Annotated in this window: 101 protein-coding genes, 1 tRNA gene, 1 pseudogene and 3 CRISPR repeat arrays (2 of these 106 only partly in view); of the genes and pseudogenes, 57 read left to right on the top strand and 46 right to left on the bottom strand. The window is 39.6% G+C overall.

Annotation, left to right across the window (positions count from 1 at the left end; genetic code table 11):
* From H6G69_RS05640 to H6G69_RS05625, 4 genes are all read left to right on the top strand, one after another.
* A protein-coding gene (locus H6G69_RS05640; protein WP_190682870.1) for a TonB-dependent receptor crosses the window boundary here: on the top strand, window positions 1–1,791 show its final stretch. 1,983 nt of this gene lie to the left of the window's left edge; 1,791 of the gene's 3,774 nt are visible here — the last part of the coding sequence; its start codon lies beyond the left edge, outside the window; its stop codon occupies window positions 1,789–1,791.
* 126 nt (window positions 1,792–1,917) lie between these two features.
* Complete coding sequence (locus tag H6G69_RS05635; protein ID WP_206757637.1) at window positions 1,918–2,160, top strand: hypothetical protein; 243 nt, start codon at window positions 1,918–1,920, stop codon at window positions 2,158–2,160.
* A 9-nt stretch (window positions 2,161–2,169) separates the two neighbouring features.
* Window positions 2,170–5,199, top strand: coding sequence for a lamin tail domain-containing protein (locus H6G69_RS05630; protein WP_242071982.1), 3,030 nt, complete (start codon window positions 2,170–2,172; stop codon window positions 5,197–5,199).
* A gap of 92 nt (window positions 5,200–5,291) precedes the next feature.
* Entirely contained in the window at window positions 5,292–6,188 is an 897-nt protein-coding gene (locus tag H6G69_RS05625; RefSeq protein WP_190682864.1) for a hypothetical protein, read from the top strand.
* Window positions 6,189–6,425: 237 nt separating this feature from the next.
* Here H6G69_RS05625 and H6G69_RS05620 read toward each other — a convergent pair whose 3' ends face one another.
* The gene (locus tag H6G69_RS05620) at window positions 6,426–7,628 is read right to left on the bottom strand and encodes a phosphoglycerate kinase (protein WP_190682861.1); all 1,203 of its coding nucleotides are present in this window, start codon (window positions 7,626–7,628) and stop codon (window positions 6,426–6,428) included.
* A gap of 88 nt (window positions 7,629–7,716) precedes the next feature.
* Between H6G69_RS05620 and H6G69_RS05615 the strand changes: the two genes are divergently transcribed.
* Window positions 7,717–8,124, top strand: a complete 408-nt coding sequence (locus H6G69_RS05615; RefSeq protein WP_190682858.1) for a universal stress protein — start codon at window positions 7,717–7,719, stop codon at window positions 8,122–8,124.
* Window positions 8,125–8,326: 202 nt separating this feature from the next.
* On the top strand, window positions 8,327–9,334 hold the full coding sequence (locus H6G69_RS05610; RefSeq protein ID WP_190682855.1) for a mechanosensitive ion channel family protein: 1,008 nt from the start codon (window positions 8,327–8,329) through the stop codon (window positions 9,332–9,334).
* 60 nt (window positions 9,335–9,394) lie between these two features.
* On the opposite strand, the gene H6G69_RS05605 is transcribed toward H6G69_RS05610, so the two are convergent.
* Window positions 9,395–10,432, bottom strand: coding sequence for an NADP(H)-dependent aldo-keto reductase (locus H6G69_RS05605; RefSeq protein ID WP_190682852.1), 1,038 nt, complete (start codon window positions 10,430–10,432; stop codon window positions 9,395–9,397).
* Window positions 10,433–10,873: 441 nt separating this feature from the next.
* On the opposite strand from H6G69_RS05605, the gene H6G69_RS05600 reads away from it, so the two are divergent.
* Complete coding sequence (locus H6G69_RS05600) at window positions 10,874–11,101, top strand: RRXRR domain-containing protein (RefSeq protein WP_190682849.1); 228 nt, start codon at window positions 10,874–10,876, stop codon at window positions 11,099–11,101.
* 16 nt (window positions 11,102–11,117) lie between these two features.
* Here H6G69_RS05600 and H6G69_RS05595 read toward each other — a convergent pair whose 3' ends face one another.
* Both H6G69_RS05595 and nifH read right to left on the bottom strand, forming a co-directional pair.
* Entirely contained in the window at window positions 11,118–13,676 is a 2,559-nt protein-coding gene (locus H6G69_RS05595) for a CHAT domain-containing protein (RefSeq protein WP_313950122.1), read from the bottom strand.
* A 777-nt stretch (window positions 13,677–14,453) separates the two neighbouring features.
* Window positions 14,454–15,344, bottom strand: coding sequence for a nitrogenase iron protein (nifH, locus tag H6G69_RS05590; protein WP_190682846.1), 891 nt, complete (start codon window positions 15,342–15,344; stop codon window positions 14,454–14,456).
* Between the two features lie 1,222 nt (window positions 15,345–16,566).
* Here nifH and H6G69_RS05585 point away from each other — a divergent pair.
* The gene (locus tag H6G69_RS05585) at window positions 16,567–17,301 is read left to right on the top strand and encodes a dienelactone hydrolase family protein (protein WP_190682843.1); all 735 of its coding nucleotides are present in this window, start codon (window positions 16,567–16,569) and stop codon (window positions 17,299–17,301) included.
* A gap of 313 nt (window positions 17,302–17,614) precedes the next feature.
* Here the strand turns inward: H6G69_RS05585 and H6G69_RS05580 are convergent, their stop codons facing one another.
* On the bottom strand, window positions 17,615–18,439 hold the full coding sequence (locus tag H6G69_RS05580; protein ID WP_190682840.1) for a carbohydrate ABC transporter permease: 825 nt from the start codon (window positions 18,437–18,439) through the stop codon (window positions 17,615–17,617).
* Window positions 18,440–18,714: 275 nt separating this feature from the next.
* Here H6G69_RS05580 and H6G69_RS05575 point away from each other — a divergent pair, with 275 nt between their 5' ends.
* The 5 genes from H6G69_RS05575 to folE all read left to right on the top strand — a co-directional run bounded on the left by H6G69_RS05575 (window position 18,715) and on the right by folE (window position 23,517).
* A complete protein-coding gene (locus tag H6G69_RS05575; RefSeq protein WP_190682837.1) occupies window positions 18,715–19,410 on the top strand; it encodes an aldehyde oxygenase (deformylating) in 696 nt (231 codons plus the stop codon).
* A 151-nt stretch (window positions 19,411–19,561) separates the two neighbouring features.
* Window positions 19,562–20,581, top strand: coding sequence for a long-chain acyl-[acyl-carrier-protein] reductase (locus H6G69_RS05570; RefSeq protein WP_190682835.1), 1,020 nt, complete (start codon window positions 19,562–19,564; stop codon window positions 20,579–20,581).
* Window positions 20,582–20,680: 99 nt separating this feature from the next.
* Window positions 20,681–21,661 (top strand): acetyl-CoA carboxylase carboxyltransferase subunit alpha, encoded by a 981-nt coding sequence (locus H6G69_RS05565; protein ID WP_190682832.1) that lies wholly within the window; start codon window positions 20,681–20,683, stop codon window positions 21,659–21,661.
* Window positions 21,662–22,009: 348 nt separating this feature from the next.
* Window positions 22,010–22,735 carry an SDR family oxidoreductase gene (locus tag H6G69_RS05560; RefSeq protein ID WP_190682829.1) on the top strand — a complete coding sequence of 242 codons (726 nt, stop codon included), beginning with the start codon at window positions 22,010–22,012 and terminating at the stop codon, window positions 22,733–22,735.
* Between the two features lie 74 nt (window positions 22,736–22,809).
* Entirely contained in the window at window positions 22,810–23,517 is a 708-nt protein-coding gene (folE, locus tag H6G69_RS05555) for a GTP cyclohydrolase I FolE (RefSeq protein ID WP_190682825.1), read from the top strand.
* 60 nt (window positions 23,518–23,577) lie between these two features.
* Here the strand turns inward: folE and H6G69_RS05550 are convergent, their stop codons facing one another.
* The gene (locus H6G69_RS05550; protein WP_190682821.1) at window positions 23,578–24,204 is read right to left on the bottom strand and encodes a phosphoribosylanthranilate isomerase; all 627 of its coding nucleotides are present in this window, start codon (window positions 24,202–24,204) and stop codon (window positions 23,578–23,580) included.
* A 106-nt stretch (window positions 24,205–24,310) separates the two neighbouring features.
* Here H6G69_RS05550 and psaK point away from each other — a divergent pair, with 106 nt between their 5' ends.
* Both psaK and H6G69_RS05540 read left to right on the top strand, forming a co-directional pair.
* Window positions 24,311–24,562, top strand: a complete 252-nt coding sequence (gene psaK / locus H6G69_RS05545) for a photosystem I reaction center subunit PsaK (RefSeq protein WP_190682818.1) — start codon at window positions 24,311–24,313, stop codon at window positions 24,560–24,562.
* 482 nt (window positions 24,563–25,044) lie between these two features.
* On the top strand, window positions 25,045–26,241 hold the full coding sequence (locus H6G69_RS05540) for a site-2 protease family protein (RefSeq protein ID WP_190682816.1): 1,197 nt from the start codon (window positions 25,045–25,047) through the stop codon (window positions 26,239–26,241).
* Between the two features lie 277 nt (window positions 26,242–26,518).
* On the opposite strand, the gene H6G69_RS05535 is transcribed toward H6G69_RS05540, so the two are convergent.
* The 3 genes from H6G69_RS05535 to H6G69_RS05525 form a co-directional block, all read right to left on the bottom strand.
* Complete coding sequence (locus H6G69_RS05535; RefSeq protein WP_206757636.1) at window positions 26,519–27,241, bottom strand: hypothetical protein; 723 nt, start codon at window positions 27,239–27,241, stop codon at window positions 26,519–26,521.
* Between the two features lie 106 nt (window positions 27,242–27,347).
* Window positions 27,348–28,070 carry a lipoate--protein ligase family protein gene (locus tag H6G69_RS05530; protein ID WP_190682811.1) on the bottom strand — a complete coding sequence of 241 codons (723 nt, stop codon included), beginning with the start codon at window positions 28,068–28,070 and terminating at the stop codon, window positions 27,348–27,350.
* 6 nt (window positions 28,071–28,076) lie between these two features.
* The gene (locus H6G69_RS05525) at window positions 28,077–28,556 is read right to left on the bottom strand and encodes a YbjN domain-containing protein (RefSeq protein WP_190682808.1); all 480 of its coding nucleotides are present in this window, start codon (window positions 28,554–28,556) and stop codon (window positions 28,077–28,079) included.
* A gap of 201 nt (window positions 28,557–28,757) precedes the next feature.
* On the opposite strand from H6G69_RS05525, the gene H6G69_RS05520 reads away from it, so the two are divergent.
* Window positions 28,758–29,813 (top strand): aromatic ring-hydroxylating dioxygenase subunit alpha, encoded by a 1,056-nt coding sequence (locus tag H6G69_RS05520; protein WP_190682804.1) that lies wholly within the window; start codon window positions 28,758–28,760, stop codon window positions 29,811–29,813.
* A gap of 438 nt (window positions 29,814–30,251) precedes the next feature.
* Here the strand turns inward: H6G69_RS05520 and H6G69_RS05515 are convergent, their stop codons facing one another.
* Window positions 30,252–30,875 carry a DUF4082 domain-containing protein gene (locus H6G69_RS05515; RefSeq protein WP_190682801.1) on the bottom strand — a complete coding sequence of 208 codons (624 nt, stop codon included), beginning with the start codon at window positions 30,873–30,875 and terminating at the stop codon, window positions 30,252–30,254.
* Window positions 30,876–31,267: 392 nt separating this feature from the next.
* Between H6G69_RS05515 and H6G69_RS05510 the strand changes: the two genes are divergently transcribed.
* Window positions 31,268–32,392 (top strand): serine/threonine-protein kinase, encoded by a 1,125-nt coding sequence (locus tag H6G69_RS05510; RefSeq protein WP_190682798.1) that lies wholly within the window; start codon window positions 31,268–31,270, stop codon window positions 32,390–32,392.
* Window positions 32,393–32,548: 156 nt separating this feature from the next.
* Here the strand turns inward: H6G69_RS05510 and gndA are convergent, their stop codons facing one another.
* Entirely contained in the window at window positions 32,549–33,979 is a 1,431-nt protein-coding gene (gene gndA / locus H6G69_RS05505) for an NADP-dependent phosphogluconate dehydrogenase (RefSeq protein ID WP_190682795.1), read from the bottom strand.
* 313 nt (window positions 33,980–34,292) lie between these two features.
* Between gndA and H6G69_RS05500 the strand changes: the two genes are divergently transcribed.
* Complete coding sequence (locus H6G69_RS05500; protein WP_190682792.1) at window positions 34,293–35,003, top strand: Ycf66 family protein; 711 nt, start codon at window positions 34,293–34,295, stop codon at window positions 35,001–35,003.
* Between the two features lie 184 nt (window positions 35,004–35,187).
* Here H6G69_RS05500 and H6G69_RS05495 read toward each other — a convergent pair whose 3' ends face one another.
* Complete coding sequence (locus tag H6G69_RS05495; RefSeq protein ID WP_190682789.1) at window positions 35,188–38,019, bottom strand: tetratricopeptide repeat protein; 2,832 nt, start codon at window positions 38,017–38,019, stop codon at window positions 35,188–35,190.
* Window positions 38,020–38,265: 246 nt separating this feature from the next.
* Between H6G69_RS05495 and ileS the strand changes: the two genes are divergently transcribed.
* Window positions 38,266–41,148: an isoleucine--tRNA ligase gene (gene ileS / locus H6G69_RS05490; protein WP_190682786.1), complete on the top strand. Its 2,883-nt coding sequence runs from the start codon at window positions 38,266–38,268 to the stop codon at window positions 41,146–41,148.
* 77 nt (window positions 41,149–41,225) lie between these two features.
* The gene (locus H6G69_RS05485; protein ID WP_190682976.1) at window positions 41,226–41,831 is read left to right on the top strand and encodes a Uma2 family endonuclease; all 606 of its coding nucleotides are present in this window, start codon (window positions 41,226–41,228) and stop codon (window positions 41,829–41,831) included.
* 205 nt (window positions 41,832–42,036) lie between these two features.
* On the opposite strand, the gene H6G69_RS05480 is transcribed toward H6G69_RS05485, so the two are convergent.
* The 5 genes from H6G69_RS05480 to H6G69_RS05460 form a co-directional block, all read right to left on the bottom strand.
* Window positions 42,037–42,921, bottom strand: a complete 885-nt coding sequence (locus H6G69_RS05480; RefSeq protein WP_190682783.1) for a ParA family protein — start codon at window positions 42,919–42,921, stop codon at window positions 42,037–42,039.
* 368 nt (window positions 42,922–43,289) lie between these two features.
* Window positions 43,290–45,857, bottom strand: a complete 2,568-nt coding sequence (locus H6G69_RS05475; protein ID WP_190682780.1) for a DNA translocase FtsK — start codon at window positions 45,855–45,857, stop codon at window positions 43,290–43,292.
* 23 nt (window positions 45,858–45,880) lie between these two features.
* Window positions 45,881–48,004 (bottom strand): P-loop NTPase fold protein, encoded by a 2,124-nt coding sequence (locus tag H6G69_RS05470; RefSeq protein ID WP_190682776.1) that lies wholly within the window; start codon window positions 48,002–48,004, stop codon window positions 45,881–45,883.
* 58 nt (window positions 48,005–48,062) lie between these two features.
* Window positions 48,063–48,887, bottom strand: coding sequence for a transcription factor RcaD (locus H6G69_RS05465; protein WP_190682773.1), 825 nt, complete (start codon window positions 48,885–48,887; stop codon window positions 48,063–48,065).
* A gap of 231 nt (window positions 48,888–49,118) precedes the next feature.
* Window positions 49,119–50,087 (bottom strand): glycosyltransferase family A protein, encoded by a 969-nt coding sequence (locus tag H6G69_RS05460; protein ID WP_190682770.1) that lies wholly within the window; start codon window positions 50,085–50,087, stop codon window positions 49,119–49,121.
* 151 nt (window positions 50,088–50,238) lie between these two features.
* On the opposite strand from H6G69_RS05460, the gene H6G69_RS05455 reads away from it, so the two are divergent.
* The 4 genes from H6G69_RS05455 to cas2 all read left to right on the top strand — a co-directional run bounded on the left by H6G69_RS05455 (window position 50,239) and on the right by cas2 (window position 54,352).
* Window positions 50,239–51,474, top strand: a complete 1,236-nt coding sequence (locus H6G69_RS05455; RefSeq protein WP_190682769.1) for a glycosyltransferase family 4 protein — start codon at window positions 50,239–50,241, stop codon at window positions 51,472–51,474.
* A 528-nt stretch (window positions 51,475–52,002) separates the two neighbouring features.
* Window positions 52,003–52,926, top strand: a complete 924-nt coding sequence (locus H6G69_RS05450) for a reverse transcriptase domain-containing protein (protein WP_242071981.1) — start codon at window positions 52,003–52,005, stop codon at window positions 52,924–52,926.
* Between the two features lie 146 nt (window positions 52,927–53,072).
* Window positions 53,073–54,077 (top strand): CRISPR-associated endonuclease Cas1, encoded by a 1,005-nt coding sequence (cas1, locus tag H6G69_RS05445; RefSeq protein ID WP_190682766.1) that lies wholly within the window; start codon window positions 53,073–53,075, stop codon window positions 54,075–54,077.
* A complete protein-coding gene (gene cas2, locus H6G69_RS05440; protein WP_190682763.1) occupies window positions 54,077–54,352 on the top strand; it encodes a CRISPR-associated endonuclease Cas2 in 276 nt (91 codons plus the stop codon). Before cas1 ends, cas2 begins: the two co-directional genes overlap by 1 nt.
* A 219-nt stretch (window positions 54,353–54,571) precedes the next feature.
* Window positions 54,572–55,104: direct repeats of the CRISPR family, unit length 36 nt; unit sequence CCCTACCGATTGGGTTAAATCGGAATAGTTGGAAAC.
* Between the two features lie 181 nt (window positions 55,105–55,285).
* On the opposite strand, the gene H6G69_RS05435 is transcribed toward cas2, so the two are convergent.
* Window positions 55,286–56,257, bottom strand: a complete 972-nt coding sequence (locus H6G69_RS05435; protein ID WP_190682759.1) for an NYN domain-containing protein — start codon at window positions 56,255–56,257, stop codon at window positions 55,286–55,288.
* 161 nt (window positions 56,258–56,418) lie between these two features.
* Between H6G69_RS05435 and H6G69_RS05430 the strand changes: the two genes are divergently transcribed.
* The 5 genes from H6G69_RS05430 to H6G69_RS05410 all read left to right on the top strand — a co-directional run bounded on the left by H6G69_RS05430 (window position 56,419) and on the right by H6G69_RS05410 (window position 59,751).
* Window positions 56,419–56,991 (top strand): NYN domain-containing protein, encoded by a 573-nt coding sequence (locus tag H6G69_RS05430; RefSeq protein ID WP_190682756.1) that lies wholly within the window; start codon window positions 56,419–56,421, stop codon window positions 56,989–56,991.
* A gap of 203 nt (window positions 56,992–57,194) precedes the next feature.
* Window positions 57,195–57,575 carry a hypothetical protein gene (locus tag H6G69_RS05425; RefSeq protein WP_190682753.1) on the top strand — a complete coding sequence of 127 codons (381 nt, stop codon included), beginning with the start codon at window positions 57,195–57,197 and terminating at the stop codon, window positions 57,573–57,575.
* 40 nt (window positions 57,576–57,615) lie between these two features.
* Window positions 57,616–57,840: a hypothetical protein gene (locus tag H6G69_RS05420; protein WP_190682750.1), complete on the top strand. Its 225-nt coding sequence runs from the start codon at window positions 57,616–57,618 to the stop codon at window positions 57,838–57,840.
* A 15-nt stretch (window positions 57,841–57,855) separates the two neighbouring features.
* Window positions 57,856–58,341: a hypothetical protein gene (locus H6G69_RS05415; protein ID WP_190682748.1), complete on the top strand. Its 486-nt coding sequence runs from the start codon at window positions 57,856–57,858 to the stop codon at window positions 58,339–58,341.
* Between the two features lie 48 nt (window positions 58,342–58,389).
* Window positions 58,390–59,751 (top strand): ThiF family adenylyltransferase, encoded by a 1,362-nt coding sequence (locus H6G69_RS05410; RefSeq protein WP_242071980.1) that lies wholly within the window; start codon window positions 58,390–58,392, stop codon window positions 59,749–59,751.
* A gap of 85 nt (window positions 59,752–59,836) precedes the next feature.
* Here the strand turns inward: H6G69_RS05410 and crn3 are convergent, their stop codons facing one another.
* Window positions 59,837–61,069, bottom strand: a complete 1,233-nt coding sequence (gene crn3 / locus H6G69_RS05405) for a CRISPR-associated ring nuclease Crn3/Csx3 (protein WP_190682745.1) — start codon at window positions 61,067–61,069, stop codon at window positions 59,837–59,839.
* A gap of 121 nt (window positions 61,070–61,190) precedes the next feature.
* On the opposite strand from crn3, the gene H6G69_RS05400 reads away from it, so the two are divergent.
* From H6G69_RS05400 to H6G69_RS05370, 7 genes are all read left to right on the top strand, one after another.
* Complete coding sequence (locus H6G69_RS05400; RefSeq protein ID WP_190682742.1) at window positions 61,191–62,723, top strand: TIGR03985 family CRISPR-associated protein; 1,533 nt, start codon at window positions 61,191–61,193, stop codon at window positions 62,721–62,723.
* 65 nt (window positions 62,724–62,788) lie between these two features.
* Complete coding sequence (locus H6G69_RS05395; protein WP_190682739.1) at window positions 62,789–63,361, top strand: HD domain-containing protein; 573 nt, start codon at window positions 62,789–62,791, stop codon at window positions 63,359–63,361.
* Between the two features lie 87 nt (window positions 63,362–63,448).
* Window positions 63,449–64,177 (top strand): hypothetical protein, encoded by a 729-nt coding sequence (locus tag H6G69_RS05390; RefSeq protein WP_190682736.1) that lies wholly within the window; start codon window positions 63,449–63,451, stop codon window positions 64,175–64,177.
* Window positions 64,178–64,435: 258 nt separating this feature from the next.
* On the top strand, window positions 64,436–64,876 hold the full coding sequence (locus H6G69_RS05385; RefSeq protein ID WP_190682733.1) for a hypothetical protein: 441 nt from the start codon (window positions 64,436–64,438) through the stop codon (window positions 64,874–64,876).
* 3 nt (window positions 64,877–64,879) lie between these two features.
* Window positions 64,880–65,206, top strand: coding sequence for a hypothetical protein (locus H6G69_RS05380; protein WP_190682730.1), 327 nt, complete (start codon window positions 64,880–64,882; stop codon window positions 65,204–65,206).
* Window positions 65,187–65,714, top strand: coding sequence for a hypothetical protein (locus H6G69_RS05375; protein WP_190682727.1), 528 nt, complete (start codon window positions 65,187–65,189; stop codon window positions 65,712–65,714). Before H6G69_RS05380 ends, H6G69_RS05375 begins: the two co-directional genes overlap by 20 nt.
* A gap of 126 nt (window positions 65,715–65,840) precedes the next feature.
* Window positions 65,841–66,539 (top strand): CRISPR-associated protein, encoded by a 699-nt coding sequence (locus H6G69_RS05370; protein ID WP_190682724.1) that lies wholly within the window; start codon window positions 65,841–65,843, stop codon window positions 66,537–66,539.
* Between the two features lie 253 nt (window positions 66,540–66,792).
* Window positions 66,793–67,817: direct repeats of the CRISPR family, unit length 36 nt; unit sequence CCCTACCGATTGGGCTAAATCGGAATAGTTGGAAAC.
* A 687-nt stretch (window positions 67,818–68,504) separates the two neighbouring features.
* On the opposite strand, the gene H6G69_RS05365 is transcribed toward H6G69_RS05370, so the two are convergent.
* Together H6G69_RS05365 and H6G69_RS05360 are read right to left on the bottom strand one after the other, a co-directional pair.
* Entirely contained in the window at window positions 68,505–68,879 is a 375-nt protein-coding gene (locus tag H6G69_RS05365) for a hypothetical protein (protein ID WP_190682721.1), read from the bottom strand.
* The gene (locus H6G69_RS05360) at window positions 68,876–69,208 is read right to left on the bottom strand and encodes a DUF5674 family protein (protein ID WP_190682717.1); all 333 of its coding nucleotides are present in this window, start codon (window positions 69,206–69,208) and stop codon (window positions 68,876–68,878) included. The genes H6G69_RS05365 and H6G69_RS05360 overlap by 4 nt, the downstream gene beginning before the upstream one ends.
* 107 nt (window positions 69,209–69,315) lie before the next feature.
* Between H6G69_RS05360 and H6G69_RS05355 the strand changes: the two genes are divergently transcribed.
* From H6G69_RS05355 to H6G69_RS05305, 11 genes are all read left to right on the top strand, one after another.
* Window positions 69,316–69,630 carry a hypothetical protein gene (locus H6G69_RS05355; RefSeq protein WP_190682714.1) on the top strand — a complete coding sequence of 105 codons (315 nt, stop codon included), beginning with the start codon at window positions 69,316–69,318 and terminating at the stop codon, window positions 69,628–69,630.
* Between the two features lie 140 nt (window positions 69,631–69,770).
* Complete coding sequence (locus H6G69_RS05350; RefSeq protein ID WP_190682711.1) at window positions 69,771–70,040, top strand: hypothetical protein; 270 nt, start codon at window positions 69,771–69,773, stop codon at window positions 70,038–70,040.
* A 157-nt stretch (window positions 70,041–70,197) separates the two neighbouring features.
* Complete coding sequence (locus H6G69_RS05345) at window positions 70,198–72,216, top strand: type III-B CRISPR-associated protein Cas10/Cmr2 (protein WP_190682709.1); 2,019 nt, start codon at window positions 70,198–70,200, stop codon at window positions 72,214–72,216.
* Window positions 72,204–73,304 (top strand): type III-B CRISPR module-associated Cmr3 family protein, encoded by a 1,101-nt coding sequence (locus H6G69_RS05340; protein ID WP_190682706.1) that lies wholly within the window; start codon window positions 72,204–72,206, stop codon window positions 73,302–73,304. Before H6G69_RS05345 ends, H6G69_RS05340 begins: the two co-directional genes overlap by 13 nt.
* 175 nt (window positions 73,305–73,479) lie before the next feature.
* The gene (locus tag H6G69_RS05335; RefSeq protein WP_190682704.1) at window positions 73,480–74,289 is read left to right on the top strand and encodes an RAMP superfamily CRISPR-associated protein; all 810 of its coding nucleotides are present in this window, start codon (window positions 73,480–73,482) and stop codon (window positions 74,287–74,289) included.
* Entirely contained in the window at window positions 74,289–74,693 is a 405-nt protein-coding gene (locus H6G69_RS05330) for a hypothetical protein (RefSeq protein ID WP_190682700.1), read from the top strand. The genes H6G69_RS05335 and H6G69_RS05330 overlap by 1 nt, the downstream gene beginning before the upstream one ends.
* Entirely contained in the window at window positions 74,690–76,390 is a 1,701-nt protein-coding gene (locus tag H6G69_RS05325; RefSeq protein WP_190682698.1) for an RAMP superfamily protein, read from the top strand. Before H6G69_RS05330 ends, H6G69_RS05325 begins: the two co-directional genes overlap by 4 nt.
* A gap of 377 nt (window positions 76,391–76,767) precedes the next feature.
* The gene (locus H6G69_RS05320) at window positions 76,768–77,268 is read left to right on the top strand and encodes a PH domain-containing protein (protein WP_190682695.1); all 501 of its coding nucleotides are present in this window, start codon (window positions 76,768–76,770) and stop codon (window positions 77,266–77,268) included.
* A 154-nt stretch (window positions 77,269–77,422) separates the two neighbouring features.
* Window positions 77,423–77,635, top strand: a complete 213-nt coding sequence (locus H6G69_RS05315; RefSeq protein WP_190682693.1) for a hypothetical protein — start codon at window positions 77,423–77,425, stop codon at window positions 77,633–77,635.
* Window positions 77,636–78,123: 488 nt separating this feature from the next.
* Entirely contained in the window at window positions 78,124–78,399 is a 276-nt protein-coding gene (locus tag H6G69_RS05310; RefSeq protein WP_190682689.1) for a toxin HicA, read from the top strand.
* Window positions 78,386–78,712: a type II toxin-antitoxin system HicB family antitoxin gene (locus H6G69_RS05305; RefSeq protein ID WP_190682686.1), complete on the top strand. Its 327-nt coding sequence runs from the start codon at window positions 78,386–78,388 to the stop codon at window positions 78,710–78,712. Before H6G69_RS05310 ends, H6G69_RS05305 begins: the two co-directional genes overlap by 14 nt.
* Window positions 78,713–78,795: 83 nt before the next feature.
* Window positions 78,796–79,824: a CRISPR direct-repeat array (repeat unit 36 nt; unit sequence GTTTCCAACTATTCCGATTTAACCCAATCGGTAGGG).
* Between the two features lie 1,093 nt (window positions 79,825–80,917).
* Here H6G69_RS05305 and H6G69_RS05300 read toward each other — a convergent pair.
* The 3 genes from H6G69_RS05300 to H6G69_RS05290 form a co-directional block, all read right to left on the bottom strand.
* On the bottom strand, window positions 80,918–82,072 hold the full coding sequence (locus tag H6G69_RS05300; RefSeq protein WP_190682683.1) for an Arm DNA-binding domain-containing protein: 1,155 nt from the start codon (window positions 82,070–82,072) through the stop codon (window positions 80,918–80,920).
* A 185-nt stretch (window positions 82,073–82,257) separates the two neighbouring features.
* A tRNA-Phe gene (locus H6G69_RS05295) sits at window positions 82,258–82,330 on the bottom strand.
* Window positions 82,331–82,407: 77 nt separating this feature from the next.
* Complete coding sequence (locus tag H6G69_RS05290; RefSeq protein ID WP_190682680.1) at window positions 82,408–83,277, bottom strand: metal ABC transporter permease; 870 nt, start codon at window positions 83,275–83,277, stop codon at window positions 82,408–82,410.
* A gap of 297 nt (window positions 83,278–83,574) precedes the next feature.
* Between H6G69_RS05290 and H6G69_RS05285 the strand changes: the two genes are divergently transcribed.
* Window positions 83,575–84,921 (top strand): GTPase family protein, encoded by a 1,347-nt coding sequence (locus H6G69_RS05285; protein WP_190682678.1) that lies wholly within the window; start codon window positions 83,575–83,577, stop codon window positions 84,919–84,921.
* 1 nt (window position 84,922) lies between these two features.
* On the opposite strand, the gene H6G69_RS05280 is transcribed toward H6G69_RS05285, so the two are convergent.
* The 4 genes from H6G69_RS05280 to H6G69_RS05265 all read right to left on the bottom strand — a co-directional run bounded on the left by H6G69_RS05280 (window position 84,923) and on the right by H6G69_RS05265 (window position 89,013).
* Complete coding sequence (locus H6G69_RS05280) at window positions 84,923–85,183, bottom strand: hypothetical protein (RefSeq protein WP_190682674.1); 261 nt, start codon at window positions 85,181–85,183, stop codon at window positions 84,923–84,925.
* A gap of 139 nt (window positions 85,184–85,322) precedes the next feature.
* Window positions 85,323–86,552 carry a DUF4336 domain-containing protein gene (locus H6G69_RS05275; protein ID WP_190682671.1) on the bottom strand — a complete coding sequence of 410 codons (1,230 nt, stop codon included), beginning with the start codon at window positions 86,550–86,552 and terminating at the stop codon, window positions 85,323–85,325.
* A 172-nt stretch (window positions 86,553–86,724) separates the two neighbouring features.
* Complete coding sequence (cls, locus tag H6G69_RS05270; RefSeq protein WP_190682668.1) at window positions 86,725–88,167, bottom strand: cardiolipin synthase; 1,443 nt, start codon at window positions 88,165–88,167, stop codon at window positions 86,725–86,727.
* 9 nt (window positions 88,168–88,176) lie between these two features.
* On the bottom strand, window positions 88,177–89,013 hold the full coding sequence (locus tag H6G69_RS05265) for an endonuclease/exonuclease/phosphatase family protein (RefSeq protein ID WP_190682665.1): 837 nt from the start codon (window positions 89,011–89,013) through the stop codon (window positions 88,177–88,179).
* Window positions 89,014–89,288: 275 nt separating this feature from the next.
* On the opposite strand from H6G69_RS05265, the gene H6G69_RS05260 reads away from it, so the two are divergent.
* Window positions 89,289–90,011 (top strand): superoxide dismutase, encoded by a 723-nt coding sequence (locus H6G69_RS05260; RefSeq protein WP_242071979.1) that lies wholly within the window; start codon window positions 89,289–89,291, stop codon window positions 90,009–90,011.
* A 225-nt stretch (window positions 90,012–90,236) separates the two neighbouring features.
* Here H6G69_RS05260 and H6G69_RS05255 read toward each other — a convergent pair whose 3' ends face one another.
* From H6G69_RS05255 to H6G69_RS05240, 4 genes are all read right to left on the bottom strand, one after another.
* A complete protein-coding gene (locus H6G69_RS05255; RefSeq protein WP_190682661.1) occupies window positions 90,237–90,563 on the bottom strand; it encodes a hypothetical protein in 327 nt (108 codons plus the stop codon).
* A 139-nt stretch (window positions 90,564–90,702) separates the two neighbouring features.
* Window positions 90,703–91,662, bottom strand: a complete 960-nt coding sequence (locus H6G69_RS05250) for an orange carotenoid-binding protein (protein WP_190682658.1) — start codon at window positions 91,660–91,662, stop codon at window positions 90,703–90,705.
* Window positions 91,663–92,438: 776 nt separating this feature from the next.
* Window positions 92,439–93,188: a 16S rRNA (guanine(527)-N(7))-methyltransferase RsmG gene (rsmG, locus tag H6G69_RS05245; protein WP_190682655.1), complete on the bottom strand. Its 750-nt coding sequence runs from the start codon at window positions 93,186–93,188 to the stop codon at window positions 92,439–92,441.
* 96 nt (window positions 93,189–93,284) lie between these two features.
* Window positions 93,285–93,959, bottom strand: coding sequence for an ABC transporter ATP-binding protein (locus tag H6G69_RS05240; RefSeq protein WP_190682652.1), 675 nt, complete (start codon window positions 93,957–93,959; stop codon window positions 93,285–93,287).
* 300 nt (window positions 93,960–94,259) lie between these two features.
* Here H6G69_RS05240 and H6G69_RS05235 point away from each other — a divergent pair, with 300 nt between their 5' ends.
* The 4 genes and pseudogenes from H6G69_RS05235 to H6G69_RS05220 all read left to right on the top strand — a co-directional run bounded on the left by H6G69_RS05235 (window position 94,260) and on the right by H6G69_RS05220 (window position 98,174).
* Complete coding sequence (locus H6G69_RS05235) at window positions 94,260–95,198, top strand: Sll0314/Alr1548 family TPR repeat-containing protein (RefSeq protein WP_190682649.1); 939 nt, start codon at window positions 94,260–94,262, stop codon at window positions 95,196–95,198.
* Between the two features lie 272 nt (window positions 95,199–95,470).
* Window positions 95,471–95,764, top strand: a pseudogene (locus tag H6G69_RS05230) (RNA-guided endonuclease TnpB family protein); the annotation flags it as partial.
* 449 nt (window positions 95,765–96,213) lie between these two features.
* Window positions 96,214–96,639, top strand: coding sequence for a VOC family protein (locus tag H6G69_RS05225; protein WP_190682646.1), 426 nt, complete (start codon window positions 96,214–96,216; stop codon window positions 96,637–96,639).
* Between the two features lie 164 nt (window positions 96,640–96,803).
* Window positions 96,804–98,174 carry a cytochrome P450 gene (locus H6G69_RS05220; protein ID WP_190682643.1) on the top strand — a complete coding sequence of 457 codons (1,371 nt, stop codon included), beginning with the start codon at window positions 96,804–96,806 and terminating at the stop codon, window positions 98,172–98,174.
* Window positions 98,175–98,328: 154 nt separating this feature from the next.
* Here the strand turns inward: H6G69_RS05220 and H6G69_RS05215 are convergent, their stop codons facing one another.
* Together H6G69_RS05215 and H6G69_RS05210 are read right to left on the bottom strand one after the other, a co-directional pair.
* The gene (locus H6G69_RS05215; protein ID WP_190682640.1) at window positions 98,329–98,907 is read right to left on the bottom strand and encodes a hypothetical protein; all 579 of its coding nucleotides are present in this window, start codon (window positions 98,905–98,907) and stop codon (window positions 98,329–98,331) included.
* 256 nt (window positions 98,908–99,163) lie between these two features.
* A complete protein-coding gene (locus tag H6G69_RS05210) occupies window positions 99,164–100,045 on the bottom strand; it encodes a 4-hydroxybenzoate solanesyltransferase (protein WP_190682637.1) in 882 nt (293 codons plus the stop codon).
* A 281-nt stretch (window positions 100,046–100,326) separates the two neighbouring features.
* Between H6G69_RS05210 and H6G69_RS05205 the strand changes: the two genes are divergently transcribed.
* A complete protein-coding gene (locus H6G69_RS05205) occupies window positions 100,327–101,976 on the top strand; it encodes a Ppx/GppA phosphatase family protein (protein WP_190682635.1) in 1,650 nt (549 codons plus the stop codon).
* Between the two features lie 66 nt (window positions 101,977–102,042).
* On the opposite strand, the gene H6G69_RS05200 is transcribed toward H6G69_RS05205, so the two are convergent.
* Both H6G69_RS05200 and H6G69_RS05195 read right to left on the bottom strand, forming a co-directional pair.
* Window positions 102,043–102,192, bottom strand: a complete 150-nt coding sequence (locus H6G69_RS05200; RefSeq protein ID WP_190682632.1) for a hypothetical protein — start codon at window positions 102,190–102,192, stop codon at window positions 102,043–102,045.
* Between the two features lie 274 nt (window positions 102,193–102,466).
* Entirely contained in the window at window positions 102,467–102,829 is a 363-nt protein-coding gene (locus tag H6G69_RS05195) for a BON domain-containing protein (RefSeq protein ID WP_190682627.1), read from the bottom strand.
* Window positions 102,830–103,107: 278 nt separating this feature from the next.
* Here H6G69_RS05195 and ilvN point away from each other — a divergent pair, with 278 nt between their 5' ends.
* Entirely contained in the window at window positions 103,108–103,629 is a 522-nt protein-coding gene (ilvN, locus tag H6G69_RS05190; protein WP_190682624.1) for an acetolactate synthase small subunit, read from the top strand.
* A 44-nt stretch (window positions 103,630–103,673) separates the two neighbouring features.
* Here the strand turns inward: ilvN and H6G69_RS05185 are convergent, their stop codons facing one another.
* The 10 genes from H6G69_RS05185 to H6G69_RS05140 form a co-directional block, all read right to left on the bottom strand.
* A complete protein-coding gene (locus H6G69_RS05185) occupies window positions 103,674–104,498 on the bottom strand; it encodes a class I SAM-dependent methyltransferase (RefSeq protein WP_190682621.1) in 825 nt (274 codons plus the stop codon).
* Between the two features lie 137 nt (window positions 104,499–104,635).
* The gene (locus tag H6G69_RS05180) at window positions 104,636–105,280 is read right to left on the bottom strand and encodes a hypothetical protein (RefSeq protein WP_190682618.1); all 645 of its coding nucleotides are present in this window, start codon (window positions 105,278–105,280) and stop codon (window positions 104,636–104,638) included.
* 43 nt (window positions 105,281–105,323) lie between these two features.
* Window positions 105,324–106,352: a glucokinase gene (locus H6G69_RS05175; RefSeq protein WP_190682615.1), complete on the bottom strand. Its 1,029-nt coding sequence runs from the start codon at window positions 106,350–106,352 to the stop codon at window positions 105,324–105,326.
* Window positions 106,353–106,482: 130 nt separating this feature from the next.
* Window positions 106,483–107,130: a histidine phosphatase family protein gene (locus H6G69_RS05170; RefSeq protein ID WP_190682612.1), complete on the bottom strand. Its 648-nt coding sequence runs from the start codon at window positions 107,128–107,130 to the stop codon at window positions 106,483–106,485.
* A gap of 303 nt (window positions 107,131–107,433) precedes the next feature.
* On the bottom strand, window positions 107,434–108,180 hold the full coding sequence (locus H6G69_RS05165) for an ABC transporter ATP-binding protein (RefSeq protein WP_190682609.1): 747 nt from the start codon (window positions 108,178–108,180) through the stop codon (window positions 107,434–107,436).
* 249 nt (window positions 108,181–108,429) lie between these two features.
* Window positions 108,430–109,221 (bottom strand): ABC transporter ATP-binding protein, encoded by a 792-nt coding sequence (locus H6G69_RS05160; RefSeq protein ID WP_190682606.1) that lies wholly within the window; start codon window positions 109,219–109,221, stop codon window positions 108,430–108,432.
* 29 nt (window positions 109,222–109,250) lie between these two features.
* A complete protein-coding gene (locus H6G69_RS05155) occupies window positions 109,251–110,177 on the bottom strand; it encodes a branched-chain amino acid ABC transporter permease (RefSeq protein WP_190682604.1) in 927 nt (308 codons plus the stop codon).
* A 5-nt stretch (window positions 110,178–110,182) separates the two neighbouring features.
* Window positions 110,183–111,133, bottom strand: coding sequence for a branched-chain amino acid ABC transporter permease (locus tag H6G69_RS05150; RefSeq protein ID WP_190682601.1), 951 nt, complete (start codon window positions 111,131–111,133; stop codon window positions 110,183–110,185).
* A 7-nt stretch (window positions 111,134–111,140) separates the two neighbouring features.
* On the bottom strand, window positions 111,141–112,385 hold the full coding sequence (locus H6G69_RS05145; RefSeq protein WP_190682597.1) for an ABC transporter substrate-binding protein: 1,245 nt from the start codon (window positions 112,383–112,385) through the stop codon (window positions 111,141–111,143).
* Between the two features lie 240 nt (window positions 112,386–112,625).
* Window positions 112,626–113,828, bottom strand: coding sequence for an FAD-dependent oxidoreductase (locus H6G69_RS05140; protein WP_190682594.1), 1,203 nt, complete (start codon window positions 113,826–113,828; stop codon window positions 112,626–112,628).
* A 272-nt stretch (window positions 113,829–114,100) separates the two neighbouring features.
* Here H6G69_RS05140 and H6G69_RS05135 point away from each other — a divergent pair, with 272 nt between their 5' ends.
* On the top strand, window positions 114,101–114,832 hold the full coding sequence (locus H6G69_RS05135; RefSeq protein WP_190682590.1) for a pentapeptide repeat-containing protein: 732 nt from the start codon (window positions 114,101–114,103) through the stop codon (window positions 114,830–114,832).
* 295 nt (window positions 114,833–115,127) lie between these two features.
* Window positions 115,128–115,343, top strand: the start of a protein-coding gene (locus H6G69_RS05130; protein WP_190682587.1) for a pentapeptide repeat-containing protein. The gene runs 1,251 nt beyond the window's last position; the window shows 216 of its 1,467 coding nt (coding positions 1–216); its start codon is at window positions 115,128–115,130; its stop codon lies beyond the right edge, outside the window.

Raw genomic sequence — 115,343 nt, 5'->3', positions numbered from 1 at the left:
AACCAAGAAAGTTGGTTAGGTGCAACTTTTGTCCAAGAAAATCAAGGTATACGAAATTTTCAGCTTTATGGTGCAGATGCGCTGATTTCGTTAGGTCGTAATCGCAGGTTAATAGCTGAATATGCCCATTCGGCGAATGATTCCGAACTGATGGGGAAAGTTAGTGGTGCGGCTTACCGCTTAGAAGCTGAAGGACAAATTACCACTACTATTCAAGGACGTGCTTATTATCGTTTTGCAGATACAGGTTTTGCGAATAACGCCACCGTTAGTTTTGTTCCTGGACAAACTCGCTATGGAGCGCAATTAACAGGTAGACTTTCTCCAACTACTAATATTCGGGCGCAATACGACCATGAAGATAATTTTGGGATTGCACCCCAACCTCTAGATACTTTTGAAGAACTATTTGCACCGCGTTCGGAAGCAACACCAGGCAATAAAGTTGATAACTCCTTAACCACAATTTCGGCGGGGATTCAACAACGCTTTGGTAAGGCTACGGTTGATGTTGATTGGATTCATCGCCATCGAGAAGATAGAATTCCCGCTACTGCTTTGACTAGTGACTCTCATCAATTGCGTTCTCGCCTTGCATTTCCCATTGCCAAAAACTTGACTTTCGCCGCGCAAAATGAACTTACACTCTCATCTAGTGCCGATACTGTTTATCCAGACCGTACAATCTTTGGCTTAAATTGGGCAGCTATGCCCGGTGTAAATGTCAGCCTGGCTCAACAGTTTTACAGTAGCGGTCAGTTGAGTGGTAATGCCATTACCAGCTTAAGTATCAATGGCGAACACAAACTAGGTACAGATACTACTTTGACCACTCGTTACTCAATTTTAGGAGGTGCTAATCAACTCACAACACAAGGAGCGATTGGTCTAAATAATCGTTGGACATTAGCTCCTGGGTTGCGGCTAAATCTGGCTTACGAACACGTATTTGGCAGCTTCTTTAACCGCACCGCTTCCGGACAACAATATGCCCAACCTTTTACAGTTGGTCAAGCGGCTTCATCTATTGGGTTTGAGAGTGGCGATAGCTACAGTGTGGGTTTAGAGTACAGTGATAACCCTGACTTTCAAGCGAGTGCGCGTTATGAGCATCGTACCTCTGCTAGTGGTTCTAATACAGTAATTTCCGCAGCAGCAACCGGGAAAATTTCCCGCTCCCTCACAGCCTTAGCCCGCTATCAACAGGCTAATTCTGCTAATCAAAAGCTCACTGGTTTAGGTGATACTGTCAACCTGAAATTAGGTTTGGCTTACCGTGACCCCAGTAACGACAAATTCAACGCTTTGTTACGTTATGAGTACCGAGAAAATCCGGCAGTTATTCCTGACACTATTCTCTTAGGCAGTGGGACAGGTTCTCAAGACCATACCTTCGCCTTAGAAGCTATTTATGCGCCTAATTGGAAGTGGGAGTTTTATGGCAAGTATGCTTTGCGTCATAGCACTTCATATCTAGCTAATGATTTGGCAGGGACTAGTACTGTGAATTTGGCGCAACTACGCGCGACTTACCGCTTGGGCTACAAAATGGATGTAGTCGGAGAAGCCCGTTGGATAGGACAATCCAATTACAGTGAAACTGGCTTTGTGATTGAAACTGGTTATTATTTATCGCCAAATCTGCGGTTAGCTGCTGGTTATGTCTTGGGTAATGTCGATGACCGTGATTTTTCGGGTACTCGTTCTGCTGGTGGCCCTTATTTGGGGTTAACCTTAAAACTCAACGAATTGTTTGATGGCTTTGGACAGCAGAAAATTCCACCACGGTAGGTAGAGACACGAAATTTCGCGTCTCTACCTACCGGAAAGAAATTCGGGATATTTGTACAACTATGACCCAAGCTAAATTTAAGGGTAAATACCGAGTAGAGTCTAGTCGTTTAGCCGATTACAATTGTGCAGCTAATGGTTGGTATTTTGTCACTGTTTGTACAAGCGATCGCACCCATTTTTTTGGGAATGTTAGTAACAGTCAAGTCCAATCATTCTAATTACACATACATTGATACCTACATCATCATGCCTAATCACGTACATGGCATTATTATTGACCAACCTAAGCAAATTAACGAAGATACCCCATCCCACAATTTAGAGACGTTGCAATGCAACGTCTCTTTGCTACGTACCAAATTATAAAAAATACTTATGAAAAGAAATATAAAAAACATACTATTTATTAGCCAACAAAAAACGACAAAAAATCTTTTTAATCTTCAGAGCAAACCACTAGTTAGCTTGGCTTTTTCATTGTGCGCCCTAGGTTTATGGATGCAACCAGTTCAAGCTGAAGGTAGTAGGAATTTGTACCCTAGTGGTGCAACTGGTTTTAGAGCTAACCTAGAATGGCGGGCTATCACATCAAGTAGGTATGGCCCTACTACTCCTGTAGATAATTCTCTGGCGCGTCGAACGTTGCTACAAGTTTATGCTAAAGCTGGAGAATATATACTTTTAGGTTCTAGTTCTGTTGGTTCTAATAATGGCGACATCTTCTTGTATGGCAACAAAACAGGTCGAATTGGAAATGAAACTTTGTCTAATCTGAAATTTCAATGCTCTACCCAAAGAAGCCAGACAGGAAATACTAATCAGGGCAAAATCAGTAGTCGTAACCAAGAATTAGCAGGGCCAGACACAATTACCAATACAACTAATGCAACACCAGGAAACCAAGTCACTTATAACGGAACTTCTGGCTATGTTCCTTGTTATTACCAAGTCCCTGCTGGAAGTGACGGGATTTACTATGTAGTTATCACTGGAAGTGACGGATTTAATGGTACTACTGATGGAAACCCTACAGAAAACATAGACTTAGGTAGTAACTTTGTAGATAAAACAGGAACTAGTGTAGCTGCCTGGGACGTAACAGTACGCAGCAGTCTAACTTCTACAACCGATATTAATGGGCGACTATTTGCCGACTACTTAGCACTATTTACAGGCGGTAATGGCAGACTTGTTGAATCTGTATTTTATCTTGTCACTAAAGATGGTTATCGATATAGAACTGCTCTCAATGGCTTAGATCCCAACGGATTTGTGATTTATGGTAATGACATTGGTTACTATGACAGTGATGGAAAAACGCCCCTATATCATGATGTTCTCGGCAATAGTGGTACACTGACAACTCTTCAAGGTGGAACTAATCTGGCCCTACCTAATCATGTCATTTTCTTCAGTGATCCTCAAACTAACTCTGGTGCAAATGATGCGATCGCAGCCCGTGGTATTCCTTTAGTAGCAGTACTTCCAGTAGTTAGTAATTCTAGCTTTGCGGGTACGGCTGGAAGTAATAATTCTAACCAAAACACAGGCGGAGTTTTTAAATTCGACACCAATGTATCAGGCAACTATGAAATTATCATCAGCAAAGATGGTAAGGATTTTGACCCGAGCAATGTCAATAACCGTGTGTTACGCGGCATCATGGCAACAACTGGCAGCCAAACTGTGACTTGGGATGGTAAGGATAATAGTGGTAACTTTTTCCCAGTAGGTACAGACTACCCGGTTAAAATTACAACTCATGCGGGAGAATATCACTTTCCGTTAATAGATGCTGAAAATAGTATTAACGGAGGGCCAAGCTTTACCCTCTTGAATGTGACTAATCCCTTGGGACAAAAAACAGGATTTTATGACGATCGCGGTTATCGTACATTGTCTGGGGTAAATGTGGGAACTGTGAATTCTGTGTTGTGTGGTCTGAATCCACCTTCTACACCTAACAGTAATCTGGTGACAGGATTTGATACCACTAGCACTCAAAGGGCCTTTGGTGCAAATCCTGGTAGTAACACTAATGGTTCTTGTACAGGCTCCTTTGGGGATGCTAAAGGATTAGATATTTGGACTTATGTACCTAGTACAGCAACTCTTACTTATTTAAATATTATCCCAGCAACTTCTCCCCAGGTTTCACCATTAGCAGGCAAAGTCATAATTAACGAAGTTCTCTACAGCGAAACAGGTACTACTGCTGATACTAATGATGAGTTTATTGAAATTTATAATACTTCTACATCGGCTGTAGATTTGAGTGGTGTGAGACTCACAGATAGTAATTTGATTGTTGGTAGTAGTGATGGTGCTGGCGGGTTTAGTTATACATTTCCTAGCGGTACAACCTTACAATCAGGGCAATATGCGGTAATTTGGCTGGGCAATAATCAACCCAAGCAACAAGCTACAGCAGCAGCTTTTCAAACTTGGTTGGGACTGACTCCTAAACTCAATAACTCTGGTGATGATGTTTGGTTGTACGATAACCAAAATCAAATTATCGATTATGTTGCCTATGGCGCGGGTAGTGAAGTTAATACGCCTCCGCCAACTTCTCTCAATATTTGGAATAACACTTATCAGTCCTCTTTAGCTGGTACAAGCAATGGTCAATCTATTAGCTTGACTCCAAATGGTCAAGATAGTAATAGTAGTGCTTGCTGGGAAGCTACTACTAGTGGGAATGCTAGCACGCGGTGTACAAATTACTTGCCAACTAGAGATACTGATACGGTTGGAAGCCGGATTACTAGCGTTGGTGAAAGTAATAATGGTGCTGCTACTAATGCCAAGCTTTTGCTAATTAAACGCATCACCCGCATTAATAGTCAAGATTTAACAGACATTGTAGATGGTCGTAGTGATGTTGCTACAAATGCTGCCAATTATGTACCAGAACCTTATGCTACTGATGATAGTGATAGCAAATGGCCTGTTAGCTATTTGCGTGGATTAATTAATGCTGGCACTGTAAAGCCTGGGGATGAGGTGGAATATACTATTTATTTTCTCTCCAAGGGGCCAAATAATGCGACCAATGTCAAATTTTGTGACTTAGTTCCTAGTAACACAACTTTTCTACCTACTGCTTTTAATGGTCTAACTCCCCGTGATGGTGGTTTACCAGGCGCAGATAGCGGTATTGCTTTGGCTGTTGGTTCTAGTACACCTACTGTGTATCTCAGCAACATAGCAGATTCAGACCGTGGAACTTTTTATGCAGCCAATGATTCAGCTACCCCTTCATATTGTGGTAATAACACTAATGGTGCTGTGGTTGTCAACGTCACCAGAAGCCCAGATTTACCAAATCTTCCGGCAGCAACTAATTCTGGTACGCCAGCGAGTTCTTACGGTTTTATTCGCTTCCGCGCCAAGGTTAAATAACAAAAAAAGTAGTAAGCGATCGCCATACCCATATACTCTGATGTTAGTTAGAGTATTGCCTCGATTCGCTGAAAAATTTAATTGCAGAGGGTATGGCAAAACCAATTCAAATTCTCTTACAGACTACTATTACTACCACTGAAGATGACTGGAACATTTTCCGTTTCTCCATGCTTCAGGAATATTTAGCATCGATTCAAGATGATGAGGGGAATTATTTATTTAAAGTTGTAGCACGCGATCGCACATCAGATGCAGAAGGTAATGATCCGATTTTAGGTAGCCTTGACCAATCTGATTTTGACGAACTTTGGTTATTTGCTCTAGATGTTGGTGACGGTTTAACCGCCAAAGATATTGCAGGAATTAATGCCTTTCGTCAACGCGGTGGCGGTATTTTAACCACCCGCGACCATCAAGATATGGGCTGTTCTATGTGCGATTTAATTGATATTGGCGAAATTCATTATTTCAATACTAAAAACCCCGACCCTGATGAATCTCGTTGGTGTCGAGATGACCCTTATACAACTTACATTTCTTGGCCTAACTATCATTCAGGCGCGAATGGCGACTATCAAAAAATCACTGTTATTGAACCAATTCACGAACTATTAAAAAATCCAAATTCACCTTCAGGCAAGATTGAATTTTTCCCTGCTCATCCGCACGAAGGTGGTATTGGTATACCTCCTAGCAATCCAAAAGCACAGGTAATTGCTTTAGGTAAAAGTTTAGTTACAAGTCGTGATTTTAATTTAATTGTCGCAGTTGACAATTATCAAGATGCAGACGGTAACATTTTAGGACGTACAGTAGCTACCTCCAGTTTTCACCATTTTGTTGATTACAACTGGGATATTACAAAAGGCTGTCCTAGTTTTGTGGATGAACCGCCAGGAGAGGGGATGAAAAACGAGCCACGCGCTTTAGAAGATATTAAAGTTTATGTGCGTAATCTGGCTTTGTGGCTAGCAAAAAAAGTATGAAGTCTGAAGTGTGAAGCCTGAAATTTATTTCTTCTGTCTTTTAGCTCCTGCCTCCTAGCTTGAAAGTGCTGAATGCTGAGTAAAATACCAGTCGTACTTTCATACTTGGTGATGAAACTTGTTGCATCGGGACTGCCTTGTGCCTTGTGCCTTTTTACACTAGCGTATTATCAAGATGAAGTATGAAGATGAAAGTATGAAATTTCACACTTCATACTTCACACTTCATACTTCTAATTACGCTTCATCTAAAGCCGCAATACCGGGCAGAACTTTGCCTTCGAGTAATTCTAAGCTTGCGCCGCCTCCAGTGGAGATATGGCTCATTTGATCAGCCAAACCGACTTTTTCTACAGCCGCAACAGAGTCACCACCACCGATAATAGTAGTTGTACCTGTTTTGCTAATATCTGCAAGAGTACGCGCGATCGCTTCTGTACCGACAGCAAATTTATCAAACTCAAACACGCCCATAGGCCCGTTCCAAATTACAGTCTTACAATCAGCCAAAGCTTCTTGGAAGACTTTCACAGAGTCAGGGCCAATATCCAAGCCCATACCATCAGCAGGGATATTCTCAATGCTGACGGTGGTTGCATTGGCATCGGGCGCAAATTTATCAGCCGAGACAATATCTGTAGGTAGCAAGAAGGTAACGCCTTTTTCTTTCGCCTTGGCTTCCAAAGATTTTGCTAATTCTAGCTTGTCTTCTTCTACCAAAGATTTACCAACATTCAAACCACGGGCTTTGTAGAAGGTGAAAATCATCCCACCGCCAATGATCAGTTTGTCGCACTTCTCGAGTAGAGTTTCGATAACGCCGATTTTGCTAGATACTTTGGAACCACCAACAATTGCAGCCAAAGGACGTTGAGGATTTTCAATTGCATTTTGTAGATATTGCAATTCCTTTTCCACCAAATATCCAGCCACAGAAGGACTCAGGAATTGAGTCACCCCTTCAGTAGAAGCATGGGCGCGGTGTGCAGTACCAAACGCATCATTTACATAAAAGTCAGCGTTTGCTGCTAATTTTTTGGCAAATTCTGGATCGTTCCCCTCTTCTTCTTTGTAAAAGCGGACATTTTCTAGTAAAAGCACTTGCCCATTTTGCAAAGCGCCAACTGCTTGAGCGACTTCATCACCGATAGAGTCATCCGTCTTGACAACTTCTTGACCCAATAACTCAGACAAACGCTTGGCCACTGGTGTTAAACGCAGTTTGTCGTCTACGCCTTTGGGACGACCAAAATGGCTTACCAGAATTACCTTAGCACCCTTGCTTGTTAAATCTTGGATGGTTGGCAGCGCAGCGCGGATACGAGTATCATCGGTAATGTTACCTTGATCATCAACAGGCACATTAAAGTCAACCCGCACTAAGGCACGTTTACCAGAAATCTCAGCCGCCGATAAACTTGCTAAACTTTTTTTGGACACAGCCAAACCCTCCTGATTGCCTTTTTGTTATCGTTTTGAAAGTATAACCATCAAGATTTTACCGGAGTCTGGGGTGCGGAGGAGAGATATGTTTAAGACAGTATTATTTCCAATCGATCAAAGTCGGGAAGCACGCGAAGCTGCTGATGTCGTGGTTAACGTCGTGCAGAAGTACGGTAGCCGCTTGGTATTGCTATCTGTGGTTGAGGAACCTAACGCAGAAGCACCAAGTACCGATCCAATGGTATCGCCAGAGGTAGTTGCTAAACTGCTAGAAAATGCTCAAGTCTTGTTTTCTCAGCAAGGCATTCAGTCTGAAGTTTTGGAACGACAGGGAAAACCTGCATTTACTATTTGTGATGTCGCTGATGAAATTGGGGCAGATTTAATTATTATGGGTTGTCGAGGGCTGGGTTTAACTGATGAGGGTGCAACTGATAGCGTGACAACACGGGTAATTAATCTTTCCCCTTGCCCGGTGTTAATCGTGCCTTAGTAGAGTTAAGCACTGAACAGGAAATTTTGAGTGTTGCAACTTCTAAATTCCTCAAAATCAGCATAAAGCATAAATAAAACTCTGAGTTTTCAGAGTTTTTATTTTTTCACCCTATTTATAGAGGAGAAAAACTCACTATGGATGGAATTAAATAACCAGCCTATTTTTTATCATCAGCGATGCTGATTAAAAAGCAAGTCGTATGAAAGCTGATATATCTGCACTCTGGAACCAAATCCAGGGAATGATTAATGGATTTATTGTCCTGCTGCCGAATATGGTGCTGGCATTGATTGTCTTTGCAATTTTCTTTTTTGTTGCTAGATCAATTAAAAAATTAGTCAAAAGATTAACACGCGATCGCCATCAAGCCCGCAATTTAGGTTTGGTATTGGGACGTTTGGCTCAAGGCACAACACTTTTGGTAGGGTTATTTATAGCTTTATCGATTGTGATCCCTACTTTTCGTGCAGGTGATTTAGTACAACTACTAGGAATTAGTGGTGTAGCAATTGGTTTTGCGTTTCGAGATATTTTACAAAACTTTTTGGCGGGAATTTTGATCCTCTTGACTGAACCTTTCCGCATCAATGACCAAATAATTTTTAAAGACTTTGAAGGAACTGTCGAAAATATCGAAACACGGGCGACAACACTCAGAACTTACGATGGTCGTCGCATTGTAATTCCTAACTCGGAATTATTTACTAATTCTGTAACAGTGAATACGGCTTTTGACAGTCGTCGGCTACAGTACGATGTGGGGATTGGTTACGGCGATGATATTGACCAAGCAAAGCAACTAATTCTAGAAGCAATCCAAAGCATTCCAGAAATATTACAAGACCCTGCGCCTGATGTGTTGGTCATGGAACTCGCTGAAAGCACTGTTAATATTCGCGTTCGCTGGTGGATTAAACCGCCTCGGCGTGCAGATGATCTGGCTTCGCGCGACAAGGTTCTGTCAAAAATTAAGCAGACTTTAGTCGCAAATGGCATAGATTTGCCCTTCCCGACTCAGCAAATTTTGTTCCATGACCAAACAGAAGAAACAGATGGAGATCGCTCCCATCAGCGTGAAGGATGGCCATCTGGGAAAAAAGCAGTACCAAAACCCCGCAGTATCAGTGATTCGCTACGGTTAGTGGCTCAAATGCGATCGCCCACAGATGGCAACGGTAAACTAGATTCTGCAACAGCTAATGAATAAAAATAAACATCAACTGCTGTATTAAATTTCCCGGGCAGAATTGCTTTACAACCACTGTTTCTAAGGCGCAGGGCTGGGATTTTGCAAGTGAATTGCATCTATCTCTGCCAAAATTTCTTTCTCTAAAACTACATTCACACTTTCTATATTTTCTTGTAGTTGTTCGAGAGTTGTAGCCCCAATAATTGTACTAGTCACAAACCACCGACTCCGCACAAATGCTATCGCTAACTGTGCAGGGCTAATGTTGTGGCGTTTGGCTAATTCTACATAAGCTGCTACTGCTTCGGTAACTTTTGGTTTCAGGTAGCGTTGACCAAAGTTTTCAAACAATGTAATTCTCGTATTCTCTGGCTTACCGTTGAGATATTTACCCGTTAAAAAGCCAAATGCTAAAGGACTGTAAGCCAATAAACCAATATTTTCGTAATAAACTGCCTCAGCTAAAGCTCCATCAAATGCTCTATTAATTAAGTTGTAAGCATTTTGAATGGAAATTACTTTAGGTAATCCTAGCTGTTTGGCTGCATTACTAAATTGGGTGACTCCCCAAGGGGTTTCATTACTTAAACCAAGATAACGAATTTTTCCGGCTTGAATAATATCAGCAAAAGCTTCTAGTTGTTCAACTATCGGAACTGATGGTTTGACTTGGGTAGGGTCAAAAATTGTTTGCCCAAAGCGCGGAACATAGCGGTCGGGCCAATGAATTTGGTACAGGTCGATATAGTCGGTTTGTAATCTTTTGAGACTATCATCTACAGCTTGTTTAATATTATCGCGTTCTATAGCTTCTGCTCCGCCACGCAGCCATTTAAAGCCTCTCCCTGGGCCAGCAATTTTAGTGGCGACGATGACTTGATCTCGCTGCTGATTTTTTAACCATTCTCCGATATAGGTTTCAGTAAAGCCATAAGTTTCTTTACTTGGTGGTACTGGATACATTTCTGCAGCATCAATAAAATTAATACCGTTGGCAATAGCATAGTCTAATTGTTGATGGGATTCTTCTATGCTATTTTGTCGTCCATAGGTCATTGTCCCAAGACAAATTTCCGAAACTTTTAGGTCACTCTCGCCTAATTGGTTATAACGCATATTTTCTGTGTTGTTTATTGTTAGGTTTTACTGCCAACTGATGAGCGTATTTGGCTTTTTTTTGAGTTCAAAGTGCCAATTTTTGCTAAATTTTATCCCAGTCTCCTATAAAAATACTGTATGTTTATCGATTTATCGTAGATTTTACCAGAAATTACAGAGATTTTTAATTCGCGGCAAAACTATCCTAACTTGCTTGCTTTCTGAAATTGTATGTGCTAGATTTTGCATGGAAAGCAAACAACGGTAAGCCAGTCGGTAAACCGTTGTTTAATAGCACTGATATCACAGCTAAATGGGCGGTAATTATAGAGAGTGCTGGAGTTAATCTCTAGCCTCTCATCTTTCTTATCGTCGGTTATAAATAGCAAAATTTCCTCTAAGGCTGAGAAGATCAGCAATTGCGATCGCTCAGTGACTGACCTTATACTTTCTTCAATTATGACTAAAGTTTTAATTCTTGATGTCAATCAACAGCCTCTATCTCCCGTACGTATTAGTCATGCCAGAGTACTATTATCTCAAGGTAAAGCGGCTGTCTTTCAAAGATATCCCTTCACAATCATCTTGAAAGAGTCTGTTTCACAGATCAAGCCAGAGCAACTTGCTTTGAAACTTCAACCTATTACAGTTATTAGCAAAAAAAAGAAGATTGGGATTAATAATTGATCAAGAGCTTACACCCTTATTTATTCAAAGGAGTCCAATTACCAGAAGGGACAAACGCTGCCCAATACTGCGGATGTTCATATTCCTTACTTTGAAGCAATTCCAACTGTGCAGCCCGCAAAGCCTCATGTCTCCCCTTTCCGGCTTGCAAATTTTGGTAATATTTCACCATCAATTCCTGAGTCGCCGCATCATCTACTAACCACAAACTCAACACCTGAGTTTGAGAACCGGCAATTACCAAAGCCCGACGCAAACCATACACCCCATCGCCAACTTTCACATCACCCTTACCAGTGTCACAAGCCGACAGCACAACTAATTGATTAGAACGCAAATCTAAACCAGCCACCTCCAAAGCCGTCAACACACCATCATCACTACCGTTTTTAACTTGATTGCGTTTATTTGCACCAGCCAACGCCAACCCAGAACGTAACAACGGGTTTTCAACTTCTATAATCTTCGCTTGATTTGGTGTTAATTCTAAATCTCGTGAGGCGTTGAGATTTTGTTCCACATCAGTAATAAAAAAACCGTGAGTTGCCAAATGCAAAATGCTGGGACTGTGTAATTGTTTAACAGCCGTTTCTGTTGCATCTTTACCTAACAGTAACTTGGCATTTGGTAAAATCTTTTTAATCGCTACTGCTTCCTCTTTAGTTGCAGGTAATGAGTCAAATTCTAAGTTTGCTAAATCACCAGAACCGCGGTTTTGTAAACCACGCGAACTAGTTGTTTTAGCAGAAGCTACAGTTTGGGTTTGGTTATTGTAGTCAATATCTGCCAGGACTACGGGTGCAGAAGCATTGTGATTCTTTGATTGAAAATGTAATAAATCCCGCCCACTGGTGAGGTAAGAAAAAGCATAACGCTGAATTAAAAATTTATCTTGCTCATCTTTTAAAGCCTCAAAGGGAATTAATGTTAATTGCCCATCGGGAGAGATTAAAATATGACGCGCATCACCCAATAAAGGGCGGATGGGTGCGATTAATTTTTCATCTAATGTCCGCGCCAGCTTTTTAAATGTTCTTCCTGTGGCTAATGCTGCTCTAAAATCAATAGCTAACTTATCAATTTCTGCCGCTTCACCTAAATCAAGTAACTTCGGTTCACCCTTTGAATGCAACACCGCCGCCGCATAATGTGGTTTACCGAATTTTTGAGCATCTGTTTTGGCTTTAGCGTTGAATGGTTCATATTGAACAATTTCTACTAAGGCTGCATCTTTGGGTATCTTGGCTTGAATTGCTGCTAACTCTACTGATTGGGTTTGTTGACGAAATTCAGCACTTTGACTACTAATTGCTGCTTCTAACTTTTCTCTTTCTGCTTCGAGTTGTTCTAGTTGAGTTTTCAGGTTAGCAGCTTGTTTTTCTGGCTGAGAGTAGATTAAGGCTGAAAGTTGCTGTTGTACTTGCAGCCATTGAGTGAATAATTTTTGAGTTTCGGGGTTTTTGTCGAGTTTACTGCGTAAGATTTGGATACTGTCAGCTACAGCGTCTAACACCAAACTTTTGCGACGGAGTACAGTAGTTAATGCTAGAGATGCTGCGGCTTGATTATTGCGAGCTTCTTGTAGAGATAGAGAAATAGTAGCATCAGTGGTGCCTGAAAAAGTTCTAATGTAATCCTGTTTGCTTTTTTCGGAGCCGACAGCAAAAATTAAATTCAGATTTTGTGCTTGAACTTCTAACCCACGGCGTAAGAAATCGGTAGCACGAGTGATATCACCCTTTGCAATATACAGCCCAGCCAAATTATTCAAGCTAGTGGCGACAAGGGAATGTTCCTGACCCAGCACCTCCTCTAAAATAGCCAGAGCACGGATATACAGGGGTTCAGCTTGTTCATATTGCCTCTGTGAATAATACATATCTGCCAAATTATTCAAGCTATAGGCGACATCGGGATGTTTTTTACCCAGCATCTTCTCTCTAATAGCCAGAGCGCAAAGATACAGCGATTCAGCTTGTTTATATTTCCTCTGTGAATCATACAGCCCTGCCAAATTACTCAAGATAGTGGCAACATCGTGATGTTCTTTACCCAGCATCTTCTCTCTAATAGCCAGAGCGCGGAGATACAGGGGTTCAGCTTGTTCATATTGCCCCTGTGTTTTATGCAGTAGTGCCAGATTATTTAAGCTAGTGGCGACCGAAAGATGTTCTTTGCCCAACACCTTCTCATCAATAACCAAGGAGCGTTGATACAATTGTTCCGCTTGTTGATAATTCCCCTGTGAAGTGTAAAGTACTGCCAAATTATTCAAGCTAGTGGAGATATCGGGATGTTCTTTTTCCAGAACTTTCTCTCTAATCGCCAACGCACGTTCTGCTAAGGGAATAGCAATAGTGTATTTACCTTCTTGATATAATTTTATTACTTGCTGATTCAGTTCTAAAGCTTCTTTTAAAGCAGCTTGCTCCTCTAGTGAATATGCGGGAGTTTGCTGTTGTGCTATTCCTGTGACTGGCATACTTAACAATACACCTGTTGCGATCGCACCAGCCACCATCCAAGGTGCAAGACATATACCCGCAGCATTAATCTCGCTAAATAACTTTTTCACAGTCAACTCACAAGCTTGTATAGGTCAGTTATCAGTTATCAGTTATCAGTTATCAGGGTTTTAGTTGGGAATTTAACTCTTGTTAACTACCACTTTTTAGAAGTGAGGATTTTAAAATATATTGCTGATTACTGTTTACTGTTTACTGATTACTGTTAAGTACATCATGCCGGACTCAGCAATTTTCGCAAAGCAATTGTCAAAAAAATCAAAAACTCTCCTATTCCTCTCTGCGCCTTTGCGCCTCTGCGTGAAAAAATCCCCTATTTTATAACACCTAACGCAGAAAATTTCCTGACACTTCCACCTCAAAGGCTCACTTTTCAACCTCAGAACCTCAACGTTCGAGTAAAAAGGCTCAACATTCACCCTCAGAACCTCAAAGTTTGAGTAAAAAGGTTCAACATTTAACCTCAAAACACCAAACTTCGAGTAAAAAGGCTCAACTTTTAACCTCAAAACACCAAACTTTGAGTAAAAAGGTTCAACATTCACCTTCAGAACTTCAACATTGAGCTTTAAAACCCCATGTACCAATACGGTTCAGTTAAGAGAATAGTAGCGTAACCCAACAAAGTATGCGTAAATGTTGGGTTCCGTTCCTCCACCCAACCTACACCAGTCTAAGTTGTTGCCTTAACTTAACTGTATTGCTCCGTTTACCATACAATTTACTTAATTGATGGCAAAAAAAGTAATAATGAAAAAAACCAGAACCCCGGCTTTGATAAAACCGAGGTTCTGGTTGCTTAAAAAGACTTGATGACTACATCAAAATTACTTGGTGCTTTCAGCAGGTTTACCAATCATTTTGGCAGCATTTTCTTCACTTTCGAGAATACCGAACTCAATCAACAATTCTTCTAATTCTTCCATTTCAATTGGGGTAGGAATTTTGAGATTTTCGTTGTTGATGATTTTGTTAGCTAAGGTGCGGTATTCGTTAGCTTGGTTGCTGTCGGGTGCGTACTCGTTCACTGTCATCCGGCGCAATTCAGCGTGTTGAACAATATTGTCACGGGGTACAAAGTGAATCATTTGGGTGTTCAACCGTTTTGCCAAGGTTTCGATGAGTTCGTGTTCCCGGTCTGTCTTACGGCTGTTACAAATCAAACCACCCAAACGCACACCACCGGAGTGAGCGTATTTCAAAATACCACGAGCGATGTTGTTTGCAGCGTACATCGCCATCATTTCACCTGATGTCACGATGTAGATTTCTTGTGCTTTGTTTTCGCGGATAGGCATTGCGAAACCACCACATACAACGTCGCCTAATACGTCATAAGATACGAAATCAACATCTTGGTAAGCGCCGTTTTCTTCTAAGAAGTTAATGGCGGTAATAATACCACGACCAGCGCAACCTACACCGGGTTCTGGCCCACCAGACTCTACGCACTTCACACCACGGAAACCGGTGAGCATGACTTCTTCGAGTTCTAAGTCTTCTACTGCACCACGTTCAGCAGCCAAGTGTAATACTGTAGTTTGTGCTTTAGAGTGCAGCATCAAACGAGTAGAGTCAGCTTTAGGGTCGCAACCTACAATGAGGATGCGTTGACCCATTTCTGCCATTGCTGCCAAGGTGTTTTGAGAAGTGGTAGATTTACCAATACCGCCTTTACCGTAGAAAGCGATTTGTCTGATTTTTTTGTCAATACTCATGGTTGGTGTTTTCCTACAATTAATTTGATTGCAAAGTTCGAGAGTCAATAATGGTTAAAGGCGGCATATATGAGAATTTGGATTGCAGAAATATTGCAAGTATTACAAAATGCAGATTTCAATAACGCCAATTTGAGAAAAATTGGACATAAACTTTACAGGTTGGTGTAATTAAATCCCCATCGGTTGCTCAAGCCTTAAGAATGGTGACAATGGCAATAGACATTTCCCTAGGTTTTGATAAACCTAACCAACCAAAATTGCACTCCACTCTGAATGGCTCTTACTTACAATTTGCCTGGTTTGAATAGGTCAAATTTTTGCAAAACTTATGCTGTTAGTTGCTTTTTTGGTATTGCTTGCAAATATTCCTGAAAATTGCTCAATTTGCTAGTAATTAATGCAATAAAATCAATCTTTTATGACAAAGATAGGTTAATTTAACTTGCATTATTTTCAGTAACCATGCTGATTTATTTTAGAATGCCAGCTTGTACTAAGAGTCTTTCTTCCCAGGCTCCTAGAGTAATTTTTTCTGGCTGATAATACTAGCTTGTATAGCCACTTGTTACTAGTAATTATCTAAGCAAGTGATCACTGACTTCAAGTTTGTACTGAGGTTACAATCCTGTTTTTCTGGCTAATTTCTACCGTTAGCAAAAGCGTCACGATATTGAAGTGGATTTACCAGAGCAAAAGGACTTTATTGAGGTAAACTCAATATTTTTTTGAAGTCTTTTGCGTTCTTGCTTTTTGATTCCTATAGTCAGCTTAACACCGTTTGATTAATTTACTTATCGAAATTTGAAGTATTTTTGCTTTTAGTTGATGATGCTGAATAAATATTTTACTTAAACATGAGTAATGTTATGAGCTTGGGGAGATTATAAAGTTTTGCCTGACATTTTAATTTTTCTGGTTTGTTTGATTTGAACTAATAACACAAGTCAGTTAGAAGTCTGAATGTTACCTAAATTCACATCTTGCACCTAGCCCCAGCGAATGGAATTCGCGGCTATACAAACGAAGTCCGCCTACGCGGACTAACGCAATATCAAGGGTTTGGAACCCGCGCAGGCGGGTTTTGTCTGTGTAGCTGCGACTGAAGTCGCAGGCGTGCAAGATATGTGTAAATAGAATTGAGGCATCGCTCTACTATCCCGATATCATCACTTCATTCTGTAAAAGCTAATGAAAACAATTATGACTGGGAGCCAAACAAGTGCAAATCACAAAGCGCAATATCGAGTTAAGAGTAGATGACAGCTTGATGCGTGTTTATGTCGCTTCTCCTAAACCAGCTGGAACTTACCCAGGTATTTTGTTTTATAGCGATATTTATCAATTAGGTAGTCCGATGATTCGTTTGGTAAACTACCTAGCAGGATTTGGTTATGTTGTCGCTGCACCCGAAATTTTTCACCGCCTTGAAACTGTTGGTACAGTTATTGAGCCAGATGATTTGGGGAGAATGCGCGGTAATGATGATGCGCGCAGAACAGCGATCGCAGAGTATGATGCAGATTGTCATGCTGTAATTGATTTTCTCAAAACCGACGCGGCGGTTAACCCTGATAAAATCGGCACTCTTGGTTTTTGCATCGGCGGACATTTATCTTTTCGCGCCGCCTTCCAAAACGAAATCAAAGCTGCTGTTTGCTGTTACCCGACTGGTATCCCCAGTGGCAAACTTGGTCAAGGCATAGCAGATACTATTCATAGAGTGAGTGAAATTAAAGGCGAATTACTGCTGATACTCGGTACTCTTGATCCTCACATCCCAGAAAGCGATCGCCATATCTTAATTAAAGCAATTGAAGATGCTAATGTAACTCATCAAGTATTTTTATACGAAGCGGAACATACTTTCATGCGCGATGATGGTTATCGCTACGACGCAGCTGCGGCTACCTCCGCTTGGGCTGAAATTATCACTTTCTGGCAACGTGTATTTTGACGTGGCGGATAAAATGCGAAATGGGATGAAGGGCGATCGCCCTCTTTGAATCTCAGTCAACCCATGTTATTGTTCTACCAGAAATATTTAGGATGCTTTACGCTTTGCCTCCACGACTGGGAGGCATTTATTTTTGGTAGGGAATGGGGAGTAGGGAGTAGGAACTAGGGTATGATACTGTGACCTATCCCCAGCCAAGAACTTTTTCAGCAAGCCCTAGTACAGCAAGGCAAAAGTAAAAAGAACGAATAAGGATACTACAAGCCTTTTAGCAATTTCTTATAGTCTGTTTATTTACGCCGGCCTGTACTAGCTAATTCTTCATTCCTGTAGTGGCAATACCACGAATGAACTGGCGTTGCCCAATCAAAAACAGGATCATGACTGGCACAGTTGCAATAGTCACTGCTGCCATCATTAAAGGCCAGTTGTTGGTAAATTGTTCTTGAAACTCTGCTAATGCTAACTGTACGGTTCTTAATTCGGGGCGTGTGGTAAATACTAAAGGCTTAAATAAATCGTTCCATTCGCCAATAAAGGTAAACAAAAACAGCGTCACTAAAGCAGGACGGGCTAGGGGTAGTAATACACGCCATAAAATTTGTAACCTGTTTGCGCCGTCAATCGTTGCTGCTTCTTCTAGTTCTACAGGAATAGTTTGAAAATATTGCCGTAATAGGAATATGCCAAAGCCGTTAACAGCCGTTGGTAAAATCAATGCGCCGTAGGTATTGATTAAGTTGCCCCACTTCAACACTAAGAATATAGGGATAACTAATAACTGAAAAGGTATCACCAAAGTGGCTAAGACAACTAATAGTAGAGCTTGTCTACCGCGAAATTTCAACCGAGCCAGCGCGTAACCAGCTAGTGCAGAAGTAATTAACTGAAATGCCGTCACTGCGATCGCAACTAACGTAGAATTAGCAAATGCCAAGAGGAACTTCCCTTGTTGCCACGCATCATGGTAATTACTGAAAGACCAACTTTTCGGACATAATTCTAGTGTTGCGCCAGAAGGTGCAAAAGATGTGAGAAAAACAATCAAAAGTGGTGCTAATACAATTAATGCTCCCAGCAGCAGCACTGCCAAGCTAGCAATATCGCCAGAAGTTTGATTCCAATTAGGTTTAACCATAAGTATAAGTAATAAATAGCAGTAGCTAGGGGCAGAATTTTAAGGGTGAGGGAGAAAATGACACTTAACCATTGACAAATGACTATTGACAAATGACAAATGAATTAGCATTTTACATTTGTTTCTTTAGAACTAGAGCATCGCCCCCAGCAAAAGCTAATCTATTACATAGTGACTTGTTAAGTTAAATTAAACAACAGTGAAGATTATGCCCAATTCTGAGGGCAAATTAAACGTCTGTATCAAATAATTCATTTTACAGGAGTGAACTTACCATGCAGCAGGTGGCAGCCGAATTAGGAATTGACTTCCAAAGTGAAACATACAAAGATGCCTATAGTCGAATTAATGCGATCGTGATTGAAGGGGAACAAGAAGCATTCGATAATTACACCAAACTAGCCCAACTGCTGCCTGATAATCATGATGATTTGATTCGTTTGTCGAAAATGGAAAGCCGCCACAAAAAAGGGTTTGAAGCCTGTGGTCGTAACTTAAGCGTCACACCAGATTTGCAATTTGCCAAGGAGTTTTTTGCACCTCTGCACGACAATTTTAAAATAGCAGCAGCCGCAGGTAAAGTTGTTACTTGCTTATTGATTCAATCTTTGATTATTGAATGTTTTGCGATCGCCGCATACAACATTTACATTCCCGTTGCCGATGATTTCGCTCGTAAAATTACTGAGGGAGTAGTAAAAGACGAATACAGTCACTTAAATTTTGGTGAAGTTTGGCTCAAAGAAAACTTTGAAGCATCAAAGGCTGAACTTGAAGAAGCAAATCGTCAAAACCTACCCATAGTTTGGAAAATGCTCAACCAAGTAGCGGACGATGCCCTGATTTTGGGAATGGAAAAAGACGCTTTAGTCGAAGACTTCATGATTCAATACGGTGAAGCGTTGAGTAATATAGGCTTCACAACCAGAGACATCATGCGTTTGTCAGCTTACGGACTCACCGCTGCTTAAAAAGTATGAAGAATGAAGTGTGAAATTTAGACTTCATACTTCACACTTCATACTTCACACATCACGCTTTATTGTATTTTTAAGGTTAAGTATAGTCACTTACCTACTCAGTTCCACGCTTTCGACGCAGCACACGCCTAATAAATCAATAATGTTTGGTCTAATTGGACATCTGACTAGTTTAGAACACGCTCAAGCGGTAGCTCAACAATTGGGATACCCAGAATATGCCGACCAAGGGCTAGATTTTTGGTGCAGCGCCCCGCCGCAGATTGTTGATCATATTAAAGTTACCAGTCTGACTGGAGAAACCATAGAAGGCAAGTATGTAGAGTCTTGCTTTCTGCCGGAAATGCTGGCTAATCGTAGGATTAAAGCAGCTACACGCAAAATTTTAAATGCAATGGCTCACGCACAAAAGCATGATATTGACATCACAGCTTTAGGCGGTTTTTCATCCATCATTTTTGAGAACTTTAATTTAGAACAATTTGGCCAAGTCCGCAACGTCACATTAGAATTTGAACGCTTCACTACAGGCAACACACACACAGCTTATATTATCTGTCGGCAGGTCGAAGCAGCTGCAAAACAAGTAGGAATTGAACTGTCGAAAGCAACAGTCGCTATCTGTGGCGCAACTGGGGATATTGGTAGTGCAGTGACACGCTGGCTAGATGCCAAAACTGATGTCAAAGAAATTTTACTGATTGCCCGTAACCAAGAACGCCTCAAGAATTTACAAGACGAACTGGGGCGGGGAAAAATCATGGCTTTGGATGAAGCTTTACCCGAAGCTGATATTGTAGTTTGGGTAGCGAGTATGCCCAAAGGTGTAGAAATTGACCCCACTGTGTTGAAACAACCTTGCCTACTAATTGATGGCGGCTATCCTAAAAATCTAGCCACGAAAATTCAGCATCCTGACGTTCATATACTCAACGGTGGCATTGTTGAACATTCTTTAGATATTGACTGGAAAATTATGCAAATCGTCAATATGGAAGTGCCAGAACGCCAGCTATTTGCTTGTTTTGCCGAAGCTATGCTATTGGAATTTGAGAAGTTACATACGAACTTTTCTTGGGGGCGCAATCAGATTACCGTAGACAAAATGGAGCAGATTGGTCAAGCATCGGTGAAACACGGCTTTAGACCACTGCTGCTTTAACAAAGTAAAAAGTAAAAAGGTAAAAGAATCTTTTTACTTTTGCCTTTTGCCTTTTGCCTTTTGACTTCCTAAATATCCACTCCCCAATCCCTAGTTTATATGGCTACTACCGAGCGTAAACCACTACTGTTGGATTTTGAAAAGCCGTTAGCAGAACTCTCAAACAGAATTGAGCAGATTCGGCAACTTGCAGATGAAAATGGTGTTGATGTATCTGGTGAAATTCGCAAACTAGAAGCACGCGCCACAAAACTGCGTGAGGAGATTTTTAGCACCCTATCCCCAGCACAACGACTGCAAGTTGCTCGTCATCCTCGACGACCAAGTACTCTTGATTACATTCAAGCGATTACCGATGAATGGATGGAGTTACATGGCGATCGCTGTGGTGGTGATGATCCTGCTTTAATTGGTGGTGTGGCTCGTTTGGGTGGACAACCTGTAGTCATGTTGGGTCATCAAAAAGGCCGCGACACCAAAGATAATATTGCGCGCAATTTTGGTATGGCTACCCCTGGCGGCTACCGCAAAGCTATGCGCTTGATGGAACACGCCAATAAGTTTAGGATGCCAGTTTTGTCTTTTATTGATACGCCAGGGGCTTTGCCCACTGTGGTTGCCGAAAGACAAGGCGCAGGGGAAGCGATCGCTTATAATTTACGAGAAATGTTTTCTCTGGATGTGCCAATTATTTGCACAGTGATTGGTGAAGGTGGTTCTGGTGGGGCGCTCGGCGTGGGCGTTGGCGATAGGCTGCTGATGTTTGAACACTCTGTCTATACCGTTGCCACACCTGAAGCCTGTGCAGCTATCTTGTGGAAAGATGCTAGTAAAGCTCCGCAAGCTGCTGTGGCTTTAAAAATTACCTCCCACGACTTAAAAAACCTGGGAATTATTGACCAAATTTTGTCTGAACCAGTTGGTGGGGCGCATTCTGATCCTCTAGAAGCCGCAACCACACTCAAACAAGCACTTTTAGAAAACTTAGACGAACTCAAACAGTTAACATCACAAGAAAGACGACAACTACGTTACGAAAAATTCCGCAAAATCGGCGTTTTTACCGAAATTGGTCACTAGCAATTTAAAGCTCATTCAAAGTTTCAATAGCAGTGTTATAATTGCCTGTGGTTCGTAAAGATTTTTAACAATCTTCTCAACCGCAGGCATTTGTATATATTATGAATCGACTCTATTAAATGAGAGATTTGTGTAGTATTGTGTAGCTCACTGCGAGTAGACAACCCAAATTTCCAGCAGATAACTGGGAAACAACGGATGGGAAGAAATACCCACGTTGACAATTACTATAGCAATTGTCAAAAAAAATTATCGGAATTTAAGGTTAGTTTAATCTATCTAATCCGAAAGACTTGAATAATTGGGTGGCCAAAGGCTTGCGGAACTGCCAAAAAAATTGGAGACAGCATGAGTATTGAGCAGAAACGACGTGCCTTAATTACTGGGGCAAGTAGTGGGATTGGCAAAGCAACTGCTTTAGCATTTGCCAAAGCAGGAATAGACGTTGCTTTAGTCAGCCGTTCTTTAGATAAATTAGAGGCGGTAGCAACAGCAGCCAAGCAAACAGGAGTAGAAGCCAAAGCTTATGCGCTAGATTTAGCGAACTTATCGCAAGTAGAAGCAAAAATCCAAGCGATCGCCCAAGATTTTGGCAACATAGATATTTTGGTCAACAATGCTGGCATAGGCTACACAGGTACTATTAGCGAAACCAGTTTGGAAGACTGGCAGAAAGTCATCAACCTCAACCTCACCAGTGTATTTGCGTGCATTAAAGGGATTTTACCGGGAATGCGCGATCGCAGCACAGGCACAATTATCAATGTCGCCTCCATCGCTGCCAAGCAAGCCTTTGCTGGCTGGGGAGCTTATTGCGTCAGCAAAACAGGACTCCTCGCTCTTTCTCAAACCCTAGCACAAGAAGAACGTCCCCACGGCATCCGCGTGAGTGCGATTTGTCCTGGTTCTGTCAATACAGAAATTTGGGATAGCGAAACAGTGAATGCCGACTTTGACCGTTCAAAAATGCTAACTCCAGAAATTGTGGCTCAGTCAATTCTCCACACTGCTTTATTACCACCACAAGCAGTCATTGATGAATTAATTCTGATGCCTAATGCGGGTACTTTTTAGTCATTTGTCCTTTGTGATGGACAAATAACCATTGACTCATAACAAACATCCAAATTCTTACTCAAAGTTACATCATGACTATTGCTAGTTCTAACGGTTCCAATCGTTCTCAATCTCCTCTGATTCAGGACTTGGCAGATGCCATTAATACCAGACCCGATCGCAACACCCACGACGGACGACAACCTAATTTGCAACCGCCTTCTGAGGAACATCTGGAGCAAATGATGGATGCCGTTAGAACCATAATAGTGGGCGTAGGCGAAGACCCAGACCGCGAAGGACTATTAAAAACTCCTAAGCGCGTTGCTGAAGCTATGCGGTTTCTTACCAGTGGCTACAACCAATCCTTAGAAGAACTGCTCAATGGCGCCATTTTCGATGAAGGTCATAACGAGATGGTATTAGTTCGAGATATTACCTTTTTTAGCCTCTGCGAACACCACATGCTGCCTTTTATGGGTAGAGCGCACGTTGCTTACATTCCTAACCAAAAAGTTGTGGGCTTAAGCAAGTTAGCCCGGATTGTGGAAATGTATTCTCGCAGAATGCAAGTGCAAGAAAGACTGACTCGCCAAATCGCCGAAGCAATTCAGACAATTTTAGAACCTCAAGGTGTGGCAGTCGTGATGGAAGCGACTCATATGTGCATGGTGATGCGTGGTGTGCAAAAACCTGGTTCTTGGACTGTCACCAGTGCTATGCTAGGTGTCTTCCAAGATGAACAAAAAACCCGCGAAGAATTCTTGAACTTGATTCGCCACCAACCGTCATTCTTTTAGAAGTGTGAGGTATGAAGTGTGAAGTATGAAAAATTAAATCTCATACTTCATGCTTCTCCTTTAGGCTTTCAACCTGTCAAATAGTAGTGCTACTTTATTTAAATCCTTATCTCCGGGTTTAATTTCTACGCCACTAGATAAATCTATGCCGCCAGGGTTGACTTGGCTTAAAGCTTGGAGAATGTTGTCTGGTGTTAAGCCTCCAGCTAAAAACCACGGACGACTGGGGTGAAATTGTTCTAACATTTTCCAATCTAAAGTTTGACCTGTGCCGCCTAACTGCTGGGGGTGATAGGCATCTAGCAACAAAGTATCTACGTGTTGGCTGTAAGTAGATGCTTGGGTCAAATGTTCAATGTTGCGGATTCTTAGAGCTTTGAGAATTTCAACATGAGGTATTTGTTGGCGTAATTGGTGACAAAAATCAGTAGATTCGTCTCCGTGTAACTGCACACCAGTTAAACCCGAATCATGTACAACTTGGCTAATCTGTTCAATGGGAGCGTTGGCAAACACACCAATTTTGTCAATGTTATCTGGTAATTCTGTCACGGCTGCATGAATTTGGGATGCAGTGACATAACGAGGCGAGCCTGGTACACAGATAAATCCTATCGCCGTTGCGCCTAAAGAAGCGATCGCTTTAGCCTGCTGTGGTTGAGTGACGCCGCAAATTTTGACCCGCATATAATTTTCAAGAGCGAATTTTTGCTAATAATTTTTGGTTGCTTACTCAGTAATTCTATAATTTTGGAGGTTTGATGAATTTTGTCATTTAGGAGACAAAACCTCGATGTTATCAAATTTACTGGCAGCCGTTGACACTGTTCCCGCCACCCCTGCGTGGACTCCTACAGTCGGAATCATCATTAGCATCAGCAGCATAGTCATTCTTTTGCTATCTACCCGAATTGAAAAACCGCAAGTAGGGGCAAAATTGCCAGTCCTACCCGTAAGTGTTCCTACATTTATTGCGGCTATGGCTTTTGGTCATATCATCGGTATCGGGATCGTTTTAGGGTTGACTAATATTGGTCGCCTGTAAATTGGAAATGACAGAGAAGTAAAATTCTCTGTAACTTCCCATCTCTAAAAGCTGATTCTCGTTCTTTCTCCGGCAACATGACAGGCAATATTAGTTCAGTATAATTTTTGTTGCTGCTGTTAACTCAAGACAGATGACATCAAAATTTATGACTGATAAATTAATTAATTGCTTCTTGCTGGAGAAAGAAAGACAATTTGAGAATTACTTTTTTGGATAAAATTGCCCCTAAAGCGAAGCTCATCAACAATTGAAAGCTTTGAAGAAAAAAGTTTAAATATTATTTCTAATTTTTGTCACTACCCAGAGAAATTAGCATTCCAGAGGCTTAATTGTCTATTCTGGAAGTAGGAGCCTATTAAAAAACAATCTTCAATTAGGTGATTCTTATTGGAGGGTGCGATTAATTGGAGATTTTTAGTTTCAAAAAATACATAAATTTAGAATTAACTGCTGAAAATATCTAGTTTTAGGACAATGTAATGCAAACAAATTGGAAAATTGGGACTTTATTCGGCATCCCGTTATTTTTAGACCCGTTGTGGTTTGTAATTTTGGGGCTAGCAACCTTGAATTTTGGTGTAGCTTACCAAGAATGGGGGGCGACTATAGCCTGGAGTGCGGGAATAGTCATGGCGCTACTGCTATTTGCTTCTGTACTGTTACACGAATTAGGTCATAGTTTAGCAGCGCGATCGCAAGGCATTAAAGTTAATTCTATTACCCTGTTTTTATTTGGGGGAATTGCCGCCATTGAAGAAGAGTCTAAAACTCCTGGTAAAGCATTTCAAGTAGCGATCGCCGGGCCTTTGGTAAGTGTTGGGCTATTTTTCTTATTGCGACTGGTAGCAATTGCTATCCCTGATAGTAATCCTCTCAGTATCATGGTGGGAGACTTAGCCAGAATTAACTTAGTCGTAGCCTTATTTAACTTAATTCCTGGCTTGCCCTTAGATGGTGGTCAAGTGTTAAAAGCAGCACTATGGAAAGTGACAGGCGATCGCTTTCAAGCGGTACACTGGGCAGCAAAGGCAGGACAAATTTTAGGATATGCGGCGATCGCATCTGGATTTGCGGTAGACTTCTTTACAAGAGAATTGGTACTCGGTTTATGGATTGCGCTGATAGGTTGGTTTGCCATTCGTAACGCTAATTCCTACGACCGCGTAACCACCTTACAAGAATCCTTACTGAAAATTGTCGCTAGTGATGCGATGACTCGTGACTTTCGGGTAGTTGATGCTGACCAAACTTTACGCACCTTCGCCGACTCATATTTATTAGACACGGCTGCGCCACAAGTTTATTTTGCTGCTTCTGACGGTCGTTACCGTGGTATGGTTGCCATTGACGATTTACGCTTAGTCGAAAGAAGCGAATGGGAAACTCGCACTCTCCAAAGTATCGTCCATCCCTTGACAGAAATACCAACTGTTACCGAATCAACTTCTATCGCTGAAGTCATCAACAAATTAGACAATGAACAGTTACCACGCATCACCGTGCTTTCTCCTGCTGGTGCTGTAGCGGGTGTAATTGACCGGGGGGATATTGTCAGTGCAGTTGCACAAAAGTTAAGTATTCCATTCACCGATGTTGAGATTAAGCGCGTCAAAGAAGAGGGGAGTTATCCGCCAGGTTTGCAGTTGGGTGTAATTGCCAAGTCTACTGTTAATTAAATTTTTAACCGCCGATGCACACGGATGAATAGACCTCTTGCATAAATCTTTTTTTGTCTCGCGCAAAGGCAAGGCAGCGCGTTGGGCGGGTTTCCCGACTTGAAGCGACTGCCGCGCAAAGACGCAAAGAAAAGCTCGCAAATATTGACTTGTGCAAAAACTAGAGTTGATGATTCGTGAGTGTTGGCGGTTATTGTTTGAAATGAATCACAAAGGACACAAAGAGTGCAAAGAAATAAGAATTTGAGAGGATTGTTTTACTAAGATGTAGTGAAATTTAAGTTTTATGAGACAGCGTTTTTTTAATCATTATGAGGGCTTGTTCATAAGTAGGATCATTATCTTCCTGATGGCTGTCATAGTGAGATTCAAAATCATCTTCTCCTGTACAACAAAGATAATTTGTACCTACAACCCAACACGGGCTAATTCCTAGAGCTTTTGCCAAGCTTTCATGGCGTTTCATCGAGTCAAAATTTAATGAGACAGGCTGCCGAAGAATTTTTTCTATATCAAGCACAGCATATTCTTTCCCAAATGCACTACATAGTTTTATGCTGTCTCCGCCTTGAGTTTCACCCTCTGTCTGCTTACCCATTGATTGTCCTGGTTGCCATTGTTTATCGCACCAAGTTATATACTCATCTAACATTTGACCATTACAAGAAAGGTGATACCAAAGATTCAGGCTGTCTATTACAAAAACAGCTAATACTGAACAACTAAATTGTCTAGATAGATGAGATGACAAACAAACCATTGCAGCTTGTTGACCATTTAAATACTTTCGCAGTATAGATTTTAAATTTGATTCTGTTTGTATAATTTTGGGGAGGTTATGTGGATAACCTGTTGAAGCTATATCATATAAAACTGTATATCCATTAATGGTTGGGGAAATGTAAGCATCTAAATTAATGTGAGACAAGTAAGCGAGTAACTCATCTTGTGAAACTCCCCATAAACTAATGTTTGAATATCGAGTTCCCATAATAATCAAGCAATTTAATTTAAATTGTTAGCTATATCCATACTCTTGCATTCTTCTTTGCGCCTCTGCGCCTCTGCGTGAAACAAAAAATCCTCCGCGCACCTCCGCGTTAACCTCAGCGTACCTCTGCGTTTATCTCCCCCCACTCCAACTCTGATAAAGGCTGCACCTCAACCTCTATCGCAAAACAATCTCTCGCCGCACCAACCAAAGCCGTCATAATCTCCTCTAAACTCAAAGAAAACTGCACATCACTCAACGACTCTCCACCAAATACCTTCGCAAACAATTCCATATCAGGTTGCAAACGCATAGAACCATGCTGCAAAATTACATCACCCCGCCGCATCTGTGCGCTACCAATAAATTTCGCGCCATTGGGTAAAATTAAATCTGCACCTGTCGCCGTACCAAAACAGTTAGGGTTATGAATATAGCCTCGCCCATCTGTACCATAGCTTAATTCCACACCGAGCGATCGCCATCCTTCAATCAAAAATTCACAAATCTTGGCATATACTTCCAAACGATTCCCACTCAATCCTGATGTAATCACAGAGTATGTTAAATCGCCTTGATGTAGTACCGCCCTTCCACCAGTAGGACGGCGAACTATATCGAGTTTTTCACCTTGCCAAGTCAAATTCTGCCATGCTTCGGGATATTGCCGTTGATGATAACCAAGAGAAATAGCAGCTGGCGACCAAGTATAAAAGCGCAGAGTGGCAGGTTGTTTTCCTGAATGGTGCTGTTCTAATAACCATTTATCAATTGCCATCTGCACGTTACCAGATGCTTTTAGTAAAGGAATCAGTCGCCAAACTTGCTTGCGAGACATTAATACTTACACTGCACTAAACTCAGATTGTAAAGCTTCATCGTTGTTGTCGGCGAGTGTTGCCACAATTGTAATTAACCGCGAAACTTCACCAGGTGATAACTCAGCTAGTGTGCGTGTGGAGATGACTACAACTTTGTCTTCAATTATCCCAAAACGCGCTTCCAAGGTGCTAGAGCAGTTCATTTCCAACAGTTTTCGCATTAATTTGGTTTCGTCTTTGACAGGTAATTTCAAGACTACAGCCCAAACCGTAATTGTATCTTCATCGGTTTTTCCGGTAAGTCGGACGAACACTTCCACGCTACCGTAGTTAAACTTCCATAGATAACCACCGTCTTGAGTATGGCTAACCATTGCGCTGTCATCTTGTTCTAAAGAGTCGATGACGTTTTCAATGATTTCTACGTGATTGATAGTTGCTGTCTCCTCAATTAAATTCTTGATGAATTCGTCGTTAGTTAATGCTTCTTGGTAGCTTGCCATACAGATTTTTGACCCAATAAGTTTACTCGTTTATCTACACATACTTTATAGCTTGTACACAAAATTAGTTTTAGCTCCCTGGGTGATATTGTCAGGAGCGTAAACTTCGGAAAAATTACTTGTAATATATTTTTACTGCACCTGTTCTGCTCAAAGGGTGTAGCACACAGAAAGACTCAGCTAATAAGGATGCCTGTTACTATGTCATCTCTCTCTCAAGCGGTGCAAACTGGTGATGTTCGCCAATTGGGGATTAATCCTCATCACTGGTATGTAGTTGCACGTAGCCACGAAGTTACAAATAAACCTTTGGGAGTAACATTATGGCATCAGGCGATCGCCCTTTATCGTGATAGTATAGGCAAGGTTCACGCTTTAGAAGACCGTTGCCCCCATCGCCAAGTTAAACTGAGTCACGGACAAGTTCTCGGTGATGAATTGGAATGTGCTTATCACGGTTGGCGTTTCAATTCCTCAGGAGAGTGTGCAACGGTTCCTTATTTAGCCGCAAATCAGAAACTACCAAATTGTCAAATTCGCCGTTATCCAGTTAAAGAACAAGACGGTTTTATTTGGTTATTTCCTAGTGATAGAGAACCATCTGTAGAACCGTTAGGTTTACCAGAGTGGAATCATTTAAATTATATTGCTTCAGTTGCAGTTATTAACTGTCAAGCTCATTATTCTTATTTAATTGAAAACTTGATGGATATGTATCATGGACATTTACATCAAGATTTACAAGCTTGGGCAGAAGCTTCATTACAAGATATTGATGAAAATGATCACCGTGTAGATGCTCATTACATAGCGCAAAGTTATTATAAAATAGACAAAATTTGGTCTATATCACAATTATTTTTTCCCGCCTTGCGATGCTTACATCCTGAACCGTTAGATGTAAGTTATATTTATCCCCACTGGATGTCTACACTAGGTAAAGACTTTAAGATTTACTGTTTATTTTGTCCTATCAATGAAACACAAACCAAAGCTTACTTAGTTCATTTCACATCATTAAATGCCTTTTGGCGATTGCATAAATTACCAATTTGGTTTCGGCGGTTTGTTAAAGATAGTTTATTCAACGCTGCAAAAAAGTTACTTGATGGCTTGGTAGTTCAAGATGTGCAAATGATTGAAGAAGAGCAACAAGCATATTTGCAAAATACCCAAAGGCGCAATTATGAATTAAATCGAGCATTAACAAGTGTGCAGCACTTAATAAAAAAACAGGCAGCAAATAATTGCAGTTAAGGAGGCAGGAGTTAATCCTCATAAATAAATTTAGGGGATTTGACAAGGACGCAATATTTCTTGTGCTTCGCATCTGGAAATATATTTTTATCCTGGGCATAAATAATGGTGCTTAAACCCTTTTGGCAGAGGGCAAAAATATATTTTCTTTCTCCAGCCTCCAGCATAGCTGCCTTTCTTCGGTGACAAAGTGAACAACTAAATCGAAAATATCAATCTAATTTTTAATTAAATTTATATTGCCTATACATAAACAATTACCCGGAGAATGTTAAAAAGCATCACAAATATTAGTTACATCTGACTGAAGTAACAAACACAAAAATTGTGATGCTTGGTTTTGTACGGTTGTTAATCTCTAAAGTATGTGTATCTCTGTAGGAGAATAAAGTAAATTTCGCTTTTACTCAATAGTTGCCAATTTGCAAACAAGCACAATTATTGAGCTACTACTGTCTGTAATATGACATCAACCCAGTAGTTAGTATTATTGTAACTATTATTAGGGAAAACACCACCAGATTGAGTGTATACATACACTCCATTAGGATTATCAACCGTGGGGCTTAACGCACTTAGTGGGCCGTTATCTATACCTTTAAAATCTAAATCTGCGGAATACTGCCCTGTACTGGCAAAATAAGAAGCAATGTATGTTTCTCCCGCAACCACGGAAACTGGCGGATAAATTTGAACTGTTTGCCAACCAGGAGTGGGCCCTTGTCCTTCTATAGCTACTCCTGAACCTAGTAACCTACCATCTTCACTCCATACATGAGCTTGATAGCCAGAGGGGATAGGAACTTGTCTGTAAAAGCGAACGGCGACAATTTTACCGCTTTCTCTTGTTGTAAACTTCACGCCTACTTCTACTGGTCTGGTCTCGCTATCCGGGACATTACTCATAGGTTTAGCAGAAGTACACCAAAGCGAATGATTTTCTGTGACTGTTTGTGCGGAAATTGGTAGTAATGAAAAAGATACTGTTGCTAATCCTGTTAGCAACACTGTACTACTAAGATGTTTTAAATGGGTTAGATGCTGCCCTTTGATGTATGGCATTGTAAATTTCCTTATGATAACTGTACTAAACTTAGGTATTTGTACCAGAGTATTTTAAAGTTAGCAATATCGATCTGTAAGATTTTATCAAAAGAAAATAATTACCCGGATTATTTATTAAACTTATAGTAAAACAAATATTAAATTTTTATTATTGTTATTCTCATAACTCAGGGATCACGAGAAAATATTACTCCCAAATAATTGATAATATTTATTACTTTCACAAGCTTTGATTTCAGGCTAATTCATAGCGATCGCTTTTCGTGACTCAATCTCCCATCAAAATGAAGTTTTTACCTGAAACTAGATAGTTAGCTAAATGTGACCACTGTTGGCTAGTACAGGGCAAAATAAAAACAGTTAGAGCGACGTAAAACGCCATCCTGTCAATGAGCTACTGCCTTAACCCCCGCTGTCCCAAGCCAGAAAATCCCCACGATGTTAAGTTTTGCCAAACTTGTGGTTCTAAGTTACTGCTTAAAGAACGCTACCGTGCTATCAAACCGATAGGACAAGGTGGTTTTGGCAGAACTTTTTTAGCAGTTGACGAAGATAAACCGTCAAAACCAAGCTGTGTCATCAAGCAATTTTATCCCCAAGCTCAAGGTACAAATACTGTACAAAAAGCTGTGGAGTTATTTAACCAAGAAGCTGTGCAGTTAGATGAATTGGGTAAACATCCTCAAATTCCTGAACTGCTGGCATATTTTACTCAAGATGATAGGCAGTATCTAGTACAAGAATTTATTAATGGGCAGAATTTAGCGCAGGAATTGGCACAACACGGAGCTTTTAGTGAAACTCAGATTTATCAACTGTTGCATGATTTATTGCCAGTACTGCAATTTTGTCATATGAGACAAGTAATTCATCGTGATATTAAGCCAGAGAATATTATTTTACGTGAGCATGATCGCAAACTAGTTTTAGTAGATTTTGGGGCAGCTAAATCTGCAGTGGGTACAGCGTTAAATCGAACTGGTACTAGTATTGGTAGCCCTGAATATGTCGCCCCAGAACAAATCAGAGGTAGGGCGTTATTTGCTAGTGATATTTATAGTTTAGGGGCTACTTGTATTAACTTATTAACTGGGCGATCGCCATTTGATTCTTATGATACCAATCATGGCACTTGGGTATGGCAGCAATACCTAAAAACTCCCATCAGCAATCATTTAACTCGCATTCTCAATAAAATGCTAGAAAGCATTCCAGCCAAACGCTATCAAACAGTCGATGAACTTCTGCAAGATTTAAATCAACAAACACCAAAAGTTAATACTCCTACTCCAGCCTCACCTACTTTACCGCCTACAGTTGTGAATCAAACACCTAGTCAAATTGATTTAGAACTAGAAGAATTAAAAACACAATTGACAGTGGCTAAAAATCAACCTCAACCAAATAAAGTGCAGCCAGTAAATTCAAATACTCAGCCTGCTAGTAAAAGTGAAATAGATAAAGAGTTAGAAGAATTAAAAGCTAAATATTTGGGGAATAATCAAAATCCATAAGTAAGCTTGTCGGCATCATTGGTCAAATTAGTTTTATTTTTTAAATTATTGGTTCTCAATCAGAAAGTGACCCTGAAATTCAGAGTCACTTTCTCAGGTAAAAAGCGTAGCAATTTAAACTTTCACAATATACTCATAAATTAGAGGAGCGAAAGTTTATTTTGTAGCCTCTTCGATGGGAACCCACTCAGTATGGAAAGCACCTGGTTTGTCGAGGCGTAGATAGGTGTGTGCGCCGAAGTAGTCGCGTTGTGCTTGAGTAAGGTTTTGAGGCAGGCGATCGCGGCGATAGCTGTCAAAATAATCTAAAGAAGCACTAAACGCGGGTACTGGAATACCTAATTGTGCAGCTGTTACAATTACTTCCCGCCAAGCTGTTTGTCTGTCAAGAATTGTTTGCTTAAATTCGGGAGCTAATAACAAGTTGGGCAATGCAGGATTTTCGTTAAATGCCTTCTTAATCTTATTCAAGAAGCCAGCGCGAATAATACAGCCACCTTTCCAAATGCGAGCCAATTCACTCAGATTCAAATTCCAATTAAAGGTTTTGGAAGCTGTAGATAGCAACGCCATCCCTTGAGCGTAAGAACAAATCTTAGAGCAGTACAGAGCATCACGTACTTTGTTGATAAACTCTTTGCTGTTGCCGCTATACTTGCCACTGGGGCCTGTCAGCTGCTTAGATGCTGCTACCCGCTCATCTTTAATCGAAGAGATAATCCGAGCATTTACAGCTGCGGTAATTGTAGGAATAGAAACACCCAATTCCAAAGCAGTTTGTACAGTCCAACGACCAGTACCCTTTTGACCTGCTGCGTCCACAATTAAGTCTACTAAAGGTAGGCTGGTGTCGGGGTCAATGTAGGGGAAGATATTTGCTGTAATCTCAATCAAAAATGAATTGAGTTCATCAGTGGTGTTCCATTCAGCAAATACTTCGTGAAGCTGATTGTGGTCAAGTCCACCGGCATTTTTCAGCAAATCGTAGGCTTCAGCAATTAACTGCATATCGCCATACTCGATACCGTTGTGTACCATCTTCACGTAGTGACCTGAACCACCAGGGCCAACGTAAGTTACACAAGGGCCATCATCGACTTGGGCAGCAATTTTGTTGAAAATTGGTGAGAGATATTCATAAGAACTTTGTGTACCACCAGGCATGAGTGAAGGGCCGTTTAATGCACCTTCTTCACCACCACTCACACCCATACCAAGAAAGCGCAAACCTAATGGTTCTAATTCTTCAGTACGTCTTTGAGTATCTTCAAACCAAGAGTTGCCACCGTCGATGATGATATCGCCTTCATCTAGTAAGGGTTTTAGCTGTTGAATTACCGCATCCACGGGTTTACCAGCTTGTACCATCACTAGAATCTTGCGGGGACGTTCCAATGAGGCCACAAATTCTTCTAAAGTAAAGGCGGCTTTGACGTTCCGTCCAGGCGCGCGGTTTGCCATAAAGGCATCGGTTTTTTCGCGGGAGCGGTTGTATACTGCAATTGGAAAGCCATTACGTTCTACGTTCAGAGCGATATTCTCGCCCATAACGGCTAATCCAATCACACCAAAGCTTTGTAGTGTCATAACTTATTGGCTAACTCTTGCAGTTTCTTTCTCATCTTTAAGGGTAATCCGAGATTTTCTCTTCTCCCCTAAAGAAGACATTAAGAGTTGCTTGAACTCACAAAAGCTCAGAACTAACATCACATATAACAAATTTTAAATTGTATCTAAATCAACAATTTCCGTGCAAAATTTGCAAAATTGGAATATTGAGTTAAAGAGGCTAGGGATGCAGGAGGCTGAAGAATGGAGGCTAAAATTTCATACTTCATACTTCATACTTCACACTTCAGACTTTTCTAGCCTCTAGTGAACAATTAAGGAGTAACCAAAAATGCTGGCATACATCCTAGCTTTGGTAGTTGGTTTTGGTAGTTTGGGTCTATACATATCAGCTTTCTTTTTCCCTGAAATCCACCGTAAGAATGATTTTATTTGGAGTGGTATTGGCCTGTTTTATGCTTTAGTATTATGGGTTTTTGCACCTCGGATTTGGGGAGGTTTATTACTAGGCCATGTGGCTAGTGTGGCACTTTTAGTCTGGTTTGGTTGGCAAACTTTATCACTGCGGCGACAAGTCACCCCACAACTACAACAAACTCCCGTACCTAGTTCTGAAGAAGTGACAGCATCGCTTCAGCAACAAGTAAATAAGCTATCTCTGCAAGAACGCTTAGGTAAATTGCAACAAGGTTTAGGTAGCGTTTTTAGTGGAGCCAAGAATAAAGCACAAAAGCCTGTGATTAAAAGGACTCCTGATGCAGCAAATGAAAAACCTGCTGTGGAAATTATCGATAAAACCACTGCTATACCTGAAGCACCTTTGACTGAGGAAGCAACACCCACTACAGACACCGAAGCAACAACCGAAACTGTTCCAGAAGTAATTCCACCCCATCCCCCATCCCCGGAATTGGTGGAAGCAGCACAAGCACACCCAGAACCAGAAGACAAAGAACCCGTCGCTGTAGAAGAAATTGCGCCTGATGCTGTGCTTGCTCCCCCTGCCGAAGCACCACCAGAACAAACACCACCGAATAGTTAGGCTAGTTAAATAGAGTGAAACCCAGCTTGAATTTCATATCATGTTGGGTTTTGCTTGTATCAAAGTGGCGATCGCACAAATTAAACTAGCTACTAAATAAACGAGGGAGATAGGAGTCTTATTGAGTCAACAAAATTAAACACTGCTAAAAATTAGTGTATTTTAAGCAGTGCAACCCGCTAATTTAAGCTTGTAGTAATGCCTGAAATCGTGCATCTTCCCGAATACTGTCAAAATCAGGGTTTCTTTTTGCTTCTCTACGACATCGGGAAGAGTTGATATTTATTGCTTTTTGTAGGTTTTCAATTGCTAACTCAATATTTCCTTGCAAAGCATAACAGCAAGCTTTGCCATAATAGCCACTCTCATCATCTGGTTTTAGTTGTAGTGCTTTTTCACAACTAGCCATTGCTTCTTGGTAGCGTCCTGCGCGAGCTAGTATGATACCTTGATTAGTCCACAATAAAGGCTCCTCTAGTAGAATTTTTTTGGCTTCATTTATATTAGCCAGTGCTTCTTCATAACGTCCTAAAAAACTCAGGGTTAAACTCTTAGAATTCAAGTAAGTTGGCTCATTAGGTGTAATATTTAAGGCTTTATTATAACTAGATAATGCTTCATCATAACGTTTTAAATCATTTAATAAATCACCTTGATAGAACCATGCCTCAGAGTAGTTATCCTTCCTTTCTAAGGCTCTATCGTAGCTAGCTAATGCTTCATTATAACGTTCTAAATTAATTAGTGCATAGCCTCGATCAAGCCATGCCCTGAAGAAGTCATCCTTAATTGCTAAACCTTTATCGTAGCTAGCTAATGCTTCATTATAACGTTCTAAATTAATTAGTGCATAGCCTCGATTAAACCATGCTTCAGGGAAGTCATCTTTAATCACCAAAGCTCTATCACAGCTAATTATTGCATCTTCATAACGCTTTAAACTTATCAACAAAGCACCCCGATTACTCCAAGTTTCGGAGAAGTCATCTTGAATTGCCAAGGCTTTTTCCTGGATAGCCAAAGCCTCTTCGTATTCTCCTAATTTATACAGATGATCACTGATATCTAAAAACAGACGACTGCTGAATTCAGGATGAGTATTAGTATAAATAAATTCAGCTTGTTCAATAGCTTGAAGTAGCAAATCCTTTCGCTGATTAGGGTGGCTCCTTAACGCTGTATATACAAGCCCAGCATATTTACCTAGACCATCTTTTAAAAAGTCAACTTGAGTGAAACAAGGCCTTATTGCTGCTTCTATCTCTTCTTTGGAAGGGCCTGTTCCATCTTGATAGTCAATATCATATTTAGCTGGCTCATTTGCTAACATTACCCAACTAAATAGAAATCCCAATTTTATGCTTTTCAAAAACTTCTCAGTTGAATCAGGTAACAGGCGATAATTTTCTACTGCTAATTCTGTAACAACTGCTGCAAAAGGAATCATGACTACTTCAAATTGCTTCATATAGCGAGAAGCAAATAAATGGTAAATGAATTCACGTTGGCCTTCATCCCTTCTTGCAAAAAGTGCATGATAAATAAATTCAGCAGTGCATTGCCGCCAGTCAGCATTTTCGTATTTTTGTGGCTCAGGGCTATCTGATGTAACTTCTTGGTTTGCCCTTTGCTCAAAATATTTAGCTAGTAGTTCATGTGTTTCTCGGAATCGGGTTTTATCATCCTGGCAAAACGAAAGGCGAAAAATATCACGGGCTACGTCATCAAGTCGGTAGCGACCTTGAACAAATTCAACAAAGTCACATTTTGTTAGCCAATCAAAACAGTTGCTAGTTGCACAAGCACCAGTTTCAAAATCTATTCCTTTCTTTTGCATTAAATACTCAATTAATGAGCGGTCAAACCCACGACAACAGGCGGCTAATTGAACTATCTGTTTTTGGTGTGTACTCAATCCTTGCAATAGCAGATTAGTGATGGCTTGGTTGCCACGCGAAAAATCAATATCTCTATTTGTTTCCTTTTCGCGTTTAATCCAGTTGAGATAATAAGGTAAACCTTTAGTCGCGTTATATATTTTTTGAATTTCACCAGATTTGGTAATGCCTATATGTTGAAGATATTCTTTAGTTTGTTCTTTACTAAATTCATCTAGCCTTTGTTCATATATCAAATCCCGATCCTGCTGTAACTTTCGCCAACTTTCTTTTTCAAGTAAAGAACGTCTTCCAGCTACAACAATGCGAACAGGATTAGATTTTAAAGTTGTATCTTCTAATAAATATTGCCACAGCCAAGTATCAATATCTGAAGGTGCTTTTTCATAAGTATCTAAAATTAACACAATTGATGGCTTATGCTTGTGAGCTTTCTGGATTAAACCTTGAGCAAAGGCATGAGTTAACTTTGGTATTGGTTCAAGCATTAACTCCTGAAGCTCTTTGTTGTTCTTCGTTGCTGGATGCTTTTGCAATAGTTCTTGCATACGCTCTTTGCTGGATTTTATTGCTTGTGGTGTATCTGATAACATTCCTCCAGCCTTGACCACAGCATCCAGACCTAAACTTAACGCTGTTGCAGGATCTCCTAAATGGGCTGCACCTGTTGCTAGTAACATTCCTGTTCCCAGTTCAAGCCAATCTTTAACCGTGTTTTGTTGTTCTGTATCAACTGATTTGCCTTGAACTGGTTCAGTTTTTAACTTATAAAAAGTTTCTTCATATTGCTCATAAACTGATGTAAAGGGGTCGGGTTTAGACAAAATATCTGTTCGTAAAAGTCCTGTACGCTTTGGTAATTGCTCATAAAGCTTTACCATTAACTTCAGTGGCGTTTCGATACCCGGTGTAAGACCAAATGACACTTCTGCAAAGTCAGCTTGCGGTTCGTGCATCTCTTTGAGTTTCTTTGTCAGGGTTGTTTTACCAACTCCTCCAAACCCATAAATCTGAAATAGTAGTGGGTTAGACTCTGGAGATTCCAGTGCTTTTGTAAATTTAGCGAGAAAGTCTTGAGCTTGCTTACGCGATATGTAGTAAGGTACGGGAGATGTCATCTGGCAACGAAAATATTTAAGTAAGATGTATAGATTTTAGCCACTACAATATTTAAAAGCATATAGCTGAAGTTAATCTAATAATTTAATTTCTTCGATATTGAATTCCAACTTTTCAAATTTGTCATATTTTAAAGTGCTATTAATTACCGAAACCTGCACAGGTGAGCAAAAGAGTTAATTTTAGACTTCCTGCCATCTTCTATAATTGATAAAACCTGCACATATATTCTTAGGCATGAAGCTGTGACGGAAACTGGAAGTTACAAAGACACTGTAAATCTACCTAAAACTAATTTTGAAATGCGGGCTAACGCCATCAAGCGTGAACCGGAAATTCAGAAGTTTTGGGCAGAAAATCAAATTTTTGAACGCCTATCACAAGAAAATCCAGGCGAATTATTTATACTGCACGATGGCCCTCCCTACGCAAATGGCTCTCTGCATATTGGTCATGCCTTAAATAAAATTCTTAAAGATATTATTAATCGCTACCAGTTGTTACAAGGGCGTAAGGTTCGTTATGTGCCTGGTTGGGACTGCCACGGCTTACCAATTGAACTGAAGGTTTTGCAAAATCTCAAGTCGGCAGAACGTCAGAGTTTAACGCCTTTGCAATTGCGGCAAAAAGCTAAGGAATTTGCTTTAGCAACAGTAGATGACCAACGTAAAAGTTTCAAACGCTACGGTGTTTGGGGTGACTGGGATAACCCATATCTGACGCTGAAGCCGGAATATGAGGCGGCGCAAATTGGGGTGTTTGGTCAGATGTATTTGAAAGGTTACATCTACCGGGGTTTGAAGCCGGTTCACTGGAGTCCTAGTTCTCAGACGGCTTTGGCTGAGGCGGAGTTGGAATATCCAGAAGGGCATACTTCGCGGAGTATTTATGCGGCGTTCCCTGTGACGGGTTTGGCTGAGGCGGTTAAGTCGGTTTTGGGTGAGTATTTGCCTGATTTGGGCGTGGCTGTGTGGACTACTACGCCTTGGACAATTCCGGGGAATTTGGCGGTGGCGGTTAATGGGGATTTGAATTATGCTTTGGTGGAAGTTTCGCGCAAAGGCGCAGAGACGCAGAGTCAATTCAAGTATTTGATTGTGGCGGCGGATTTGGTGGAACGGTTGGCGGCGACTATCTCGGCTGAGTTGACGGTGAAGGCTACTTTTAAGGGTAAGGAGTTAGAACATACTACTTACCGTCATCCTTTATATGACCGAGAAAGTCCGGTTATAGTTGGCGGTGATTACATTACTACTGAGTCGGGTACTGGGTTAGTACATACTGCCCCTGGTCACGGTCAAGAAGACTACATTGTTGGTCAGCGTTACGGTTTGCCAATTCTTGCACCAGTTGATGATCATGGCAACTTTACCGAGGAAGCGGGACAGTTTGCAGGGTTGAATGTATTGGGTGACGGAAATCAGGCGGTGATTGATGCTTTGACGGCGGCGGGTTCGCTGTTGAAGGAGGAAGCTTACGCCCATAAGTATCCTTATGACTGGCGGACGAAGAAACCAACGATTTTCCGGGCGACGGAACAGTGGTTTGCTTCAGTGGAAGGATTTAGAGAAGATGCATTAAAGGCGATCGCATCTGTAAAATGGATACCAGCCCAAGGTGAAAATCGCATCACGCCAATGGTGGCGGAACGTTCTGACTGGTGTATTTCTCGTCAGCGTGCTTGGGGTGTGCCAATTCCCGTATTCTACGATGAGGAAACTGGCGAACCACTCCTGAATGAGGAAACTATCAACCATGTTCAAGCTATCATCGCCGAAAAAGGTTCTGATGCTTGGTGGGAATTGTCGGTAGAAGAATTATTACCGGGAGCTTATCGTAACAACGGCAAGTCTTACCGCAGAGGTACAGACACAATGGATGTATGGTTTGATTCTGGTTCGTCTTGGGCGGCTGTGGCCAAGCAACGTCCAGAGTTACGCTACCCGGCTGATATGTATTTAGAAGGTTCTGACCAACATCGCGGTTGGTTCCAGTCGAGTTTGCTGACTAGTGTAGCGGTAAATGGCACTGCACCTTACAAAACTGTGTTAACTCACGGCTTTGCTTTGGATGAACAAGGTCGGAAAATGAGTAAATCAGAAGGAAATGTGGTTGACCCCTATGCCATCATTGAAGGCGGGAAAAATCAAAAATCAGACCCGGCGTATGGTGCAGATGTATTGAGATTGTGGGTATCTTCAGTAGACTACTCTGGTGATGTCCGCATTGGGAAAAACATCATCAAGCAACTGAACGATGTGCGCGGAAAGATTCGCAATACGGCGCGGTTCTTGTTAGGTAGCTTGCATGATTTTGACCCAGAAAAAGATGCAGTACCCTTTGAGGAATTACCAGACTTAGATAAATATATGCTGCACCGCATTCGTGAGGTGTTCCAGGAAGTAACAGAAGCGTTTGAAAGTTTCCAATTCTTCCGGTTCTTCCAAACGGTGCAGAATTTCTGTGTCGTGGATTTATCTAACTTCTATTTAGATATCGCCAAGGATCGATTGTACATCAGTGCGCCCCACTCTTTCCGCCGTCGCAGTTGTCAGACAGTGATACACATCGCTTTAGAAAATTTAGCACGAGCGATCGCACCTGTTCTCTGCCATACTGCGGAAGATATCTGGCAATTTCTCCCCTACAAAACACCTTACAAATCAGTGTTTGAAGCTGGTTGGGTGCAGTTAGAAGATAAGTGGCATAATCCCAAATTGGCGGAGTTTTGGCAACAACTCCGCCAAATCCGTACTGATGTCAACAAGGTATTAGAGCAAGCGAGGGTAGAAAAGTTAATCGGTTCTTCTCTAGAGTCAAAAATATTGCTCTATGTCAAAGATGACAAATTACGGTCTTCTGTAAATACCCTGAATTCTGGAGTTGGTAACGGTATCGATGAACTCCGTTATTTATTCCTTTCCTCACAGGTGGAAATGCTAGATGCTGCTGACAAACTGCAAGATGTGAAATACAACTCGCAGTCTGATAACTGGGGAATTGGGGTAGTGAATGCCGATGGCGAAAAATGCGATCGCTGTTGGAACTACTCAACCCATGTGGGAGAATCACAAGAGCATCCTTTATTGTGTGAAAGGTGCATCCCTGCCTTAGTTGGTGAGTTTTAAAACAGGTTTAACATGAATGTAGAGACGTTTGATCAAACGTTTCTACATTTATTTAGGAATTTATATTTTCCAAGATGATGAACACCCAATCACCTGTAACCACAGACTTCTTAGGAATGGTGCTGAAAATGCAACCAAACATCATCGTAAGTGACGAGCAACTTTTTGATTTCTGTCAAGTAAACCGTGATTTTCGTATTGAACGTAATCACCAGGGAGAATTATTGATTATGCCCCCCACAGGCTCAGAAACAGATGAACGCAATTTTAATTTAATTGTCCAGTTAGGTATTTGGACAAAGCAAGATGGTACAGGTGTAGGTTTTGGTTCTAGCGGTGGTTTTACCTTACCTAACGGTGCAGTGCGTTCTCCTGATGCAGCCTGGATAAAAAAAGCCAGATGGGAAACAATAACTCTAGAACAAAGAAAGAGGTTTGCACCTATTTGTCCTGAATTTGTAGTGGAATTGCGTTCAGAGACAGATAATTTGAAGACATTACAAGAAAAAATGGCAGAATATATAGCTAATGGTACAGAATTAGGTTGGTTAATCGATAGAAAACAACAAAAAGTATTTATTTATCGTCCTGAAAAAGCTGTAGAGGAATTAGATCATCCTTCGACATTAAGCGGTGAAAATCTATTACCAGGATTTGTTTTAGATTTAAGTCAAATTTGGTAAGCGGATAATATTATAAATAAAATTGCTAAAGCCTTTATCCATTATTTTAATGCCTGCAAATAAATAACTTCTCATTGCATAATAGTTTAACTGTCAGCGTTGATTGAATCTGCGGGAACTACTCAATCTATATGGGAGAATCACCAGAGCATCCATTATTTTGCAAAAGTAGAGACGTTATATATAACGTCTCTAAAAAGAATTATTACAACTTCTGCAACAACTCTTGAGTTAACTGCAAAAATGCTTTAGAACCAGCAGATTGAGGTGCATTCAATACAGCCGGACTAAAACTATCAACGGCTTTCGCCACATTAATATCAACTGGGATTTGTGCCTTACAAATTTGTTCTACACCAAAATCTTCCACAACTCGGTGCATAACTTGTTTGTAATATCTGCCAGTCAGCAAATTAGTATTGCACATACTAAAGACAATTCCCAGCATTTTGATATTTATTTTCGCTTCTTGTTCGTGACTATCTTTTAACTGGCCGATGCGTCTTTCTAAAAGTTGAATTCCTACGACAGATAAAGGTTCTGGCTTGGCGGGGAGGATGTAAAAATCACTAGCAGCTAAAGCACTGCGAGTCAGCAAATTATAACCAGGAGCGCAATCTAACAGAATAAAATCATATTTATCGCGCACAGGTTTTAAAATGTTATTTATCAAGACTCGCTCAAAGCGATTCCACACAGTTTCAAAGTTTTGTTCACCAAAAGCAACTGTTTGTTTGTGCAGCATTTCTGACACCACAAACTCATCATATAAATCGATATCACCTGGTAATAAATTCAGTTCGCTAAGTCCACAAATTTGGGGTTGGATAATATCGTTAATTGTTACCTTGCTATTGGGATCTGGATTGATAACATCGTCGATTAAGTATCTAAATGTCAGCCTTTGTTTGCGAAGCTTGGCAAAGTCTAAAGGCGACATCAGACTCAGCGTGGCACTAATTTGAGTATCTAAATCTAATACCAATACCTTTTTACCGTAATTTTTCGCCAAACAAGTAGCTAAGTTGACGGTGAGAGTGGTTTTGCCTACACCGCCTTTCATATTTGCAGTAGCAATTACATATCCCATTGGTTAATTCCTCTGACGACGCATTCCCATCTAGGTAGCGTACACCCATCCTGAACAGCTAAAACTTTCGTTAAATTTAATATTTGTGGGAAATCAAAAATTAAAACTTTCAAATTATAGCAGTACCTATTTAATCACATCTTGCACCTAGCCCCAGCGAATGGAATTCGCGGCTATACAAACGTAGACGCGCAAGCGGCTTCCCGCAGGGTAGTCCGCCTATCGCGCTTGCGCTGCGCTTGGCGCACCACGCGGACTGACGAGAAATCAAGGGTTGGGAACCCGCGCAGGTGGTCACTGAGCTTGTCGAAGTGCGGGTTTTGCCTGTGTAGCCGCGACTTCAGTCGCAGGCGTGCAAGATATTTTACCTAAACTGAGGGTAATTGAACGTTTGTAGCCAATAAGCTTTGTAAACGATGCTGTTGAGAACCTACTTGGTAAAGTAAATCACCTTTCCCTAATAAGTAAGCAGAAGAGGTTTCGGTTCCTCCTAAGACAATTTTTGAGTCTGCTTCACTGGCTGTGCGTAAAGCCACACGTCCTGGTAAATTGGCGCGGATAATGGGTGTCACTACCTTAGCTTCTGGACGTTGGGTAGCAATGATTAAATGAATACCTGCGGCGCGTGCCATTGCTCCTAAACGTTTGATACTCTGTTCTAGTACGGTGCGAATTTCTTTTTCTGCCATAAAGTCTGCATATTCATCAAATATACAGACAATGCGAGGTAAAGACTTGGAAGAACGCTGGTTATAAGTGCTTAAATCAGCACATCCCGCTTTTTCAAACTGCTGATAGCGAGACTCCATCTCTGTTACTAATTCTTCCATAAGTCCGACAGCGCGATCGCTATCTTTGACGACTGGTGAATATAACCAAGCCATCCGTTCAAACTCTGGAAACGTAACGCGCTTGGGGTCAACCAAAGCAATTTTGAGATGTTGCGGTGCATAACGATATAGTAAGCTGAGGAGGAGCGATCGCAAAAATTCACTCTTACCGCTACCAGTTGTCCCACCAACTAAAAAGTGACAAGCATTCGGATCTGATAAATCAGCCTCTACTAATTCCCCTTCTATATTTACCCCAATGGCAATTTTTACAGGTGCAATTGCAGGTAAAAATTTTGCTTGAATATACTTTTCCAAATGGGCAATTTGCCTATCTGGACGGGGTAAATCAATACTGACATATCCCGCTTGCGGTGCAATTAAAGGTGCATTTGCTAACCCTAATTGCACTTGCAAATCATCCGATAACTTCAGTAAAGCATTCACTTTCACACCCAAATGAGGTTTCAATTTAACCCTGATAAAAGCAGGCCCAACAGCAGCACCTTGATAATCAACACCCACACCAAAAGATTGCAAAGTATTAATTAAAGTTTCCCCTATCTCATCAGCATTTGCTGTTTCTTGACTATCTTCTACATCTTCCTCCCCCCTTTTTAAGGGGGGCTGGGGGGGATAAAATTCTACAACACCAAAAAAAGTTTGACACTTTTGCTGTTGCGGACAAATTTTGCATAAATGCGGCTGGGTTGTTGACGGTGGTGGATTTGGAAGAGGGGATTCCCAAGTCAACCATTGCTGCATTTGTAGTAATTTATGAGGAATTAATTGATGTACTGTATTTTCTAACTGTTCCCAAGAATAACGATACTCTTTAAACTCAGGTAAGACACAATAAACCGCAGAATCAACCGGAACTTTTTTCTGTTGGTGTAACATATAACTGTAAAGTGCAACCTGAGCTAATTGCGCTGAAGGATCTACAGGTTGATAAGTTTTAAACTCCACCACACACAGGCGATTTATTTCAAAATTAAACACCAGACAGTCAAATTCACCTCTAACTAATTGTTGTGTTTTATCTGGTAGAGTAAATTTATATTCAATATTGCGTTCTTGAGATAAAAAAGTATGACTAATTAATGTCTCTGCATTGCAATGACGACGATTAGTTAACAATAATTCTGCAAAGCGTTTGATGAGTCCTTGTAATCCATTCCAAACCTGTAAAAGCGTCTGTCCTTGTTCGCCATCTTTTTGGATAGCTTTTTGTAAATAAGGAAAAAACTCAATTTGATAAAATAACTGTTGTAGTGCAGTAGTAATTTCTTCTAGATTTAACTGTGATGCAGGTGGTTTAAATAAATTACTAAACTGTGGCTCAACAATAGCTAATTTAACAAACTTATCTGCTAACTGATGAAAAGGATTACCAATACCAATAGCTGTATCTTGTGGTAAAAATATTGCTTTATCACCAAATTGATGATTGAGATAAAACAGCCTTGGACACTCAAAAGCCAATCTAACTTTAGTAACACTTAAAGCAGAATTTTGCGATTTACTTGTTAAATGCTGTGAGCCATTGTTAACCATAACAATATTGGGATGAGATATTTTAATTAGCTGATGATGCACAGCAGCTAGATAAACTGTATCCATTGCAGCATATTCTAACTGCTTTTGGCTGAGAGGGCGTTTTCCCCAATCACTTGATTGTTCTGCTATGTTGACATTAGAAAAATGACAGAGTTCAACGGCTAAAGTTTTCAGTTTTAAATTCGATGTTTGCAGTTTTTGACGTGTAATTTTTCTCGCCATTTGTAAAGTGCAAGTTACATTCTTTGCTAGATGACTTCCTAAATACTTTAAGTCAAATACAGCATTATGAAACACTTTTTCAATTTGCGGGTTAATCATGATTTGATTAATAAAATTAGTCACCAAACCATGATTATTTAGTACATCAAAAATATAGGCAGATGAGCCTGTGCTATCTGTAGGGTCAGCTAATACCTGAATCAGCGATAATTTAGGTTGGGGAGTATACCAATTAGCAATTTCTGTATCTAACCACAATATTTTAGCCGTTGTTAGTTGCGATATTACTTCTTGAATTGTGGCTGGTTCTGTCAGGTAGTGCATTGATGACATTGAATAAACATAAGTTAGGCGACTAAACAAATTAATTGGTCTTGCAACTTCGCTTTTGGGTTAATTATTTTTACTTTCTTCTCTTGACACAAAAGCTCAATTAATAACTGAACATCATTTGCTTTCACGTTAGGAAACTGCTCAACAGAATTTTTTATCAAAGTAGGTACACCCATAAAACTTTGGGTTTTAACTAGATTTACTAAAAAATCTTTAACAGGGCGTAAATCTTCCTTTTTAGAGCTTCCAGTATCTTTAACAGGTTCTTGCTTTGCAACAATTCCTAAATCCTGTAATAAAGTACATTTGTGTAAAATTTTTGATTGTCGAATTAAAGATTGTAATTCTTGTAAGTTTATTGCTCTACGTTGACTCGTCAACACTAATTCCTGAGATAGCGCAGAGTTTACCAAATTTTGATATGTTACTAAGTAGTGAACCGATGTAAGATTAGGTCTTATGTGATGATGGTTGGTATGAGTAAAAATTTGTTGATATATTTGATTCCCTGCTAGTTTTGATGTTCCTACTCCTCCGAGTCTAATTAAATATAGAGTGTGACATAAATTTTGTTGAATAGCTCTTTGGCAAGCATTCATAACATGAAAAAAGTTTGCCATACTTGCATCTTCAGTCCATACTATACCTACTCTCTCTTTTTTACCAGATTCCTGATAACTCAAAGAATAACTAGCATAGTTACCTCTTAAGAGTTTCAGCTTAATTTCCTGAATTTGTAAGGCTATCAATGTTTGTTGCAGCATCGCAATTAGATCAGGTGATGATAACAATGAAATCTTGCTATATTTATCCTGATTTTTCTTATATTCTTTTTGCCACAGCAGTTGAAACTCTGCTTGGACTTGCTCAATATTATCTGGTGGTGGAGGTGGTGGAGAGATTTTTCTTGTACCCTCAGGAGTTGTAACTAAAGGTATAGAAACCGTTCTTGGATCTATTACTTCTGTTTTTGGGTGTGGAGTCTTGATAGGAGGTGGTGTTGGAATTGTTGAAAGCTTATATTTTTGGTACTCATACCGCCCTAAAATCAAGGTGTTTCTTGGTAGAGTCTTACCACCTGGAAAATTTTTCTCTAATAATTCCTTATCTAAAGGAAAAATGGGTGAATCAGGCTTTGGATTAGCTATTTGATGTAGAGAGTTTAGACGATATATCCAAAGTGATTCTGCCTGATTTAAATTTATAGGTTTTAGTATTACTTGCTTATCTACTCTAGCTTTATCTGACTGTAAAATTCGGCAACTCTTTAGTCTCCACTCTGCTTGAACTATGCTGATGATTATGAGAAAATTTCTGAGATTGTCATTATGGATTGTAGTATTAATATTAAAAATTGGCTGAGGATTTGACTCCCAAGTTGCTTGACTCTCAACTTGATCAAAGCACAAAACTATTGGTTGATTATCAGTAGATATTTTACCAAAGTTTGCTAAAACATTCTTTGCTGCATCTTCACTATTAATACAGTGTTTAACTTTTAATATAGCCATTGACTCTTCACTTAAGTCATCGCCTCGTAACCATTCGCAAGCTAAAGGATATAATTCTGGATCAGTTAAGTCATGTAGTATGCCAAAAAATATGTCAGGATTATATATACCTACTTGTTTATATGTTTTCTTGAGTTCCTTAATAAAATTTTGGCGATCGCTGAGTAATAATTCCCATAAACTATTATTAAAAATACGCTTCTTAAGACTCTGCTTAGTAAAAGCGGATAAACTTTTAAGCCATAGTATTAATTGAGACTCTTGTTGCCCTTTCGGTATTTGAATTAAGCTATCAACTGTATAACGTAAAATATGCCGCCAAATATAATCGTTATCAGGCCAAGGGGTTATATAGGCAAAAAAAGCTCTAGAATTAAATTTAAGTTTGAGTCTAGCAAGTAAATAACTTTTACCAGAGCCAGAATCACCTGTAAGTAAAACAGTGCGAGTACGATGATCTTGTTCTACTAAGTCTAATAATTCTTCAATCTCTCTGATTGCTTCTTGATGAATTGACTCAACTACTGATTCTGACTCTTGATTTTCACTCCAAAAATTACCAGATTTTAAGTTTACAAGGTCAAAAGGATTAACCTCGCGTTTAATAATATCGTCAATTGATGTCATATCTAAATTTTGGTAAGTTAGCAACCTGAAGTGCAAGAAAAAATTATTACTGTCAGTGTTAATTAACACTGATAAAAAACAACGAACCGCCTATATTTTGAGGAATACCAGTATTTAACTGTTCTTGTGTATATTGTGTTGGATCTAACAATGTACTTAATTCAATTAGATCATTCTTTTGCAACCGATACAAAGCCTGATCTAATTCATCACGCGATAATGGCGGTTGTAATTTTTGACGTAGATGGAAAATTGGTAGATAATTCTCTGTTCCTAATTCTTTATCTAATTTCTCAATAATTCGTAAAATTTCTTCGTCATTAATATTAATGCTGGGTGGTTCAGGCGGCAATATAGGTTTAACTCGCAAAGTCTTGCGTAAAAATCTTAGATAATTACCCAGCAGTTCTAAGCTGATGGCTGGTTGAACACCTTTGTTGGGGTTGTAGTCATCCCGGAGAAACTCAATTCCTCTTTCCGTTAGCCAAACTTCAGCTTTGGTTTTTTTGAGTTGGGTTTCAGCTTCAATTAATCCGCGTTCCTTGAGGGTTTTTAATACTGTGTCTCGTTCAGCAGCTTTTAAACCAGCGATTTTGCTGGGTGCGATTTTACCAGAAGCTTTACTGATTTTCTCCAGCACCTTAAGTTCTGTGTCTGTGATAGGTACTTCTCCTGCTGGGAGTTTCAGCAAGGCTTGACCAGTAGATAAAATCTTAACCGTGGCAATCTCACGGGTATAGTCTACCAGTTCACGATCGCCTAAATCCCGACAAATTTTGTTTTTCTCAGTTTTAAACGAATTAAAGGTATTTGCACTCAATCCTGCTCGATAATTGGCAAATCCCAATAATTTTAGAAGAAACTTTAATTCATTTGTGTCCATGCTAGTCATCAAGCCTGTATATAATTTCAGCTATACTCTAGCGCGAAGGGCAATAATTTACACACCTTCTTATCGTAGCTGTAATTAATACAAGTGACTACAACATAGATAGCGATCGCATATAAACTACTGAGTTATACCTGTAAATTTTTATTAAAAAATAGAAATAATTATATACCCAAATTCTTTAAAAAATCAGGTATTTTAGTTTCTTAGTTGTTACAAATAAAGCTAATTCTGCTTTAATTGCAATTGCTTCCATCTACTCAACTTCAGCTTTAGCGACTTAGCAAATATTCGCGGTATAGTGTAAACTTGCCAAATAATCAAATTCCATAAATAGCCATACTGGGGATAACATTTCACCAGCATAATTTCTGCCATTAAATATAATCTAGTTTCTTTTAACGCACTATCCTTAACAATGTATCTGATTTGTTCTGACTTAGGCAGAGCATGACCAATAATGGCATCTTTTTGATAAAATTTTGCTTGCAAAAATAAGCCTAACAACCTATCTAAACTCCATGAAGGAACCCATTTTAGCGCACCAATAATTTTCATGGCTTGTGATAGTTCATAAAGTGCTGCTTTAACTCTTTTTGTTTGCCAAATTCTATTATTAAAGTTCTCGAAATGAATTCCGTTTTGGTCTGTTCTTTGTTTCCAAGGTAAAATTAGATGGCGAATATCGAAGGCTTTATCTAAAGGTGCAATTGGTACTTCTAGTAAACCTTGGTAATTTCCTTGTTGATAGGGAAATGGGTTTTCTGGTGTTTTTTGATCGACTGCTAATTTTTCTATATTCGGAATAGGTTCCCAGGCTTGTTGAATACGTGCTGTATCGTAATTATTAATATTTTTAATTTTGAGCCTCAAAACCCAACTTGTAGGAAATCTTTGAAAGTATTTTTGACATAATTCTAAAATATCTGGGTGCGCAAAGTCATCATCATCTAATGCCATCACATATTCACCATCGGCATTAATTAATCCTGTAAATCTTTGGATGACTTCGCCTTGATAAGGACTAATTAAAATGCTTACTCTAGGGTCATCAATGTCTTTGATATTTACGTCTGGCGGATAAACTAAAATAAATTGAATTTCACCTTTGATTTTCAATAACTGCTTTAACCAATAATCAGAATAATTGCCGCGTGTTGCAGTCACAATAGTCAAAAAAGGTTTATTATTCATGTTTTCCTTATATTGATTATGCAGAAAAATCAGTACAGTTAAAAATTAAACCTGTTCTAAAACCTCTAAAAGTGATATCAGAATAGATACTGAGTTTATCAAGATAATTTATAAGTTATAAATAACACTGGTTATGAAAAGGTTTAAATATATGCGTATTCTAATGCTATCATCAACGTTTCCGTATCCACCTAGTCGTGGCGGAACCGAAATTAGAACTTTTAATTTACTTAAATACTTGCAACAAAACCATTCTGTTACTTTGATTACGCAAAATCATAAGGATGTTTCTAGTGCAGAGGTAGAGGAATTAAGGAAATACGTAAGTGAACTGATAGTTTTCCCGATACCGCCAGAACCCCAAGAAAAAAATGCGATCGCTCGTCTAGTCGGTAAATCAGTGCGGTTCCTAGAATCTGTGCTAAAAGCCACACCGCCAAACGTGTTACATCGCTATTCACCACAGATTCAAGCCTTTGTAGATGATTATGTGCGCTTAAATAAGTGTGACGTAATTACTTGTGAACACAGTGTAAACGAAATTTATATTAAACCAGAATTTCGTCACAGTGTAAATACGGTGGTCGATGTTCACAGTTCAGTTTACGGCTGGATTCGCGGCCATTTAGAAATGGGCGCAGCGCAAAATCCACTACGCGACAGGCTTTATTTATCTTTGGTTCTCAAGCGTTACGAGCAGCGATACTGCAATAAATTTTCTAATATTGTGGTGACAACACAAGACGATCGCCAAGAATTTCTCAAACTGCGCCCTGATATTGAAATTGAAGTCATTCCCAACGGCGTAGATTTAGAACTATTTCCCTATCGTCAGCAAGACCCTGGTGGATATAAATTAGTCTTTGTGGGGGCGATGGATGCCTCACATAATGTCGATGCAGCCAGGTTTTTTGCCGTGGAAGTATTACCTAAACTGCAAGAATATTATCCCGAGACTACATTTAGTATTGTTGGTGCTAGACCGACACCAGAAGTTCTCGACTTGCAAAAGCTTCCTGGCGTTGTTGTCACTGGTCGCGTACCGTCAATGGTGGAATACTTGCATCAGTCTAGTGTGTGCGTTGTTCCGTTGCGAACTGGCTTTGGAATTAAAAATAAAACCTTAGAAGCAATGGCCGCTGGTGTACCCATAGTAGCAAGCGATCGCGGTTTAGAAGGACTAGCTGTAGATATACCCAACAAACCATTACGTGCTTTCAGGGCAAATACACCAGCAGAATACGTTACAGCTATTAGCGAATTATTCAATCATCCACATCTGCGTTCTCAATTGTCTCTCAACGGCAGACAATTAGTAGAATCTGAATTTACTTGGGATATCGCCGGAAAACTTTATGAACAAGTCTTGCTGAAAAAAACATTTTGAGAAGCTTGATGAAAAAGGCCTGTATTCAAAATTTCGCTATCTAAAAATTGTTGTCATTTTGTCGGGCAAAATTTGACATTTTTTGGGGGGAAGGTTCAAGCCCCACCCCTTGTGGGTGGCTTTATTTCCTTCTGCCTCCTGCCTCTTGCCTTCAGTTGACTTATAGGTATTGTGACTGGAATAGTTTTCAAAGGTTGATTCAAACTGTTCGCAAAGATATTGAAACGATAATGAAACCTGGCGTTGCATAAATGCGGGATGAATTAAGCATTTTTAGCAAGGTTAACTATTGATGTTTCGCGCCTTTGCGCCTACCCTGCGGGAAGCCGCTACCGCGTCTATGCGCGAAACAAAAAACATCCCTCTAATCAGCAACGCCTGAAACCTTATTTCTTTTGGAAACATGAGTTTCCTAAGCACAAATATATTTAATGTGAGAATTCAGAAGAGTTTAAGAATCTGAATAACCTTTAATAAGGAAGCTCATCGTAAGTTCTTATCAATCAAATTGTCAATGAATTTCTGGAATTGAGTAACTTTCAACAAGCATGGCAAAAAGTTGCTGAAAACAACGGCTGTGCAGGCATTGATGGCGAAACTATTGATAAATTTGCCAAGAATCAAACCATTAACATTTATCAATTGCGAGATTCTGTTAATAATGGTACTTATCAACCTTTGCCATGTAAGCAAGTAATAATGACCAAAAATAATGGGAGTACGAGACAGTTAAAAATCCCCACAGTCCGAGATAGAATTGTTCAGCAAGCTCTATTAAATGTAATTTATCCCGTGGTAGAAGCAAAATTTTCTACCTCAAGTTTTGCTTATCGTCCTAATTTATCTTATTTAAATGCAGTCGAAACAGTAGCCCAATGGCGAGACCAAGGTTATATTTGGGTATTCGATGCAGATATTGTTAAATTTTTCGATAATATTGACCACCAAAAATTATTACAAGCAGTCAGAGTCTATATAGATAATCCAGGAATTTTATGCTTAATTAAAGCTTGGATTTCCGCAGGCATACAAACCGATGAAGGACTGATATTATCACCAAAAGGCATACCCCAAGGGGCAGTAATTTCGCCAATATTAGCTAATATCTATCTACATAATTTTGATGAGACTATTACCGCAACAGATTTAAAACTTGTACGCTATGCAGATGACTTTTTGATATTAGCACAGACTCAAGAGCGCATTTTCCAAGCAAAACCCGAAATTATCCATCTTTTAGACTCTTTGGGGTTGATGATTAATCCTGAAAAAACCCAAATCACTAATTTTGCACGAGGATTTCGCTTTTTAGGACATGGTTTTTTAGAAAATGCGATTTTTCCCCTAGATACTAACTCCGAAAAGCTAAAATCTGGCATAGAAAAATTTCAAGCTAAAAAAAAAGTCCCAACACTGCACAAAAACAAAAAAAGCAAAAAAATCTACCGTTAGAACTAGATAAAATATATCTACTCGAAACTCAATCCGAAATAGCATCTCTACATCAGCCTTTCCTTGCAGAGACAGAAGTTGAACAATTATCTCCAGACAATGAAGAAGATAAAAGTCCTTGGCAGAAAAATATCTGGAATCAAGAAATGGCAGCAATATATCTACTTGAACAAGGAACAACCATTTACAAAGACTATCAACGGTTTATTATTTATGTTGCCGAAAAACCAAAACTTGAAGTTCCAATTCGAGAAGTTGAGCAAATTCTGGTTTTTGGTAATATTCAGCTATCAACCCATGTAATTAATGCTTGTTTACGCGAAAATATCACTGTCTTATTTCTCAGTCAATCTGGTCAATACCATGGTCATTTATGGAGTGAAGAATCAACCAATCTCGATAATCAATTAATTCAAATTGAACGCCGCCATGATGATTACTTTCAATTTAACGTTTCTAAAAGTATTGTTTTAGGCAAGCTGATAAATTCTAAGCAGTTACTCATACGGTTTAATCGCAAGCGCAAATTAGCAGAAGTAGAAAAAGCCATCTTTGGCATTAATCAAGACATTGATTCTCTGGATTTTGTTGATAATTTAGATTCGCTACGAGGTTACGAAGGCATTGCTGCGGCTAGATATTTTCCTGCGTTTGGCAAGTTAATTACTAATTCTAGCTTTAGTTTTGCTCAAAGATTTCGTCAACCACCAACCGATGAAATCAACTCTTTATTGAGTTTTGGCTACACATTGTTGTTTAATAATGTTTTAAGTTTTATTATTGCTGAAGGTCTTTCTCCTTATTTGGGTAATTTTCATTATGGTGAAAAGCAAAAACCTTATCTGGCTTTTGATTTGATGGAAGAATTTCGTTCTCCGATTGTTGACGGATTGGTTTTAAAGATTATTAACAATTCTGTGTTTAAACCTAAAGATTTTGAAATTATTGCTAATACGGGAGGAGTTTATTTAAGTACATCAGCTAGACGAATTTTTCTTAAATACTTTGAAAACCGGATGAATGAAGAGGTTTCTCATCCAGATGTACAGTCTATCGTCACATACCGTCATGCTGTTCAATTACAAGTAAGACGCTATAAACGGTGTTTATTATCTTCTATAAAATATGAACCTTTTTTAAGACCTGTTTAATGTTAGTCGTTGTTGTGTACGATATTCCTGATGATAAAAGACGCACAAAATTATCTAATTTTTTGGAGGGGTACGGACAAAGAATACAACTTTCTGTATTTGAATGTTTTTTAAGTTTAGAGGAGATGCGCCAACTATTCCATAAGGTAAAGGAGCAGGTGAAGGAATCGGAGGACAATGTGCGGTTCTATTGGATTTCTCAAGAAGCGGTTTCCAGGGTGTTAACTATTGGCTCTGAGAATCCCAAACCACCGCCGAAGTATTATGTTATCTAAGTTTTGGAGATTTTGATGGTGATAAATTACAAGTTCATCGACACACCTCGACAAATCGCTGAAACCCTATATTTTTCGTTGAGGTGTGTCGATTGCTTACAGGGTAAGGATTTGAGCTATGTATAATTCAGTGTTTTTATCCAAAATATATAGTGGTATATTAAGGTGTGTCGATTTGGCGGCTGAAACCCTTACTGGGTAAAGGCTCCTAGACGAACTCCCTACCGATTGGGTTAAATCGGAATAGTTGGAAACTTCGCATTCAAAATTTCCGCAACATTACTTGCATCAGCCCTACCGATTGGGTTAAATCGGAATAGTTGGAAACACCATAATGGTACTCAAGTACCAATTGGTTCTTCACCCTACCGATTGGGTTAAATCGGAATAGTTGGAAACGTTGGCCATTCACCTGGAATGCACCAACTTGACCCTACCGATTGGGTTAAATCGGAATAGTTGGAAACCACAGTGCCACATTTAGAGGAAATAAAGTGGATAGAACCCTACCGATTGGGTTAAATCGGAATAGTTGGAAACCATTCGGTTCGGTTCTTTGACCGAGAAATGTCTGTCATCCCTACCGATTGGGTTAAATCGGAATAGTTGGAAACCTTTTCTTAATTCTTCGCTAACGGTCTTTAACCCTACCGATTGGGTTAAATCGGAATAGTTGGAAACCTCCTATGAAACTGAAGCAGAAGGATGGTAGTGAACCCTACCGATTGGGTTAAATCGGAATAGTTATAAATAAAAAAGGCGTTGCTGATTAGAGGGATGTTTTTTGTTTCGCGCCTTTGCGCCTTTGCGCGAAACATCGATAGTTAACCTTGCTAAAAATGCTTAATTCATCCCGCATTTATGCAACGCCATAAAAAAATAACCCTCCTAACAATAGGAGGGTTTTTATTTAACGAATAACATCACTACAAATTAAGCCACATCAAACTTTTTATATTTAGCAATTTTGTAGTAAATATCATCTAAATAAATCACCACATCAGCTATTTGAGCAAGCTTATCGCTTAACATTTTTTTCTTAGCAACCACAGTGACTTTGACATTGCGACACTGTAAATCTGTAACTGCTGGAATAAAATCGCCATCACCACTTACAAGAATCACCTCATCTCCATTTTTAACTTCTCTCATCATGTCAACCACAATTTTGACATCATCACCAACGGTTTTAAAAGTTTGCTGTTCAGGTCTAGCTAAAATTGGCAGTTCAATCACCTCATAACGCAGATGATTTAAATAATTGAGAAATCGCTGTTGACCTTCACTAATTGGTGAATGTACACCAGTGTAATATTTAAAATTAGTCCGCAAAGCATTTTGTGAAAGTTCTATGCGTAAAGCATCATAATCAACTTCTATTTGCAAACTATCAGCCGCAAAACTTAAGTTATTACCATCTATATATACACGAGTTACTGGTTTAGGTGCTAAAACTAAATTTTCGCTAGAAGTCTGATTAAATTTCGTGGAAATATGAGTAGCTGGAGAACTGACAGGTTGTACTGTATTAACTAAGCTTTTTTCAAAGGTATTGACTGTTTTTAAAATTAGCTTTTGCTGATGTTCTAACTTTTGGATACTAGAGAGATAAAGACGCTGACGTGTATTTTGAGTTTGAACTTTTTTCTCTAGCTTTTGCAGTTCAGCCTGAGTTGCGCTGAGTTTAGCTTGCAAACCAATATTATGTTGTTGAAACTGACTAAACTGTTTTTGTTTTTCTTTTTCTAAAGAATGAACTTTTAATAGAAATCCTGTAGAAATAGCACCCATTCCCGCCAACTTTCCCATATCTCGCAACATAGGTTGATTAATTACAGAACCAGTTACTACAAATCCAACAGCAAGACCAGTAGTAACAGTCATTGCTTGAGTTAATTTCATCATATTTATCTCCGGCGTTAAAAGTTGTATGAATTCAAAGTATCAACCTGCCGGAAACACGTAATTCCACAAAATTATTTTATGTTGTTGTACCTTGAAGAAAACCCTCATTCCAAGCATGGGTTTTAATAATCCACATACAAGCACAAACCCAAACACAATATATGTTAACAAATCGTCGCGTCCTAATTTTTGCAGATAGTGACAATACATTTTTATCAGCACAAAGCTTTAACAGAAAAATCGACTGGCAAAAAATTCGTAACTATCTCGCTGACCCAAAAGAAGGGAGAGAATTAATTGAAATGGTCATTTATGTTGGCTTACCTCCAGCTAGAGAACGATTTGAAGAACAACGAAAAACTAAAGAAAAATTTATATATTGGGCAAGAAGCAATGGTTTTTTAGTTGTTGCGAAAGAAGGTAAAGCCAAAGGAGATGATTATGAAACTAATGTAGATGTTGTCATGGCGATGGATGCAATTGAATTGGCTTTAGAAGTCAAACCAGACATTGTTGTTTTAGTAACAGGAGATTCTGATTTTGCTTATTTAGCTGAAAAACTCAGAAGGCGGGGAATGCGCGTTGAAGTTGCATCTGTAGAACAATCTTTAGGGAATGAATTAAAAAATGCTGCTAATAGTGTTGTTGATTTAATTGAGGTATTTGATACATTCAACGCTCAAAATGGCAACGAAAATTATCACCGCATTGGTAATGCTAATGTCTTCGATTGATTAATGATTAGCCCCAGCGAATGTAATTCGCGGCTATACAAACAAAGTCCGCACTTCGACATGGTTCGACTGCGCTCACCAGTCGCTCAGTGACCACCTGCGCGGACTGATCAAAAATAAAGGGTTTTGCCTGTGTAGCCGCCTAGTACAAGATTTGTGTTGTCTATTGACTACTATTTCAAATTTATTTCAGGAGGTAAATAATGCAAACAATTAACGGTAAATTAATCGCTCAAGAACAAAATCAACTAAATACACTCAAGCAACAAACCCAAAGTATAATTCAACGTTGCCAACATTTAGAATCACAAATTACTACGATTAGTCAACAACAAAATACCCAGTATTTACAAGAAATAAATGCTGTAAAAAACTACGTTAATAAACTAGATAAAAAAGTAATTTATCTAGAACAAACAGTTTCTCAACAATTCAAAAAACTTGTCTTAATGAATATTTGTAGTGCAATTGGTTTAATCGGGTTGTGGTTTTGGCTAGGAAATAATATACAGCCGACACATCAAAAAAGTAAAGCACAACAACATTCCCAGTTAATTGAAATTAAACACCACTCAGTTTACTAACACATTTATGCAACGGTTGATCACAAATTAAGGAGTTGTTATGAGAGCAGTGATTAATGGCAAACTGGTTGATTTACCAGAAGGTGCAACAGTAGAAGAATTGAGAAAGAGATTACCAGAAATTGGTAATGATGACGTAATGGAAGAAGGTTTTGGGGGAACTCGACCTCTAAAAAATACAGAAGCCTTAAAAGAAGGTTCCAAAGTATGGACAGTTCCCAAAATTGTCAAAGGTTCTGCAAGTTTTGATTTTACTGCATATTAATCTTAAAGGTGAAGTATGACCATCACAATTAGTCAGGATAAATCAGGTTTTAAACCATCTGCGAGGCTTGTAGAAGAACTACAACTACTAGAAAAAGTTGCCAAGAATATTATTGTCGGAAGTAAGACAGTTGGTAACACCAAATACACGGCTATTTTAGTTAAAGGAATGCCATTATCTTCTAAAAAATTCACTGTTTCTAATACTGATGTTTTGTTTTTGTTACCTCCTGATTATCCTCGACTACCTCCAATTGGCTGCTATCTTAATTACCCTTGGAATACTACAGGAGAAGGCGACCATCACTTTACGAGACAAAGTTACTATGGTGCGCCATTTTTAAGCGAGCAAGGATGGTACTGGTACTGTGTAGGACTGGGTGGAGGATTTAATCAAGAAGTTTGGCTCAATTCTTGGAAACCCAGTAATCAGGTTGATAAAGGTCATAATTTAGCGACATTATTTGTCACCGCACGTCACGCAATTAATAGTGATGAATAGTCAATAATTAATAGCATTTGTCTGTAAATAATTGAGTGTAAGAATACTATGAAAATTCAAAAGCAGCAATCAAATATTTCTCTGCATATACCCCCAAAAATGTGGTTGCAGTTTTGCCAAGCAATGCTAAAGTATCGCTCGATGAATGAAGAAGTTATTGGGTTTTTCTTTTGTCAACGCCAGCAAATATCAAAAAATAAAATCCGCTATATTCCCAAAGCTTGGGTAGTACCTTTACCTGATTGTTACGAACGCCAATCTGCAAGCGGCTTAGTCTTAACACAGCAGTTTCATTGGCATTTGCTAAAAAATTATTTGTCTGAAGGTTTAGATGTGGTGCATATCCATACCCACGCGGGTGATATTTGTCCTGAATTTTCTTTGGTTGATGACCGTTATGAATCGGAATATTCTCGATTTATTGCGTCTCATTTCCCGAAAAAACCTCGGTTGATTTCTGGGGTATTTGATGAGTCTTTACAAAAGTCTCAGTTTAGAATCTGGGATAGAAAAGGACGCAGTTATCAAAGTATTAAATGCTGTCACTCATGGTTAGAGGTTGGAGAAAATCCAAATTCTTTGAGTAATATCAATTCAATGTTTATCCGACAGCAGATATTTGGTGATGCTTGTCAAAAACATCTGAGTGAATTGAAAGTTACTTTAATCGGTTGTGGCGGTATTGGTTCAATATTTGCAGAATTATTAGGACGTTTAGGTGTGAAAAATTGGGTATTAATTGACCCAGACCGTTTAGAACCAGTAAATCTGAATCGAATGCCGGGAGCTACACAAAAAATGGCAGAGCAGCAATGGTATAAGGTAGATTATGTGAAGTATCTCATTAAAAGAATCTATCAAACAGGTTCTTGTGTCAAAGCGATACCAACATCAGTTGAAAATGAATTAGCCAAACAAGAAATTGCATCTTCTGATTTAATTGTTGTAGCTACAGATAATCATCTTTCGCGCCAAGTCGCTCAAGAATTAGCCTTGGAATATCTGCGTCCTTTGGTTTGTTTAGGTACTCATATAGATATTAAGAAATCAGATAACCAACCACGGATGTACTGTCGTGTGACTGTTCCTCCTCTTGGCGGTGGCTGGTGTTTGATGTGCGGAAATATTATTAGTTTGCAAAGAGCCGCTTTAGAGTCTGCACCGATGGAGATTAATCAAATGGCTGCTGGTGCAGGTTATTTAGAAGGCGTTAATGACCCAGCAGTATTTTGGTTAAATAGCATTTGTGCTAGCACCGGGGTTGGGATAATTCACGGAATGGTGAGTGGCTTTTTAAATTTAGATGCTGGGATTGATTGGATTTATGAGTTCCCTGGTTCTGTTTGGCATAAAACTAATGTAGAGCATTTAGAAACTCATGATTGTTATTTTTGTGCAAATGGGAAGTGAGCAATAAAAAACCCTGCATTGATGCAGGGGTTTGATTTGATAGAAAATCATTTGATAGTTGTGAGATAATGGGAGTTAGATTGTTTCATCTAATCAATTTTTTCACCGCTTCTAGTAATTCTTGAGGAACTGTTTCAGTTTGCTCGTACTTCCAAGGGCCGACAATCATTTCTAAGTATGAGTGGTTATTCACAATTACTTCTGATTTTTCCTCTTTTGCACTGTGGATGACTGCTAAGGGAATTAATTGTTCTTGAGTGTTTTTGTCTGGTTTTTGAAAGAATTCATGCCATTGTGCTACACCCTCTAAAGAGTTACTAATAATAATGTAGTGAGTAGCACTGTGTAACAACATTTTATCAGATTCTTTTGGCTGACCGCCAATATCGATTAAGATTAAATCTGTATATTTGCGAATTTCTTGAATCACTTGAGCCTGTTGAGAGAAATATTCTGCTAGGTTTTCGGGTTGTTTCCAGCGTCCTGCAATTTTTGATAGTTCGTTAGCTAATTCTTGATTGCTAGCCATTGTTTTAGCAAACCAGTCTCCTTCTCCATCCCATGCGACTCGATGTAAATAAACTTTATTGTTCCAGCCATGATTGACTAAGGTTTGTTTTAAGGTATAGGCCAGGAGACTTTTACCGCTATCAGGTGGGCCACCAAAGACAATAGCTGCACAAGGTGGTTTGGGTACTAATTTAAATGTGTCGCCAGGAATCAATTGTGAGGAACGACTCATCACTACTACGGCTTCGGTGGTTTTCATGTTGTAACAAGCTATCCAGGAGGCTTGTTGACAGCGAATCACTAAGTAAGCATAAAGCCATAATGGTGCTTGTCCCCATAAAACTATTTCGCGGTTCCAGTCTATGTTGCTTGGCAGAGTCAAATATTTTAGAGTCTGAGGAGAGATATTCACAGCATCGATTAATAAACACTGATAGCGATCGCCTTCGATGGTAGTGAATTCATCTACTGTTAACTTTAAATTACCATTAGACTCATCATCTTTAGTAGAGTTTAAAACTTCTCCGACTTCTACATTGGGTGTGTTGTGCGTCTGTATGACTACTATTCCTTCCCTCTGAGGATAATAACAGCCTACCCAAGCCGCATTTTGAAGTTGATTAGCTAAATAACCATAAAGCCAGTTAGGTGCGCTACCATCAATTACCAATCCATGATTCCAGTTGATGTTATCTGGTAACTTTAATTCTTTGAGGACTGTAGCTGGAAGTTGCTTATTGTAAGGAATTTGGAGTTTTTGGTAAGGTTGCTGAGGGGGATGATTTTCAACAAGTAAGTTAAGTATCATGGCTGGCTGGTTTTCCTTAACTTGATAGATTTACTTTTAAGACAATACAAATTTGTGGTAGACCGCTATTCCTGGGTTAGCGATACTAGATATTGTGATGACAATATTAGGTGTCAGGTTTATGTCTACTGATTCTCCTCAATTGTTTAATTATGCGCCAACATTAGAATTGTTACGGAGTTTTTTACCCTCCAAAGCTGTGTTATCAGAGGCAGATGCTTTTAAAAAAGTCTGGAGAATATATATATATTTAAAAACTATATATGGTGATGGCATTAGTTTAGGAGAAGACCAATATATTAATTCACCTTTAGCTGGAAGTAGCACAAACTCCAAATTTAGTTTTTTAGATTGGGTAAGTCAGCTTAATATCTGCTTAAAACATCAGTCTTTGCTGCAAATACAGCCTAAATCAAATAAAGTAACGCAGCACCATAATGCTGAAGCTAATCTCAATTTACTGCAACAACTAACTATTAAAGATATTTGGCAGACGATGTTTTACAACCAAATTCAACAAGAGCAATGGCTAAAATCTTTTCAAGATTTTTATCGAGTTGATGAGATAAAAATTCAAGAATTATTAGAACTTCACCCGTTTGATAGTCAAGGTTGTGATTTCAATAATCGTACCCGTGCTTATCGGCTAGATTTTCAAAATAATTTAGCTAATCCTGAATTAAATCAATGGCTGCAACCAGTTTTTGCCTCTAATAATAAGCTCACTGGTAATTATTATCAAGTTAATTCTTGGTTAGATTTAATTCCTGAATCATTACGACAAAGTGATGATTCCAAAACAACTAATGGCTTTACTTCGGAATATATTACTAATTACGAATTAGCTGATTTTATTACGAGATTTACTCAAGGTAGTCAAAAAAGACTACTATTTGCCGCAGAGTTTATTACGTCGGCAAATATTAAAAAGTCTAAATATAATGCTATTATTAACGCTATCGAGACAAACTGGCAAGAAATTAATTCGGTCAAGCCGTTAAGAATTACTTACAAAAAATTCCAAACTTCTCAAGCAATTACAACTATTATTTATCCGGTAATATTCTATTACATTAAACGCGGAACTTATCTCTATGCTATTAATGATGTAGCAGAATTTAATTATATTTGGGAAGGTTATCGACTAGATAGGATTTTAGATGTCGAAATATTAGATTGGGAAAATCCACAAATTCCGGAAAATTTACGTCAACTCAAGGATGATGATGAATTACCGACTCCTGAAGAGGTAGAAGATTCTTTGGATGCTGATGTTTTAGGTTATGCTTTTTGGCAAGACAAAAAGATGATGTTTGTTCGATTTAATCTGAGTCATTATAGTAAATATATTCAAGATACTTCCCGCCAAGATATTTTTCAGGAAATTAATTTAGAAAATTTGGCAGAACATAGGAGTATGTTAGAGGATTTTTTCAATACAAGAGAAATGTCAGTAATTATTAAAACTTTAAAAGCACAACATCCGAAGGAACAATATGTATTTTGCATAGCTAAGTTTTATGCGGAAGATATTGATGTGTTTTTGAGAATCTTGACTTGGGGTAAAAATGTCAAAGTGATTTTACCGTTAGATTTAAAGAACAAAATCTATACTGAAATTGAATCGGCTTTGGCAGTTTATCAAGAAAACTAAATAAGTGTAATCTGGCAAGTGACAGGTAAAAATAATCATCTAAAAATATGAATGGGATTTCGGCAATGCAATCAAAGTTAACTGTTCGGTTTGAATCTGCGTTAGTATTTGCGACACAACTCCACGCGCAACAAATTAGAAAAATTAGTGGTGTTCCTTATATTAGTCATTTGTTAAGTGTTGCTGCTTTGGTGATTGAAGATGGAGGTAGTGAAGATGAGGCGATCGCAGCTTTACTTCATGATGCCATAGAAGACCAAGGCGGGGCAAGCACGGCTCAAATTATCCGTCAAAAATTTGGTGATAAAGTAGCCGATATTGTCGAAAGTTGCACTGAGTCTGATGCTGTACCTAAACCACCTTGGGAAGAATGTAAACAACAGTATCTCCAAAAAATTTCTCAAGGTTCACCAGAGGTTTTACGAGTAGTTTTAGCAGATAAAGTACACAATGCACGCTCAAATTTAACTGAATTTTATCTGTATGGAGATAAAGCATGGACTCTAGCACAACGTCAAAGAACTCTGTGGTTTTATCACTCTGTTATCGAAATTGCCCAAAAATTTGTTGATTCGCCACTATTAGCAGAATTCAAACGCATAGTTCAACAATTAGAAGCTTTAGATTCGACTACTTGAGAAGAAATACAGGATTTTTTGTGGAATTCCCCCTCTCCTAGTCAATGGCAAACTTAACAGTATAAATTGACGAAGGAGACAGCAATAATGAAATACCCAGTTCGTAAATTATCTCAACAGCCTCCTAGTATTCTTTTAGAAAAGGTAGAAAAAGAGCCGCCTTTGTGGAAATATTCTTTTACTTGGGTTTGTGCTGTGGCTGGTGTATTGTTGCTGGGTGTTCCTATCGTAATAGATAGCTTTACACATCGAGTTAATAGTGCATTTTTGGTGGATGTGTCGCTATCAAATCAACCTTATAAAGCTGAGTTAGAAAAGCTTTGTCATCAATATACTGAGCATTTAGTTGAGGGTGATATTCGCATTCAAGGAAAGTTTGCAGATAGAGCGACAATCTTAAGTAATCAGGAATTTCAAGAGCGCGATCGCCTGTCGTTACAAAACCAATGCCAACAGATTACCACACAGCCACCAGGAATTGGTCAAACTCCCGGAACATCCTTAATTGATGCACTCTCTCGTTTAGAAACAGAAATTCACCACCAACAAAGCCAAGGTCATACTCAACCTGTCGCCGCAGCAATTGTTATCCAATCTGCTGAACTTGTCAATCACCAGCAACAAGATTTTACGCTGATTAAATCGAAAATCGAAAGCATTATCCAAAAAGGTGGTGCAGTCACAATTATTGGCTCATCTGTTGATTTACAAAACCAATTGAGCCGTCAGTTAGTATCAGTTAAAAATACGCAAGTTTGCACCTATAGTGATAGTCTGGCTTGTCTGGATTGGTTGTTTCAAACAGTGCGGAAATAGGGATTTCCTATGAGCAATTAAGATGATTTTATTAAATATAGGGCTACCGTGTACACACAAGTCGAAAATTTGCAGTCTGAAACCGTATCCCGCCTAGAACTAAAGTTCCAGGCTCATAGGCAAAGTCCACAAAACGTGGACTGGAAGATATTTTTAGTTGAGTCATCTTCAGATGACTTGCGCTATGAGACTCGGAATTCATTCCGAGGCGGGACTCAACGAACATTTGTGTGTACACCGTAGCTACAGGGACAGAAGATGATACCAGAAATTCACCCACAACGCAAAGATAGAATTGAACGCTGGCTGAAAATTTTACCCCGAATATTGCTCAGAATGCCAGACTACGATCGCGCCTATATGATGGCAGCAATTCAGGAATATGCCAAACACAACTTAGCTAAATCTCAAATTACCAAATATGATGCTATCCGCTCTCGCCGTTTATCGCGTAATCAACGGCAAATTACACAATTTATTGTCATAATTGCTGGTTCTTTAACTTTTTCTATTGCTCCTCAACTACTTGCTAAACAAGCCGGAAGAGGCCCTATGGCGATATCAGCAGGTTTAGTAGGTGGCGGATTAGCGAGTTTTTATGCTCATGCTAATGCCACAAAAGTGCTAACAGGAATTAAGCTCAAACAGAATACACAAAAAACTCGCGCAGCAATTCTAGATAATAAAAACAAAGGATAATTTATGTTACAAGATGACTTTAATTATTGTGAAGATAACCCTCAAGATGTTTATCTGCAAACCCAAATTAATACACTCAATGATTTAGAAGGAATTCATGAGTATCAACCGGACAAATCCGCATTAGTGATTAGTGTAGCTCTCAGTGTGATTGAGACTGTAATTGCCTTTACTATGATTGCTCCGGCTGGGATTTTTATTGCGTCAATGGTGTCTCTATTCCCTGTAGTGTTGCTATGGGCGATCGCTAACCATCATGCCGAAAAAGTAGAACTACCAGAAGCTTACGATGAATTAGTAGAAAAATATCATGAAACAGTTCAAAAATAATACTTTGGAAGATTTATTTACAATTGCAATAATTCCTGATGAGCAAGATTATCAAGAACAGATGATTGATGCTCATCTCAAGTGGATTTGTGAAAATGACCCCCACAGTCCTCTCAAAAACTTTAAGATGGTTGATTACCAAAGTGAGATAGATTTTTTATTATCTCGTCAGCAAGAATTAGAACAAGAAAGAGATTGGCGCATTCATCAGCGAATGCTTCAGTTACAAGCAGAAGTGCAGAATATTCAAAACACTGAACCGCCAGAGTCTGCTCCACGCTTAGTCGGGCCAGATTATGTTATACAGGACAGAATCGAGAAATATCAACAGCAAGAAATCAATACACAAAAGGCTAGATGTCATGAGGAAATTCAATTAATTGCAGGCAGATATAACAGCCTTAAACAGCAGTGTGAAGAACGTATTAATCAAGCCCGTGCTAATTATCAAGAATCTTTACGTATCTGGCAAGAAGAACGTGGTTGGGGGCTAGGAAATTCTGGATAAAAAACATCCTATTATCAATTATAAATATAGAACTGATGTTAATTTTTTGAAAAAAATACCTATATTCAAACTTCCTTGTTTTCTACTCCCTATTCTCTACTCACTACTCCCTGATTAATATTCACTATGCAAAACAATTTTTCTAAAGCAGCTAAGATATTTTTTAACCCAGAAACTTTAATTCCCTTCATTATCGGCACAATGTTTTTATCTGTGCTGGGTAATGCACTTACTCAAATTTTATTTAACATTTTTGGTGAGACTACAAACGCCTCTGTGGGAATTGCTTTGGGTTCTGTATTGATTTTTATTTTCTCGGTGTGGTTTTTGGCTAAGTCATTGGCTAAAATGCGATCGCCTGAAGTTGATTTAGGCAAGTTACCACCCAAAAAGCACAAAGGACTCTTGTTATTAGTCAGCCGAGATGAACCTTGTCGCAAAGCCATAGAATATCATTTGCCACAATTAGAATGTTGCTGGTTGATTTGTTCTACCCAGTCAATTGATATTGCCAAAAAGTTAAAACAAGACTTTTCTAAATTAAAAATTTCTGAACCAATCGTAGTTAACGATATCTACGACCCTTTAGAGTTTTATCACTTTGTGCGAAAAATTTATAAAAGCCTGCCCTCTGGATGGACAATAGAAGATGCGATCGCAGATTTTACAGGGATGACAGCCCAAGCGAGTGTCGGTATGGTACTTGCTTCGTTGTCGGTACAAAGTCCATTACAATACACCCCAGCCGAATTACAAGATGGACAAGTAACAGGACGTTCTTTTAACCCAATTGAAATTACTCTCAAGCAGCAGTTCCGCAAATAGATTAGCTAAATTTTTGTATAATTACTGTTATATCTAGGTTTGAGGCGTTTTCACAGAGTTTTTTATTGTTCATCGACACACCTCGCCAAATCGCCGAAACCCTATATTTTTCGTTGAGGTGCGTCGATTGCTTACAGGGCAAGGGTTTGAGGTATGTGTTTTGGTCGATTTTCACTGATGATTTATAATGATTTTAGAGATGCGTCGATTTGGCGGCTGAAACCCTTACAGGGTAAAGCCTCCTAGACGAACTCCCTACCGATTGGGCTAAATCGGAATAGTTGGAAACGATAGACAAGCTCCTGATTCAATTTTGCAAACTGCCCTACCGATTGGGCTAAATCGGAATAGTTGGAAACCACAACCCACAACTTCCTTAATTTTTTTAACCCTACCGATTGGGCTAAATCGGAATAGTTGGAAACTTTGACAACCCTTCAAGATTATTGTTATTCAATTGAACCCTACCGATTGGGCTAAATCGGAATAGTTGGAAACAAGCATTTTGTCTTTTGGACAAACGCTTTTTAGTTTTCCCTACCGATTGGGCTAAATCGGAATAGTTGGAAACCCGTATGGTAAACAAGAGAATATTCCTTCAAAAACAGGACCCTACCGATTGGGCTAAATCGGAATAGTTGGAAACAGTTCTTGCTCTTCAACGTTGCTCTCCTCAACTACCCTACCGATTGGGCTAAATCGGAATAGTTGGAAACACGACGTAATCGCCGTGCTGGCTGCAACCGACAGACCCTACCGATTGGGCTAAATCGGAATAGTTGGAAACACTGTATTATCGTAATACAGATTAAAAATGATCCCTACCGATTGGGCTAAATCGGAATAGTTGGAAACTGTATCAAAGTCAATTGTCACTTTCATGTGGTATCCCTACCGATTGGGCTAAATCGGAATAGTTGGAAACGAGATATCTTCTCCCGGAACATGTTCCTGGAGTTGACCTACCGATTGGGTCAAATCGGAATTATTGGAAACGGTATATTGATCTAGCTAACAGACTTACTTCCCTATCCCTACCGATTGGGTCAAATCGGAATTATTGGAAACCGGAGACGAGCAACTTTTTCCTCGTAGCTTAACCCTACCGATTGGGTCAAATCGGAATTATTGGAAACTTCAGTCCGCTAAGGGCATTAAGAGCTACGATACCCCTACCGATTGGGTTAAATCGGAATAGTTGGAAACGATTTAGTCTCAAAGTCTCTGTAAAAGTCAACCAAACCCTACCGATTGGGCTAAATCGGTAGGGTTTGCAACTCAAAACTAGAAGCTTAAATTTTCTAGTTTTGATAACTAAAAAAGACTCGTACTATGGTAAAGATTTTAGCTGAGGTATTAATTCATTTGACGAAGTGTTAATTCAGCAGAAATCTATATACTAAATTTACGAAAAATTATTTTGTTTTTCTTTATTCACATCTTGCATCAAGCGACTGAAGTCGCAGCTACACAGACAAAACCTGCCTATCGCGCTTGCGCTGCGCTTGACGCACCACGCAGGTTCCCAATCCTTGATTTTAGTTAGTCCGCGTAGGCGGACTTCGTTTGTATAGCCGCGAATTCCATTCGCTAGGGCTAGGTGCAAGATATGTGTTTACATAAATTTCATTGAATTAAAAAGCTGATACTGAAAGCAGGAATGATTTGGTGTTTTAATTGTTCAATTTTAATACCGTCTCATCCTGCTATTCAGTATTTGTTGGTTAAACGTCTAACAGGTACGCCTGATTACTGCGTTTAGTTTTCAACTATTCCGATTTAACCCAATCGGTAGGGTTGAATCTGAATCAAAGATGTTTGATTCTCTTATTTAAGATTAACTTAAATTGCGACTTAATGAGTTTTATTATTTGAGTATTTCATTTTAAGTTACATATATTTCTCATAGTCAACTTTCAACTCAAATTTATTCTAAATTACAAACATCGCTTTATTTACATCTAACTACGCACTCAGCGATTCCGGTTCTCTGCCAGAAATTTCTAAAACCCGACGCAACCAATCTTGGGTTTGCCTAGCCGCAGATTGCCTTTGTTCAGTATCAAACCAAATATTATCCCAATGGAATAGCCAACGAGTCAGAAGACGAACTAAATCAACTAATTCTGCGGCTCGGTCAATATCATCTGCCTTGACCATATCTGGTACAGTCCATTCAATAAAATATCGGCTTTCATTGACCAAAGCAAGTATCACATCTGCGGATGATGCTTGAGTCCACAAACATTGAATTTGTGACAAGTGTCCAGCAAGATGATGTAACCGGGTAGGAACATCATCTTGCATAAAAATTTGCTGTTGTGGTGTCACTTCGATCATAGGTTTCCCAGGAACTCAATAATAATTTGCCCTACTCTTTCTTTAATATTAGGATCTAAAATCTCCATTGAACGGTTTTGGCGAGGACGGAGATTGACCATAGACTCATAGATGATTTTCCCAGTTAAAGGCATAAAACTGGCAGCCCAAATGTCTTGTTGCCTGCTGCCGTCATCTAGTAACTTTTCTTCGCAATCAGCGTGCAAACCACCACCACCAACCAACACTCGACGCTCAATATCAATTGCGGTTTTGATATAAAACTTATGCTGTTTTAACATTTGTTCAAGTTGTTCAGGCGTAGCGCGATCACGTAACAGCAGAATCATCCAAATTACAACCTCTATACATAGTTTATATGTGCCTAGCGATTTATTCCCATTTTATGACTAGCTGTGGTATACAAAGAATATCGTCCAAAAACGAGGAATTTTTTATGGCTTTGATCATATCAAATGCTCCAAGGGGTAATCCAACCTTGATAATTAAACGATTAACTGCTACACCTGAAAAGCTTGTTTTAAACATATACAGCAAGCCTCAGCCACAAACAGCAAGAACGCAACAGTATCGAATCATACTTTTTAACAAGTATGGGTTGCAAGTCCAACTCAGAACCAGACAAAACTCCGACTGTGATTTTACGAATCAATTAGTAAAAGAACGCTACAAAAATAAACCAGAAGCGAGAGTTTTCAACAGATTTTCACTAACACGAGCTTTCCGCACATTCTACAAATATCGAGATTAACTTTACGTAACTTGAGGTTGCAAGTTCAACAGCAGTGCGAATCTGTCGCATTTGTTGATGTTTGCATACCTAAGTATTAGTCTTCGTAGCGTTTGAATCTTGGAACTTAGATATTTGCATAGAAAGAGGCGGGAAGCTTTATGAGTTCAACCAAATTGATTTTGTTGGCTGTTTTGATTGTTGTTTGTGTTACATATCATTTAGTAGTCAAAATCAGAAAATTGAGTTTAGCACAGTTTGTAAATGTAACAACTAGTGCATCTGGAGTCATCGCTGGTAGTAGTACAATCTATACACTCATTACTTCACAACAAGTAAGAAGCTTATTGGGTGAAGATGTTGTTATTACCCTCTTTGTCGGTGTTGCGGCTGTCATTTGGGTATCTATACAACAGATGCTCAAGCCTTAAATCATATTTTCGTAAATCAAAAGATACCCGACTTCTTAAAGAAGTCGGGTATCTGAAGGTCAATTATCTGCAATACAAGGGGTAGCTGGAAAGGGTGGCTTCCACCTACCTGCTAGATTATGTGTTACTGAAACATTACTAATTACAATCATCATTAATGACAGATACAATCTATACAGCAATTACATTTGCGCCTGTTCAGGGATTTATCGAAAAATCTCGAAAGTTGCGAGATTTGTATGGTAGTTCTTTTATCTTGTCTTATCTAGCCAGCACCATTTGTCAAAAAGCCAGAGATAAGGGACTTTGGGTGGTGTCTCCAGCTACTATTAATTTGACGCAAGGAACTCCAAATCAAATAGTTATTAAAGGTGACTTTCCCGAAACAGAAGTTAAAGAAGTTTTCTACTCTGCTTGGGATGGAGTTATACAAACTTGTCGCCAATGGATTGAAAATCATGTTCATGATGAATATCATTGGCGAAGAACCTGGAATTTATGGTCAAATTACGCTTGGGAATTTTTTTGGGGACAAGGTAAAACCATTACTGACGCGCGAGGTAATTTAAACGAAATCAAGCGTCGGCGCCATTGGACAGCAATTAACTGGACTGGTGAAAGTTCAACCTTATCTGGTGCAGATGCAATCGCAATTCCCAGTCTAGGTAGTAATCATCCTAAAACCTGGAATTATGAAACTCAAAAAAATGAAATTAAAGCGTTTTACCAGCAATTAAGTTACGAAGTTGGTCATAATTTTATTGAGCATATTAGAAATGAACTCAAGAAAAATAATCCAGAAATACATAACAGGTTAGATGAGAGATACGGACAAGGATTTATTAAATTTGTTGAAGAAAGATTTCCTAGAATTAGTAAGGAAGAACGAGACGAAATAATTCAGGAATATGGTTCAGCGATTATAGACCCTGATGAGGAATTGAGTATTCCCGAACTGATTAAACGTCTGATTACTTTAGAGGCGATCGCATCTCCTATAGGCATTCCAACACAAGAGATTCCTGAAACGTATCGTGATTTAAATCGGCTGAATACAAAGAGAAAAAAAGACAAATTAGAACCTGACAATCGGTGGACTGGCTGGTTTCAAGGTGATGGTGATAAAGCTGGAGATTATCTCAAAGGATTATCAGATATAGAGACTAATAATTTTAGCCTTGCTATGATAACTTGGGGTAAAGACATATTAAAAAAAAGCTTGAATAATACAGGTCGTGGCAGAATAATTTATGCAGGTGGTGATGATTTTTTAGGTGTTTTATATCGCACTCATCCTGACAAAAGATTTCTCGGAAAATTAGTGAAATACTTAAATGATAAAGCAGGAAAATCTGCACCAAAATTAGCAAAAGAAATAACTACTTTCCGACAAGAATTTGACAGTAGAGGTTTACATAAAGACGTAAAACTTTCTGTTGAACTTAGACATGAATTTGCTCAAATCATCAAAGATAATTATAAAAGCGATGGAATTTTAAAAGAAGCACTAGCAGACGCAGGTCTTAATCATCAAGAAGCAGAAATATTGTTTAGAGAACCTGTACTTAAACCTCAAGAATGCCTTGATTGGTTTTATAACTTTAATTCCGCAAGCGAGAACGCCTTATGGAAACAACACAAACAACCAATAGGCGTGAGTGTGGGATTTGTCTGGGCTGCGCCTGGTGTTCCCCAGCGAGAGGTATTACAAAATTGCAGAGATGTAGAGAAAATCGCCAAAAATCAAGGACGCGATCGCCTGGCTATTCGCATCTTGTTTAATGGTGGTAATTATATAGACTGGGCTTGTCCTTGGTGGTGTTTGCAGGAAGTATTGCAAGGATATTGCGATCGCCACGGACAAACAGGCGCAAAAGCCAACTGGGGACATATCTACACAGATGTGGCGTTACTAGAATCCCGTCACGCGTTTAAAGGTGAACAAACTGAGATAGCTTTAGCTTTGTTTAAAATTTACTTTCCTGATGTAAATAAACGCCTCAATCTTAAAGATAACAAAATCCTCTGGAATCAACCTGAAGAAGACAATGAAAAGAAAAAAATTATCTCCTATGGCATTTTAGGAAATAAAAAAGACTGCAAGGATGCCAATGAAGCACTAAATAACTGGGTTATTAATCTTGCAAAAATAGGATTTCAATTATGTCAGTATTAGAAATAGCAGATAGCAATTCTAGCAGTAACTCGACACCAAAATCACTTTTTAAGTATTTAGTAGTCATTGAACCATTAGGTTTTTTATATGGCAGTGCTGGCAGATTTTTATCACCAGACAACTTAGTAGGGCGTTCCGGGACAAGCTTTCCGCCAAGCACAGCCAGCTTATCTGGTTTATTTTCTGCCACTTATACCCAAGAAGAACCTGACGCAGAAAAGCGCAAAGCCAAAATTGAACCTTTACATTTTGCTGGCCCTTTTTGGGCAAAAAGTGATTCTCCACAAAACTTTTATGTGCCGACACCTTTTAATTGTTTAGTTAAGAAAGGAGAATCAGAAATTGCATATCAATTAAGTTGGGATGGTAAAAAATGGCAGAATCAAAATGAAGAATCACCATCAGGTAAATTTGAAAATGGCACTTGGTTAGCGATTAAAGACTGGGATGAAAAAACGTGGATAGGTAAAAAAGTCTGGATTAACAAAAAAAAGAATCGCCGCGTACCTTGGAAATCAGTTCCACAATTGCACCCGCAACTAAGAGAAGATGAACGGCGCGTCAAGATAGATAAACTAGAAGACGGCAGCGAAAGAGGCAGTTTATTTCTCGAAAACGGAGTTCAACTAGACCCCGATTACTGCTTAGTTTATCTCTGCAATGACAAAGTTAATGATGGTTGGTATCGCTTTGGCGGTGAGGGACATCTAGCAGATGTGCGATGTCTGCCATTGGATGAATCCATCAAAAATCTGCTCACACAAGATGTTGGCAAGAGTTTCGCCTTAATTACCCCAGCAATTTGGGGGTCAAATCGCCTCTCAACTCGTTATCCAGAGGCGTGGGATAGCGAACTGTATTTAGATACTTTATTAACCGAACGTCCCAACCCTTTTCGCTATCGACTCGGTGGTGAAGGAAAAACCAAAAGACTATCACGGGGACGATATGCGATTCCGGCGGGAACTGTTTATGTAATGAAAACACCCCTCACAGCTTGGCAAACATGGCCTAATGAATGGTTCCCGAAAGAAGGCCCTTCCTTCAAACGCTGGGGAAGCGGACTAGCACTACCCTTTAACAGTTAGCAGTTATCAGTTATCAGTTAACAGTTATCAGAATAGTAGGTTGGGTGTAGCGATAGCGTAACCCAACAGAGTATGCGTGAATGTTGGGTTCTGTTCCTCCAGCCAACCTACACCTTCACCACACCTTCACCTTCAGCGTTATCAGTTAACAGCTATCAATATGGAGTCATAATCAATGTACCAAAAAGCTTACGGCATAATTGAAACCTTAGCACCTCTGCACGTTGGTGCAAGTGCGGGAGAAGAAACAGGCAATCTTAACTTAATTTTCCGCGACCAATTTACCCAAACTGGGATTATTCCTGGTAGTTCAATTCGTGGTAGGTTTAGGGCAGATATGCGATCGCACGAACCAGGTACAGAAAATACATGGTATGGTCATCAAGCCGTATCAGGACAGGAAGACACTACCACCGAAGCATTAGTTAAGTTTGAATACGCCTCCTTAGTCTGGCTACCTGTTTTCTGTCCTGGTCAACCCATTGTTTGGGTAACTTGTCCCTGGTTACTCAAACGTTACAAGCAAATTACTGGCATCACTGCAACTCTACCAGACCCTTACACAGCACCCAAAGCTTTGCAAGGTCGTCAAGTTGACACCAACCGTAAAATTTTGTTTTTTAACTTAGGCTTTATCGAAATCGAACATGAAGCAGACCTCTCAGCTTGGATACCAACCGGATCTAATTTGGAGCCAAACAACTTAGTTGTAGTCGATAACAATGATATTGCCATGCTGCACGATATGGCACTTTATCGCCAAAGCCGAGTCAAACTTGCCGACAACGAAAAGAAAGTAGAAGGCGGTGCATTTTTTAACGTCGAAGCATTACCAGAAGGAAGTATTTTAATTTTCCCAATTGCTGTGAAACAAACAGGTTGGCAACCTTTTGGAAAAGATGCGTCTGATGAACTTTATTTTGGTGGGCTAGAGTCAATTGGTTTTGGTCGTTGTCAAGTTACTTTAGGGGGAGCATATAAATAATGGCTTGGAAATCTTACGAACTAGACCGAATAGCGCGACAATTGGTAATAGATGCCAAAAAGCGAGATGAAAAATCTCTCAACCAATCTTACAAAATGCGGATGTCTGTTGCTTACGGGTTGGAACGTTTTTGGGGAGAACATCTGCGTTTAAAAGCTAAAGAACCGGAGAAAGCTGAATATTGGAAAGCAACCTGGAATGCTTTAGCAGCAATTATGAAAAAAGCTGGAGTCGAAATTCCCAATGATGCTGTCAACCTCAATAATGTTGAGCAGATTCAAACAATGTCTGATAAACTCTGGCAACTCCACATCAATGACCAACGGGTAGCATTAGCAGTGTTGACGCAACTATGTGACTGTATTGTTTGGTGGACGCAACGATATAAAGGGGAAAAATCATGACAGTCATTCCCGATCCTGCGAAAAAAGTGCCGATGATGTTTCGGGCGCAGATTAATGGACGTTGCCAAATTCAAAGGCTGGTTCCTGGCGCGGAAGAACAAGACGCTACACGTTGGGCTGATGAATGGGTAGACAAAGCTTATCCCAACCTTCCTGAACCTGGGGCTGAAGTTCAAACTCGGACTTACACTTTAACTTGGCGATTTATTACCAATAGCGGTCAAGATGAGGGTGTAATTCGCCCGGTGATTGGCGCGAGGGGCTGGCCGTTTTATCCCGGTAGCAGTATGAAGGGGATTTTTCGTCGCGCTTGCACCAAGGAACAAGCAGCATTGTACTGCGGCACAATTTCGGCTGATGGAGAATTGCAACCAGGAATTTTACGTTTTCATGGTGGTTATCCTACTGATACCGCCTGGACGGAAAATTTAGTAGACATTGTGCATCCGCAGCAGAATTGGCAAGTTGGGACTAAGGAAGGAAATAAACCATCAAGTGCGTTTATCCAAATTTCTTTGTATAAACCAGAACTGCAATTCGGCATTTCTAGTAACACCCCTTTGAAAGATTCAGAATGGCAGACAGTCTGGGAGATATGGGAAAAGGCACTTTCTACAGGGATTGGTTGTCGTGTGTCTGCTGGCTACGGGCAACCAGAACAACACAAGGGCAATATTCTTTACCAAGCACGCATCAAAGGCCAGGGACAAGCAGCGAAGTTAATTGATGGCACAGGAGAGTTTCGCGCTAATATTTTTCGGGCTGGTTTGCGGGGTCATGCTTTGCGAATTTTTGGCGGCTTGACGAATGCAGACATGGCAGAGCAAATTGTCAACAATTTGTTTGGTAGTGTCCAAGGTAAGGGCAATATCGGGCTTTTGGGGATGAGTTTTCGAGATTCTCACTTAGAGATAGACAGCTTTGGCCGAGGTTCTTACGCCCAACCGACTTATAATGTTGAGGGTGAATTAGTTTGGTTACTGGCTAGTCAACTAGCTAATTCTCAACAAGAAGAAGCGTTGAAAAAACTGGTGGCGGATTTAACGCGGTTCGCTATTGTGTTGGGTGGTTTTGGCAAATCTTGGCGACGGGCAGATCATCGCCTATTTTATGAAGAATACTACGAAGCGGGATACAAACCGCTAATTGGTTGTCACTGGCAATGGTTGGGAGAGCGATCGCTCATTCGAGATGTGCAAGTGCGTAAACTAGAGCAAGTAGGCGAATTTATCGATAAAGTGCGGCAAACAGCCCAAGATTGGATGCAGTTACAAAGCATCACCCCCAACCCCAAACAACCAGCCGCTTGGCGCGAAGCATGGCATCCCCAAAACGTGCAAGTATGGGGACGACAAGCCAATGACAAAGAAGACAGTGAAGCTATTTTTTGGCTGCATGGCCCTTACCAAGAAGCAATTTCGAGAACGCAGCCAGAAGGTTCAATTTACCGTTCGTCAATTACCGGACAGATGGGGCAAATCGGTAGACTTTGGCATCGAATGTATCCGCTTGTTCGTTTAGTCAAAGATCCTAAAAATCCTAACAAGCCTATACCCAAAACCACCGCAGGTTATTTAGAACTGCTGACGCTGTTTCCCGATGATTCACCTGAATCAAAACAGTTTGTCAAGTTTCTGAATTCTCAACAAAATCAAGCCAAAGGTTTTCAGAAACTCTGGCCGCGATCTCCTTTATAAAATTACGCAAATTAGATTAACCTCTCCCCAACCCATCTCCGAAGCGGCTACGGTGTACACACAAGTCGAAAATAATCTGTATTAAAGCCTATCCCGCCTTGAACTAAAGTTCCAGGCTCATAGCGAAAGTCCACAAAGCGTGGACTGGAATGAGTTTTTTGTTTAGTCCTCTTCAGAGGACTTGCGCTGTGAGACTCGGAATTTATTCCGAGGCGGGACAGATGCACTCAACCGAGATTTGTTTGTACACCATAGCCTTTTAGGGGAGAGGTTTGGAAAGGGGTTTTTAAATCCGTCGAACTCAGTTAAATTCTTTGGAATTTCCGCTTTCCACCGCTATGTCATACTCCAATTGTCATCATAAATTTGGAGGATATATGGTGAAGAAAGTCAATAAAGGCAACATGATTTTATCAGCAGCAGAGGAGGGAATTTTAAACTTTCATCCCTCCTTATTTAAAATAGTCGCTGATAATTTTTTCTGGAACTTGCTGCTCATTCTGTTGATTTGGACAATTCTACCCCTGCCTTATTTTTATTGGCAATATCTTCAAGTTCGTTCCACAGGTTATATCTTAACTAATCAACGACTCATTACTAAAAATGGTGTGTTTTTAAAAGAGGTGAATTTTCTAGAACTTTATCGAGTGCTGGATATTAAAGTAGAAAGAAATTTACTATACCAGTTATACGATTTAGTAAGAACTTGGTGCGGTAAAAGACCACTCTTGTTAGGAGATATTCACATTTTTTCTAGTGATTATTCTCATACTAAACTTTTCCTTTTGGCTATTCCTAACGCTTTGGGCGTGGCTGAGAAAATTAGAAAAGCCTTCAATGATGATAAAGATATTAAACGGGTGCTACGGCGAGATTAAGTTTGGTTAATTGCCAATATTAATAATTCCTCCCCTTCCCTCGTAGGGGAGCCAGTGCGTTGCGGGGGTTCCCCCCGTTGTAGCAACTGGCGTAAGGGGCTGGGGGTTAGGTTTAAGAGCAAGATTTACACCAATATTATGAAAAGAATAAACAATGCAAATCGATACATCTTTTGGTTTTGATTATAGCCGTGAATCTAGCACCGAAGAAAGCTTACAACGCATTGAAGAACAATGTGACAGAGAAACAGAAGAATATCTTTGGGGTGCTTATACATTTGAAAAAGTAGATTGTCCTGAACCTGAAGTAGATAATGAAGAATTAGATACAGATGATGATGATAATTTTGATGACGATGATGAATAATTTTGACAAAATTTTGTTAGAGAAATTATGTGGGCGATCGCACCCTAATATTTCACCCTAATATCACACCCCGTACCCTTTCACCCCTTCACCCAGTCTATCTGTCCCGCCTCGGAATCAATTCCGAGTCTCATAGCGCAAGTCATCTGAAGATGACTCAACCAAAAATGTCTTCCAGTCCACTTAAGTGGACTTTGGCTATCAGCCTGGAACTTTAGTTCTAGGCGGGATGGGTTTCATAGTGCCTATTTTCGACTTGTGTATACACCGTAGCCTTTCCACGAGAGGATTAAGGGGGGTAATTGGCTTTTATATGCGTCTTCATATTAAATTGGTATAAATAATTTTTTTTCCTTAAATGATAATAATTTTATTGACATAGGATTAATAGTGATACTATGATTAGGTTAAATAAACTCCAAATTGTGTTTATAATATGTCATTTTTGTAAGTAATTTTACTTATTTGGCATAGACTTGGTATGGTATATGCCAAAAACTGAAAAACTTCTTGCTCAGATTAAAAACAACCCTAAAGATGTAAACTTTAGCGATTTAGTTAAAATCTGCAATCATTATTTTGGGAATCCAAGGCAAGAAGGAAGTCATTCTATTTACAAAACTCCTTGGCCTGGAGATCCGCGCGTCAACATTCAAGAGAAGAATGGAAAAGCTAAGGTTTACCAAGTCAGACAAGTTTTGGAAGCGATAAGCAAATTGGAAGCGGCTAATAAGATTGAGGACATAGAAAATGAAGAACTATGACCACTACACTTATAAAGTTACTTGGTCGGCTGAAGATCAAGAATACGTGGGTTTGTGTGCCGAATTTCCTAGCTTATCTTATCTTGATGAGGATAAAATAGCTGCATTTCAAGGTATTGAATCTTTAGTTAAAGCAGTAGTAGCTGATATGGAAGCTAACGGCGAGTCTATTCCCGAACCTATTGCAGAAAAAGACTATAGCGGCAAATTTCAAGTTCGTATTCCGCCAGAACTTCATCGTAAGCTTGCTATTGAAGCTGCTGAGGAAAAAATTAGCTTGAATCGCTATGTAAATTTAAAGCTTGCTTCTTAATTATTCTTTCGTATTTCTTAGTAATAAACACTGTCAAACCTTTTAAAAAGTTAGGTCGGACAGTGTTTAATTTTTTTACAAGTGTTTCCAACTATTCCGATTTAACCCAATCGGTAGGGTAGAACAAGATCTCAAGATTTCCTACGAAAATAACTTTGTTTCCAACTATTCCGATTTAACCCAATCGGTAGGGGCCTCAAGGAAAACTTTTCGTGGTAACCGCCGTGTTTCCAACTATTCCGATTTAACCCAATCGGTAGGGTACTCGCAAAAATCTTGATAACGCACACGGAAGTTTCCAACTATTCCGATTTAACCCAATCGGTAGGGTTAAACATAACCGCCGTCAGTGAGATTAAAAGTTTCCAACTATTCCGATTTAACCCAATCGGTAGGGTTGGGCATTTTTTGCCTACTCACTGACAGTAATCGTTTCCAACTATTCCGATTTAACCCAATCGGTAGGGCCTACCGGAAACGTTTTAAACGTTGCCGGAAAAATGTTTCCAACTATTCCGATTTAACCCAATCGGTAGGGGAGGCGATAATTGTCGCGTGGTTGATTTGTAGTGAAGTTTCCAACTATTCCGATTTAACCCAATCGGTAGGGATTGGACAAAGTCAAAAGGTGGAAACTTCCACCGCTTGTTTCCAACTATTCCGATTTAACCCAATCGGTAGGGAAAAACCAGCCCACCCCAAGCATTTTTAATGCAAGGTTTCCAACTATTCCGATTTAACCCAATCGGTAGGGTTTCATTATGTTTGTAATAGTTGTGTTAAACGTAGTAATGTTTCCAACTATTCCGATTTAACCCAATCGGTAGGGAAATCGCGCAAGCGGTTTTCCACTCACCCCCTCGTTTCCAACTATTCCGATTTAACCCAATCGGTAGGGGCGTGGGGTGAACAAGCAAGCTCCTGCACCCGAAGTTTCCAACTATTCCGATTTAACCCAATCGGTAGGGTAGCTGCGATTGTTTGCTGGGCTGTCCTAAGCTACCGTTTCCAACTATTCCGATTTAACCCAATCGGTAGGGAAGTCGTCGCGAGATTCGCCACGATTATGTACCAAGGTTTCCAACTATTCCGATTTAACCCAATCGGTAGGGAGTTCGTCTAGGAGCCTTTACCCAGTAAGGATTTTAGCCGCCAAATCGACACCACTAATTCTACCATCACTTTCTTAGATAAAAACAGACCAAAATACATATCTCAAACCCTTACCCTGTAAGCAATCGACACCACTCAACGAAAAATAAGGGTTTTGGCGATTCTGGGAGTGGTGTCGATGAACTTGTGAAAATGCCTGCTGATTTGTTCAAGTGTATATGGTGCAATACTTTGACTCAATTTAGACATTTTCCACAGTAATCTTTACAAAATCTGCTCAGGATGATGATCGCTATTTTGATCTGTAATAAACTAATTTTGCCTCAGTGTGGTTAAAATCCAAATGAAAGAGGATAAGCGATCGCTTGATTTAATTTTGAATAAAAATAATACTGTTATATAGCAGTCGAAGTTCCAACTGTGTTTTAACCAACTCAAAACAGTTTACCGATTAACTCAAATTGGAATTATGGGAAACACTTCTACTCACTGTTGTGGCAGTAGACCCCGCCGAAGTTTTCCGATCACCTAAAATCAGAGTTAAGCAGAATATAAAAAGAAACCCGACTTTAAATAAAGTCGGGTTTTTAATAGACCTATCTTTAAAATAAATTTTGTGGGAAGTGGATTAGTTAGGTTGCATCTAAATTATTCGTTTACACTAAGTCATGCTCTTTGAATTATCAGCCTTTAGATTTTCTTTTTTAGAAAGCTATGTTTCTGAAAACTTTGAATAATTTTGGTATTTTCATCCCCAAAACCTTATTTTTGCGTTCAGCCAGAATTAGTGTTTCATCCCAGTTATAGTTCGTGTAACGCCTTCACAGTCAGCTTTTTATCTTTTGTGGACAAGTCTAGTATTCAAAATTTTCCTTGATTACCATCGCTAATTCTACTCAAAATAAGTTGCCTACATTAAACTACACTTCTTTAGATTTTCTTGTTTAGTTTCATAAGGAATAAAGTTATTATATTACAGTAGAATTAATTGATTAACCCCATCAAAATTGATGGGGTTTCTTTTTGGAATTTTAACTTATGCAGCAGAGAAATAAGTGAGACTGTATTAATCAAGCCGTTTTCTTAATCAATTTAGGAAAGGTTTGGAGGTCTAAGGTTGGTAAAGTTAGTCGCACCATAATGATTGTCAATCATCTTGGCAGAAGTTCCTGTCCATCGTCCAATCGCTGTGCTGTTAATATGTGACTCAACACACAAGCTGATAAAGGTATGTCTTGTCTGGTAACTTTTACGATACGGAATGCCACATTTGGCTAAGATTGCTTTCCATGCACGATTAGAGAAGTTATGATGGTCAATAAATTTTCCTTTTGGACTGGTAAAAATTAATGTTTCAGGATTAGGTTGTTCTGGCCTAATGTCATTTAAAATCGCTTTTAGTTCTGAATTAATTGGAAAATCGCGCTTTCTTTGGGTTTTTAGTCCCTCCTTCAAAACTAAGCCATCTTCAGAAACCACAACAGATTCTCGAAACTGAACCACAGTATTTGTAATATGTTTCCACTTCAAAGCAATTGCCTCAGATGGCCTGCATCCAGTAAAAAACAGAAAGCGTACATAGTTCGTGTAATGGCTGTAGTAGCGATCGCCAGCAAAAGTACGAATAATTAAATCCCTTTCTTCTTTACTAAAGGGATTAATATCTTGTTCTTCAGTAGCCCCCTTGGGTGCTTTGATTTTCATAGCAGCAAATGGGTTAGCGTCAATTAGCCCCTCTTCCATTGCCCAATTGCAGCAAGCTTTGAACTGAGTTAAACAACGCTTTGCAGCATCTGGAGTTAAGTTGGCTAAAAGATAATCTCGAATAGCAGATGCTTCATCTAGCGATCGTATTGGTAACTTAGCAATGTGATTTCGATGCTTGGCAAAATCTTTGGCGTAGGTACTAGGACTAACTTGTGGTTTCTTAAATTCGCTATACCTATCCCAAAGTTGGTCTAATTCGGGTTTAGGCTTCTTAATGGGTGTAATGGGTGTAATCGTAGTTAGAGCAGATTGAGGTTGGTACTTCTGTAGAGTTAAGTCCAATCGCTCATAGAGTATATCTTTCTCAATCTCAGATGCCTTGAGTTCAGCTAACTTTCGGTTATTTAGGGTATCTGCTAAACCCGTAGAGATGTAATAACGCTCGCCTCTATATCTAAACCGCAACTGCAACCGACCATTAGAGTTAATGATAGAGACAGAACCCTTAGATGCCCGCCCTGTAGGAGTTTTGGAGAACATAACTTTATAAGGTGTAATTACTCCTCTACTCTATCCCTTTTACACCCAATTTACACCCATTTTTTGTCTAAAGGTATCCAAAAATGCCCAAAATTTTTTTAGGATTTAGAACTGTTTTCTCGATTAATCAGATGTTATAAACCAAAACCCCCTGGAATTTAACGATTTCCAGGGGTTAAATAATATGCCAGGAACGAGACTTGAACTCGTGACACGAGGATTTTCAGTCCTCTGCTCTACCAACTGAGCTATCCCGGCGTGTGCTTTGTTTTGCACCACGATTTATAAATTTAGCAAACAAAATAAGATTATGCAAGGGTTTGTCAAAAATAAATTTAGGCAGTTCTCACACTCAACTTACTTACAATGAAAACAGCTAGAAATAGCACAAACTGAACAAGCACAATACTAGGGCCAGAGGCTAGATTGAAAATCCCAGATACGAGGATGCCTGCAATGCTGCTAGAAGAACCAACAACCACAGACAGCAGCAAAAAGCGGCTAAATTGTTGACTCATAAGTTTAGCTGTAGCGGCAGGAATCACTAAAAAGGCGTTGACTAGCAACACACCAACCGCTTTGATGGCTACGGCAACTGCCAACGAGAGCAAAATTACAAATCCATAGCGGTATATTTCTACAGGAATGCCTTGAACCTTAGCGACATCAAAGTTCAGTGTTAACAAAATCTGTTGTCTGAGGGTGGATAGTAAGAATATACTCCCACCTACAAGTACCAACAAGGTTAAAATCAAGTCTGTAACATCAATAGCAAGAATATCGCCAAATAGCACTGCCATTAAATTACCGCGATATCCTTGAATCAAGCTAGAAAGAATTACGCCGATCGCCAACGCCCCAGAGAGAACTATGCTAAGTATGCTATCGCTACCTAAATCAGTTTTGTCTACAAAGTAAAGCACAATTACGCCAAAAATTAAGGTGAACGGTAGCAGCATCCAAGTGGGGTTTAACTGAAGTAGCACACCCAAAGCCACACCAACTAATGCCGCATGACCAACGGCATGGCTAAAAAAGGATAATTGACGTAATGTCACAAAGCTACCAAGTAATCCACCAAGTATCCCCATTAATACAGCACCTATGAGCGCTCGTTGCATGAAGGGTAATTGTAATAAATCAGCCAAATCCTGCATATTGGTAATGGCTAGCTCTGCGCTCTGGAAATCAGAGTAAAAAATCATAAGCGAGATTTAGTAATAATCCTGTAATACTTGTATATTTATTAACTGTTAAATTTGAGAGCAATCAATTAGGGCATTGAAACAGAATATCAGTATATAAGAAGTTTGAGAGAAGCTCTGTCTTGAGGTATAAAAAATTTTCTAGATTGGTAGATTGTATGAGGGTTAACGCTGCCCTTGGCGTGGAATCATTTAGAATACAAGTGAGCATCATCAAGATTTAAAAATACAAATATAAGTTATGTATCTTGAGCGATCGCTAAAATTAAATTGGAATCTATCTGCTGTTTTCACGCCATGACTGAGCAACACAATACTGATTTGCCATCAGCAGATTATCAATCGAACAACAGCCAACCTTCAGATGTGCCTGCGGAAGGTGCGACAACTCAGCCCAAAAAAGATGACTGGACTAATCGCATTGCTGATGTTTGGCAAAAAGCCACAGCCAGCGTTATGCAGTTTCTACCAGTAGAACAAGTATCTCAAACTGTGGCTGAATGGTATAGTGTCAGCGAAACTCAAATAGCAGAAATTTTAGAAGCTGTACGTGCTGAACTGCCAACCACCGAAGCCCTTTTGATTGGTAAACCCCAAGCTGGCAAGAGTTCGATTGTCCGGGGACTCACAGGCGTTTCCGCAGAAATTGTCGGACAAGGATTTCGCCCCCATACCCAACATACTGAACGCTACATCTATCCTTCTCATGACCTACCATTGCTCGTTTTTACAGATACGGTAGGTTTAGGAGATATTAACCAAGAAACTCAGGCAATTATTCAAGAGTTAGTAGGCGATTTACAACAGTTGAGTCGTGGTGCAAGAGTTTTTATTCTCACTGTCAAAATTAATGATTTTGCTACAGAAGCATTACGACAAATTGCCCAAAAGCTACGTCAGCAATATCCAGATATTCCCTGTTTACTTGCAGTTACTTGCTTACACGAACTTTATCCGCCTGATGTTGCAGATCATTCAGCTTATCCGCCAGTGTATGGAGAAGTTCAACGAGCTTTTGCAGAAATACAACAAGCTTTTACAGGATTATACGATCGCGCTGTTTTGATTGACTTCACCTTAGAAGAAGATGGTTTTAACCCCGTATTTTATGGCTTAGAAGCATTTAGAGACTCTTTAGCAGAACTTTTACCAGAAGCCGAAGCTCGAGCTATTCATCAGTTATTAGAACAGGGTGTAGGTAAACAAATTGGTAACATTTACCGTGATGCGGGACGGCGTTATATGCTGACATTTTCTATCATGGCAGCAACTTTGGCAGCTATTCCCTTGCCCTTTGCAACCATGCCAGTGTTAACGACATTGCAAGTATCAATGGTAGGCCTTTTAGGAAAATTATACGGGCAAACCATCACCCCATCGCAAGCAGGTGGAATTGTCAGTGCGATCGCTGGCGGATTTTTAGCCCAAGCCGTTGGACGAGAGTTAGTTAAATTTATACCAGGATTTGGCAGTGCGATCGCTGCTTCTTGGGCAGCTGCTTATACTTGGTCACTAGGTGAAGCCGCCTGTGTTTATTTTGGTGATTTGATGGGTGGAAAGAAACCTGACTCGCAAAAAATCCAAGCCGTCATGCAACAGGAATTTCAAGCAGCAAAAGAACGGTTTAAAGGAATTAAGCGTTGATTTAAAGGCGTTCCTCAAGGATAGTTTCAGAAACAGGCTTACCCTGTACCTGAATCAGCTGCCGTTTAGTTTGCCTAATAGACGAAGCTTGTTTGATGTGTTTGATTAAACCATAATTTAGCAGTGCTTGGTGAAATTTTGCACGTTGAGCTTGTTCTTTATTAATAAAATGTTCTTGAATAACTTGATTGAGTTGCTGTAACTCCTCTGGTTCTAACAACTCTAGCTGATTGAGGATTTGTTGGAGAATTGCCTGTGACATAGGATTTTACTTTTTATTAACACTAATATGCCTACTATATTTATAGTAATAGCGAAGATAGTTAGCATATCGCTAGCTGATAGGAATTAGACAACAAAGACCCTTAACTCTGTCCCCTGTCCCCTGCAAGAGACTTCTGCTAAACTTTCTCCTTTGCAGGCGGGACAATTCCAGTTTTATTCAGCCCTGCATCAATATGTCTGAGAATTTTAAAATCGTCCTCTGGTAAAGGATAGCTACTACTATTAAATAAACCTGCACTGGCAACTGGTTGCTTTTCTAAAAAAGAAAATGCTTGGCGAAATTGCTGCGGTTGGGCTTTAATAGGTGCGTCAAAATGGCAGGGAATAATCCACTGAAAATCCCAACTTGCAACTTTATCAGCCCAATTTAGTGTTTCTTTGGGTGCGCGGTTGAGAATCAGAGTTTGTAAAACTGGTGCAACAAATAAACGTCCATCGCCGTGCAAGGCGTTAAATGACCTTTGCCAATCGTCTTTCCATTTAAAGGGGAATAACCCAAAATAAGCTTTGCGAGAGCGTTCTGGTGCTTTTAGGGCATCCTGGAAGACTTTGCCCCAAGCGGGTACTTCAAGTTTGCTAGGTTGGAAGTATAAAGCAAATAAAGTGATGCGTTGCCATCCTTTGAGACGGTTAGCTTGATTATCCGCGACAACATCAGAACCTTTATCTTTGGCGTGGAAGAGTAAGGGATAAGGATCGAGTTGCACGATCGCAGGTGGTTCTGCTGGTATAGATACTACTGCATCTGTTACTAATAAAGTATGCGATCGCCTGTGAAAAAATGCCACTTCGGTAAACTTGCCTGGGCCTAAGTCAATTGTTTTTAAGATGGCATAATCAAACTCATCAGCAAACGGTGTTTGGCTAACATCTTCTGGTAATATTTGAGTGCGTTTTGCAGGCAAACCCAACCAACTTAATGGTAAATTTAGCGGGAAACTCCATTGATTTGGGGCGACAAATACCTGTGCATTGGGAAAGCATCTAGCGAAGGGGCCGACAAAAACCTTGTGTTCGATACCGGAGATAGTTGGCAAAATAATATATTTAACATCACCGTGTTCGGCAACTAACTCCTGAAGTAATTGAAGACATTCTTTTGTTGGTGCGACAGGTGCATAGACTAGCAAGCCACCATCATCAAGCTTGACAACTGTCATTCTGATAGGGACAACAACATAAAAAATGCCTTGCAATTGGTCAAAAGTCCAGATGGTGTTTTTGATGACTTCTTTGCGAATTGTCCGCCGTTGGCTATATGGGTAGAGTGGCACAATTGGCCAGAACGGCCAAGAAATATCTTTTGGATGAATTTGTTCTATTCGTGTACGTTCATCGTGAGCCACCCTCAGACCCCTCCGAATTCCCAATACTTAAGTTGATTTATGATCTCTGAAGTTGGAGTTTAGCAAATTCTGGATGCAAGAAACTAGATGATTTTTTTTCACGCAGAGAAGCCACTGCGTTGGGCGGATTTCCCGACTTGAAGCAAGTGGCGCGCGCAGAGACGCGGAGAGATTACAACAAGGGGGTGAGTAAGCGAGATATTCTCACACCTAATTTGAACCACAAAGGTTTTTTATCATATTCAGCAAAATCTACTGTAACTGAGGCGGCTAAATCAGTTTTTAACATTTTCTCAACGCTGTTAGCAAATTGAGCATTGATGATGAAACTCATAACTTCAAAGTTGAGAAAAAATGAGCGATTATCGAGGTTGACTGTACCTACCCCGGCTAAATCATGATCGATGAGGATGATTTTTTGGTGCGTGAATCCATGTTTGTAGCGATAAAATTTTATATCTATGGGTTTCATTTCGTTGTAATAAGAGAAGGAACACAGATAAACAAATAAGTGGTCGGGTCGATTGGGTAAAATAATGCGGACATCAACACCGCGCATTGCGGCTAGCTTTAAAGCTGTCAGGGTAGAATCATCTGGGACAAAATAAGGAGTTGCTATCCAAAGGCGAGTTTGGGCTTGGTTAATAGCATTCACAAAAAACAGTTGGCAAGCTTTATGTCTATCGGCGGGGCCTGTGGGTAAAATTAATGCAGTTTGGTTAACTTTCCGGTTAGGTTGCACTTGCCAGTTAACATCGATAACTTGGCGATTTGCCCAATACCAATCTTGCAGAAATGAACTTTGCAGAGTTTGAACTGTGGGCCCTTGTAATTTTATATGGGTGTCGCGCCAAGGGCTGAGACGAGGATTTTTACCCACATAATCGTTACCAATATTTAAACCACCAGTAAATGCGATTTCACCATCAACTACTAAGATTTTACGATGGTTGCGAAAGTTAAGTTGGAAGCGATTACCTCTACCTTTGGTGGTGTGAAATGCGCTGACTTGAATTAAGTTTTGGCGCAAAGAGTTGATATAAGAGCGAGGTAATTTATTAGAACCAATTTCATCGTAGAGAAAGTAAATACGGATGCCTTGTTGTGCTTTGGCAATTAAAGCTGCTTGAAATTCTTTACCCGCTTCATCATCATCCACGATGTAAGATTGCAACAAAATATAATGTTTGGCAGAGGCGATCGCACTTAACATAGCAGGATAGGTTTGCTGCCCATCAATGAGTAATTCAGCCGCATTACCTGATGTAAAAGTAATGCCTGTGAATGCTTCTGCTAAGGGTTCTAGGGATTTTAACTTGTCTGGGATGGCAACTTGATATTTAGTTATTTCTCGATAAGCTTGGTGAACTAGTTTTTGATGTTCCGCAAAGACTGAGCGCAAGGCTTCAGCATATCCATGAAATTTAGTCCTGCCTAAAATCCAGTATAGGGGCAGAGCTAACCAGGGAAATGTTACCAGAGAAATACTCCAAGCGATCGCACCACGGGAAGAACGCACAGTCATTACTGCATGAGCAGCATGGCCAATTCCCAAGGCATGAACTACAACGGTAGCTGCACTCAAAAAAGTGAGGATGCTAATGTCTACAAGCATCTTTATTTTTTACGTATCGACATAACTAAATTCTGCCAGTAATGGTTTGTGATCGGATGAATTAATTTCGTCTAAAACTTTAGCATTGGCAGATTTTTCTATTAATCCTTTGTAAAAAATATAATCTAAGGGGGGTGACAAAAGAAACCTTTTAATCTTCTTACTTTCGTGCGGCGCAAATTCTACAGCTTTTAAGCCTAATTTAGTGACAGCTTTATCTAGCAGTATTGCTCTTTGGCGATTCCAAGTATTGAAATCACCAGAAAAAATAATCGGCCCTTCATGGGTAGATAAAGCTAACTCTATTTCTTGTAATTGAGTTTGAAATTTATTAATATCGACAAAATTAATTAAGTGACTATTAATAGTTAAGAGTGTCTTTTGTTGCTGAGATAAAGGATATTCTGTAATTAATGAAACTTTAGGCGTATTAACTAAAGGCTCATAGTGTTGAGTTACTATAGCTTTTTTGCTCAAAGGACTAATATTAGCTGCTGTTAAAATCCCAGAATAAGTTTGATGATGAGCATCAATAAAATTAGGTGCATAAGCCCAACTAAAGTTATTAAAGCCAATAATTTGTTCTCCACCTACACCCATCCGAACTTCTTGGAAAAAGATTAAATCTGGCTGATGCTGTCTTAGAATTCGGAAAAAATCTTTGAACCAAGTTTTTTCAAAGTTATTTTTGGCAATATTCCAATTTACAACTTTAATTGAGTGATGATTCAGTTGTGTTTGCAGTTGATGACTTTTACCAAGGGTTGATTCGTGAGTGCGAATGAATCGATAAGAGGGAACAAACTTTCTCGCAAGAGTGGCGATGTTTTCTTTGAAGTCAGACATGACTCAAATTTAACTAAACTTAATCTAGCTTAACCCGCGCCTTTTCACTTGCAGAAAGATTATAGTTAAATGATCAGAATTTGAAGTGAAGCGGTGTCTGCGGACGGGCTGTGATATTAACTTGTAAACTGCTGGCTTTTGCTTAGTAGCATTGGTCACAAGTTAAAGTTTATCCAGTTAGTTACAAGATATCAGATTATTCGAGTTTTTGCCGCCGTAATCTATAACAATAAAAACTAGCGATAAATAGTGTAGATTCGCTGCAAAAAACTGTTATGACTCTAAACCGAAGACATTTCTTATTTTTACTGGGTGCAGGTGCAGGTGCTTTTGCATTAGATTCCGTTGCCTTGGCAGATAAACCACAAACCACCGCAGGTGCAATTGAACTACCACCTTTACCCTATGCCTATGATGCACTCGAACCACACATTGATGCCAAAACAATGCAGTTTCACCACGATAAGCATCATGCAGCTTATGTGAAAAATCTGAATGCAGCATTAGACAAACACCCAGAACTCAAAAACAAATCTGTGGAAGAACTCTTACGCAAACTTGGCAAAATTCCAGCCGATATTCGGACAACAGTCCGTAATAACGGTGGTGGTCATGTTAACCATTCTATGTTCTGGAAAATCATGAAACCGCAGGGAGGTGGAGAACCAACAGGAGAAATTTCTGCTGCAATTAATCAAAATTTTGGCAATTTTGCAGCTTTAAAAAAACAATTTAACGAAGCTGGCGCAGCACGTTTTGGTAGTGGTTGGGTTTGGCTGGTTCGCAATAACAATGGCAAGCTAGAAATAACAACTACAGCGAATCAAGATAATCCCATCAGCGAAGGTAAGTATCCTATTCTCGGTAATGATGTTTGGGAACACGCCTATTATCTCAACTACCAAAACCGTCGTGCGGATTATTTAGAAGCTTGGTGGAATGTAGTGAATTGGGATGAAATTAACAAGCGGTTTGCAGAAGCCAGCAAATTTCGTTAATCAACAAACAATTTTTTAAAGGTACAAACTCCTAGATTTACTTATGGGGTCAATCAAAAATCCAAAATCTCAAATTGTCTGACTTCTGCGAGAATTATAGTATCGGATTTACCCACAAAGAGTAGTGACTATATAACAATCCTGTTGGATTGACAAACCGCTTGCTTGTCAACAGTGGGAATAGAGAACAGATTTTGGATCTTATTAGAGGGTTGCTATATTAGGCTACATACGAGACAGAACAGCGACCTTGGATAGCTTGTCTTTATCCAGTCCTTCCAGTTCGTTAAGATGTAGCCAGCCTTCCTTCACCAATCCAGCGAAGACAAAGAGCAGAATAGAGTATTGGTAGTCGTACTTACCCTCAACTTCATGCCTTTTAGCACTTAAGAAATCGTGTAATCGCCAGAGATCATTCAATTCTACAAGGGTACTAGCCTCCTGTTGAACTTGTTGAAGCAGTGCCTCAATTTCTCTTCGGTAGGCTTGTTCAAAGGCAGTTCGAGCTATTTTTTTCTCGATTTCCGTCCACTCGGCTTCACTTGCTTGCATGATTCAAACTAAAATTCAAACTAAAATTTATACGGTAGTTATTGGATTTGGATTGTTTTATTTGTCCAGAGAAATTAAGCGCTCTTGGTGAAAAGAGCGCTCAGTGCGATCGCCTATAATTTATTGAGCTTGAGTTTCTCTAACGAACTAGGTTGAGTAGTTCTTTAGGCGAAGCCAACAAGTCAATGGCTACAAAGAAAATTTTACCTTGAGGGTTGATTAAAAATCGCCAAGCCATATTCATCCCTACAGATGCGCCAAACCAAGGAGTCTGAACTTTACCTGTCACTTTCACCTGAGTATAACCATCTTCTGCGGGTTCAGCGATACCTCGTTCTGGTAGCAAATTGAGGTTTTGGCATTCTTCGCGGAAGAATTGTAAGATGGCATCTTTACCCACGATTGGTCTTTGGAAGGGAGGCTGCAAAGCACCATCAGCCACGAACAACTTGATCAGTTCGTCAAAGTCATTGGCGTTCAAGTTGTTCATGTAACTCAACACCGTTGGGTTGTCGATACCCTCAATTTTAACTTGGGTACGCTCAGAAATTGCTTTAGGTGCAACCACAGGTTCTGAAATTCTGGTGTAACCACCTAGCTTATTGACATCAAACCCCATATTCACAACGGAGTTCCGCAAGACAGTAATTTGTTGCCCTTGATCTAAGGTTTTGAGAGTTTCTAATACGGCATTAGCATTCGCTGATAGCTTGTAGCCAGCGGGAATTGGCGCGACTATGCCTTGCACCATCCATTCTCCAAGCTGATTCCAAAAACCTAGCTTAATGTTAGGCGACCAAGTAGCATAACTACGACAAATAGGTGTATCTGCGTTGTTAGCAAGATCGCACATAACCTGAGTTTGTTCAGGATATGTCATTTGCTTGATTTGGTTCAGAATTCCTTCTGCAAACTGCATACTAGCTGCACCAGGAGCCGCAACGGTAATGGATTTACCCATTTCCAAAAAAGCAAACCATGTCCATGCAAGTTGATCTTCTGCGCTGAGTTGGTTGAACCGCGCTGTTAAAGCTGGTACTGCATCCGCTGAAAGGGTGTTGGGGAAAATACCGCGGGCGGAGTCGATTGTAATTGCCATATAGAGGAATACCTGAGTAAGTTTTCAACTGAACCCGATATGGAGCAAGTAATTTGTGAGTTACAATTCTGCCCCCCAATCAAAATATCACAAATATTTACATAAGTTTAAATAAATTTACAATGGATATCATTGCATAGTCTCTGTAGAAGCTGTGATATCGAGACAGTCTGGGAAAAGCAAGGCTGACTGAGGGTAGAGACCATAGACATAGGTTATCTGTTTGGAAAAAATTTGTTGTTCCAGGTAGTATGCGATCGCTACTTACTTCTAGTACCTTGCTGAAATTGATGACAGTGGCTTTTGAGTGGTTACACCAACTGCACGGGGAAACTTATCAGGTGTAATTAATTGCCACCTTCTGCAAATACAAACAGTCAATCTTCAGTAGCGTGTGTTGTCGCGTAGCGTAACGCACCATATTACGTGGCGGTGCTTTAGGCACTTTGATAATTTATTGCGTGACAATTAATATTAAAAGTAGGTGGCTAACACATCCTAAAGTAATTTTATTTTTACTTTATAAAAAGCTATATAAAATAATCTTCCCTGACTAGATGCAAGTGGCTATGTTAATAATAGGTAGGCTAAAATAGCCCCAAATTTAGGTAAATTATTATGGGTAGATATTATAGTTCAATTCATATTCACTCAACTAACACTGGGCAGATTATAGAGATTGTTAAAAGTCTATTTAGCACTTGTTTAATGCTTTTCGGCTTTTAACATATTCTGTAGAAAAATACAGGTTAAATGTTAATTTATGCAACCAAAAATCATAATGGCTTTTGAGTGGGTACACCAACAGCGCGGGGAAATTTAGCAGGTGTGGTTGCTATTTTTCTTAAATATAAACAATTGCGAATACTATCACTCAGAGGAGTTATAAACTGTTCAATTGATTCTACTTCTCCACCCAATTGCTTGACAGCATTATGCAAAGCTTGAGTTTCTTCTTCTGTCCAAGTACCGCGATAAATTACTGCTAAACCACCTTGTTTTAACAAGGGTAATGTATATTCTGCACACACAGAAGTAGTACCAACGGCACGAATTAAAGCAAGATCATAGATTTGGCGGTGCTGGGTTTGCTGACCAATTTCTTCAGACCTGCCAACTAAGGTTTGGCAATTCTTTAGTTCCAGTGCTGTGATGACTTTATCGATAAAGTTAATTTTTTTGCGAGTTGAATCTAATAAAGTTACTGTGCTGTTAGGTGCGATTATTCCTACGGGAACACCAGGAAAACCTGCACCTGTGCCAATATCAATTACCGATGCACCTTCTTGCAAGGATGGAATAAATTGCCCTTGTTGGACAATTCCCCGCAAAGAATCCCAGAGATGTTTCTCCCAAAATTCTTGAGGTTCGGTGATGCGAGTTAAATTTAACTGAGCGTTACCTTCTAAAATTGACTGGTAAAGCTGCTGGAATTTTTCTTGCTGTTGAGTAGTAGGTTGCCAATTAAGAGTTTGCTGCCAAATTTCTGCCATTTCTGGCAGCAAAGGAGTTGTGGAATTAGTCATTAGTCATTGGTCATTATTCATTAGTCATTGGTCAAAAGGCAGAAGAATAAAAGATGAAATTTCATACTTCACACTTCACACTTCATACTTTTCAAGTCATGCTGCTGGTTGGGGTTCTTTCACTTTACTACTAAGTGTTGTGGGATCTACAGATTTCAGTTCGCCATGATTAAGTGTCCAACAACGGTCTGCGATCGCTAACATATCACCAGCATCATGTGTGACTACTAACAATGTCCAATCTTGTTTGAGTTTTGCTAATAAGTTTACTAGTTGTTGGCGCATTGACCAGTCTAAACCAGCTGTGGGTTCATCTAACAACAATACATTTGGCTGGCGAATTAATTGCACCGCCAAAGCTAAACGTCGTTGTTGTCCGCCACTTAAAGCATAAGGCGCGGCGGAAAGCGATAAATGCTCTAATCCCACTTCGCTTAAGGCTTGTCTGACACGTTCTGAGCCTAATTCAGGATGCCCTAAGCGCAATTCTTCTAAAATCGTTCCGCCGCAAAAGTGCCTTTCAGGAAACTGAAATACTAAGCCCGCTAACTGTTGCAGCTGTTCGGCAATAATTTCTTGTTCTCGCCAAAATACTCCGCCAGAAGTTGGTTCGGCAAGTCCAGATAAAATTTCTAATAGTGTGCTTTTACCAGAACCACTGGGGCCAATAATCAAACCTAGCTGCTGAGGCGGTAATTCTAGGTTAATTGATTTGAGAATTGCTGTCGGGCAAGCTGTGGGATGATAAATTAAATTTCTGAGATAGAGCATTTGTTAAGATTACCAAAAACTGGCGAATAACTAACTACACCAAGTACAAATGAAAAATTCCGCATAGATTCATGCCAGATTACCTGCTTTAAAGCTTGATTTCACAGCAAGTCTATCTCTTCATTTTGGCAGAATAACCCTTCAACCAGAGCTAAAACACTATCTGGGAACTTGAAAAATTAACTCAAGTCAACTTTTAGAAATGTGTTGGCTGAAGCAGAATTAAGTAAGGACAAACTATTTTTTGCATTCTAGGTAAGATATACAACTATTTCAACCGCAATTGTTCTGAGGGTGCTGATGACTAAAGTAATTTCGATTTCGCAAATAGTATTAACTCAGTTAACTAAGGTTGCTCAGGTAAGTTTAACAGCTGCGATCGCACTTAATTGCTGGGTAACTCCATCACTAGCTGGCGACCCCTTCGGTCGTGGTGAACAAGCTCATCAAATTGGCGATAATACAGAAGCAGCGTTTAAGGCTATTTTTCAACAAGGTAATTATCCAGAAGCCGAACGTTACCTCAAATTAGCTTTAGAAAAAGAACCAAATGAACCTCTAGCTTATGCAATGCAGGCATCATTAGCATATTCCCAAGGTGATTTAACTGGGTTAAATAAATATAGCAAACAAACTTTAGAGGCTGGAGAAAAACTCATTGCCAAAGACCCGTTGCGGGGCAATATATACACAGCGGTTGGACATTTTTTTGAGGGGGCTGTAATTTTAACCCGTGATGGTACAGTCAATGGCGCGCCGCAAGCTTTAAGTCGGTTACGGCAAGTTTATCAATATTTAGATAAAGCAGAGGCAATTTCTCCAAAAGACCCAGAGTTGAATTTACTCAGAGGCTATATGGATGTGATGTTAGCGGTCAGCCTACCTTTTGCCAATCCTGATGAGGCGATTGGAAGGTTAGAGAGAAACGCTGCGCCGGAGTATTTAGCTGATAGAGGGATTGCTATTGCCTACCGAGATTTAAAACAATATTCTCAAGCGTTAGATTATGCCAATCGGGCGATTAAAGGCACACCAGAGAATCCAGAATTGTATTATCTCAAAGCCCAAATCCTCAAAGAACAAGGCAGAAAAAACAAAAATCAGCAGTTAACTCAAGATGCGATCGCTAATTTTGATCAAGCTTTGGCGAAAAAATCTCAATTACCTGCTGGTTTAGTCAGACAAATTGAGCGAGAACGTAATAGTGCCGTCAAGCAGCTAAATAATTCTAGGAGATAATTCCAAAGTGAGGAGAAAGTAGCGAAAAATTTTATTTATTCCTACTTTTTACCTTAAACAGCAAGAAGGCTCACACGCTCACCTGTACCCAGGTCAGTGTTGAGATGAATTGCGAGTGAGTCGAGTTGCGTAGTTTGATTGTATTTGAGCGTAGGGAAAACAAAGAAAACTTGATTCGTCGAGACGAACAAAATATTTTGTTTTGGTTAACACAGCTATCAAAATATGTGTTACCGTGAATACACAAACACGGTAGGCTCGCTACCATGTATAGAGCAATTAAAGCTAAAGTCTCTAGTGAAATAGCTAGAGTTAGGGAAGATTTTCTACACAAGCTATCTCGCAAAATAGCATCTGAAAACCAAGTGATTTGTGTGGAAGATTTAGCAGTGAAGAACATGGTAAAAAATCCTAACTTGGCAAAAGCTATTAATGACCAAGGGTGGGGAATGTTTCTCACGATGTTGAAATACAAAGCTGAAAGATTCGGACATACATATCAAGAAATCAATCGTTTCTTCCCATCTTCTCAACTTTGTAGTGAAACTCTACTAGGACTAGCCCTTTCAAGGTGTGTGATTTTGCAGCTTTTTCTGGTTTAGAATCTTAGCAGTTGAGATTTCACATCTTGCACCTAGCCCCAGCGAATAGAATTCGCGGCTATACAAACGAAGTCCGCCTATCGCGCTTGCGCTGCGCTTGGCGCACCACGCGGACTAACGCAATATCAAGGGTTTGGAACCCGCGCAGGTGGTCACTGAGCTTGTCGAAGTGCGGGTTTTGTCTGTGTAGCCGCGACTTCAGTCGCAGGCGTGCAAGATATGTGTTTACCAAACTACAAATCAGCCCATCACACAACACCTTGAAAGGGCTAGTCCTAGAAACGCCAACCTCAAAACTCAGCACTCAAAACTCAAAACTCAGCACTCGGCACTCCTTAAAGCAGATAATTTCAATAATCAAAACGGATTCCTATAATCTGAAAGATATTGATGATTATGAGAAGGAAACCCTAATGCCCGATCTTGGATTAACTCATGTTGCACTTGGGGTAAGTGATATCAACAAAAGCATTTCTTTTTATGAAAAGTATGCTGGGATGAAAGTAGTGCATCGCCGTAGCGATACAATCCATAAAGTCGAAGTCGCTTGGATTAGTGATTTAACTCGACCATTTGTGATTGTGCTAGTTCAAATGGATAAAGCGCAATGTCAACCCGCACCTAGTTTCCACCTCGGCGTAGCTTGTAAAAGCCGCGAGGAAGTAGACAGCCTCTGTCATGAAGCACACTCAGAAGGTTTATCGGTATTAGGGCCAGAGGAGCATGGAGCGCCAGTTGGTTACTGGGCTTTTATCCGCGATCCTGACGGTCATAACCTGGAAATTGCTTATGGTCAGGAAGTTAATTCTGCGATCGCCCAAGCCAAGCAACATGAGTAATACTTAAGAGTGTCGGGTAAGCCACCCAATAGCAGCTGCTGTGCGCAAAGCGATTTTTTATTGAGTGCATTGTGCTAATAAATAAAGTTTGGCTATTGATAGTTCATCATGTTTAGAAAACCTATTTCTGTGCGTGGCAAAATAGCTAACTAGGAGAATTAATAATGATTACTCTCAAGCAAAATTCATCTACACAACCTAAACTGCCAATTGAATCACCAGAACCACAATGGCTTCAGACAGTACGCATAATTCTGCAACCACTCGAAAATTTAGATAGATATCAGCAACTCTATGGGGATATTTATCTCTCTAGATTTGCCGCCTTTCCGCTACAAGTAATTATTAGTAACCCGAAAGGAATTCAAGAACTATTTACGGCTGATTCTAAACTATTAGAAACAGGCTCAGGTAGTCAGATTATGCAACCGTTGTTAGGGGATAACTCGCTAATTTTAATGGATGGCGATCGCCACCTACAACAGCGCAAGCTTTTAATGCCTCCTTTCCACGGCGATCGCATAAAAGCATATAGTAATTTAATTCGGGAAATTACAGAGCAAGTTACTAATAAATGGAAAGTAGGAGAATCTTTTGTGGCGCGTCCGCAAATGCAAGATATTTCCCTAAAAGTAATTTTACGTACTGTTTTTGGATTGCAAGAAGGAGAACGCTACGCACAAATTCAACAAATCTTAATCGAAATGTTGAATACTTTTAATGAGCCTTTGAGTGTTGTTTTTCTATTGTTTAAATCATTGCAACGCGATTTAGTCCCTTGGAGTCCTTGGGGTAAATTTCTCCGGCGCAGACAACAGCTTGATAAACTAATTTACGCAGAAATTCGAGAACGCCGCCATCAAACTCAAGGTGAAGATATCCTGAGTTTACTATTGTCTGCACGCGATGAACATGGTCAACCCATGAGTGATGTGGAGTTACGCGACGAGTTGATGACTATGCTTTTTGCTGGTCATGAAACTACTGCGATCGCATTAGCTTGGGCGTTATATTGGGTTCACTATCATCCAGAAGTGGGCGAAAAACTGCTGCAAGAACTCAACTCAATTGATGTCAGTAGTGCAGATCCCACAACAATTACTCAACTTCCTTATTTAAACGCCGTCTGTTCCGAGACACTGCGAATTTATCCAGTTGTTTTATTTGCTTTACCACGCATCCTTCAAGCACCGATGCAATTGATGGGCTACGACTTACCCAAAGGAATGACAGTATCTGTTTCTATTTATTCAACTCACCATAATCCTGATATATATCCCGAACCTAAGTGTTTCCGTCCAGAACGTTTTCTCGAACGGCAATTTTCTCAATATGAATTTTTGCCCTTTGGTGGTGGAAATCGTCGCTGTTTGGGGATGGCGTTTGCTTTATTTGAAATGAAATTAGTGTTGGCAACAATCCTTTCACACTACTCGCTAGAATTGCTAGATAAAGTGCCTCTTAAATCTGTGCGTCGTGGTATAGTATTTACGCCATCTGGTGGGGTAAATTTGAAAGTAAAGGATAAGTTTTAGAAAATTAAAGTTTCTAGTCTCGCTTGAATTTCTTCTAATAAATCCTAGGGGATACTTTCAACTCACCCAGGGAAACTTCAAAATTCAGTCTTTTAGATTTGCTGGTGATAGGACACACTAGAACCAAAGAAGCTGTGTGTCAACATCGTCAGTCTTACCATTTTTCCGCCCAATAAACAATTTCGGCAGATGAACTGTTAATAGCTACGCCGTAGCTATCACCGTGATTCCACTTAAAGCCAGGATTGCCTTGATCTTCGGCATTTAATACTAATATTTCATAATCAGGTGGAAAGGCTTCGCCAGCAGCATCACCTGTGTAGAAAAACGTAGTTGGGACACCGTTAGGAAAGTTAGCGTGGTCATTGGTGTCGCCGCCGAGATATTTATGTTTGGCAAGTTTGCGATACTGAGTGAGTAATTTTTGGATTTGTTCTGGGGATTTCTGGACTCTGACTTGAAAAAAACTACTAGCTTGGGCAACTCCTGGGGAATAAGCGATGCGAACATTTTTAGCATCAGCCGGAATTTCACTGGGAAAATGCTGAATTTCGGCTGGACTCGCCCAAAGCTGATTGCGGATTTCACTATAGCGGTTCGTATTGGTGATAATTTGCGATTCAGTAGTACTACTGAATGCTTTTCGTAAAAAAAAGCTTCCCCCAACAATACCAAGACTACCAAGGGAGAGGCAAACTATCATGGCGGCTTTAGCTAGGTGCGATCGCTGCATTGAGTTGGGTGCTGTTAATGTTCATCGGCATATACCCAACTAGTAAACTACTATTCGTAGGATTGCGGATCGACTTCTCAAGATATTGATGAAATCTTTGTGTAATCCGGGAAATTACGGGATATTTTTAAAATTATGATGAATTAGTCCGGATGTGGTGAGTTTAGGGTTTTGGTTTTTTCAACGCATTCGCCGTTAGGCATTCCCGCAGGTTAGGTGCGCTGAGGCGTTTTCATACCCCAGCCTTCTGCTTTGTTTAAAAACACCCAGCAATCATCCCAGCTAGCAAGATAAAGCCGAGCCAAACATTTTGGCGAAACATTTGGGCATAAGCGGCGTTAGGTAAATCTGGCTGTGCTAATCGCCACGATTGCCAACCCCAGCCAATGGTAGCTAGTGCTAGGGTGATCCAAAAGGCGATGTGCAGGTTAATTGCTACACCTAGCCAAGCGAGTAACAAGATTGTGCCAGCAAAAAAGATACTAATAGCCAGTGGGGCATAATTGCCAAAAAACAGCGCGCTAGAATTGACACCAATACGTCGGTCATCTTCCTTGTCGCTCATGGCATAAACAGTATCAAATCCTAGTGTCCACAGTACAGTCGCGCCCCACAGTAACCAAGCTGGCTGAGAAATGTTTTGCGTCACGGCACTCCAGCTAATTAAAACCGCAAAACCCCAGGCAATGGATAGTACTAACTGCGGCACAGGAAATACGCGCTTTGCCCCAGGATAGAGGAGAATGACTGGAACTGCTGCCACTGATAGCCAAAAGCTGAGGGGATTGAGGTAAAATGCTAAAACAGCCGCGCATCCCAAAGCAATAATCGCTACGACAATGCCAACTTTGATCGATAAAGCGCGAGATGCTAAGGGGCGATCGCGTGTACGCTCAACTTCTGGATCGATATCTTTATCCCACAAATCATTAACTACACACCCAGCAGCACTGGTGGCGAGAGTCCCCAACACAATCACACCGACTAAAGCTAAAGGTGGTTGGCCAGCCGCCGCCAAAAACACAGCCCACAGAGCAGGAATCATCAAAATCAACCGACCTTCCGGTTTATGCCACCGTAAAAGCCGCATAATCACAAGCCATACAGGTTCCTGATTGCGTTTTGGCGTACTCAACATAAGAAGTCAACAAAAAATTACTGGATGCTGATTAATTAACACATCTTTACATCTATAGAATAGCTTTATTTGATATTTGTAAAAACACAACCTAGATTTGCAACGCTAAATACATTTCAATAAAAATAGGGTGTAAGGGTTTAAGGGAAAGAATTTATCACTAACAAGTAGCCTACACCCAACACCCCTACACCCAGCCTTTTGGGTGACATTCGTTTCAAAGTCAAAAATCCCAACACACCATCTTTTACTGTTCTTCCTAAATAGAGAGAGAAAACTAGATGCTGAATTTAGCTTCAGCTAACTGGGAGAGTGTGAAAACTCCACCAGTTCAGCAAAACCGGATTATTGCTGCCATTGATTTAGGAACTAATTCGCTGCACATGGTAGTGGTAAAAATTGACGCGACCCTACCAGCTTTTAGCATCATCACCAGAGAAAAAGAAACTGTGCGCCTGGGCGATAGGGATTTGATCACTGGCGAGTTAAAACCAGAAGTGATGGCTAGAGCGATAGCTTGTTTGCGACGTTTTCAAACAGTCGCTCAAACTTTCAATGCTGAAACTATCATTGCTGTGGCGACTAGTGCCGTGCGAGAAGCCCCCAATGGCAAAGATTTTCTCCACAGAATAGATAGCGAATTAGGTTTGAGCGTTGACTTAATTTCTGGTCAAGAAGAAGCACGCCGCATCTATTTAGGAGTGCTATCGGGGATGGAATTTAACAACCAACCCCACATCATTATCGATATTGGTGGCGGTTCTACAGAAATCATTTTGGGCGATAGTCACGAACCACGCACTCTAACTAGCACCAAGGTAGGTGCAGTGCGACTCACTGGTGAATTTATCACAACTGACCCGATTAGCAACAGCGAATTTCAATATCTGCAAGCGTATGCCAGAGGAATGCTAGAACGTTCTGTAGAAGATGTGCTAGCAAATATTCAGCCTGGCGAGTCGCCGCGATTGGTTGGCACATCCGGCACAATTGAAACCATCGCTTTGATCAATGCGCGGGAAAAACTGGGTCTTGTACCTTCGACACTCAATGGTTACGAATTCAGCCTGAAAGATTTGCAAGAATGGGTGAATCGCCTAGCAAAAATGTCGAATGTTGAAAGAGCGGCTATTTCTGGTATGCCAGAAAAGCGTGCAGAAGTGATCTTAGCAGGTGCGATCGTACTTCAAGAAGCAATGACGCTGTTGGGTGTAGATTCTGTCACATTATGTGGACGCGCTTTGCGAGAAGGCGTAATTGTTGATTGGATGCTAACTCACGGTTTAATTGAAGACAGATTACGTTATCAAAGTTCGGTAAGACAACGTAGCGTACTGAAGCAGGTAAAGAAATACAACATTGATATTGAACATAGCGATCGCGTTGCTGTCTTTGCCTTAAGTTTATTTGATCAAACTCAAGGCATCTTACACAATTGGGGAGATGAAGAGCGGGAATTATTGTGGGCAGCAGCGATTTTACACAATAGCGGTCATTATATTAGTCACTCAGCCCACCACAAGCATTCTTACTATTTAATTCGCAACGGTGAATTACTGGGCTATACCGAAACTGAAATAGAAATTATTGCAAATTTAGCCCGTTATCATCGCAAATCACCGCCTAAGAAAAAGCATGAAAACTTCCGCAACCTCTTAAGCAAAAATCATCGCCTCATAGTCAGTCAATTAAGTGCCATCCTAAGATTAGCCGTGGCATTAGATAGGCGGCAAATTGGAGCCATATCGCAGATTCAGTGTAAATATTATCCTGACGATCAAGAGTTTCATCTGCTAGTTTTTCCTTCTCACCCCAATGATGACTGTGCCTTGGAAATGTGGAATTTAGATTATAAAAAAGGAGTATTTGAAGCAGAATTTAATTTAAGATTATTTGCCACTTTAGAACCTTCTAAAGTAGCCATCATTTAATCTAGGAATCATGTTTGATGTAGGCAAAAAAGCAGTAAACCTAGATCAATCTTCTTGCCTATTCCCTTAACTCATATCTTGCACCAGGCGACTGAAGTCGCGGCTACACAGACAAAACCCGCCTGCGCGGGTTCCAAACCCTTGATTTCTCGTCAGTCCGCGTAGGCGGACTTCGTTTGTATAGCCGCGAATTCCATTCGCTGGGGCTAGGTGCAAGATGTGAGTTAACCCTACTCCCTAACTAGATTCAGAAATCAAACCGGATTTTTATATTGGGGTGTAAGGGTTTTGGATACATATACCCCTGCACCCTTACATCGTTTTCTCAAACCTTAATTTTTCGTTCTCTGGCGTAAGCCCTACTGGCGTTAGTACTAAGTTGCGCGTTCAAAGAAACATCATCTTGTTCTGACTCTCTACTCTCAGCCCAAATTGCTCTTTGGGAGAGCAACTTAGTATCACGAATCCCTCATTTTCTATTCAAGAAAATTTAGCCGATTTGAACTTGATTTGTATCAACCCCAGTAGCACCGTTAACTGAACGCGCTACCGAAACCATTTTGTTGAGAATATCTTGGCTAGGAACTTTGCCTTTGAGAACTACAGTGCCGCCTGTTTGAGCAACCCAGAGTGTATCAACATCATCTAGCTGCTGATCTTGGTCGAAAGCTAATGCTACCCGCTTGGCTAAACCGCTTTGGTCATATTCACCATTTAATCCTAGCCTTTCTGGGGGAATGGATTGAGTGGCTGTAGGCGCAGCTGTAGCAGCTTGTGGTACTGCTTGGGGAGTGGGATTTACTTGAGCGTTTTGTGGTTTTTCTAAACCAAATAATCTTTTTAACCAACCCATAAATGTTAATCTCCGATGAGAGTTCGATTACATTTTGAGAATAAAGGTTTCAACAGGAATTATTCATCTGTCAAAAAAAGGATTTTTACTCGTTGTGGCTCCTGCTTTGAGTATGATTTGTGGATAACTTCTGTTTCAGTAGTGGAATGAGTGCAGGTATAAGTTTAAAATAAGAAGTCTAACTTATCCATACAAAAATTTAGTTTAACAGTACGTGTAAGGTAGAGATTAGCTAATTCTTGCGTTAGCGATCGCTCCCTGAGCCTGTGTTGGCAAAGATGAAACATACTCTTTCTGTTCTAGTAGAAGATGAGGCGGGTGTTCTATCCCGCATTTCTAGTTTGTTTGCCCGTCGTGGCTACAACATCGAAAGCCTTGCTGTTGGTCAAGCCGAGCAGGGAGGCATTTCTCGGATTACGATGGTTGTGGCTGGTGACGATCGCATTATCGAGCAAATCACCAAGCAACTATACAAGTTGATTAATGTCCTGAAAGTGCAGGATATTACCGAAATTCCCTGTGTTGAGCGCGAATTGATGCTTTTGAAGGTAAATGCTTCTAGCAGCAACCGTTCAGAAGTGCTGGAATTAGCTCAGATTTTCCGGGCGCGGGTTGTAGATGTGGCGGAAGATTCCCTGACTTTGGAAGTGGTGGGTGATCCTGGAAAGATGGTAGCGATTGTGCAGGTGCTACAAAAATTCGGCATCCGGGAAATAGCCCGCACTGGCAAAATTTCTTTAACTCGGGAATCGGGTGTTAATACTGAATTGCTGAAGTCTTTGGAAGCAAAGGCTTCGTGAAACGGTATTGGGAATGTGAAACCACAGATAATTTATCTGTGGTTTTATTCTGCTTTGCGAGCGATCGCAAAAAAACTAGTCCCATCATTCCAAATCCCTTGTTCGGTTGCTAATGCTTCTAATTGGGTTTCAAATTCTGCCTTCGCTTGTGTTAATTGCTGTGGAGATAGCTGTAATAAGGGGTTAGGGAATGTCAGGCTGGCATTGATAGTCCATCTTTGCTTTGCTTGCTCTAGAGAAATAAAAGTACCATACTGCTGAGTCTGAATCTCAATTCTTCCAAAACCAGCTTTTGTAAGTAAATCAGAACACTTTTCCACAGTACCTATTAGTTCGTTAGTTGTAATTTCTACACCATATTTTGCTAATATATTTTGCCAAACAATGCCTACTGCAAATGCCTGATCAGCAGGCGCATGAAGAGCAATTAATCCATTAGGTTTCAGCAATTTATACCAAAGGCGTAAAGCAGCTAACTTATCTGTCATTAAAGGAAAAGCATTAGCACACAAAATGCGGTCAAAACTGTTATGAGAAAAATTTAGCGATTCAGCATCAGCTAACTGAAATTCCAGATTGCGAAGACTTAATTTTTCCGCCTTGCGTCTAGCTTGCTCAAGCATAGCTGGAGAAATATCTATACCTAGAACACTGCCACTATAGCCAACTAGTTGAGCAACTTTTATTGCTATATGGCCTGTCCCTGTAGCAATATCTAGAGCGTTTTGTCCATCATCAATTTGTGCATACTCCACAAGACGATGGGCAATTTTTATATGCCATTCACTTTCATCATATTTATAGCTTCTATCATCGTAAATATCAGCTATTTTTTGCTTATAGTCATTTAGCTTGATTTGGTTATTCATATTAATGAGATTTATCCTATTTAATTTGCAGTAAGTATTCAGGATTTAGAATGATTAATCAATCTTTCCGCTTCATAATTGCTATAGTACCTGAAAACTAAATTGCCTTGGAGGTTCATCCAAGGCAGTGAAGTGAATCAATTTTTCAAAACTACTTGAAAAGAATTCAAATAGCCTGTAATAGTTTTGGCTAGGGATTTTTGTTGCTTTCTGGTTGTGATTGCCATAACTTGATAAAGTCTGCCTTCTGCAACATACATCCTACTTTTGGTAATTTTGCCTCCGGAATTAATATATTCGATTTCTTTGCCTGGATGACCATTGGAACTACGAATATTACGTTGGCGAATTAAACTACTTTTCGTAGTTTTTAAAGCCATATATTGTGCTTGATCTAAGATAGTTTGAGGATTGGTTAATTTCCCATAACTGTAAGGAAAATCGTTGTAAACCACTACATAAGCAACTTGTTGTTTTGGTGGTTCAGCGACAAATATTTCTAAGTCAATTTCTCCTATTTGGGTTTTTTGTGTTTGGGTTTGCTGGTTGGGTGTTCCCGGCATCAAAACGGTGAAGCGGCCATCCGGCGCACGAAATAATTGCCACTTTGGTTGGACTGGTTCAACAACGGTGGGTTTTTTGGGTTGGACTGGTACTTTTTTTTGAACAACGGTTGCTTTCTTTGGGGTGGTTGGTGGTTGAGGTTGACGCGCTTCCACGACAAATGAACCACCGCACACAACTGTGGCGGCAATTAATGGTAAAAATCTGGTGAATGTCATAGATTTTGCTCTGCCGATGCAGATATCACTGATGATGCTAGTGTTATAACCTAGCAGCACACAAAGCAGCACCTATTAATCCTACTTGAGAGTTGAGAATAATATATACAGGTATCTCTTCTAGAATTGAGCGCATTCTGCCTTTTTGGCTAAAGTTAAGCAAGAAGTTGCCGTTTTGAATTAAAGGCAGGATTTTTGGCGCAATTCCTCCGGCGATGTACAAGCCACCGTAGGGGAGAAGCTTGAGGGCGAGATTTCCGGCTTCTGCACCGTAAGCGTCAACGAAAAGTTCTAGAGTTTGTTCACAAAGGCGATCGCTTTTTTGGACTGCGGCTTTACCAATGGCTGCACCAGGATCGACGCTTTTTTCTTGTTTTCCGGCTTCTTGTTCCCAAGTGCGGACGATTTGGGCGATTTCGGGTAATTCGATGGATTGTTTGCGATCGCGCAAAAATTGGTAAATAGATACAATCCCCAGCCCGGAAACTACTCTTTCTACTGAAACTCGCTGAATATCATGTTTATCCAGCAAGTATTTCATGAGTTGAAACTCTAACTCGTTACGAGGGGCAAAGTCTGTGTGTCCACCTTCGGAAGGAAAAACTTGATAGTGGTTTCCCTGCTTGATTAAAAAGCCTTGTCCTAAACCTGTTCCCGCACCAATCACAGCAATGGGGGCTTCGGGTTTTTGCTTGCCAGATTGTAGCGTGAAGATATCATCTTTAGCCAAGCCAAAAATGCCATAACCAACTGCTGTAAAGTCGTTAATTAAGGAAATAGAGGCAATGCCTAATTCTTGGGCTAAACGTTCGCTATCGAGATACCATGCTAAGTTTGTCAGTTTAGCTGTGTTGTTGACTACTGGCCCGGCGATCGCAAAACAAGCTTTTTGCGGAGTTGCTACATTAGCCTTGAGCAAAAACTGTTGCACTATCGGTACTAAATCAGGAAAATCACTGCTGCGATAACTTTCTTCATAGATATTTTGTAATGCTGGTGATTCTTCTGATGTTTCCACCAATCGCAAGATGGTTTTTGTGCCGCCGATATCTCCTGCAAGTAACAAAGTCATAAAGAATATTCTGTAATTTAGTTGCTGTAGTTGTAGAGTCTGGTGAAAGGATGGAAACTATGAATGAGACTGGATGATATAGCAATTGTCTTATGCCTTTGGTCTTTGGTCTTCTACCAAGTTGAAGAATTTACGCAAATCTAATTACTTCTTCTACCTCAGTTAAATGAGAAGTGTCTCCTTTAAGTTCTAATAACCATTCTGGGCCTTGCAGCACCACCTTGACTAAAGAACATAAAGAAGCTTTAACTTCTGTTTTGGCAACTTCACCCACTAACCCCATTGCGGCTCCTAAAACAGAAGCACCATGCCCTACCAATAAAATATGCTCTGGAAAGAATTCTGTAGATAGACATCTGGCAGTTTGCCCTGAACGGGCGCGGACTTGTTCGTGAGTTTCGGGGTATTTAGCCGCAATGCGCGGTGTGTAGCTAACGTCAATTCTAGGGAATAACTCTTTTAGGGCTGAGACTGATAGCCTTTCTGGTTCTTCTGTCATCCAAGCAGGATTTAGCCATTCACTTAAGCCTGTTTCTAAATTAATTGGCAAATCCAACACTTCGGCGACTGCATTCGCGGTTTGCACGGTTCGCAAGAAGGGAGACGCAAAAATATGGGCAATTTTTTCGTTTTTCAAGCGTTGGGCTAATTGTTTCGCCTGCACGAAACCATCATCAGACAAAGGAGGATCGTAACGTCGTTCGGCGGTAAGAAACCAATCAGGGTTAACAAAGTCAAGGCGGTTGGCGTGTCTTGCGATCCAGACTATTTGACTCATGGGTTTATCTAAGGCGCGTGGAACTCACACCTATGGAAGGATAGGTATTTTATTAAGACGGGTGCAAACTCAAATATATGATAAATATTGTAATGTTTTTTAATAATTAAAAATATTACTAGATATAAATTAATATAATTACTCTGCCGTCTGAAAAGGCAGTCTAATCTATTTCCGCTTTACTCTCTCTAGATTAAGTTGGGCTAACGCACAAGAAATCAGGAACGAACCGCTAAGGACGCAAAGTGCGCTAAGTGAGGAATTATAAGAGAAGCTTTAGGGAAAATATTTAAGAATTATTAGTTACCCCAAATACGCTTTTTTAACGCGCTCATCACTAATTAATTCTGATGCTGCACCTGTTAAAGTGATAGAACCAGCTTCGAGTACATAGCCTCTATCTGCAATTTGCAGGGCTAGGTTAGCATTTTGTTCAACTAATAAAATAGTCACGCCTGTAGCGCGTAAATTTTCAATAATTGAGAAGATTTCTCGCACAATTGCTGGTGCTAAACCTAAGCTTGGTTCATCTAACAATAGCAGTTTTGGTCTACTCATTAAAGCCCGCGCGATCGCTAGCATTTGTTGTTCACCACCGCTAAGTGTTCCTGCTAGTTGATTACGCCTTTGTGACAAACGGGGAAATAATTCAAATTGACGTTGAATATCTATTTTAATTTCTGCTTGATTAGAACGAATATAAGCACCCAACATTAAGTTATCAAACACTGTTTGTCGTGCTAATACTCTGCGCCCTTCAGGACAATGGGCAATACCTAGTTTGACAACTTCGTGAGGTTGACGACGGGTAATATTACGCCCACTATAAAGAATTGCGCCACTTTTAGGATTAACTATTTTAGATATTGCTCTGAGTGTAGTAGTTTTACCTGCGCCATTCGCACCAATTAAAGTAACTACTTCACCTTGATTAATTGTTAAATTAATATTTTTTAGGGCTTGAATACCGCCATAATTAACATCAAGGTTTTGCAATTCTAAAATTTTAAACCCTTGTTTATCTTCATATTGGTGTTTATGGGTGTTCATCGGCGGTTGATATTTATAAACATAGCGTTTCCTAATTTATTGAGTTACTTAATAAATTGCTAATAAAATTTGGCTAACCTCAGCGTAACTTTGCGTTTAACTCAGCGTAACTTTGCGTTAAAAACATTATTTTTGTACCTCACTTAACTGAATTTGATTGTTTAACTTTAAGTTAATAATGAATTGAGATTTGTCTGAAGTACGTTCTATATCCATAAGGGAAATTAACATCTTATTTTTATCAAGAGTTTATTCATTTCCTAAATAAGCTTCAATCACTGCTGGGTTATTTCTAACTACGGCTGGTTCACCTAAAGCAATCAATTGGCCAAAATCTAAAACAGCAATGCGATCGCACAAACCCATAACTAATGGTACGTGATGTTCAATCAAAATGATTGTTAAACTAAAGCGATCGCGGATATTGTGGATAAATTCGCTAAGTTGGTGTTTTTCGCTGGGGTTCATTCCGGCGGCTGGTTCGTCGAGGAGTAAGATTTGCGGTTCTAAAGCCAAGGCGCGCGCAATTTCTAAGCGGCGTTGATCCCCATAGGCGAAGTTTTTAGCTTTTTCTTCAGTGCGATCGCTTAAGCCAACTAATTCTAATAATTCTAAAGCTTTTTGGCGACTTTGAGCTTCTTCAATTAAAGCAGGTGGTAATCCTAATACACCTGTAATTATGTTACTTTTATTATGCAAATGTCGGGCAATGATGACATTTTCTAAGGCTGATAATTCCCCAAACAAGCGAATATTTTGAAAAGTTCTGGCAATGCCTAAACCTGCTATTTGATGAGGGCGCAGTTGAGAAATTTCTCTATCTTGATAAATTAATCCGCCGCTAGAAGGGGGAATTAAACCTGTAATTAAATTAAATAAAGTAGTTTTACCAGCACCATTAGGGCCAATTAACCCAAAAATTTCATGTTGGTTAACTGCAAAAGATACATCATTAACTGCAACTAAACCACCAAAGCGGCGAGTTAAAGAATTTGCTGTTAATAAAACTTTGCTTTTATCTTTTAGGTTTATTTCACTCATCTTGAATATTATTTAATCTGTCACCCAATTTACTTATTTCTCGCCCTACCTATTTTAAACACATCAGGAGTTATCAAACCTTGAGGAAAGAAAATTGTACCGATGACAATTAGTAACCCAAAAATAATTAATCTGCCATCTCGGAGAAATTGCGCCAGCCAATTAGGTAAACCGCCTGTATCTGCGATTCCTCGCAGAATTTCTGGTAAAGCTGTAAACACCATACCCCCAACTATGGAACCTAAAAAGGTTCTGGAACCACCAATTAAGACAAAAGTTAAGTAAATAATACTGGCATCAAATGTACCTTGTCGCGCGTTCCAGGTATTGAGAAAATGCGCGCTAATTGCCCCAACAATGCCAGCTAAAATTGCCCCAAGGGTAAAAGCCAAAACTTTGTAATAAGTCGGGTTGATTCCCATCGATCCTGCGGCTAATTCATCTTCGCGGATAGCAGTAAACGCCCTACCTGTACGAATGCGTTCTAGACGATAAAATAACACCATACTAATTAATAGTAATGGTAAAGCTATCCATAAATATTCAATTTGAGTTTGGAAGGGTTGGGGAATACCAAAAATTCCCACAGCACCGCCTGTAATGTCTAAATTTAAGGAAAGAACGCGTAAAACTTCGACAAAAGCAATGGTAGCGATCGCTAAATAAATTCCGCGTAATCTTAATGCAGGAATTCCCACAGCTACACCTAATATACCAGAGATTAACCCAGCGATTAGCATCTCTAACAAAAGTAAAGGTATGGGAAATAAACTACTGCTAGATGTAAAAACTTTGGTCGATAAAATTGCCGCAATATATCCACCCAAAGCATAAAATCCTGGGCTAGCTAAGGATAATTGCCCAGTCATTAAAGGTAAATAAAGTGAAAGTCCAAGTAACGCCCCTAAAACCATAGAGACAATTAGCGAACCATAAGTAGAAAAAAATTCCGCCATATTAATTAGACTTTTTGAATGAAGCGACGACCTAGTAAACCTTGCGGTCTAACTAACAGCATGATAAATAATATTCCAAAAGCGACAGCATCTTTATAACCAGAATATTCAGCAGGGACAAATGCTTCTACCAAGCCAATTACTAACCCTCCTAATACTGCGCCCGGAATGCTACCTAAACCTCCTAAAACTATCACGGCTAAACCCCGTAAACCAAAAGCAATCCCAAAATAAGGGCCAGCAATACTCACACTAGAAGCAACTAAAGTTCCGGCTAATCCTGCTAAGAAACTGCTGATAAAAAATGTCAAAACAATAAAGCGATCGCTGTCAATTCCCAGTAAACTGGCAGTAGTTGGATCTTCGGCGATCGCTTGCATAGCCTTACCATATTTTGTACGATTAATAAAATATGTCAGGATTGCCACAATTACCACCGAAACCAAAAAAATTAACACCTGAACGCTACGAATCGGTATTGGTTTCTCGATAGTACCAAAGTTAATTGCTGGTGGTAAATTACCAAAGGTATTCGCCGGATAAGTGTAACTTTCTGCGCCTACTAAATATTGAATTAAATTGACAATGACAACTGCTACGCCCAAGCTAGAAACTACTGTTAATAGAGGATCAGACCCTTGGCGGCGCAGAGGTAAAAAAGCCACCCGTTCCATGACTATCCCAACAATTCCCGCTAGGCTACTACCGATAATTAAGGCTAGAGCAAATGGTAATTGTACAGGTAGAGTAGCATTAGCCAGCAAACCGTTAAAACCAAAAGTCCCACCCATAAGTGCATAAGTAAAATATGCACCTAGGGTAAAAATTGCACCATGAGCTAAATTGATGATGCCTAAAATGGAATAAACCAGGGTATATCCTAAAGCAAAAATTGCATAGACGCTACCAATGGATAACCCATTTAATAATTGTTGTAAAAACAGACTAATATCCATGTAGCTATTATTTTAAAAATGTGAATTTACCCTTACTACCGTCTGCTTCCATTTTAATTTGAGCTACATAAAAGTCTTTTTGGATGACTTCACCCACAGGTGTAAAGCCAATTTCACCTAAAGGGGTAGTGTATTTTCCTGTAAGTATTTGTTTGTTTAATTCTGTTCGCAATGCTGGCAATTCTAACTTATTGACTTTACTTTTTTGATCTAATGATTTGAGAGCTTCAACATATACTTGAACTGCTGTAAAAGCTTGGGCACTAAATTGGGGTGGTTCTTTTTTATATTGGTCTACATAAGCTTTCCGAAATGCGGCATTAATATCACCTGGATGTTCAGGGCTATATGCTTGAGCAATTAAAACCCCATCACAAAGAGCTTTACAAACAGGGAATATATTTGAGGTATTTAAACCATTACCACCAACAATTAAGCCTTTATAACCTAGTTCGCGTAACTGTCTGACTAAGTTACCACCATCAGCAGCTAACCCAGAAATAACTACTAAATCTGGTTTTAAATTAATGGCATTTGTAGCTTGGCTTTGAAAATCTGTGTCGCTAGTTTGAAATTTTTGAACTGTGACTAATTCTAAACCTTGGTCTTTAACTGTTTGTTGAAAAATCTCGGTTTCTGATTTGCTAAATGCGTCATTTTGTGCGTAGAAAACAGCAACTTTTTTAATGTTAGGATTTAACTTGAGTGCAGCTTTAACTGAATTAGGCGCAACTACAGAAACAGGTGCAGAAACACGCGCCACATAATCACCAATTTCCGGTATACCTTTAGCTGTGTTTGATGGGCCAAGTACTGGTACTTTAGAACGTTCGGCAATGGGGTCAGCACTAAAGGCTTGCTGAGACAAAGTAGGCCCGACTATACCCACGACTTTATCTTTATTAATTAATGTTTGAAAGGCGTTAATTGTGCCAGCTTCATCACCAGCAGTATCTTGAAATACTAATTTAATTGGTGTACCGTTAATACCACCTTGATCGTTAAAATATTTCTCAGCAATTCTCGCTCCCGCTACTTGTTCTTGACCGAGTAAAGCAACATTGCTAGTTTGAGCAACAGCAATCCCAATAGGAATTGTACCTGATGTACCTGTGGTGTTTGCGGTATTAGTTGTAGTGTTTGTAGAAGTATTATTTGTATTGCTACTAGTGTTAGAACCACCACCACAGGCGGTCAATAAGAGAGCGCAAGTAGATAATAATGCTGTTGAAAGTGCGATCGCGTTTTTCATCGATAAATAAGTATGTAGTTATAAGAGGGTTTACAAAAAAGAAGTAAATGCTATCAAATGAAACCCATGTAATATTGTTTACAGGGTGGCAAGCAATTTATTAAAGCATTTTTATTTGACCATGCAAAGGCCAACATTCAAAGTGTTTACCAATACAAATTATTGCAGATATAAAATGTGAAATTTGTCAATTAGTAGATAGACAACAGCAATGAGGATATTTGTTGCTTGATGTGAAACTTAATACTCTGGTGGTAAATTATGAAAGCGTTTCATAAAGCGGCGGTCAATCCAATCTTTCCAGTACCATAATAGGGGATGGGCTGGTAAAGTAAATGAGCCTTTAGTGGCGATCGCTCTTTTGTCACCTGTCCCGATTAAACTTAAATATTGTTGTTGTGGTTTGTATGCTTTGAGTGGTTTGCCTAATAACATTCTTTGCAAATTTTCAAATAAAGGCTTACCTTGACGCACTGCAAACACTCCCGCTTTAGGACGCGGATAATTTATCATTGTGGCAATATCACCAGCTGCAAATACCTGCGGGTGAGTTGAAGATTGTAATGTATCTTCTACTAAAATAAAGCCATTTTCATCGGTGGCTAATCCTGTACTGTTTAACCAGTCTGCTGCTGAGGCTTGTGTTACCCAAAAAACTTTTTCACACTCTACAGTTAACCCAGAGTTGCATCTAACTGCAAATAATTCTTCCCTAAGTTGATTATTTAAGGGTGCAATTTCAATTACAGACTCTCCCAAATGTAATTTAATATCTCGCTTGGTCAAAATTTGTTTTAACTGCTGCTGTACTGAAGTATGGTGATGGGGTAAAAGTTCTTGATGGCGTTGAAATAAATGAATTTCTAAATTTTGAATCGGTTGTTGATTTACTCTCAAAATCTGCTGCAAATGTGTTTGCATTGATAGTGCCAATTCGACACCGCCAGCACCACCACCTACAATGGCTAACCTAATTTTTTGTTGGGGATTTTTGGTTACACTGTGCAGTAACTCATCCCAATGTTTGAGTAGTTTAGCCACTGGTTTAGCAGCGATAGCGTATTGTGCTGCACCAGATACAGATATTGTCGCCGGAGTACTGCCAATATCCACAGATAGCACATCAAAATCTACATCAGGACGGTTAGCACAAATTACTTGATGATTTTTTAAATCTAGACCAATAACTGTATCTATATATAGTTGTGTATGAGCAAAATTAGCCAGTTGTTGCAAATTAATATGGCACTCAGTATGAGTATAAAAACCAGCAATATGTCCTGGTAACATTCCCGAATAGGGTGTATCTAACGCTGGGGTAATTAAAGTTAAACGTACGTTGGGTAGTGGTTGCTCACCAAACATTTTTAAGACTATGGCATGGCTATGTCCACCCCCAACTAATACTAAATGTTGAATTGGTGATTGTCTACTCGGTGGCATTTTTAACTAAAGCACTTATACTTATTGTTCAGCTGAATTTATAAGTTAGTAATGTCAATATTGGCAAAATTAAACTAGCGATCGCCATTAATTATTAATTTTTGTTAATAATTCATAATGAGCATCAAAGTATACATAAATTATCACCTATTTAAGCTTATATTTTTAGTTATCTTTTTTCATATTTAACTACAATTAATCATTAGATTTACTAATGACGAAACTTCAAAAATGCTTGGACAATAGCAGAGAACAATCAGACTCATCCATAAATGTTTATACATTTAATAAATGCTTCTCATACAGTTAATAAACATTTAAATCAGCATAATATATTTTTAAATCTGCTTTCAGGTATAGGTTACAGTCCCGAAAAAAAGCTAAACATAGAAATACAAAGATGCTTAAATATAGCTGTTGAATACCTACAACATCAAATCTTAGAAAACCACACTTTAGGAATTCGCTGCTTAGAAGAACTAATTCAAGAATATCCCCAGTCTCAGCAGAAAGTTCTAGAAATATTGACTGCTTTTGTTCGTCATAATGCTCCAGCCAAAACTCCAGACGAAGTTAAATGTATGTTGTCACACAAAATTCATCCTGATATTCAAGCTGCTCTCAGTATTATTAGTAAACTAGATACCGATGAATGTTTGAAAGACACACAAATTGATTTAAGTTATACAGATTTGCAAGGCGCAAATCTTAGTGCTGCTAACCTGGCTGCATCAAATCTTTACCGAGTGAATTTATCTGGTGCTAACCTTGCGGGTGCAAATCTTTCAGGTGCAATTTTGAGTGCAGCCAAGCTGGTTGGTGCTAACCTTGCGGGTGCAAATCTTTCAGGTGCAATTTTGAGTGCAGCTAATTTATCAGAAGCTAATCTTGCAAAAGCTAATCTTGTCAAAGCAAATTTATATCTAGCAAATTTGCAGCAAGCCAACCTGCAAGAAGCTAATCTCGATCAAGCTAATTTAAGAGAGGCGAAATTTTCCGGATAAGAGATGAGAAACTCTGTATAAAGAAAGCCTTGACTAATAAATGTGGGTAGAGACTTAAATTTTAAAAATACTTTTATATTATTTGTAAATAATAGTGCGGCTGAACCAGTATTTGGGTTATCGTTACATCTGTTCTCTATGCGTCAGGTTTGGTCAAAATTTCATTACAAAAACAAGTTAAATAATACAATAGCATCAACAAAAATTTGTATATTCCTATTCAAAATTTTAGGCAAAATGATATACTCATTCAAACTCTGAGTAATAATTCTATGTTGTGAGGAATATTGCGGCTATGTCTGCAAATAAGACAGACAAAATATTGCGTTGGTTGATAGGTACAACAGTGATATTTGCTATCGGGCTAAATGTAATTGTTTTTACTGCTACCAATAAAAAGGAATTGTCAATTTCCCAACAAATGCAATATCGAAGCCAAGCATTAACAACGACTGCCATTATGTTTTTAGGATTGGCAGTGATGATTAATGCTTATTATGCAGGCAAGCGT

The sequence above is a fragment of the Nostoc sp. FACHB-110 genome, assembly GCF_014697425.1.
Classification (GTDB): domain Bacteria; phylum Cyanobacteriota; class Cyanobacteriia; order Cyanobacteriales; family Nostocaceae; genus Nostoc_B.
Note: the sequence above shows the minus strand (reverse complement) of the source record. Positions and strands in the feature narration are given on the sequence as shown.

Bases quoted from the DNA above. Each gene is read 5' to 3' on its own strand.
- H6G69_RS05385 (WP_190682733.1), top strand. From the start codon at position 64,436: ATGATACCAGAAATTCACCCACAACGCAAAGATAGAATTGAACGCTGG.
- H6G69_RS05330 (WP_190682700.1), top strand. From the start codon at position 74,289: ATGGCTTGGAAATCTTACGAACTAGACCGAATAGCGCGACAATTGGTA.
- H6G69_RS05485 (WP_190682976.1), top strand. From the start codon at position 41,226: ATGAACACCCAATCACCTGTAACCACAGACTTCTTAGGAATGGTGCTG.
- H6G69_RS05285 (WP_190682678.1), top strand. From the start codon at position 83,575: ATGACTGAGCAACACAATACTGATTTGCCATCAGCAGATTATCAATCG.
- H6G69_RS05340 (WP_190682706.1), top strand. From the start codon at position 72,204: ATGTCAGTATTAGAAATAGCAGATAGCAATTCTAGCAGTAACTCGACA.
- H6G69_RS05540 (WP_190682816.1), top strand. From the start codon at position 25,045: ATGCAAACAAATTGGAAAATTGGGACTTTATTCGGCATCCCGTTATTT.
- folE (WP_190682825.1), top strand. From the start codon at position 22,810: ATGACTATTGCTAGTTCTAACGGTTCCAATCGTTCTCAATCTCCTCTG.
- H6G69_RS05380 (WP_190682730.1), top strand. From the start codon at position 64,880: ATGTTACAAGATGACTTTAATTATTGTGAAGATAACCCTCAAGATGTT.
- H6G69_RS05155 (WP_190682604.1), bottom strand. From the start codon at position 110,177: ATGGCGGAATTTTTTTCTACTTATGGTTCGCTAATTGTCTCTATGGTT.
- H6G69_RS05315 (WP_190682693.1), top strand. From the start codon at position 77,423: ATGCAAATCGATACATCTTTTGGTTTTGATTATAGCCGTGAATCTAGC.
- H6G69_RS05220 (WP_190682643.1), top strand. From the start codon at position 96,804: ATGATTACTCTCAAGCAAAATTCATCTACACAACCTAAACTGCCAATT.
- H6G69_RS05160 (WP_190682606.1), bottom strand. From the start codon at position 109,221: ATGAGTGAAATAAACCTAAAAGATAAAAGCAAAGTTTTATTAACAGCA.
- H6G69_RS05255 (WP_190682661.1), bottom strand. From the start codon at position 90,563: ATGCAAGCAAGTGAAGCCGAGTGGACGGAAATCGAGAAAAAAATAGCT.
- H6G69_RS05470 (WP_190682776.1), bottom strand. From the start codon at position 48,004: ATGACATCAATTGACGATATTATTAAACGCGAGGTTAATCCTTTTGAC.
- H6G69_RS05390 (WP_190682736.1), top strand. From the start codon at position 63,449: ATGAAATACCCAGTTCGTAAATTATCTCAACAGCCTCCTAGTATTCTT.
- H6G69_RS05135 (WP_190682590.1), top strand. From the start codon at position 114,101: ATGTTTATACATTTAATAAATGCTTCTCATACAGTTAATAAACATTTA.
- H6G69_RS05530 (WP_190682811.1), bottom strand. From the start codon at position 28,070: ATGTCTCGCAAGCAAGTTTGGCGACTGATTCCTTTACTAAAAGCATCT.
- H6G69_RS05600 (WP_190682849.1), top strand. From the start codon at position 10,874: ATGACTAAAGTTTTAATTCTTGATGTCAATCAACAGCCTCTATCTCCC.
- H6G69_RS05205 (WP_190682635.1), top strand. From the start codon at position 100,327: ATGCTGAATTTAGCTTCAGCTAACTGGGAGAGTGTGAAAACTCCACCA.
- H6G69_RS05260 (WP_242071979.1), top strand. From the start codon at position 89,289: ATGACTCTAAACCGAAGACATTTCTTATTTTTACTGGGTGCAGGTGCA.
- H6G69_RS05580 (WP_190682840.1), bottom strand. From the start codon at position 18,439: ATGGTTAAACCTAATTGGAATCAAACTTCTGGCGATATTGCTAGCTTG.
- H6G69_RS05215 (WP_190682640.1), bottom strand. From the start codon at position 98,907: ATGCAGCGATCGCACCTAGCTAAAGCCGCCATGATAGTTTGCCTCTCC.
- H6G69_RS05325 (WP_190682698.1), top strand. From the start codon at position 74,690: ATGACAGTCATTCCCGATCCTGCGAAAAAAGTGCCGATGATGTTTCGG.
- H6G69_RS05525 (WP_190682808.1), bottom strand. From the start codon at position 28,556: ATGGCAAGCTACCAAGAAGCATTAACTAACGACGAATTCATCAAGAAT.
- H6G69_RS05575 (WP_190682837.1), top strand. From the start codon at position 18,715: ATGCAGCAGGTGGCAGCCGAATTAGGAATTGACTTCCAAAGTGAAACA.
- H6G69_RS05625 (WP_190682864.1), top strand. From the start codon at position 5,292: ATGGCAAAACCAATTCAAATTCTCTTACAGACTACTATTACTACCACT.
- H6G69_RS05420 (WP_190682750.1), top strand. From the start codon at position 57,616: ATGAGAGCAGTGATTAATGGCAAACTGGTTGATTTACCAGAAGGTGCA.
- H6G69_RS05560 (WP_190682829.1), top strand. From the start codon at position 22,010: ATGAGTATTGAGCAGAAACGACGTGCCTTAATTACTGGGGCAAGTAGT.
- H6G69_RS05415 (WP_190682748.1), top strand. From the start codon at position 57,856: ATGACCATCACAATTAGTCAGGATAAATCAGGTTTTAAACCATCTGCG.
- H6G69_RS05305 (WP_190682686.1), top strand. From the start codon at position 78,386: ATGAAGAACTATGACCACTACACTTATAAAGTTACTTGGTCGGCTGAA.
- H6G69_RS05480 (WP_190682783.1), bottom strand. From the start codon at position 42,921: ATGGGATATGTAATTGCTACTGCAAATATGAAAGGCGGTGTAGGCAAA.
- H6G69_RS05550 (WP_190682821.1), bottom strand. From the start codon at position 24,204: ATGCGGGTCAAAATTTGCGGCGTCACTCAACCACAGCAGGCTAAAGCG.
- H6G69_RS05165 (WP_190682609.1), bottom strand. From the start codon at position 108,180: ATGAACACCCATAAACACCAATATGAAGATAAACAAGGGTTTAAAATT.
- cas2 (WP_190682763.1), top strand. From the start codon at position 54,077: ATGTTAGTCGTTGTTGTGTACGATATTCCTGATGATAAAAGACGCACA.
- H6G69_RS05360 (WP_190682717.1), bottom strand. From the start codon at position 69,208: ATGATTCTGCTGTTACGTGATCGCGCTACGCCTGAACAACTTGAACAA.
- H6G69_RS05185 (WP_190682621.1), bottom strand. From the start codon at position 104,498: ATGAATAACCAAATCAAGCTAAATGACTATAAGCAAAAAATAGCTGAT.
- H6G69_RS05410 (WP_242071980.1), top strand. From the start codon at position 58,390: ATGAAAATTCAAAAGCAGCAATCAAATATTTCTCTGCATATACCCCCA.
- H6G69_RS05510 (WP_190682798.1), top strand. From the start codon at position 31,268: ATGAGCTACTGCCTTAACCCCCGCTGTCCCAAGCCAGAAAATCCCCAC.
- H6G69_RS05630 (WP_242071982.1), top strand. From the start codon at position 2,170: ATGAAAAGAAATATAAAAAACATACTATTTATTAGCCAACAAAAAACG.
- H6G69_RS05280 (WP_190682674.1), bottom strand. From the start codon at position 85,183: ATGTCACAGGCAATTCTCCAACAAATCCTCAATCAGCTAGAGTTGTTA.
- H6G69_RS05335 (WP_190682704.1), top strand. From the start codon at position 73,480: ATGTACCAAAAAGCTTACGGCATAATTGAAACCTTAGCACCTCTGCAC.
- H6G69_RS05475 (WP_190682780.1), bottom strand. From the start codon at position 45,857: ATGCACTACCTGACAGAACCAGCCACAATTCAAGAAGTAATATCGCAA.
- H6G69_RS05370 (WP_190682724.1), top strand. From the start codon at position 65,841: ATGCAAAACAATTTTTCTAAAGCAGCTAAGATATTTTTTAACCCAGAA.
- H6G69_RS05170 (WP_190682612.1), bottom strand. From the start codon at position 107,130: ATGAGTCAAATAGTCTGGATCGCAAGACACGCCAACCGCCTTGACTTT.
- H6G69_RS05355 (WP_190682714.1), top strand. From the start codon at position 69,316: ATGGCTTTGATCATATCAAATGCTCCAAGGGGTAATCCAACCTTGATA.
- H6G69_RS05520 (WP_190682804.1), top strand. From the start codon at position 28,758: ATGTCATCTCTCTCTCAAGCGGTGCAAACTGGTGATGTTCGCCAATTG.
- H6G69_RS05345 (WP_190682709.1), top strand. From the start codon at position 70,198: ATGACAGATACAATCTATACAGCAATTACATTTGCGCCTGTTCAGGGA.
- H6G69_RS05495 (WP_190682789.1), bottom strand. From the start codon at position 38,019: ATGACATCTCCCGTACCTTACTACATATCGCGTAAGCAAGCTCAAGAC.
- H6G69_RS05375 (WP_190682727.1), top strand. From the start codon at position 65,187: ATGAAACAGTTCAAAAATAATACTTTGGAAGATTTATTTACAATTGCA.
- H6G69_RS05515 (WP_190682801.1), bottom strand. From the start codon at position 30,875: ATGCCATACATCAAAGGGCAGCATCTAACCCATTTAAAACATCTTAGT.
- H6G69_RS05175 (WP_190682615.1), bottom strand. From the start codon at position 106,352: ATGACTTTGTTACTTGCAGGAGATATCGGCGGCACAAAAACCATCTTG.
- H6G69_RS05240 (WP_190682652.1), bottom strand. From the start codon at position 93,959: ATGCTCTATCTCAGAAATTTAATTTATCATCCCACAGCTTGCCCGACA.
- cls (WP_190682668.1), bottom strand. From the start codon at position 88,167: ATGCTTGTAGACATTAGCATCCTCACTTTTTTGAGTGCAGCTACCGTT.
- H6G69_RS05460 (WP_190682770.1), bottom strand. From the start codon at position 50,087: ATGAATAATAAACCTTTTTTGACTATTGTGACTGCAACACGCGGCAAT.
- H6G69_RS05225 (WP_190682646.1), top strand. From the start codon at position 96,214: ATGCCCGATCTTGGATTAACTCATGTTGCACTTGGGGTAAGTGATATC.
- H6G69_RS05605 (WP_190682852.1), bottom strand. From the start codon at position 10,432: ATGCGTTATAACCAATTAGGCGAGAGTGACCTAAAAGTTTCGGAAATT.
- H6G69_RS05430 (WP_190682756.1), top strand. From the start codon at position 56,419: ATGTTAACAAATCGTCGCGTCCTAATTTTTGCAGATAGTGACAATACA.
- H6G69_RS05210 (WP_190682637.1), bottom strand. From the start codon at position 100,045: ATGTTGAGTACGCCAAAACGCAATCAGGAACCTGTATGGCTTGTGATT.
- H6G69_RS05145 (WP_190682597.1), bottom strand. From the start codon at position 112,385: ATGAAAAACGCGATCGCACTTTCAACAGCATTATTATCTACTTGCGCT.
- H6G69_RS05455 (WP_190682769.1), top strand. From the start codon at position 50,239: ATGCGTATTCTAATGCTATCATCAACGTTTCCGTATCCACCTAGTCGT.
- H6G69_RS05150 (WP_190682601.1), bottom strand. From the start codon at position 111,133: ATGGATATTAGTCTGTTTTTACAACAATTATTAAATGGGTTATCCATT.
- H6G69_RS05140 (WP_190682594.1), bottom strand. From the start codon at position 113,828: ATGCCACCGAGTAGACAATCACCAATTCAACATTTAGTATTAGTTGGG.
- psaK (WP_190682818.1), top strand. From the start codon at position 24,311: ATGTTATCAAATTTACTGGCAGCCGTTGACACTGTTCCCGCCACCCCT.
- H6G69_RS05395 (WP_190682739.1), top strand. From the start codon at position 62,789: ATGCAATCAAAGTTAACTGTTCGGTTTGAATCTGCGTTAGTATTTGCG.
- H6G69_RS05500 (WP_190682792.1), top strand. From the start codon at position 34,293: ATGCTGGCATACATCCTAGCTTTGGTAGTTGGTTTTGGTAGTTTGGGT.
- ilvN (WP_190682624.1), top strand. From the start codon at position 103,108: ATGAAACATACTCTTTCTGTTCTAGTAGAAGATGAGGCGGGTGTTCTA.
- H6G69_RS05320 (WP_190682695.1), top strand. From the start codon at position 76,768: ATGGTGAAGAAAGTCAATAAAGGCAACATGATTTTATCAGCAGCAGAG.
- H6G69_RS05180 (WP_190682618.1), bottom strand. From the start codon at position 105,280: ATGACATTCACCAGATTTTTACCATTAATTGCCGCCACAGTTGTGTGC.
- H6G69_RS05610 (WP_190682855.1), top strand. From the start codon at position 8,327: ATGAAAGCTGATATATCTGCACTCTGGAACCAAATCCAGGGAATGATT.
- H6G69_RS05250 (WP_190682658.1), bottom strand. From the start codon at position 91,662: ATGGCAATTACAATCGACTCCGCCCGCGGTATTTTCCCCAACACCCTT.
- H6G69_RS05265 (WP_190682665.1), bottom strand. From the start codon at position 89,013: ATGTCTGACTTCAAAGAAAACATCGCCACTCTTGCGAGAAAGTTTGTT.
- nifH (WP_190682846.1), bottom strand. From the start codon at position 15,344: ATGAGTATTGACAAAAAAATCAGACAAATCGCTTTCTACGGTAAAGGC.
- H6G69_RS05300 (WP_190682683.1), bottom strand. From the start codon at position 82,072: ATGTTCTCCAAAACTCCTACAGGGCGGGCATCTAAGGGTTCTGTCTCT.
- H6G69_RS05235 (WP_190682649.1), top strand. From the start codon at position 94,260: ATGACTAAAGTAATTTCGATTTCGCAAATAGTATTAACTCAGTTAACT.
- H6G69_RS05350 (WP_190682711.1), top strand. From the start codon at position 69,771: ATGAGTTCAACCAAATTGATTTTGTTGGCTGTTTTGATTGTTGTTTGT.
- H6G69_RS05615 (WP_190682858.1), top strand. From the start codon at position 7,717: ATGTTTAAGACAGTATTATTTCCAATCGATCAAAGTCGGGAAGCACGC.
- H6G69_RS05570 (WP_190682835.1), top strand. From the start codon at position 19,562: ATGTTTGGTCTAATTGGACATCTGACTAGTTTAGAACACGCTCAAGCG.
- gndA (WP_190682795.1), bottom strand. From the start codon at position 33,979: ATGACACTACAAAGCTTTGGTGTGATTGGATTAGCCGTTATGGGCGAG.
- H6G69_RS05365 (WP_190682721.1), bottom strand. From the start codon at position 68,879: ATGATCGAAGTGACACCACAACAGCAAATTTTTATGCAAGATGATGTT.
- H6G69_RS05195 (WP_190682627.1), bottom strand. From the start codon at position 102,829: ATGGGTTGGTTAAAAAGATTATTTGGTTTAGAAAAACCACAAAACGCT.
- rsmG (WP_190682655.1), bottom strand. From the start codon at position 93,188: ATGACTAATTCCACAACTCCTTTGCTGCCAGAAATGGCAGAAATTTGG.
- H6G69_RS05425 (WP_190682753.1), top strand. From the start codon at position 57,195: ATGCAAACAATTAACGGTAAATTAATCGCTCAAGAACAAAATCAACTA.
- H6G69_RS05435 (WP_190682759.1), bottom strand. From the start codon at position 56,257: ATGATGAAATTAACTCAAGCAATGACTGTTACTACTGGTCTTGCTGTT.
- H6G69_RS05400 (WP_190682742.1), top strand. From the start codon at position 61,191: ATGTCTACTGATTCTCCTCAATTGTTTAATTATGCGCCAACATTAGAA.
- crn3 (WP_190682745.1), bottom strand. From the start codon at position 61,069: ATGATACTTAACTTACTTGTTGAAAATCATCCCCCTCAGCAACCTTAC.
- cas1 (WP_190682766.1), top strand. From the start codon at position 53,073: ATGGCAGCAATATATCTACTTGAACAAGGAACAACCATTTACAAAGAC.
- H6G69_RS05465 (WP_190682773.1), bottom strand. From the start codon at position 48,887: ATGGACACAAATGAATTAAAGTTTCTTCTAAAATTATTGGGATTTGCC.
- H6G69_RS05565 (WP_190682832.1), top strand. From the start codon at position 20,681: ATGGCTACTACCGAGCGTAAACCACTACTGTTGGATTTTGAAAAGCCG.
- H6G69_RS05290 (WP_190682680.1), bottom strand. From the start codon at position 83,277: ATGATTTTTTACTCTGATTTCCAGAGCGCAGAGCTAGCCATTACCAAT.
- H6G69_RS05310 (WP_190682689.1), top strand. From the start codon at position 78,124: ATGCCAAAAACTGAAAAACTTCTTGCTCAGATTAAAAACAACCCTAAA.